The sequence below is a fragment of the Methylobacterium sp. 1030 genome (genome assembly GCF_040544715.1).
Classification (GTDB): Bacteria; Pseudomonadota; Alphaproteobacteria; order Rhizobiales; family Beijerinckiaceae; genus Methylobacterium.
The window spans coordinates 1-112215 of record NZ_JBEPKM010000019.1; the positions used below are offsets into that span (position 1 = coordinate 1).

The window sequence follows — 112215 nt, forward strand, 5'->3', positions numbered from 1 at the left end:
CGCACCCTGCGCTCTTGCAACGGCGGATCAGCCGCAGGACGGTGTCGCCGCTGACCGGCATGGCAAGCCGTCGCGACAGGCGGGCGCCGGCCTCGCCGCCGAGCGCCATGCCGATATCGGTCTGCGCCTCGGCCAAGCGATCGCTGCGCTGTGCCCTCGCACGGGCGAGGCCGGGAACAGGCTCGGCAAAGATGCGGCCCGGACAATGGTTGCAGCGGAAGCGGCGCACCTTCACCCGCCACGTGACCGAGCGATCCTGCCAGGGCAGGTCCTTCAGGGTTCGCCAGTACGAGCTATGCACCCGGGCCGACCATCGCCCACACTGCGGGCAGGCTGCGCGGGCTGCGGTCGTCCTGGCCGTGATCGTCAGCGCATCGGCGTCCAGCGCAAGCTCGTCGACCTGCACACCTTCTGAAACCGAGGGCAATAACGGGTTCGAGATCCGCATCGCGCGCTCCCTCCGCCACCCCAGGGATCAACGCTTCACAAGGCGCTCAACACCAAACCTGCGGAAGAACCCACCGTCTCTACCGGGATGAGGGCCTCAGCCTGCGGCTCAAGCGGCCACGCCGGCACGTCAGCGCGGCACACCGTGAGCGTCAGCCTGCTGCGCTCCCGCCGAACGAACACTGGTTGCGGAAGAGCCCCGAACCATGACCCCTCTCAAGATAGGCTTAAATTATTGTAACTTCTGATAAAATGCCAGGAGATGTGAGGTCACGCTCGGCACCGGTCGTGACCCCACCGGGAATTAAAATTCCCTCGTCTTGCGAGTTGTTTCGCAATGTTCGTGACAGTGGCATGGTTCGACGCCCATCTACAACCAAAGCGATGGGGGGACGTCAAGCTCCGCCGTGCCGAGGACGGCGCACCCCGCTGGCCCCATCCGACCTGTCGGCCAGCGGAGTCTGCCTCATAAATTTGCCGCACAATCATTTCAGTGACTCGAAAAACAGAATATGATTCTGGTGTAAAATGGAAACATTGATTGACACGTCTCAAGTTGAGCCTCGTTACAGCTTTGATTACTGGCAAGCTGTAACTAGCAAAAGAATCATGCCCTTAGAGCAGAAAAAATTGGGAAAAAAACCATTTGAAGGCAAGGTCGAAGCAGCTGATGTGGGATTAATTCAAATAAGCCGCGTAGCGCGGAGCGCTTTGAGGTCCGAAGCTACGCCTAATTTGGTTCGGCAATATCTTAACAATGATCATGTTTTGGCGGCATTGGTTTTATCTGGAAGCCAGAGCGGCCAACAGTCCGGCCGCGAGTACATACAAAACCGCGGAGAGTTTGTAGTATTAAGTAATGACCCCTCTATCGGCCAGACCAGCACATCAAGCCGCGTCATTTATATAAAGATCCCGCGTGGCCCTCTTGAACGTGTACTGGGACCTGTTTCGTTATATTCAGGGCTTACCATGCAACGAGGCCAACCTTCCTTGCTATTGATGGCGAATTATATCAAGAGTTTGGTTCGGGTGCATAGCAGTTTGACCAGCGCGGCGGCGGAGCGGGCATCATCGACTGTTATTGATTTAGTCATCAGCAGCGTCGCGGAGCGCATCGGTCAAGAACCACCCGGGCCGATAGCAGGAACACTTCTGGTCCAACGCGCGAAGGCCTATGTTGAAGCAAATCTAGGCGACCCTACCTTGGATCCATCACAGCTTGCTCTTGCAATGGGGATCTCGCTCAGAAGACTCCAGCAGCTTTTTCAAAGACATAACCAGAATATTAGTGATTGGATATGGCGACGTCGAATTGAAGCGGCAGCGTCTCGATTGTCCGATCCAGCTAGCGTGTTCGTGCAAATCGGCGTGTTGGCATATCAACATGGTTTCGTAAGCCAGGCACATTTCTCTAGTCGGTTTAAAGAGCATTATGGTTTATCGCCGCGCGATTATCGCCAGCGAGCGTGTGCCAAATGATTGTCCGTCGTCAGGTGATTTGAGAGGATCAGGGACGCTCAGGAACGGAGGCTCTGGTCAACCTAGAGCATTTTCGGTTTGGGCTGAGTCGCGGGTTTGGGGGTCACGGGGAGTTGGGGGACTGACTCACTCGGCTGGTCGAGAGTGGGAGTGGACTTGCGGAGCAAGTCCAGTTCCAGCACGAAAAGCCCGCGCGGGCGGTTTGCCAGGCAGGCTGGAAGGCGGTGGTACCGCCGCCTGTCGGTTCTACGCGGCCAATCGCAGCGCAAGCGCCGCCGGCTGACCGATGACAGCCATTGAGGCATCAGCCATCGCCGCACGCGCGTCCCATGCAGCCAGCGCTGTCACTCGGGTCACGAGCATCGTCGTGTCGAGACTGGAGGGCACCGCCGTGACCGGACGGAGGAAGGTGGGTCGCTGACTAGGCATGGCGCCTTTCGCTGTTGCGGTGCAGCAGTGCGCCGGAATGGTTACGGACGCATCTGCACAGGGCATGCGCGCGAAGATGTGATGCGACCACCAGCCCACGAAAAAGCCCGCGTCGGCGGACCGAGCGGGCTTCTCGCCAGAGGTCGTAGTGTCAACGCGGAGCCTCGGGCTTGGCGCTAGAGCGGTTTCGGTTTAATCGGGGTCGTATCCTGCCGCGACGAAGAAGTTTGCGGCCTCGTCGGGCGTAACGGCATCGACGAGCCGCCCGATTGTGGTCCAGAGCCCTTCGCGCGTGCGCGCCGCGGCCTTGCGCAGCCCCGCCTTCAACTTCGAGAACGCCATCTCGATCGGATTGAAGTCCGGCGAGTAGGGCGGGAGGAACAGGAGCCGCGCGCCCGCCGCCTCGATCGCCGCGCGCACGGCCGGGCCTTTGTGGCTGCCGAGATTGTCCATGATCACGATGTCCCCGGGTGCGAGTTCGGGCACCAGGACCTGATCGACGTAGACTTGGAAGGCGTCGCGGTTGATCGGCCCGTCGAGCACGAACGGCGCGGCGATCCCGGACAGGCGCAGGCCCGCCACCAGGGTCGTGGTCTTCCAATGACCGTGCGGGACGGGGGAGCGCAGCCGCTGGCCGCGGGGACAGCGCCCGCGGGTGCGGGCCATGTTGGTGGCGGTCCACGTCTCGTCGAGGAACACCAGCCGGTCCGGGTCGAGATCGGGCTGGCTCTCGAACCACGCTTCCCGGGCGGCCTTCACGTCCGGCCGATCCTGCTCTGCGGCGTGGGCCGTCTTTTTTTGTACGTCAGGTCGCGCGCGTCGAGGAAGGCCCACAACGTGCCGAGCCCGACGGTGAGGCCATGCTCGTCCTGCAACCGGGCGCGCATCTCCTCCAGGGTGATGTCGACCGTCTCGTCGATCAGCGTACGCAGGAACGTCTCGTACGGGTCGAGCTTGGAGCGGCGGGCACGCCCCTGCGGCCGGGCGGCCACCGTCCCAGTCGCGGCGAGCGCCGCCATCCAGCGGATCGCGGTTGCTTGGCCGACCCCGAAGCGGGCGGCCGCCTGACGGCGCGAGGTCGCCGCAGCCGCGGTCACCACCCGCTCGCGCAGGTCCAAGCTGTAGGGGCGGCCCATGCATCACTCCGGCTGTCGACCGGCCTGAGTGAATCAGCCTCCCAGCGCCGCGTGAACCCTACCAACCCGACTCAGCCCAAACCGAAAACGCTCTAGCTGTTGAGTTAGGCGCCCAGGCAAACCGGTAGCACGCGGGCTATGAACGAAGGCCCGCTACCCTCACTCTACAGCAGCACCAGCCTTCTTCGGCCTGCGGGCGCGAGCGGGCGTCTCAGCTGGCGCCTCAGCAGTCTCGTCTACATTCTTCCGGCCACGGGTCTTCGAGCCTCTGCGATTGTTTCGTCGGCAGGAGCAGCCTTTGGCACTGCGTTCCGGCGCAGCTGGCCGAGACCGGCGCTTTTCGCCAGAGTTGAGCGGGTCTCGGAATAGCTCGCCGCGACCATGGGGTAATCGCGCGGCAGGCCCCACTTCTCGCGGTACTGCTCGGGGCTGAGCCCCAGCTTGGTCAGGTGGCGCTTCAGGGTCTTGTACGGCTTGCCATCCTCGAAGCTGATCAGCGCATCGTGTGTGATCGACTTCCTGATCTGGACGGGAGTAACCCGCTCGGCCTTCGGCGCGACCGTAGCGGCGGGACTGCCCAACCCACATACCGTGCTGTGGATCGCGGCCAACAGCGCCGGCAGCTCGGATGCGGGCACGGAGTTGTTTGAGATGTAAGCGGCGACGATGTCGGCGGTGAGCTCGATATAACTGAACTGGTCTTGGCTCGAAGTTGAGGTTGCGTCGTCCAATGAAGCCTCCTACGGATGTGGCCGCGACCAACGCGGCATCATCGATGCTTAGTCAAGACGTATTTATGTCAGATTCGCCGACAACGCTGGATATCTGGTGGCTTAGTAGTTAGTTGCTGTGCCAGTTTTTCACGCAGTCGAAGTGGGCACGAGCAGCCAGCCGGGAGCTCGGAGACGACTGAGCTAAGAATGCGGGATCGCCGGACGCACAGCTGTCGCCGCTCTCGTCCGTGTCATCGCTGTCGGGAGCCGAGGACTGAGCAGACGCTATCGCTGGTCTGAAAAGTCCGCGCGACCTCGCCCCTATCTGCTGTCAGGGCGGAGAAGCGACCGGACCCACCAGCGCAAGCCGATACGCAACGCGGCTCGGCCGGGACACTGCCGAAGGGCGGTTGCGGTCCGGTGAACGACGCGGCAACCCTGGCGCATGATCCGGTCCGAGCTCGTCGCCCGCATCGCGGCACAGAACCCACACCTCTACGCGAAGGACATCGAGGCGGATGGTCGGCACCATCCTCGACACGATGACGGCCGCCCTGGCCCGCGGTCGCCTGTCGTCGCGCGCTTGCCCGCCGCGGTGCCGTGCGGTGTCGCGAACGCCTCGGGCACGTGGCAGGAAGAGGCGGCAGTGTAGCAGATCCAGACAGGCCTGTCGCTGCTCAGCCTATCCGCGCGAGGTCGCGCCCGCCAATGCGGGCCTGCAGCCGCTCGGCCTCGGTGCGCCAGGCGTTGCGTTCGCCCTGCACCGCCTCGATGCGGGCGTGCAGGTGTCCGGCATCAATGGCGGTCTCCATCAATAGATCCAGGCGTCTGCGAGGTGCTGGCGCAGCTCGGCATTCTCCGTGGCCAGGGTGAGGAGCAGAGCCGGTAAGTCGTCGCTCCTGGCATCTCGCATCGGGCCGCTCCGGATTCCGGAGGCGCGCGTCTAACCGAGCCGCCCACCCACGTCGATGCACGTCCGCGTGTCGGCGGGTTCGCACGGCCATGACTGAGCAGCCGGCCGGGTGCCGGTGAGCTGTTGGTTCGGTGATGACCGCCTGCGTTCGTCAGACCGTCCGGTCTCAGACCCTCAGCGCATGGCTCTGGCCTTTCCACCACCCTGTCGGATTCTCGACGGTGTCGCACGATCGAGGTCGCCCGCTGCCCTCCGGCAGCATTGCGACGGTTGAGTTTTGGTTCTCCGTCACTTCGTGTGGTGGTGTGGGCGGACCGGGACCCGGCGTACCGCCGGCGGATTCGGATCAGGATGATGGTCGCCCGAGTCCGCCCATGCCCAAGCGCCTGCTCCCGTTCATTCCGCCCTCGTTGCGGGTCGTCGCCGTCACGGCCAAGCCCGAGCACGTGATGTTGCTGGCCGTGCCGCGGTCGACAGAACCGTGCTGTCCCGCCTGCAGTAACCGGTCGAACAGCGTCCACGGCACCTACGAGGGGCACCTCGCCGACTTACCCCCCAGGGGCGCTCCATTGGCCTGTGCGTGCGGCTGCGCCGCCTGCGCTGCCGCAACCCCGCCTGCCCCCGCCGGACCTTCAGCGAGACCCCGCCGGACGTCGCGGCACCACACGCACGACGCTTGCGGCGCCTTCATGACCTGCAGCGCCACCTCGGTCTCGCCCTCGGCGGAGCCCCGGCCGCGCGGCTCGCCCACCGTCTGGCCATCCCGGCTAGCCCATCCACCGTCCTGCGCATCGTCCGGGCCGGGCCGGGCCGGCCCCAGTCGCGCTACCGCCGCGCGTGATCGCAATCGACGAGTGGGCCTGGCAACGCGGGCGCCGCTACGGCACGGTGATCGTCGATCTGGAACGCCGGGTGATCGCCGATCTCCTACCAGATCGCGAGACCGAAGCGGTCGCCGGATGGCTGCGGCGCCATCCCGGGGTTGAGATCGTCGCCCGCGACCGGGCCGAGGTCTACGGCGAGGCCGTCCGGCCGGGGGCGCCCGAGGCGGTGCACGTCCTGGACCGCTGGCATCTGCTGCGCAACCTCGGCGAGGCGTTGCAGGAGGCGGTCGGCAGCGAGCACGCCGTGATCCGCTTTGTGGCGCGCACGCTCGGGGATGAGCGGGCCGCGGCGCACCGGACCGAGCAGAACCATGCGCGTCCGGCCACAGCCGCGGAGAGGCGCCGGCTCGCCAGACACGCGCCGCGCCGGACGCGTCACACCGAGGTACTGCAGTTGCATGGAGCCGGTGCCTCCGTGTCCGGCATCGCGCGCCATCTCGACCTCGATCGCAAGACGGTGCGGTGCTGGCTGCGCCGGGACGAGCCTCCGAACTGGGCGAAACCAGCGCGCCCGTGCCTCATCGACCCTTACCGGGCCTATCTCGACCAGCGCTGGAGCGAGGGCTGCCGCAACGCGGCGGCCCTGGCCCGCGAACTCGATCGCCTTGGGGCTCGTATCAATCCACGAGTGGTGCGCGCTTGGGCGACGGCGCGGTGCCGGGCCGGCGGCGACACGCTCGATGCCGGCGGTCGGGGCCCGGCTCGCCCGTGGAAGCCGCCCGGAACGAGGCGGATCGCCCGGCTTCTGCGGAGCGACGCTGGGGGGATAGCCGGCGCGGACGGCGTGTTCATCGCACGCTTGAGGCGCACTGCACCAAAACTGGCCAACGCGGGCGACTTGGCAGTTCGCTTCGCGCGCATGCTGCGCGGTCAGTCCTCGGAGCCAGTCGCGGATTGGCTGGCTGCGGCTCGCTCAAGCGTGCTGAAGCGGTTTGCTGCCGGCCTGCAACGCGATGCGGCTGGGATCGAGAGTGCCATCGCCCTGCTGTGGTCGACAGGGCCAGCGGAGGGAGAGATCAGCCGACTGAAGACGATCAAGCGACAGATGTATGGCCGCGCCGGCTTCGAACTCCTGCGTCAGCGCGTCTTCAACGCCGTCTGACCCACCACATGAAGTGATGGAGAACCATCATTCACCCGGCGTCGACAGGAACACGTGGCGGAGCTGGCCTACCCGAACCTGATCGATCCGTGGCGTCTCATGGTCGTGCCGGCCACCGGCCTGCCGTTCGGCAACGGCCTGATGCTGCACGGAGGCGAGCGCGATCCGGTGCTGGCTCGGGCGCTCGGGTTCGTGGCATCGCCGCACGGCTACGTCCTCGACCCGCAGGAGCCCGATCCCGCCTTCGAGGTCTCGCTGTCCAAGATCGGCGCCTCAATCGCCGAGTTGCTGCCACCGGCCGGTTTCGCATACGTCGATCCGGTCGCATTCGGGGTGGACGGTCACTCGGCCTGGAACTCGTCGGCAACGCCGGAGCAGGCACGGCACCGATTCGATCTGCGGCAAGCCATCTCCCGCGGGCGACGGGCGCCGACGCCTTCCGCGGTCCCGCTACGCAAGGAGACGACGTCCGGCACGCTCGTCGCCGTCGCCGCGATGGCGATGCGGCTGCTTGCGCCCCACGCTCCCCCGATGACAGGGCTTCCCTATGCCACCGCGATGACGGGCACCGACGTCGTCTACGCGACGCGGGAGGCCGATGGCATCCGCATCGGCGTCAACGGCAGGGACCGGCGCAAGCTGTTGGTGCCCGGGGTGGTCCTGCGCCATGCACGGGACGGAGACAAGACGGCTTTCGTCTTCTCGGGACGCGGGGCCGCCGACGTCGAACATTCCGGGTGCACCGCCGCCCACCTGCTGTGTGAGGCGGTGCACCGGATGCTGCACGAATTGGCCGTGGCGAGGTTTCGGATCCCGGTCGGCTATCTCGAGGAAGGGGGAGGAGCCTGTTCGGCGAGGCCTTCCCAGGATGGGCAGGTGACGCCACGGACGATCCCGACAGGGAACCAGGTCCGGCCGGCACATCCTCGCGTTGATCGGGGGCCCCTCGGAGCCGCTGGCAGACCGTCCCTGGCCCGTGGGCTGGGAGGTCAGGATGACTTCTGATGTGGGTGAAGCGAGCAGGTCTGACGGGGGAGTGATAAGTGGTCCGCCATGCAGTCTCTCCATGGGGATTGGAACACGGACTCGCGTCGCGTTGCCCATGGGCCGTGACGCAGCCACATCCGGGCGAGGGAGCGATGGCGGGGGATCGGATCGTAACGGTCAGGCATCCCGGTCCCGTGCTGTTGAGGCGCAAGCGGAAACGAATCCACGAGGATTGGTTCGTCGCGATGGACACGCCCGTCGTCCTGCGTGCCGGATCACCCGAGGATCTCGGCGAGACCCATGCCTTCAAGGTCGGGGACAGGGACCTCACCTGGCGCGTCTTCGAAGGCACCCTTTGGTACCAGGTCGATGGGCGGTCGTGCAGACGTGGTACGCCTTCGCCCTCGGGCAGGTTCGGTGTGGCCGAGTTCGAGGCGTTCCTGGCCGGCGGCCGGTCCGACCGGGTTTCCGATTGCACGGACCTCGGTCTCGTGACCTGCCGAACGCCGCTGGCGGCGGTGGGCGCAAACGCGCCCGGCCCGACGAACGGCGCGGTCATCGGGCTCTACGACCGTCCGCCATCGGAGATTGAGGTCTCCGAGATCTTCGAGGATGGTCGCGCCTCGGCAACGGACGGGCTCAGGCGCTTCATGGACGAGCGCGTCCGCTTCGTCGGGGATGTCGTGCTGATCCGGGCTTACGATCCGCTCGTCACGCTCGGAAAGGCCGGATGGACGCTCCAGCCGTTCCCTCAGGCGCGCCTGACGTCCTACCGGCTCAAGCACCGGGAGCCACTCGGGTACCGCCCGGACGTCTATGACCATGGGGCTGCCTGGCAGGAGGGCGTCCGGTGGCAAAGGCGTTCGGCCGGGACCGATCCCTGGGTGGGCTCGCTTGCCGGGGCCCCTTACGGAACGGACACGGCCAGGCTGGTCGCCGGCTATGCCGTGACCGCCGCAACCTGCGCGTTCATCGAGATGCGGGACGTCTACACCTACTTCCTCACGGACAGGCGCAACGCCGAGCCGGCGCGGATCGCGGCCTGCCTGTCGAGCGAGGCGTGGGACCTGACGGTGCGGGCAAGCCTTGGCAGCCTCGACGAGAACATGTCCTTCGAGGCCGTGGACGTCGCCCGTCGCCTGATCTCGGCGGTGGCGGATTGTTACGGGCGGTCGGCGGAGGCCACGCCCATGGTCCAGGAGGCCAGGTTCCTCTGCCGTCGCTTCGAGGAGTTCGAAGCGGCCCTGGTCCGGGATGCCGCGCCCGACGCCGACGACTTGGCCGCGCTCGGTTCGCTCGTCCATCGGACCTGAGCCGCGATGCCGTGCAGGCAGCCCGAACATACGCATGGCCAGGCCGAACCGCCGGCCGCGTGCCTGGACCCGTGCCGGGTCCGCCGCTCGCGGGAACGGTTGCCAGGATCATAACCTGCGACAGCGACCGACCCTCTCGGATCCAGCGCGACCGGCGGAGCGTCGTCGATCCCGACCCCATCCTCGAAGGAGCATGGATCCGGTCCGACAGCGTAGGTGCGCGGCGGGGCGTCGTACCGTTCGTCCGCGGGCGTGCGATCCAATGCCGGTCCTCCGCCGGATGCCGATGTCCATCGCATCCGAATCGATCGACTTGGCTTTGAAGGCCGTGACCCGTGTTCGTGGCCGGATGTCAAGTAAGGGCAAACCCTTACTCGTGCCGGCCGCGGACGTGGGCTAGCGTTCCCTGGCCGAGAGCGAATTCGACGGCGGAGATTGGCATGCGGCAGTACAAGGATCCCGAGTTCGGCATGAAGGTGGCCGAGCACGCGATGGACTTGCTCGACGACGGGATCTTTCGCGCCGGGCGGCGGTCGACCGCCGCTCCGCTGCCCGGCAACAATCTCGAGAGGGCGAACTTGGGTCGTGCGGGCGTCTCCACGTCCCGTCAGGCTCGCGAGACCCTTGAAGCGATGCACGCCGTTGAGGGAGCATGGCTCGACGTCTGCAAAGTTACGCTGCCGTCGCACCTCCCGCCGGAGTACGCCGACCGGCTCCAGGCGGCCCGGTGGGAGCTCTTGGACATCAGCGACGAACTGGAGGAGATTTGGCAGGCCAAGGCGAAGGCGATCTGGGCGGCCCTGCCCGTCGAGAGCCGGGTGCGGCGCCTCCGGAAGATGGCGGAAGAGGTCCGGGGCTGCGACCAGGGCACGGAGGAGCGGAAGTTCCGTGCCGAGCATCTGAGCTTCCGCATCCAGCTCGATCCCGAGGCCGCGCGCATGGCCGGCGTCGACAGCGAGGCCGAGGCGACGGCGCCCCGTTCCTGACCCGGTGCCGCCGGTCGGCGGCGCTCTGACACCGTCGCTGACCCGGCGGCGGCCGGCCAGGCCGCCGAGCAGCGTTCGACCTATGCCGCCAGGGAAAAGGTCCCCGTCGTCGCGGATGCCGATCATTCTGGCGTGCCCGTGACCACGCCCCGCTGGCGTGACGCCAGTGACGACCATTGATCCGACAGCTCCAACAGCGACGCGGCGGCACGGTGACCATGTGCCAGGATCGCGAGCCCGTTCGCCAGCACGGCAGAGGCCGCACAGTCCCCGCCAAGCCCACGCAGCGCTAGCGCGGACATGATCTCGTCGCCGCGGCCGGAATCGAGGTTCCCGTCGTGCAGGAACTCGATGGAAGGCGCCATCGGGCCGCCGGGGTCGATCGCCGACAGCATGGTTTCGCCCCAACGGTCGGACCAGCCGTTCGCGGCAACGGCCAAGGCCCCGCGCAAACTTCCCCGGATCCCGTCATCCATCGCTGCCGGCCCAAGGAAGCGCCACAGGTGCAGGATCGGGACGGCAAGGCCCCTGGGATTGCGGGTGACCGCCGGCCCGACATCCCCGCTTCCCGGCTCGGGAGCGGGGATTGTCGCCGGCAGGAGCGCGGGGACAAGCCCCGGCGCGCGAGCGTCGCCAAATCCCAGATCGGCCATGTCGTCCTGCTCCATGTCGGGAAGCGGGTGTTGCGGGATGACGGCCCCGGCGGGCGGGAGCTTCCGAGGCGTTCGATGCGGCGGCGCCGTCATCCTCCCGTCGGCGGTGCCGAGAACACCCCCTGGAACGGGGATTCGGGGTGGGACACGCAGGGGCCCTCCGACGAGGCTGTCCGGTCCCCGCCCCGACGGGCGTTCGAGACGTACATCGCCGAGGGGATGCGGGACTGCCTCCACGTGTCGAGGAAGGAACCGAGGTGCGGCCTTTCCCTCCGTTCCGCCGCGAGGTAGGCGGCGAGATCATCGACGGCGTCGTCGTGCAGCGCGGCGTCCATCCTGCCCGAGGCGAAGCCGTACCGCAGGAACAGCGCGTAGGTGTTCAGGGCATCGCTCTCGCAGTAATCCCTGACCCTTCCCAGGTCGCCCGCTGCGACGAGGTCCGCGACGTCCGCCCCCGACGTGCCAGGCTTGCCCGGCAGCCCAAGCGCCGAGCAGGTCTCGTCGAGGCCCAGGCGGGCCGAGGCGCCGTAGCAGCTGAACACGTCCATGAGGTCGACGTGCCAGTCGGCGTAGCGCTGCCCGTACGACATCCGCCCCTGGCCGCGCATGTGCCAGGCCGGGGTGGGGATCCCGTGCATGAGCGCGCGTTACAGCAGGACCTGCATGTCGAAGGCGCGCCCGTTCCAGGTCACGACCTGGAAGCGGTGCCGCTCGAAATGCGCCCAGAAACCGCGCAGCAGCCGCTCCTCGTCCCATCCGGTTTCTCCGCCGCTCCGGCATGCCTCGACCACGTAGCGGAAGGCGCCGACGTCGGCGTCGCGCTCGATCCGGGCCTGGACGTAGGAGATCGCCACGACGCGATGCCAGAGCGGCTTGGGGAAGCGGTCCTCCGGCCAATCGGGCGGCAGCAGCGCCTTGTCGACGATCATCTCGATGTCCAGGCTCAGCACGCGGTCAAGCTGCGTCGATCCGTCGACGGGACGCGATGCCCCGCCGTATCGGGCGACCCGTCGGTCTCCGGCCGCGCCCGCACCCGATGCACGGGATCGCGGCGCCAGCCCGACGCCGGGCGCGCGAAGCAGGGGCCGGGATGGCATGTGCAGACCGACGCCGCGCCTGCCGCCGCCGAAAGGAAGCACCATCTGGCCCGAGGAACGGTTCGTTTGCATCGAGGGTCCTCCCTATGTGCGGCCAATGCCGCGATCCTTGCGATCCCGTTCGGAGCCGCGCGGCCGTGCATCGATGCGAGGGCATGCCGCGCGGGCGCCTCCGCGGACCTGCCCGGCAAGGCAGGCCATCCGCCATTGGCGGCATCGCGATGCCCTCGCCCCGCGGCAACGATCCCCCGCGGTTCAGTCCAGGCCCTCCTCGTCGAGGCCGAAGTGCGCCGTCATCCGCGCCAGGCGCGGGCGGTAGGATCCGTGGCCGTGGACGGCCCAGGCCGCGTGCTCGTCGTCGAAGGCAGGATCGAGCAGGTCGTCGTCCAGGTTCATCCCGGACGGCGAGCGGGGGGTCTCGACCTCCGCCATCTCGATCTCGCGTACGAGCGCGGCGACATGCCTTTCGGACATCGCCCCGAGCGACGGCGCGGGACGGGCGGTCCGGCCGCGGCGTGGGGATCCGCGCCGGGGGGAAGCGTTCGCGCGGCGCGCCGGGGCGTTCCGTGGCCGTGGGTTCGAAACCGCCTTCAGGCTGATCTTGCTCATCGTCACCTCCTCAGAAAACCAGATGCGGAACCGGCGGTCAGCGCCGATGGCCGGCCGAACGGCAAGGCGTCCCCAGCGCCGTCCGTGACGCGTCGAGACCGTGAACGGCCCGACCTCGCGCCGACCAGCCCGGGCGGGTGCCCGATGACGTCCGCCGGCGGACGGGACCGCATGTGCGGGCCGGCATCGCGTCCAGGCGGTCGGCCACGGCGCGGAGGCGATCCGCGGCGATGTCGATGCCCTCGGGCACGTCGGCGAGCAGGAGTTCACTCATGCACGCCTCCACGTCCGAGGCGTGGGGACAGGCAGCCAGCGTCTGGAGCACCGCCACCAACTTCAGCGCGTCCCTGACCGGGGGAGCGCACGGCACGCCGTCGCGCGCGAAAGTCGACGCCGTCGGATGGACATCGGGCAGGCGCATCGGGAGGGTTGGCGTTCGGCCGCGGGGGACGATGGTGTCGCCGCCGGACGCCAGGTGCCAAGCGCGGGCGCCCGCAGGCTGGGTGTGACTGCAGCACCCCGGACCAACGGATACGGCGACATCGATGGCCGCCCTCACGGCGACGTCGGCCATCAAACTGGGCGACAGCGCAAGCAGGACGTCATGCGCACGATGCATCCTCACGAATGCCAGCAAAGCGTCCGCCGAAATCGTTTCCGGCCGCCCGCCCGTACGGTGTTCTCCGAAACCGAGCTCGGAAGGCTTCGATCCGAGCGCGACCAGGCCGGTCCGGGCCAGCAAGGCCGCCATCGCGGCGAGAGAACCTTCCGAAAAGAAAGCGACGACCTTGACTTCCTCCGACGCCGCACTTCGCGGCCGAGCAATTTCGATGGCTGTCATGATAGCCCGAAAAATATAGTGACTATAGGTTTTACGCATCCAGGGACGATATGGCTAATGAGACTTTTATATCATTCGATATTCAAGTGATAATAAAATACAGATTGTATTTTCAGGAATTTCAATCTAAGATACGCCGCATGCCAACACAGACAGACGCGGGTCGGGACGTGCACACTGACGACGATCGCGGCGCTCACCAAGACCGACATCGGACGTCGATGTCTGCACGGGCGGATTCAGGTTTGCCTGCATCGCCGTGACCAACGCCGACATGCCTCAGTCGAAGTCTCTCGATGCAGCCGTACCCGATGGCGCTCGAACCAAGGCCTCGATGAGCAGGGACCGCCCCGGCGTGCCCTCGGTCCCGAGCTCGAACAGCTCCTGCCGCAGGGATTCCAGAGCGTCGATCTTAGACCGCACCTCATCCATGAGCCGACGCACGAGTTCGGCATCGGGTACCTTGTCTTCGTCCGCGAACTTGAGAAGGTCTCGGATGGAATCCACTTCGAAGCCCAGCTCCCGCGCCTGGCGGATGAACCGCAGTCTGACGACATCGCTGTCCGGGTAGCGCCGCTGACGCCCGTCCGTGCGGTCGGGCGCGGGCAGAAGTCCAATCTGCTCATAGTACCGTATGGTGACGACCTTGACGCCCGTCATCGTCGAAAGGGCACCAATGGAGAGGGACAAGGAGCGGCTCCGTGGCGGTCGCGGGATGTCGACACCTCAGAGCCCTAGCAAAGAACCGCCCATGACGCGACGCAGGGTCGTCCGCCGCGCCAGGTCGCGAGGACGCCGATTTCGGAGCCGACGCATCCCTTCCTGTCGCACCGGCGGACAGGCGCGGCGGCACGTGCCTCTCGAACCAGGCGAGGGGCTCGCGTCGGTACGTCAGCCACCCATTCCGGCCACGCTATGACTTCCATCGGTCCAGCTCGGTCTGGGCACCCGCGTGTCCCGAAGCTTTTGACAGTGGCGGCCGACGGGACCGATCCTCCATGTTCTGACCCTGTCCGACGCGATCAGCGCGCCGCGGACGATGCCGAGGCCCTGGTCCCAGTTTTGCTGATGGCACCAGGCAGACGGCCGTCGTCGACAGCAGCAGTGAGGCGGGCCGACGGGGCAGGCAGATCCACTCCTGACCGAATTCAATCGGCCCGGCATGACTCCGTAGGCGACCCGCCTTTCCGCGTAGAAAGCAATCGGCAGGCCGCCGGGGCCAAACGGGAGGGAAGTCATGGCGCGCGGCGGGAATCGTTCCCGGCGCGTCGTGGGACCGGCTCATCGGGGGGCGTTCGCCTCAATGAGGCCGTTCGACCAAGAGCCTCTGCCTCGCGCGCAACACCGCCTCCACGGCTCGTCGGAGACTGCGGACCGACCCGCCCCGCCAGCGTCGACGGAGAGCCAGAAGCTCGACCCCGTCCGGCGGGGCAAGGAAACCGGGGTGCAAGCCTCGTTCCCGCGCGATCTCCGCGAACAGGGATCCCACCAAGGCCTCGAGGTGCTGCGGCCCCGGCTCGGGGAAGCGGATGACGCGGAAGCGGTCGAGGAGCGGGCTAGGAAGGCGACCGGCGTCATTGGCGAGGCACACGATGCTGACCCAGTGGATGTCGATGTCCTGTTGCAGGCTTGGATCGGGGTAGCGGGAGGCGTTCTCCTGCTCGATCAACTGAAGAAGGGCGTCCCAGATGCGGCCGTAGTCCGAACGGGTCGGCGCCTTGTCGATCTCGTCCACGAGCAGGAACGGGTTCGCGTGGCGGTGCCGTGCTATGGCCATGAACGGCCGGCACGGCTCCGTGCTCCACCAGCGCCGCTCGGTGCCGGCGATGCTAGCCCCGGAATCACCGGTGGCGTCGACCCGGTACACGCCGACGCCCAATGCCTCGCCGAGGCGCCTGACGAAGCGGGACTTCCCCGCACCCGGGGGGCCTTCGATCAGGTAGCCCGGCAACCTCACGAACTCCTTGCCGACAAGATCCCCCAGCACGGTGTCTATGGCCTCGGCCGCGTAAGGGAATTCCGCCAGGAGCGACGTGCGCCGGTCCAAAAGGTCGCCGACCGTCACAAGCGGCACCTCGCAACCGATGACGTGCTCGTAGCCCCGCGTCGCGTCCTTCGCCTTGCCGGTGGCGGTGATCGCGGGGCAGACGAGGACGGACCCGTGGCTCGCGTCGGGGCTCGCCGGGCGGTCGCCATGCCCATGCCCCTCGTCCGGTTCCGGATCTGGCGCGGCGGCTCTCCGGCCCGATTGCCTGGACCGGGCGGTCCGGGAAGCCTCCCGGCGCCTCACGGCTGCTGCCGCCCGGTTCCGCACGAAGCGCGTCTCCGCCTCCCCGATGGCCAGGGCATGCGCGGCCAGGGTGAAGTCCGCGTAGTACGGCAACGTCCGTCCCGATGCCATGGCGGACAGGCCGAGCGCGAGGACGCTGGCCGAGGACCTTAGCTCGTTCAGGGCCGCCCCGACCGCGTCCCGCCAGGCCTTGACCGCGTCGGGCGCCATCTCGCCCTCGACGCCGGCCGGGACCTCGTCCGGCAGTGGCTCGTCGTGCTCGGCGAAATCGCGCCATGGCACGACCACGCCGTCCGGGTCCGCCCCAGCGCTGGCCAAGGCGAGGACGCCGAGGATGGCGCCCACCTCTGGCAACCGGTCCAGGGCGGACCACACGGCGCCCGCGGCCCGCCCGGCGACGATCTCGACGTTGCCGGAGAACCCGAGCAGCAGCGTGGCGTCGGCTATCTCCCGGGCCGCCTCGGCGTCCGTCCGGGACGCGAACCGGTCGAGTGCCCGAAGTTCCCCGACCGCGTGCGTGGCGGGATCCACGCGCGCGGCCAGCCCGCGGCCGTCCTGGACGTACGGTCGGGCGAGCCAGTTGCGGACGGCGCGGCCGAGGACCGGCCTGATCGCTCCCGCGTCCCGGACGAGCTGTGCGGGGACGGCGCCGTTCCGGCCCGCATGGTCCAGCCCGGCCTTCAGGACGCGTGGGAAATGACGCAGGACGACGGCGCGGGCGACGTCGCTGGGTACTCCGGCCATGCTTCCTCCTTTTGATCGGTTCGACGAGTGCGGGCGGTACGAGGTGGCGGGCGGGTGCCGCAGGTCGGCGGCGAAACCCGCGGCCAAGCCCTTGGCGTGTCGCCCACCCGCACCGAGTCGTCGCACGCGGGCCATGACTCGCCGACCTGGTGCGGCGGGCCCGTCGCGTACGTCCCACGTGCGGACGGTGGGCGGGTCTCGGCGGCACACGGTCAGGACCGCGGACAGGCACACGCGCATGCCACGTGGGACGCACCCGTCCGCCGAGCGCTGCGAGCGTAGGGCAATAGACAAGACAAGCCGTCAGCGACGGGCCCATCACCGAATTAACGGCTGATGATCCCGGGGCGGCGAGGGGCTTCAAGATTTGGAAAGAGCGCAATTATAGTTCCGAGATCGCAGAAAATCAATCGAGGCGAGCACGGCGAGGGCGGAGGATCGATCGCAAAGTTAACGGCGGCGTGCGGATCTCTTGCTAGGAACCGGCGTCCGAGTGCCGTTCGAGCCGGTCGGTCTCCGTCGCCCTCGACAGCAGGCGCCGGAGGCATCGCACCGATCGACTAGGTGCGACCACCAGGGCTTTCGCGCGAGGACGCACGATGCCGGCGCGCCGACGTGTTCCGGCCCCGACCGTCCTGGCTCTCCCTGTCCGATGCCCCCGCAGCGTCACTACTGGGCCATGCCTCTCGGCCCGGAACCCGGCCCCGGGCAGGACCGCGGCGAGCAGGGCGCAGACCACCTCCTCCCGCCACAGCAACAAATGCGCGTCCGCCCGGCGCGCATGGCGTCGAATTCGGCGAGGCCGAGATGTGATTGGGCGTGGAATAAGGGCTCTGACGCACTCTCGCGGATGCCGGCGGCATTGACCGCACCCCATACCGCGAGATGGAGCCCTCAAGTGCGGCGCAGACGTGGGCCTGCGGCGTATCCGTCGATGAACCGCGGACGGAAACCCACCGGGCTTCCAAAACAAGAAAGTAGGAATCCTAGAATCTGTTTTTTCTGTTGGCGGCTGAGGTATGGGAGTGGCCTGACCGGCTGGTTTTGGACCGAGCTGATTGAGAGGATCAGCGAGGACCGAAGGAGTCGGACATGCGGCGAGGTCAGAAGACGAACGCGGAGCAGGTGGTGCTGAAGCTGCGGCAGATCGAGGTGCAGATAGCCCAGGGTAAGAGCTAGCCCTTGCATGCAGGGAGGTGGAGATCTCTGAGCAGAGTTACTACCGCTGGCGCAAGAGGAGTACGGCAGCCTCCAAGTCGATCAGGCCAGGAAGATGAAGGACCTGGAGCGTGAGAACGCTCGGCTGCGCCGGCTCGTCGCCGACCTTTCTTTGGAGAAGCAGGTGCTGGCGGACGTCGCCTCGGGAAACTTGTAGCCCCCGAGCGACGCCGGCAGGCAGTCGACGGCATCCGGGTGAAGTACGGCCTCTCGGAACGTCACGCCTGCCGGATCGTCGGCCAGCACCGCGGCACGCAGCGCTACGTGCCGACCGTACCGGCCGACGAGGATGGGCTGACCCGAGCCATCGTTGCCCTGGCCTCCGAGTACGGGCGCTATGGCTACCGTCGTGTCACCGCGCTGCTGCAGACAGACGGCTGGCAGGTGGGCAAGGACCGGGTTCAGCGCATCTGGCGTCGCGAGGGGCTGAAGGTCCCCTGCCGACATAAACCCCGCAGCCGCCTCTGGCTGAACGACGGCTCATGTGTGCGACTACGGCCGCTCCACCGCAATCACGTCTGGAGCTTCGACTTCGTGCAGGCGCGGACCCACGACGGCCGCAGCTTGCGCATCCTGACGCTCCTCGACGAGCACAGCCGGGCCTGCCTGGCGCTGAAGGTGGCGCGACGCATCAACAGCCTTGGCGTGATCAAGGCGCTGGCCGACGCCATGTGCCTGCATGGCATCCCGAAGCACATCCGCTGCGATAACGCCCTACGTAGCGAGGAAGGACGGCTGGCCAGGCAACAGGTCTCCGTCCGCGAACATGCGCCCGCGGTGTGTCTGTCGTCAACATCGATCCAGGCGGCTCCTGCCGATCCGGAAGAACTCTCGGCCTGAGCTCACACAGGATCCAGCCGATGCACGCGGAACCGTGGTCCTCACCGTCCTCAACACGAGATGTCGATCCAGGCAGGAGACCCGAGCATTATCTACAGGGTCGTGGTTCTCACGCCCTCACGGCTCTGCTGAGAGGGGTTCTCCCACCTGGCACCGGCCCCTCGACGAAGGGCCGGTAGTCGGCACCGGTCTTGATGACGGCGTGCACCACGCGCGCCATCTTGGCGGTGATCCCGGTCAGCGCCTTGCGCCGCAGGTCGGCATTGTGCCGGTCGCGGGCGATGTAGCGCTCGAACTTGTCGCGGAAGCCGTTCTCCCGCTGCCGGATGGCCACCTGCCCAGCCAGCCAGAGCGTACGCCGGAGCCGGGCGTTGCCGTACTTCGACAGCTTGGTCTGGCCGCGGAAGGTGCCGGATTGCTGGGTGGCCAGATCGAGCCCGCAGAACTTCAGGAGCTGCCGATGATGGCCGAAGCGGCGCAGGTCGCCAGCCTCAGCCAGGATGGTCAGGGCATTGATCGGGCCGATGCCAGGGATGCGGCGCAGCAGCTTGTAGTCGGAGCTGTCCGTCAGGAGGGCGTCGGCCGTGGCCTCGATGGCGTCGCGCTGCTGGATCAGCCCGCGCGCCTCGCCGATGACGAGCTGGAACATGCTCACCGCCGGAGCGTCAGGCGGCACCGGCAGGCCGATCGAGCTGCGGGCCGTCTCGTAGATGTCGCCGAGCAGTTGCGCCTTGGCGACCTTGCGCCCGACGACATCCCAGGCGGCGGCGATGAAGGCCTCCTTGCTCAGCGCGGTGATGCAGGCGGGCGTGGGGAAGCGATCGAGGAAGGCGAAGAACCAGTCCGAGCGGCTGTTGTGGCGGAAGCAGTCGACCTCCGGGAAGTACAGCGGGAGGTAGTGGGTCAGGATCCGATGCAGCACCTCGGTCTTGGCCTTTGAGACGGCGTCGTGCGTCTTGGACAGTTCCTGCACGTCGTTGATGCCGGCGGCGAGCGGGTCGTGGTACACCTGCGAGGCGCCGATGCGGATCATGTGCAGCATGACTTGGGCGTCCTTCGGGTCGTTCTTGTCCCAGCCGTTGTGCAGGGTCTCTCGGGTGCGGGCGAGCGCCACGGAGGAGATCAGGCGCACGGCAAAGCCGGCCTGGAGCAGGCGCCAGGCGATCGGGCGGTGATAGTTGCCGGTGGCCTCGAAGCCGCAGGTCACCGGCTGACCGATGTTCGACAGCAGCGCGATCAGACGGTCATGCTCGGCCCGGGTGTTGAGGACGCTCAACCGGCGTCGTCGGTCGGAGCCGGGCACCTCGATGAGGACCTCGTTGCGGGCCTTGGCGACATCGATGGCTACGAGAACGCCGGCCGGCGGCGTAAGCTGTGGTCTGGCCATGGTCGATCCGTCTCCGGAATGAGGCTTCGAACACCGTCACTCTAGAGACCTGCCGGTCGGCCATGACCGCCCCAGGGCGGCGCGCTGCGCTCAGCATGGCTTCGCGCGCCGCCCCAGAACCGTCGAGCCATCTTCCCGATGTGCTACGGGCCTGAGTTCGTCTCGAAGGCCCTCGACCGCTGGGCCTACGAGAATGGTGTCACGTTGGACTTCTCGCGCCCCGGCAAGCCGACCGACAACGCGCTGGTCGAGTCGTTCAACGGCCGCCTGCGGGCAGAGTGCTTGAACGCTTCGTGGTTCCTGTCGCTGGCCGATGCCCGTGAACGCATCGAGGACTGGAGGTGCCACTACAACGAAGATCGACCCCATACGGCCCTGGGCGGCTTGACGCCCCGAGCCTTCGCCAATCAAGCTGTCACAGCCCGAGAACTTGCATAGGTCGTGGACCACAAACCGGGTCAACTTCATGAGATGCGGAAGCTCACCTTCCGCCCGGACCAAAATCCGGGGGACTCTCAGACTCCAACCATGCAGTAGCCTCTCACTCGGCTCGGTCAAAAATGCCGGTCAGGTCAATCTAATGAGCTGAATTCATTGATGCTTCGTTTTATCTCTATAATCACGCGGCGACATCCCATAGCGTTCTTTAAAGCGGGTAGAAAAATGTGACTGGCTGATGAATCCGCAAGCGTACGCAACGGCGCTGATCGACTTCGGTGCGTGGACAGAATCGGCTAACATAGTGGCTGCCAACTCCATTCTTCGATCCAAAATAAATCCCGAAATATTTTCATTGCGTAATTGGAATAGCTGCTGCAGTCGTCTGAGCGAAATTCTCATAACATTTGCTAGCCGTTGCGGATTGAGAGACGGATCGCCGAGGTGAGCGTCGATATATGCCTTTGCCCGCTGGAGTAAGAGCGTGCCGGCTAGGGACCTTGGCGTCTCTTGAGCTATGCGCTCGGATAGACCAGCCACTAGCAGATCGATCGCAATGGACGATAGCCGAGTGACTAGTTCCGGATTGAGCTGGCCTCCAATTTTGGTTAGTTTTTTTATATAATTAGTGGCAAGAGATGCTGTTAACTGATTTTTGCTGACTATCAGCCCGGCATAAATTGGAACAGGCCCTAAAATTCTCGTCAGGCGCTCTCGTGGAAGTTCCAGTACGAGAGTGCGACTGCGCGCTTCAGACGTCATTTCTGCTGTCGTGATGTCTATAACCATGAAATCTCCGGGCCTTTGGATAGATTTTTGACCTCTCATAGTCCAAGTGATTGTACCAGACAGCTGTATAGAAATCCGGGCAATATTACCGTTCAGTTTGTGCTGGCCAAATGTGGGCGTGATTTCAGTGCGGATTGCACTCTGCGTCACTCGGGTGATTGAGAAAGGACCAAACACCATGGCTTCGAGCATTCCCTCGAGCGGTGAGTCAGATAGCTCCTTCACCTGTAGCGGTAGGATCCACCTTGAGGCAGCATCTTGCCAGGCTTTTACTCTGACCGATGGCTCAAAATCAGACGTGTTAAAAATTACCCGCACCGCGTAGACCTTATTAAGACTTTTTATGAGCACCGATCGTCAAGTTTGAAGTTCATTCGCCGGCCACTCGCGTCTTCACAATTCCTGGTAGTTCTTACAAGATAATCGAAGTCTTGATTCTGGCACAATGGCAAAGATGACAAAAACTATCCTTCACATATCACTATTATGTTATCGCCTATATCATTCGGTTATATGATGCACGCAGATTTTTATATGCCGAGGCTGTCGTTTGCGCGAGTTCATAGAACAGGTGGTCATCTTGCCCGATTGTCTTCGGCTAGATATTTGGTCCCGCTGTGTGGTCTTACGACTGACGCCGCATGGAGGGACGCGCTATGGGATAGGTTCTACACGGCAACGCCACGATGACTGAGACGGTCCGCCGGGCAATCCAAGCTCGTCAAGAGGGCGTAACGGCGGCCGCCAAGCGCTACGGCATCAGCGCCACGACGGTGCAGAAGTGGCGCTCACGCCAGACCAGCACGAATGCGCGGATGGGACCGAAGGAGCCCCGATCCAGCGTGCTCAGCCTGGAGCTGCAGCGGCTCCTGGGCAAGTTGACGCTCGGGACCGAGATCCTGCGCGAGGCAATGGAGCGGGTCGCCGCCCCCCCCCAAACAGTTGCCCTCGCGCGTGACCTCGTGGCCGGGGGACGGCCGGCGAGCGCTGTGGCCGCAGCTTTGAGCGTGTCGCGCCCGCACCTCGCCTCGTCCCGGCAGGCCTCCCCCGCATGGAAGCCCATGGGCCTACGCGGCCGTCCGCCTGCACCCGACGCCGCGTTGCTCGGCGCGATCCAGGCGCTCATCGCCGATCTGCCGACCTACGGCTATCGGCGCGTCCATGCCCTTCTGCGCCGGCAGGCCGAGCGGGATGGGCGGCCTGCGCCGAACGCCAAGCGGGTCTACCGAGTCATGAAAGTGTACGGCCTCCTCCAGCGACATGCGGGCGGAGCCGAGACGCGCCGTCACGAGGGCAAGGTGGCGGTGGCCGTGCGCAACACGCGTTGGTGCTTGGACGGGCTGGAGATCGCGGCAGAGAACGGCGAGCGGGTGCGGCTCGCCTTCGCGCTCGACTGCTGCGATCGGGAGGCAATTAGCTACGTGGCGACCACGGCGGGCATCACGGGCGAGGACGTCCGTGACCTGATGGTGGCCGCCATCGAATACCGCTTCGGGCCGGTCAACCAATTGCCGAGCCTGATCGAGTGGCTCACTGACAACGGCAGTTGCTACGTCGCCCGCGACACGCGCCGCTTCGCCCGCGACCTTGGATTGGTGCCAAAAACGACTCCGCTGGAGAGACCGCAGAGCAACGGCATGGCCGAAGCGTTCGTGCAAACCTTGAAACGCGACTACGTGCGTGTCTCGGTGCTACCGGATGCCGAGAGCGTGCTGCGCCAACTCCCCGTTTGGCTGGCGCACTACAACGACCTTCATCCTCATCGCGCGCTCGGCTACCGCTCGCCGCGCGAGTTCATCACCCGATCAACCAAGGAGATCTTGTCCGGTCTTCAGGGGGGGCAACAACAGGGTGCACTCCAGGTGCCTGCGCCGACCTCAACATTGAGCACCGTCTCACGAAGCCGCGCCATTCCTGGATGAACGGTCAAGTTGAGCGGATGAACCGCACGATCAAGGACGCCACCGTCAAGCGCTTCCACTACGACAGCCACGACCAGCTCCGGCAGCACCTTGCGGACTTCGTGGCCGCCTACAACTTCGGCCGCCGCCTCAAGACGCTACGCGGCCTCACACCCTACGAAGCTATCTGCAAAGCCTGGGTGGACGAGCCCTCTAGGTTCACTCAGAGTCCGCACCACCAAATCCCGGGACCAAACATCTAGCTACGGATCGAGGGCAGTCTGGGGCGCAGGATCGCCTGCTTGCCGTGAAAATTTCAATAAGGTGTTGCGCTCGTGGCGGAGGAATGCGTGCATCCTCTTGCCTTATAATTCTACAACATGCTAAACCTCCTGCCTAGATGCTATAAGGCTCGCTAGGAAGACGTTTTCGACGCAAGCGATTCTGCATATCTAAAGCGTTTAAAAGGCTGCGACGAACCGATTTTGGTCCTGAATGGCAAGCTAAATTTTGGACAGGGTAATGCGTTTCAAGCTACGACAGATGGAAGTATTTCGGGCCGTGATGGTTACCGGATCGATCAACGGCGCCGCGAAATTGCTCTTCATTTCTCAGCCTGCCGTAAGCAGGATTGTTGCTCACACTGAGTCTACACTCAAGCTCTCTTTGTTTAAGAGGATGAAGGGCAAGTTGATGCCTACCCCAGAGGCTAACGCGCTCTTTATCGAGGTGGAGGCTTTCTACCAGAAGGCCCTTCAAGTCGAAAGATTCGCCGGAGGCTTGGCCCAGGGGGCATCAGGAACGCTTAATGTCTCCTGTAGCCCGTGCTTGAGCCGCGGACTGATCGCACGCGCGGTTTGGAAATTTGTACAGCGATTTCCGAACATACGCATCAACCTAAAGACGACGCTTTTAAACGAGATGGCACACGAGTTGCTCAGCACTAAAGTCGACCTTGCAGTACCCGTCTTACCTCTCGACAATCCGAACTTGCGCACCGAGATATTCACGACGGGAAGGATGGTGTGCGTCGTGCCTTCCGATCACGAGCTTACAGCTCGAGAGAACATCGGCATCCGTGGCGTCGCGGAATGGCCTCTCATCGCACACCATCCCTCAATACCGTTCGGGCAACTCGTATCGAGCGCGTTTGATAAGGCAGGTGTGCCCTTCGAGCCTCATATAGATGTTTATCAGACAGATGTCGCATGTGCACTCGTTCGCGCAGGTCTCGGCATCGCGATCGTCGATGAGTATACCCTAGATGGTATAGAGGGAGGTCTACACATCCTAAGTCTAGTGGAAGACATAATCTTAACTCCTAGCGTCGTCCGTTCGTCTCTATCGCCTGCTCGCGGTCATGCAGAAAAATTTGCCGACGTGCTGCGCGAAGTCGCCGGCGCCTCGTTGTAAAACACACCGGTGAACTCCTGATAATAGTCGCCTTTCGGCATTATGCCTGCGGAACTTGTTTGCAAATTTGTCTAGGCCCAGCTCGTTTGTTTTAATTCGAGGTATTATCAGTATGCTGTTAAATAATTCATGTTCTAGCGTAGTCGTCTATGCGAGCGTAGATCAGAAAAATTTTACGATAGACTGATCCTCACTCGGCATCGCGGACACCTCTGACACGCACATGCTGAGTGGGGAAGGTGTCGGATGGTGAAGACGAGACGAGAGCTCACATCCGAGATAATTACCCAGGCCTGTGATGGCAGGGTTCAGGCGCCGATGGTTTTGAGGACGGTGCTGAAGGGGCTGTTGCCTGTGATGCGGGCGGTGTCGACGACGGTGCGGATGGCGGCCTCGCCCTCAGCCGCCCACATGGCGCGGTAGCCGTTGGTTGTGTTTCGGCGTGCAACTTTGGTTCTTCCGCAGGTTCGGTGCTGACGGTGGGAGGCGCTCGGTCTGGTTTGTCGGGCGGTTTCTGGTCCGCCTCACGCGGCGTGAAGGACACGCTGCCGGAGTAGGTCGAGGCCGGCGCGGCCGTACATGAAGCGCTTGATCAGCTTCAGGCGGTTCACCTGCCCCTCGACCGACCCGTTGCTCCACGGCTCGCCGATGGCGGCGTGGACAGCGGCCTCGTCCTGCCGCAGCCCGGCGACGAAGCCGCCGAGTTCACTCGCGGCGGCCGCCTCCAGCCACGGCTTCAATGCGGCCGGATCGCGGGCGCGCACGATTGCACCGAAGCCGCGTATCTGCTCGGCCGCGGCCTGCAGCCTGGGCGCAAGACCACACAGTGCTGCGATGAAGCGGCGATCCGCGGGCGGAAGGCTGGCCGGATCGCTTGTCAGGCACCGCGCGATGAGGCGTGTCGACGGGATGCGGGCCGGCGCCTGAGGACCTGTCGCAGGCGGGATATGGCCAGGCGAGGCTCGATTCTGAAAGATGCTTGGCGTGGATGGTCGGCTACGGCGCGACCTGCTCCGCGCTCGCTTCGACGTGCTATTCCGACACGTGGGCACATCCCGTCGAGCGTGCCGGGCCTGCGGCGGACAGGGAGCCGTAGGCCGCGTCCCCGGATGGGCGAAGCGTCGTGGCCCGGCGAGAGACCGGCCCGGGTCGTGTCACCTGGCGCTACGGGCACGCCGGCAAACTTCGAGATCGGGCGCTTGGCCCTCGGCGCCTTCGCGATGGTCAGGGCGCCACCCCGTTGCCTCGTGCCGCCAATATGAGTCGGCAGAACCCTGTGACCGGCCCTGCCTCAGGCTGCAAAACAGAGGCGTTTCGACCGGCTGGCGCTTCTACATTGAATTCGGTATTTTGACAATATGAATAAGATCCGTCTTCTTGGCGTCGCTATAAAGAGAGATGCGTTCATAGCCAAAATATTTTCAGCTTAGACGGCCCTATCGCCGGAACGGCAAAGGTCGACCGAAGTTTCCTGTCCGCGCCGGTATCGTGCGCGGAGGTTGATCAATGACGACGAATCGTTTCGCCGGGTTGACCGAAAAAATGACCTTCGAGAATGTCAAGGAGCACCTTAATACCAAGTCTCGTTGAGCAGGACTCACGCTGGGTAGCGGTGGCGAGCGGGTTGTGATTCTGTCCTCGGGTTTGGAGCCTGAGGATGGGATGGCCGCTCCTGTGCCGCTGCGGCCAGACTTTGATGCCGGGGCCCTGCGAACTCTGGCCAAGAGCTCACGCGATCCGGATCAGACCCGCCGCCTTCTGGCTTTGTCGGCGATCTACGCGGGCAGTCTGCGCTCCGAGGCGGCCGCTCTCGGTGGGGTTGGGCTTCAGACCGTGCGGGACTGGGTGCTCGCCTTCAACGCTGAGGGGCCACATGGGCTGATCGGCGGCAAGGCTCCCGGTGCCCGCCCGCGGTTGAATGCGGATCTGCGTGCCCCGCTGAAGGCCCTGGTCGAGCAAGGCCCAGTGCCAGCCGCGCACGGGGTGGTGCGCTGGCGGTTGGTCGATCTGGCTCAGATCCTGTTCGAGGACCACGGCGTCTCAGTCTCCGAGCAGACGCTGAGCCGGGTTCTGCGGAGCATGGGCTACCGGAAGCTCTCAGCCCGTCCGCGCCATCACGCTCAGGATCCGGACGCCATCCCGGCTTTTAAAAAGCCTTCCCGGCTCGCTTGGCGGAGGTCGCGCAGGCTGTCGGAGGCAAGCCGATAGAGATCTGGTTTTCCGACGAGGCTCGGGTCGGTCAAAAGAACTCCATCACACGTCGTTGGGCCCGCCGCGGCACACGGCCCGCAGCCTCAAAGGACCAGCGCACCGCCTCCGCCTATCTCTTCGGTGCGATCTGCCCGGCTCGTGGCACGGGAGCCGGGCTCGTCATGCCCCGCTGCACCACCGAGGCGATGAACCTGCATCTGGCCGAGATCGCCAGGGCCGTCACCGCTAGTGCGCACGCCGTGCTGCTGCTCGATCAGGCTGGCTGGCACATGACCCAGAAGCTCATCGTGCCGGCCAACATCACGCTGCTGCCGCTGCCAGCGCGCTCGCCGGAACTGAACCCGGTCGAGAACCTCTGGCAGTTCATCCGTGAGAACTGGCTCGGCAACCGGATTTTTGCGTCATACGAGGCCATCCTCGATCAGTGCTGCGATGCCTGGAACAAGCTCATCGATCAGCCCTGGCGCATCATGTCCATCGGCCTGCGGGCCTGGGCTCATGAGTTCTGATCAGTGAGAGTTGGTATAAATACAAACTTGGTCTGAACTTGGTCCGTATCCTCGTCCGGATTATATGAACTTAACAGCCGGCTTCTTAGATATATTGAAATCAAATCTCTTCCTTATTCGAGTGTTCGCATCTTCAACCCCGACCATGTCGTAGGTCCGATCCCATAGCATCAAAAAATTCTTTTGCGTGAGGGGATTCTTCAGGACCCGTTCCTTGCGGAGCATATTTCTATATTCTTCTGTGCCTTGATACACATAACGTCCGTGTCTGTCTAAATATACATGCACAGGCTCCCAATAATCCGAATTCAATATTCCGGTATGAGATTTTGTCGACTTCAGCCGAAGCCCGATGATAGCAGGCTCATCATCTGCCTGGGGCGACACTTCCGGGAGCATTCTGTGCGTGCGTGACAGGTTTCCGATTGCGATGACCTCATCGCAGATCTCGCCGTCGACGGCATCTGCCAGCTTGCGGTAGATACTCTCCAACCACCTGCAATGCGGTTCGGGCCACCCATGCCGCGCGCAATATAGTTTCGCTTCGGCGTAGACGACCTTTCGGCAGTCAGTCCTGAAACCGAAGTCCGGATCCCAGGACCCGGTGACCGTCGGCTTCTTGTGCACGAAGCCGAGCAGGTCGAAGAGCGCAGCCCATCTCGCCTCGTTAAAGGAGTCGTACCAGGCACCCTCGTACAAGGTTTTGCGTGCTTTGTAGGTATACAGATCGCGCATGCCCGAACTCAAATCGTATGTGTATTCTGTTGCCTGTCCATCTTGCTGATTTCAAGTTACCGAGCGGTTCGTCGCATGGCCCGAGGCAGGTTCGGCACGGGACCATTCGAGACCAGGGGTCGCAAGCACGACGGTTGCCGGGAACGATGCGCGACGCACGGGTAACCCGTAGAGGGAACCGGCCCGCCAACTCGGGTTTACGGCCGTCATGGGCGCGACCCGCTCATCGCCATCGTTGGGCGAGGCCAAGACAACGAGCTGATTCCTAAACGGCGCGAGACGGTCGTGCGCCGTAGCAGCCGCGCGGCGCAGGCAGTCGAAAGAAGGCCGCTCGCCGGGGTTCTGAAATGCGCCGTCGCTCGGACATTCCGTCCTGTACGGACACAGGATGGGTAGCCGAGCGGCCAACGCACGAGGACGGGGGCCCGCCTGGCGGGGACGCTTCAGGGCGGTGGATAGCGCCCCCGAGCCATCCCCAGCCTCTTGCGCATGCTGTATGTTTACCGACCCCCGACCAATGGATTTCCTCCGGCGCAAGCATGCCGCTTCCAATCAGGATCAGTCACGAAGGCGGCATCGCGACGTTCGACATCGGTGTCAGCCTCCTGGATCGCCGCGATGTGCAGCTCTGCCTGGTTCAAGCCGGACCGGTCGACATAGGGGTCATAGAGCGCGACGGACCGCGGCCCGCCGTCGTCGCTGCACTGACGCAGTTGTTCGCGCAGATCCCGCCCGGGAATGGCACCGCGCTGGACCACCTTCTGCCCGGCCGCGCCCCGACGCTCATCCTCGCGCCTGAGTATGCACTCGGGTCGCAGGATTGGGCGGCGGTCGACGCCGCGGTCCGGTCCAGCCGCCGCACCCTCGTCCTCATAGCAGGCTTTGGCGTCGCCTCCGGGCGGACCATCGAGGCTTGGCTCGACGCGGGGAACGACCGTTATGCCGCCTGGGACCGGGAGGATGTCGGCCCGCTCGGGGACGACAACCGTTACGGAGCGGCATGGTGCTGGGTGCACCGACCCGGCGGGGGAACCGCCTGCATCGTCTTCCTGAAGACCTTCCTGGAACAAGCCCACGAGACGCGGATCGCGCGCATGCGACGCGGCAGGTCGGTGCTGCGGCTGCGTCTCGATGACATCGACCTGTTCCCGTTGATCTGTGCGGAAGTCGTGCAGGCGGAAGCGCCGGGTGCCCCGACGACCAGGGAGCGCATCAGGGCCGTTCTCCAGGCCGACGGGCGGGACGCCCTTCCCGTCCTTGTCACCGCCAGCCTGCTGCAGGATGCGCCAGCCAACAAGAACTGGCGCAGGGCCATAGACCGGTTCGTCAACGAGGTCTCAGCGACGCGCTGCGTGAGGTTCGTGACGTGCAACCAAGCATGCTGCCCGTACGATTCGGACGAGGAAGTCGACCGATGGCGTTCGCTCAGCGGCGCCTTCGGCCCCTTCGCGACTTACCACCGCGGCCTGCGCGCCTCGGGGGGCGGGCGCCCCATCTCGGTGCCGGGGACCGCGGAGGGCGTCCTGGTCCGTGGCAGCGGCCCCACGATCGCGGCGGGACCGCTCACCTTCCTGGAGCCCAGCCCCGTCACCGCACTGGATTTGTGGAACATCGAGTACACGCTGCCGCTGACCGAGGAGGGGCTCGGGACGAGGCGAGCCATCGACGAGATTGCGGAGGCGCACGAGTTGGAACGCCTGACGCGCCGCCTGCCCGTGGAGCCGGGTTGGAACCGCCGGCTCACCGAGGGGCTGGAAGCCGTCAGGCACCACCTCGCGGGCACGGCGCACCCGCTCGCGAAGAGCTTGCTCTCCTCGCTGCTGAGCGGCACCGCCGGCACCCGGATTGACCCAGATGCGTTGGAACCGCACCTGGAGATCCTCGGCGAGGCCTTGCACGGCCTTGCGGCGCTAGCTGGCCTTGCGGGCCTGGACTGGCACGGGATCGAGGAGGGCCATGGCCAGCTCCGTCTCGACGGTTCCGGCACCCACGTCCTCGTCTGGCGCGACCCTAGGCTTGGCGGCTTGGAAATGTTGCGGTGCCTTGAGGCGTGGGCACGGGCCTCGCAGCCGCACCCGCGCCTCATCGTGGTGGGCACGGGCAGGCGACAGAACTTGCCTGAAGGACCGGTGATGGGCGACAGGCGCTCCGACGTGACCGAGCCGCCGGCCGACCCGAACGATTTCTCCTTGCCACGCACGCATCGAGCCGTGACTTGCGTCGGCCTGCAGCGGGTGGCGGATATCTACATGGATGGAACCATTCCCATCGCGGATGCCGTCGCGGCCCTCCTGGATCTCCTGGCCGCGGCGGACCGGGAGGCCGCTTAATGCCCGATTGGCCCTATGAGTTGCTCGAGGAGCTATGCGACCAAGTCGGCCTTTCCCGCGTCCGTCGGTTGCCGGCCGGCGGCATGGTGCCGGTCGAACCTCCCGAGGGGGCAGCATACTGGGCAGGCACCTACGCCCGGCTCCTGTTCTGGCCGGCCTGCGAGGCCGGGCTCGCGGAGTCCGCGCGGACCGGCCAGGCTTGGCTCGACACCGTTCTGAAGGCGGACGAGGGCGGACGCCAGGCCCCTGTCGACGGCTACCTCGTACTGGCGCAGGAAACCGCCCCTGAGCGGGGGCTTGTGCGTGCGCTCGAACTCTCGACCCAGGTCTGCCGCAAGCACGTGATCTGGCCCGACGAGAGCGAAACGGGCTGGCGCGGCCTAGCCGCGGTCGGTGTTCTGGGCCTGCCGCGGGAGGCCGCTTTCGTGCGAAGGCAGGTGCAACCCACCCTCGATGACGAGGCGGAAGCCCTCTGGCGACGCATAGCCGAGCATGGGCATGCCGCCATCGCCGCGGAAGACAGGAAGAAGGTCGGACTTTGAGCGGGCTGCGGATCAATCGTCTCCGTGTCAGCGCGTTCCGGGGCATCACGGGCACGGTCGAACTCGACCTGCGGCCGTCCCTTACGGTGATCTACGCCGCCAACGGAACCGGCAAGACCACGTTGTGCGACGCTACGGAATGGCTCCTGACCGGCCAGGTCCATCGCCTCTGCACCGGCAACGCCTTCGATTCCGGCCTGTTGGTGTCGAAATTCGCCTCACGTTCCGAACCCACGGTCGAGGCGGAACTGGAACTGGATGGCCGCCCTCTTTTCCTGCGGAGGAACAGAGGCGGCGCCCGTCTCGGTACGACGCAGGCCGACGCGCGACGGGTGCAACTCGGCAGCCTGCTGGCCACGCTCACCGCGCCGTCCCGACAGGACGCGGGATGGGAACCTCACCACGTCACCGCCATCCGGCGGCGGCAGCAGTTCCTCAGGGCGACACACGTCCTCACTGCCGAGGAACTCGCCACCTTGCTCGACACCGATCCCGAGACGCTCGGTCGGCGCAAGGAAATCTTCGCCGACCTATTGGACATACGGGAGGAGCACGACTCCGCCGGACGGCTCAAGCGCTATGCGGACGCCTTGCTCCCGGACGAGAACGTCCTGATCCAGGCCATGCAGGGAGTGAGGAGCGAGCTCGCGGAAGCTGTCGCAGCCGTCCGGACCGCTGGGCCGCGGCCCAGCGACGAGGAGGCCGGCCTTGGGGAAAGTCTTCTTGGCATCCGCTCCGAACTGTCCGGGTCGCGGCGCGTGGAAGCGCTGGCCGCCGAGATCGGGCGTCGGCACCAAGCCTGGACCACGTCTATGTCGGCCATGCGGATCGTGGACGAAGGCTGGCCCTCGCGTCAGCCGACGGTCCGAGCTCTGGCGGATCGAACGGCGGACGAGGGCCGCCTGTCGAAGTCGTTCGCCGTGGCCGCGGATAGAGCGACGGAACTCGCGTCCCGGATGCAGGCCGCCACCGAGGCGGTGGGGAGGGTCGAGCGGCTCCGCGAGGAGCTGGCCGGGTTCCGCGGCGTTGTCGCGCGGCGGCTGCCGCAACTCGCCGCCAGCGCCGCCGCGGGCTTCCCCTTCGATGCTTCCTTCGCGACACTTCGGCGCCTTCCCGAGGCCAGGATGTCCTCCAGTCTGAGGCTCGAACGCACAGCGGCGCTGCGGTCCCTCGCCCGGCAGGTCGACAAGCTGCCGGAACTCAGGCGCCGCATCGGCGACATGGATTCCAGGCTGGCTCAGCTCGTCGCCGCCCTGCCGCAAGAAGAGGATGTCCTGCGACGGGAAGCCGAGATGGCGAAGGCGTCGAGCGTCCTGGAAGCGGCGCGACGGCGGCTGACCGAGATCGGCCAGCCGTTGGAACGGCTGCGCGCCGAGGCGCTGGCGTTCCTCGACCATCGGCATGAGGATACGGGGTGTCCGGTCTGCGGCCACGATTGGCGGACGCACGAGAGGTTGCGGGCCTCGGTCGAGGCGATGCTTGGCGGCCCTTCGCTCATGGCCGGTCTGGAACGGGAGGTCGCCGACGGCGAGCGTCGGGTTCGGCAAGCCCGTACGGCCGTCGCCACCGCCGCACGGGCGCGGGAGGAGGTCGAACTCCTGACCCGCTCTCGGACGCAGGAAGCGCAGGTCCTGGCCGAATGCGAGCATCAGGTCGGGCAGTTCGGCCTCGATGCTGCCAAGCCGGACCTGCCGGCCGCGTTGTCACGTCTCCGCCAGCGCATCGACGCCGTGGAAGCCTTGTCCGCGCTTGAGGACGAGCTTGGGCCTCGGACGGGCCGCTTCCGCTCGACCCTTCCGGCCGACACTCCTTTGCGGCAGGCCGCAGAGATCTTCTCGGAGAGCATGGAGGGGGAGCTCGCGTCCGTCTCGCGGGAGGCGCAAGCCGCGCAGGCCCAGGCCACGGTGGCTGCGGAAGCCGCTCGAGCCGCACAGGCCGAGACGGCGGGCATTCGGCTCGAACTAGCGGTGGTGCGCGAACGCATCGGCGAGTTGCGGATGCTCCGGGAGCGTTTCACCAGCGCGTGGGCCGTGGTCGCAGGCGATGTTCGGGTCAGCGTGCAGGCCCGGGACCAAGCCCGCTCAACGCTCGAGACCCACGCCGCAATTCTGGCGCAAGCCGAGGGCCACCTCAACGCGGCCAAGGCGGCCCTCGCGACCGAGGCAGGCCGCGAGCGCGTACGGCACCTCAAAGCCAAGCTGGCCCATGAGCGGCATCGCCTGAGCACGGTCCGAAGCAGCCGGGCCGCCGCGACCCGGGGTGCAGCAGCGTTCGAGCGGCACGCCGCGGAGGCCGCGCGCGAGCGGATCGAACAGCTTTCGTCGGTCGTGAATCCGCTTTTCGCGCGCATGCACGCGAACCGGCTCATCGACCGCATCGAGTTCGGCGAGGGCGCCGACTTCCTGCGCTGGTGCGCCGGCGCGGGGGAGGCGACCCTCGACCCGACGCGCGACTTCAGCCAGGGCCAGCGACAGGACCTGGCGCTCTCGCTGTTCATCGCGCGCGCCCGGACCCTTGGCGGCACCTACTTCCTCGACGAGCCCGTGACGCACATGGACGACCTGAACCGCGTGGGGCTCCTCGACGTGCTACGCGCCGTCACCTTGTCGGGGAATGGTCGCCTTAGGCTCGTCGTCACCACGTCGAGCCGCCTTCTCGCACGCCACCTGACGGAGAAATTCGCGCGGGTCGCTCGGGACCAGGACCCCCCACCCATGCAGGTCGTCGAGATGCACGGTAACGGCAGGAGCGGGGTTGAGACAGCCGTCACGTTCCCGGCCCGGGCGGCCGCCCCCGGCAGCATCGTTCGATCCAGGTAGACATGAGCTCGCGGTTCGGCACGGAACGCTCGGGCAAGCCCGACGCGGCGGGGGATTTGGAGCGTAGCCTGTCGCGCGTCGACAGGGCCGCGTCCGTGATGGCCCTGGCCCTGGTCGGCGTGATCGCGGGTTACGTCGTCGAGGCGACACCTGCGAACGGTTCGCCGCTCGCTGGCGCCAGCGTGCTGTTCGGGATCGGCTTGGCCGGGGCCCTGCTCGGGGGCTTGGCCGGCTTCCTGTTCGGGATTCCCCGCCTGCTCACCCGGGACGGGCAACTCGCCTCCCTCGCCCGGCGCGAGCCTGCCGAAGTCACGGGACCGGCGGTGGTCTCGCCCAGTTCGCCCCCTGCCGCGGGGTTCAGGCCCCTGCAGGGCAATTCGAACCTGGAGGAGATCTCCGACTGGGTCACCAAGATCCTCGTCGGGCTCGGGCTCGTGCATGCCGGGCAGGTCACCGATACGGCGAAAGGAGCTGCCACCTACGTGGCCAAGAAGGGGCTGGCCGGTTACCCTGGCGCCGAATTGGTCGTGCTTCCAGTGGGCCTGTCGGCGTTCCTTCCCGGCTTCCTGTTCTTCTACCTCCAGGCGCGGACCCGCATCACCCTCACCCTCTTCATGACCGAGGGAATCCAACGTGCCGGGCTCCCAGCCGAAACGGTCGCGGCGGCCAACGAAGCCAGCATCTTCACCGAGGCCCGCGCCATCGACGCCGCCGCCCGCGCGCGGATCGGGACGCCACTGGGGGCGGCAGTGTCCGTGGAGGCCGACGCGGTGATGCGACGGTACGGCTTCGACGACCTCGTATCAGCGGAAGAGTTCGCGGCGTGGGGGGCGGCGCAAGCGCGAGCTCGGAACCTCGAGGCTGCAGAGACCGCGCTCCGGCGGGCGAACGCGCTGGCTCCCGACGACGTCCGCATCCTACGGCGGCTCGCCGAGGTCCGCATGCTGCGCGGCGACCTGCGGGGCGCGTTGGAAACCCTGGCCGAAGCGCGGATCAAGGCGCCGGACGACCCGCGCATCCAGCGCCAGGAACTTCTCCTCTCCCTCTACCCGCCGCCGCCGGACGGTTTCACGCGGGCCCGCGCCCTCGCCGATGCGCTGGCAACCGACCCCCGCACCGACCAGGATCCGATGGTTCATCTCTGGCGGGCTTGCGCCTATGGACAGGCGCATCACTGGCTTTCCGAGCGCAGTCCTGACACGGACGAGATGCGTACGGCGCGCGATATAGCCCTGCTTTCGGTTCCGCGCGTCGTCGAGCTCGCTCCGGATCCTGAGGGACCGGTCCGAACCCTGTTGCGGAATTTGCTCGATCCCGACGGTCCCGGGGCATCCCCGGCGGAGAACGACCTCCACGATTTCGTTCCGGACCCGGAATTCCAGGCCGCGATCCGACGCGGCCGTTCGTGAACGGCTTTTGCCCGACCAATATCGACGGCGGCGCGAGGGCGAGGAGGCGACCTCCCGTGCGGGATGCGGACGCATAGACGTGCCCATCCGCCATACGGACGATTGGCGCCCGGGATCCGCCATGTTAGCCCGGCTTGATGAGGTGTGGTCCGAGAAGGGTCCGACGGAGGGGTACGCCGAGGATCTGCGCCAAATCGACTTCGAACTGGTGGAGACGCTCGTGCGAACCCTGAGGGGCACTCCCCCGGCCTGCGCGAGCCCGTCACCATCGATCTCGGCGGCCTCGACCTCGTCGTGTTGCTCGACGAGGTTCGGGGCGAGGGGGCGGCCACGGACTAACGGCGGGTGTGGACCGGCCAAAGGAGGAAGGAAGAGGACGACCTCGTCTGCGCCGCCTACCTGATGGCCGCCGGCCTGCGTCAAGGCGCGGGCGCGAGGGTCGAGGCGATCCACCTGAACGGGCGCTGAGGGAGTGCGAAAGCATGCCTCGCACGTTCCCGGGTACCCGGGCGTCGAGTTAGTCGTGCCCACCCGTGGGCCTGGCGGCGCTCCTCCGGGAATACCTGAGCCGCCTCCGTGCCAAGACGGGCGAGAGGCGATCCGCGAACGCCCATGCCGATCCACGCGCGCCGACCCTCCCGGTCGATTCACCGTCCGCGAGAGACGCGCTTTCCAGGATCATGGCCCAGACCGGGTTCTCGACCGAAGTGAACGCCGATGTCTTCAGCCGTATCCCTCGGCCTTCTGCAGTGGATGGTCTGCTCGGCCGCGGCTGCTTATCCGGATTCGAGCGGGCTCAACGTGTCCCCGATATAGCCGCAGACGTGATTGTCGAGCGCGCCAAGTTTACGGCGTCACGGATGGCAACCCGAGGAGCTGCTCCAGCTCCCGCCACTCCCTGGCGGTAAGGCCGCTTGAGGCCTCGTCTACGCGCTCACCCTTCAAGATGCGCCGGACGGCCGAAAGGGCGGTGCGCGACAGAGTGGCGGCTCCGAGCCGGTGCTCGACGAAGGCATCGTGGGTGACCGGGGCCCAAAGTTGCAGCACGCCCATGATGACGTCGGCATATGCCCGGATCTCGTACTGGGCGTGAGGGTCCGCGCGCAACCTGAGAAAATTCAGCAGGTTGTGAAGGTTGGTTTTCCAGTACCACTGCGTGTAAGTGTTGAGTCCCAACCCGATCCGCGCGAGTTCCCGGGCCAAGCCGGTGCGTTCGGGATCCAAGGACGCCCCGGCATCGTCCTCGTTCAGCATCCACCGGTAGCTGGCGTAGTTCCGCTGGGCGTCCGCACGCAAAAGGTCAAGGATTCGGGCGGCCTCCTCCGGCCCGACGGCAGCATCCCTCCCTTGTCGGTTCGAGGCCGACTGGCCGGCCATGTTCTCCGGGGATGGCACGTAGAAATCACTGTCGAGGATCGAGTATCGTCCGGAATACTCGTTCACACTTGCAGTCCTGTGTCGGATCCATTGTCGGGCGACGAAGATCGGCAGCTTCACGTGCAGCTTGATTTCCGCCATCTCGAAGGGGGTCGAGTGCCAATGCCGCATCAAGTACATGATGAGGCCGCGGTCTTCCTGGACCTGCCGAGTGCCTCGGCCGTAAGACACCCGCGCGGCTTGGACCACCGCGGCATCCCCGCCCATGTAGTCCACGACGCGTACGAAGCCGTGGTCCAGGACAGGAAGCGGTCGGAACAGGACCTGCTCCAGCTCGGGTATCGACAGCCTGGCGGTGGCGAACGTCTCGCCGCGGGCTGCCTCCACCTCCTTGGCTTGCGTGTCGTCGAGAGCCATGTGCGCTTCGTCCATCCAGTCCGGAGTCCCCATCTGGGAGACCTGGCGTCATACAGGTCGTCCCACCCTGGGCCGGGCGCAAGCCCCCGCTGTCTGCCGCGGCTTGCGACCCTGGGCCCGCCCGCCTACCTCTGGTGCAGGAGGCGTCATGGACAGCGTGTTCGATCATACCTTGCGGTCGCATCCGACCGCTGACGCGGCGTTCCGCGGGGTCATCGCCGACCTGCTCGACGGGGCGGCGGCAGTGGCGCCGGTCGGTGAGGGGGCGGACAAGGTCAGGGATTCGACCCGCGAGCGGCTGGGATACCGTTTCATCCTGGAAGATATGCGCGCCCGCATCGTAGCGTCGGATCTTTACGGTCTCGACCTTCGAGCGGCGGTTGCGCGCTTCGTCTGGATGGCGTCTGGCAACAACAGGCTGGCCGATATCGCCTTCTACGTGCCTAAAGCCAAGGATTTCACGGACGATGACATCGTCATGCCGGGTTCGAGCTACGGCCACCGGATGCGCTACCCGTCGCCCGGCATCGATCAGATCGAGGGAGTGATCGGCCGCATTCGCAAGGACCCGGCGTCCCGCCGGGGGGCGGTGTCAGTCTTTCACCCGAACGACGCCGTCCGGGACTCCAGGGACATCCCCTGCCTGTTCGGTTTGATCTTCCATCCCCGCGACGGCGTACTCCATGCCAGCGTCATGATGAGGTCGAACAACGCCGCGACGCTTCTGCCGTTCAACCTCTTCGAGCTCTCTCTACTCTCGGAAGTCGTCGCCGTTGAGGCGGGCTTGGTGCCGGGCCAATTGTCCTACACGGCCGGGTCCATGCACCTGTTCGACCGGGATCGGGACCGGCTCCTTGCCAAATTGCCCGGAGCCGGACCGTGCCGCTCGCAGCCGATGGGCGCCATGCCCAGCGAGCCCAGTCCCCTGGAGCAGATCAAAGCCCTCGCGCTTTTCGAGGCCGAGCTTCGCCACGGCTCCGGCGGCATCGACGCTCACAACGTCGGCGAATGGATCGATCGGGCGAAGAGCGCCTTGCATCCCTATTGGCAGCAACTTGCGTACATGCTCCTGGCCAGCGTCGTGGAGCGAGTCTCCGAACGCGCGGCGTTGGACCGTATCAAGGACATGCTTCTTCCAGAATGGTCCGGCCTGATGACTTGGCGCACCGCGAAGCCCCGAGCGGATGTCGCAGCGTCGGCGGGGGACCTTTTCTCCATGCCAGGAGCAGCCGCTGAAGCCGCCGCTAACGTCGTCCCCATAACCCGCACTCGCCTCGCCACGCGGTTCAACGAGATCGCCGTCGAACGAGAGGGGCGAACCGGACAGAGACTTTCCGCCGCAACCCTCCTCGGCCTTCAGACACGATTTTTCGACCGTCTCGCGGCCCGCGGCGCGGAAGATGTCGTGACTCCCGAGGAATTCGAGGGAGCCCTCGAAGAGCTCCGCCGTGGCGAAGCCTGACCTCGGCCCGGGGCGGCGCCCTTGAGCGCCGTCGCACGGCTTCGCGAGCGGCTTGCTCAGGCGTTCGACGCCCCCGATGCCGACAACGCTATGCGCCGGGCGTGCTCCCTTCTACTGAGCGAGGCGGGACAGGATCGACCGCCGATCCGCCTGCGCTCGATCCTGAAGACAATGCAGGTCGACATCGACTACCATGCGGGTCGTGTCGGGGACGAGATCGCGTCCCTGCGTTTCTCCGGGTCAGGGGTGACCATCGCCATCGCGCGGTCGAGCTTCGACGTGGCTCGCGGCCGGGCGCGCTTCTCCATCGCCCACGAGATAGCGCATCTCGCGGTCCTACGCGCGCTCGGAGCCGAGGGCCTCGAGCTCTCGGACGGGGATGCGCAAGCCTACCGGGAGATGGAGAGGCTGTGCGACCTCGCTGCATCCCATCTATTGATGCCCCGAGAGCGGCTCTCGGCGGCGGTGAGGCGCCGGGGCATCGGCAAGGCGGCCGTCCGGAACCTCGCGGAGCTGTTCGACGTCTCGCGGACGGCGCTGTTCCGGGGGATCGGCGACCTCGTCCCGGATGGCGCCATCTCAGAATGGAGGCACTACCGCCGCCGGGACGGGGAAGCCAAGGCCTGGCGGGTTTGGCGCTGGCACGCACCGCACCAGCCGGATCCCGCCACGTCGTCCTCTGACGGCAATCAAGGTAAGCCTCGTCGACCTTGGCTGCCCATTGGCTGTACGCTTAAGCATCTCGCCATCGAGTCGCAGCTGCCTGACCTCGAATTCGACCTCGCCAGGTCGGTCGAGGATGTCGAACTCACGTTCAAGGAGCGGTCGTCCCGATACGATGCGGTGCTCTGCCGCTGGCAAGCCGACGGCCGGCGCCAGTTAGGGTTAACCGCCGAATGGGATCCCAGCGAACCCTCCGCGCGATTACCGGCGTACGGCGAATCCGTTATCGTCGTGCTTGGACGCAGGGGCCGCGTCGACGCGGACCTGTTCGCAGCCACACGGTGAGCATGATGAAGGTCTACATCTCCGGCGCGCTGCAGGCTTCTCGCGACCTGGCAGGCGCGCGGGCACTCTACGAAGCTGCCGCCCTCGCCGTTGAGGAGGCCGGGCATACGCCTTACCTCCCGCACAAGCACACGGATCCCGTCAAGGCCGCAGACCTCGACGCAGTCTCCGTCTTCCGGCGTGACATGGCTAACCTGCGCGCCGCTGACCTCGTCGTTGCGTTCCTCGACGAGCCATCCCTCGGCGTGGGCGCCGAACTGGTCCTCGCGCGGGAGGCCGGGACGCCGGTCCTGGCGCTTCACGCTGCCGGAACCGGCGTCTCCAGATTCGTGGCCGGGTATCTGTCCGACCGCCGATCCCGCGTGGAAACCTATGTCGACCGGCAGGGTATGGCCGATGCCGTCGTCACGTTCGTCACCGCGCACGAACCGCACCTCAGGCGCGTCTCCTAGCGGGGAGCGCTCACCTTTCGGCCCGCCGCGCAGCCTCGATCAGCGCTACGACCGCCGCAGCTCTTTCCTCCACGGTTCCGCGGACGACCGACCTAGGTGTTGCGAATTGCTCGTAGAGGGCATCGATGGTGTGGTCGATCTCGGCTTGGAATGCCTCTCCCGCCTCCCGGGTGCCATCATCTATGGCTGGAAACTCGATGGGCAGCTTCACGATGAGGTCGTAGCGCCCAATCCAGGCCTGCACCGCGCTCGTCAGCGCTCGCCCTTCGGGCGAGGCGCCAAGCTCTGGAAACAAGGCGACCGTGTACGCGAGATGGTCGACGACCGTACGGTCAGCCAGGACGATGTCGGCCTCCGCCTCCCGTAGGCCTTCCTCCACCACTTGGCGAAAGAAGATCAAGGCTTGGCGCAACGGCGCGTTGGTCCCGCGCCGGAAGAACCCAGGATCGTCTGCCTCCACGGCGATGACTCGTGGCACCTCACGGCAGACGGCGACCGATTCGCTCCGCGCTTCGAGCAGGGCCGCCAGATGGTTCAGCAGGGTCGTTTTGCCGGTCCCGTGGCTACCGGTGAGCGCGACTTTCATGATGACCTCCAGACGGATCCGTCCCGGAACATGCGCGGTCGTAAGCCCTCCTGATTCGGTGAGGCCGCGACTCCGCGCATGGGTGCATTGCACATCGCACCGAATGTGGCCGGCCATTAAGCCGGGGCGCGATGACGTGTCCCAAAAAGCAGCTGGACTAAAGCATCCCAGGCAGCATGCCGCAGCTACGGCATGGGATTAAAACACGCCTCATGCTGGGATTTACTGGGATTTATCAGGGAGTAGCGTACCGCTAAGCCCTTGAAGCCACTCACTTAGTTTCTGCCGAAAAGAAGTGGTGGAGCTGAGGGGATTCGAACCCCTGACCTCCGCAGTGCGATTGCGGCGCTCTCCCATCTGAGCTACAGCCCCGTCGAGGCGCCGGCCTTGTAGGCGCGGGCGGCTCAGCCTGTCAATTCCCTGTTTCAACGTCGCCCGCCGCGCGCCGCTCCGGCGCTGGGGTGCGGGCGGCCCGAAGGATACGCGCGGACCCGCATGAACGCCCTGATCTGGCTCTTCGACACGGTCGTCCAGCTTTTCATCTACGTCCTCATCGCAAGCGCGGTTCTCAGCTGGCTCGTCGCGTTCAACGTGGTGAACGTGCGCAACCCGATCGTCGCGCAGATCGGCGAGGTGCTCTACCGGCTGACCGAGCCGGTGCTGCGGCCGATCCGCAACCTGCTGCCCAATCTCGGGGGCGTCGACATCTCGCCGATCATCCTCATCTTGCTGCTGCTGTTCATCAGCCGTCTGCTGCATGAATACGCCGTGCCCGCAGCTTACGTTTACACGCAGTAGGGTCGAACGCCCGTGAAGACGAATCCTGGCCGCTTCTTCGAGGATTTCCGCCTCGGCGAGACCATCCGCCACGCCACCCCGCGCACCGTGACGGTGGGCGACGTGGCGCTGTACACGGGCCTCTACGGGCCGCGCTTCGCCGTGCAGTCGTCGGACGCCTTCGCCCGGGCCATCGGCTACCCGAAGAGCCCGCTCGACGACCTGCTCACCTTCCACATGGTGTTCGGCAAGACCGTCCCGGACGTCTCCCTCAACGCGCTGGCCAATCTCGGCTACGCCGAGGGCGGGTTCCGGCGGCCGGTCTACCCGGGCGAGACGCTCTCCACCGTGTCGGAGGTGATCGGCCTCAAGGAGAGCTCGAACCGGCAGACCGGCGTGGTCTACGTCCGCTCGGTGGGCTCCGACGAGCGCGGCGAGACCGTGCTGAGCTATTGCCGCTGGGTGCTCGTGCGCAAGCGCGACCCCGAGGCGGCGATCGCCGAGGAGCACGTGCCGAGCCTCGCCAAGGTGGTCGACCCGCAGGACCTCGCGGGCGCGCTGCCGAAGCTCTCGGCCGCCGCCTACGATACCGACCTCGCCGGCAGCCCGCACCGCTTCGCGGATTACACGGTGGGTGAGAAGATCGACCACGTCGACGGCATGACCGTCGAGGAGGCCGAGCACCAGATCGCCACGCGCCTGTTCCAGAACACCGCCAAGGTGCATTTCGACGGGCTGGCCGCCAAGGACACCCGCTTCGGCCGGCGCCTGATCTACGGCGGCCACGTGATCTCGCTGGCGCGGGCGCTGAGCTTCAACGGGCTCGGCAACGCCTTCGCCCTCGCGGGCATCAACGCCGGCCGCCACGTGGCGCCGCTCTTCGCCGGCGACACGGTCTATGCCTGGAGCGAGGTGCTGGCGACCGCCGATGTCGGCCGCGACGATGTCGGGCTCCTGCGCCTGCGGACGGTCGCCACCAAGAACCAGCCCTGCGGCGCCTTCCCGGGCCGCGCCGGCGACGGCTACGACCCGGCGGTGATCCTCGACCTCGACTACTGGGCGTTCGTGCCGAAATAGGCGGCCGCGCCCCGGACGGCACCGCTCGGCGAGGCCGGCGGGGGCGCGCCTCAGCGGATCCCGCCGCCGACCACGCCCGCCTCGACCGCCAGCGACAGGCGGTCCGTGACCGCCCACTCGACGCCCACGCCGGCCACCGGCCGGACCGCGATGTCCTGGCGCGCGAACGGCAGCGACCCCGGGGTCGGCCCGACGCGCAGCGTCTGGTGCAGGGCCAGGGCGCCGGTCTTGGCGTAGACCAGCACGTCCGGCGCGACGAGGGTGCCGACCTTCACCTCCAGGGATCCGGCGAAGTCGTTGGAATAGGCGAGCCGCCCGTAGCCCGGCGTGAGGTTGCCGCCGAGGCCGGCGAGATAGTCGAACCCGCCGCTGATGCCGTAGAGGATCGGGCCCTCCTGCCACATCCGGCCGCCCTCGAACCCGATGGTCGGTCCCGAATAGCTGCCGAGATGCCGGGACGTGCTGACCGCGTAGCCGGTCGACAGGCGGGCGTAGGAGCCGGTCCAGCGGCCGTACGCGTCCTCGGGCATCTGCGGCCACGCGAAGGAGGGCAGCGGCGCGAAGCCGATGGACGGCCAGAACAGCGCCTGGGCGGCGGCGGGACCGGCCGGGAGCCAGCAGGCCCCGAGCACGAGGCCGGCCGCGAGGCGGCGGAACGGACGGGAATCGGCGCGTCTGCTCATGCCGCCATCCTACCCGAAGGCACCGGATCGCGACAGGCTTGGCCGTGGCCGCCCGCGGGATCGTGCGCGCCCCGCCCGCCGCTGACCGGGCGCTCAGATTTTTCCGTCGAGGCCCATCTGGTAGTACTTGTGGGTGATCTTGTCCTGGTTCTCGAGGAGCCAGTCGATCGAGGGCTCGTTGGTCATGGCCTTGCGGATCGCCTCGGTCATGCCCCGGCGCTGGATGTCGAACAGCGCCTTGTGGTCGACGTGCTGGGCCTCGATGACGCCGGGGCTGAGCCAGACCGAGCAGATGATGCCGAGGTCGTTGGCCTTGTGCTTGGGGATGTAGCCGGCGCGCACGGCGTCCAGCACGCCGTTGGCGATGGCGAACTGGACGGTGCCCATCAGGATCGAGGTGTACTTGCTCTCGGTGACACTGACCTTGGACACGCACAGGGTGACCGGGCGGACCATGATGTCGGTGTTGAGCAGGGCGAAGACGCGGCTGTGGCCGACGACCTGATCGCCGGTCAGCGTGGCCAGGGCGGTGCCGACCGGCCCGTCGAGCTCGCCGATGATGACCTCGGGCTCGGAGGCGGTGTTGGGCGGCCCGCCCGCGACCAGGGCCTCGCCGGCCCGCAGGATGATGCGCTCGTTCATGCTGTCCCTCGTGGCGGTCGGGCGATCCGGCTCTGCCCGACGGCGCGGCTCCTAACACCGGCCCGCCGCGCCTGTCGACGCGGGCGGGCGCACGCCACCGGCTGCGGCTCCGCGGCGCGGGAGGAGGGGGCGGCCGGAGGGGGGCGGCCGTCGCGGCCGCCCGCCCGGTCAGTCGCGCACGATGACCTTGGTGCCGACGCGGACCCGGTCGTAGAGGTCGGTCACGTCCTTGTTGGTCATGCGGATGCAGCCGGACGAGACCGCCGCGCCCATCGTCTCGGGCTCGTTCGAGCCGTGGATGCGGTAGAGCGACGAGCCGAGATAGAGGGCGCGGGCGCCCAGCGGGTTGTCCTGGCCGCCGGCCATGTACCGCGGCAGGTCGGGGCGGCGGGCCAGCATCTGCTGCGGCGGGCGCCAGTCCGGCCACTCCTTCTTCATGGTGACGGTCTTGGTGCCGGACCACGAGAAGCCCTGCCGCCCGACGCCCACGCCGTAGCGGACCGCCGCGCCGCCGCCGAGCACGTAGTAGAGTCGGCGCTGGCGGGTCGAGACCACGATGGTGCCGGGCTTCTCCTTGCCGGTCCACGCCACCGTCTCGCGCGGGATCGCCTGGCTGCGGAAGATGTTGAGGAAGTCCGCGATCGGACCCCTGTCCAGCGGGTTGGCGGCCGCCGCCGGGGCGCTCCCGAGCAGCAGGCCCGCGAGCCCGAGTAGCGCGATCCGTCTCGCCATGGTCTTCCGTCCTCCGTTCGTCGCGGCGCGGGGACTCGCGGGTCTTCGCGGGTCTTCGCGGATCTCGGCGGGTCTTCGCAGATCTCGGCCAAGCCCGCGCGGAACCCCTGCGCGCATGGGGCGAGCCGGCCCGGACTTCACGGCAAGGTTGAGGCCGGGCCGCCGGTATGGCCACTTCCGGGCGCAGCTGTGTGCTGCGCGCAACACTGGGCGGGTGGCGCGACGCCGTGGGTGATTGCGCGCGGCGACAGCCGTGCTTATCTCAGACTCGTGATCCGATCCGCTGCTCTCCTGACCCGCCGCGCCGCGGGCCTGCCGGACCGCCTCGCCCGGGGCCTCGCCGCGCTGGCGCTGCTCGTGCTCGCGACGGCCGCGCTGGTGGCTGCGCCCGCGCGGGCCGAGGCCGCGCGCCCGGAGGGCCCGGCCTGCGCCATCGCGAGCCCGCGCCTGACGATCCTGTCCGGCACGCCGGACGCGCAGCCCGAGGCTAAGCGGTCCGAGGCCAAGCGTTCGGTCTTCGGCCGCACCGATCTCTGCGCCGCCGACAGCGAGATCCTCACCGAACTGGGGCTGCCGCGCCCGCCGGTCGACGCGCCGCGCCCCCGTCACACTGTCAACGCATCGTTCGACTACAGGTCCGACAGCGTACCGGCCTCCGCGCCGGACGGTTCGCCGCACCGGCCTCCACGCCGGGCCTGACGCGCGCGCCGGTCTCGCGGCCGGCATGATGGCGCGCCCGTCCTGATCTTCGTCCGACCGGCCTCGTGACCGGTCCCGGGATCTGACTCGACGATGCGCGGGCCCACGCTCCGCGCCAGCCTCAGCAGACGCATGCTTTCAGGAGCGTCGGTAATCGTGACCCGCACTTTGTCCGCCAGAATCCCGTCGTCGTTCCGCGCCTCGGCCCGCGCGACCGCCCTCCTGCCCGCGGCCCTGCTCCTGCTGGGTGTCGCCGCCTGCAACCCGAAGCAGGTCGCCGCGCCGGCCCCGCCGGTGCCGGAGGTCGGGTTCGTCAAGGTGGAGCCCCAGGCGATCCCCTACCTGCGCGACCTGCCGGGCCGCGTCGCGCCGATGCGCATCGCCGAGGTCCGCTCCCGGGTCTCCGGGCTCGTGGTCAAGCGGCTCTTCGAGCAGGGCAGCCAGGTCAAGGAGGGCGACATCCTCTACAAGATCGACCCGGCACCCTACGAGGTCGAGCTCGCCAGCGCCGAGGCGGCCCTCGCCCGCCAGGAGGCCGCCCTGGTGCTCGCCCGCCAGCAGGCCGACCGGCTCGAGCAGCTGCTCTCCCGCGCCACCGCGAGCCAGGCGCAGTACGACGCCGCCTTCGCGGCCAAGAAGCAGGCGGAGGCCGAGGTGGCCGGCGCCAAGGCGACCCGCGACCGCGCGCAGCTCAACCTCGGCTGGACCGACGTGCGCGCGCCGATCACCGGCCGCATCGGCCGGGCGCTGCTCACCGAGGGCACGCTGATCGAGCCGGGCTCTACGGGCGCGCTCGCCACGATCCAGCAGCTCGACCCGATCTACGTCGACATCACCCAGTCGGTCGGCGAGCTGAACCGCCTGCGCCGGGACCTCGCGAGCGGCGAGCTGGCGCGGCTGGAGGACAACACCGCCAACGTCCACCTGATCATGGATGACGGCTCCCTCTACCCGCTGGCGGGCCGGCTGCTGTTCTCGGACGTCACCGCCGACCCGAGCACCGGCCAGGTGACGCTGCGGGTGCAGTTCCCGAACCCGCACGACGAGCTGTTCCCCGGCATGTACGTGCGGGCGCGGATCAAGCAGGGCATCGATTCCGACGCGATCGCGGTGCCGCAGCAGGCGATCCAGCGCACCGACGACGGCCGCGCCGAGGTCTGGATCGTGCGCGCCGACGAGACCGTGATGCGCCAGCCCGTCGAGGTCGGGCCGGTGGTCGGGCAGAACTGGCTGATCCGCTCGGGCCTCAAGGCCGGCGAGCGCGTCATCATCGACGGCTTCCAGAAGATCACCGTCGGCGCCAAGGTGAAGCCCCTCGACCAGACCCCGGTCCACGGCGAGACCGGACCGAAGCACGACACCGACGAGGCGCCCGACGTGCCGGGCGACAAGGCGGAGGTCACCCCGCGGGCCGCCGCCGTCCAGCAGCGCCACTGAGTCCGGGAGAGCCCGATCATGGCACGCTTCTTCATCGACCGCCCGGTCTTCGCCTGGGTGGTGGCGCTGTTCATCTGCCTCGGCGGCGCGCTCGCCATCCCGAACCTGCCGGTGGCGCAGTACCCGGTGATCGCCCCGCCCTCCATCGCCCTGTCCACGGCCTATCCGGGCGCCTCCGTGGAGAGCCTCTACATCGGCACCACCAGGCTCATCGAGGATGAGCTGAACGGCGCCGCCAACATCATGAGCTTCGAATCGACCACCGACTCGTTCGGCTCGGTCAACATCACCGCCACCTTCCAGCCCGGCACCGACCCGTCGCTCGCCTCGGTCGAGGTGCAGAACCGGCTGAAGCGCGTGGAGGCGCGTCTCCCGGCCGAGGTGCGCCAGCAGGGCATCCTCGTGGAGGAGGCCTCGGCCGCGACCCTCAACATCATCACCCTGGTCTCCAAGGACGGGTCGATGGACGAGGTCGGCCTCGGCGACTTCCTGATCCGCAACGTCATCAACGAGATCCGCCGCATCCCCGGCGTCGGCCGCGCGACGCTCTACTCGACGGAGCGGTCGCTGCGCGTCTGGGTCGATCCCGACAAGCTGCGCGGCCTCTCGCTCAGCGCCTCGGACGTCACCGACGCGATCCGCAACCAGAACGTCCAGGTCGCCTCAGGCTCGGTCGGCGCGCAGCCGAGCCCGACCCGGCAGGCGCTCACCGTGCCGATCATCGTGAAGGGCCAGCTCGGCACGATCGAGGAGTTCGGCGCCATCGTGCTGCGGGCCAATCCCGACGGCTCGAACGTGCGCCTGCGCGACGTCGCCCGGATCGAGCTCGGCGGCGACGCCTACCAGTTCTCCACGCGCCTCAACGGCGGCCCCGCCGCCGGCATCTCGGTGACGCTCGCCCCGGACGGCAACGCGCTCGAGACCGCCAAGGCGATCCGCGCCAAGATGGTGGAGCTGTCCCAGTTCTTCCCGCCGGACCTGAAATGGGACATCCCCTACGACATCACCCCGGCGGTGGAGGCCTCCATCGAGAAGGTGCTGCACACGCTGGTCGAGGCGGTGGTGCTGGTCTTCCTCGTGATGTTCCTGTTCCTGCAGAACATCCGCTACACCCTGATCCCCACCATCGTGGTGCCGATCGCTCTCATGGGCACGGTCACGGTGATGTGGATCTCGGGCTTCTCGGTGAACGTGCTCACCATGTTCGGCATGGTGCTGGCCATCGGCATCCTGGTCGACGACGCCATCGTGGTGGTGGAGAACGTCGAGCGGATCATGAACGAGGAGGGGCTGCCCCCCAAGGAGGCCACCAAGAAGGCCATGGGGCAGATCACCGGCGCGATCATCGGCATCACCCTGGTGCTGATCGCCGTGTTCATCCCGATGGCGTTCTTCCCCGGCTCGGTGGGCATCATCTACCGGCAGTTCTCGATCGCGATGGTGACCTCCATCGCGTTCTCGGCGCTGCTCGCCCTGTCGCTGACGCCGGCGCTCTGCGCGACCTTCCTGAAGCCGATCGAGAAGGGCCACGGCCACGCCAAGGGCGGCGTGTTCGGGATGTTCAACCGCTTCGTCGATCGCGAGACCGCCCGCTACGGCCGCGGCACCGCGGCGTTCATCCGGAAGTCCGGCCGGGTGATGCTGGTCTACGTCGCGCTGGTGGCGGGCACGGCCTACGCCTTCGTCAACCTGCCGGAGGGCTTCCTGCCGGTCGAGGACCAGGGCTTCTTCACGGTCGACATCCAGACGCCCCCGGGTGCCTCCTACAACCGCACCCAGGAGGCGGTGCGCAAGGTCGAGGAGCACCTGCTGGCGCAGCCCGGCGTCGCCACCGTGACGATGCTCAACGGCTTCTCGTTCTCGGGGCAGGCCCCGAGCACCAGCCAGGCCTTCGTCACCCTCAAGCCGTGGAGCCAGCGCGACGCCAAGAACTCGGCCGCCGCGCTCGTGGCCGGCACCAACGCGGCCCTCGCCACGTACCGCGACGCCACGGTGGACGCGCAGGAGCCGCCGCCGGTCGACAACCTCGGCAACGCGGCGGGCTTCTCGTTCCGCCTGCAGGACCGGGCCAACCGCGGCTACGCGGCCCTGCTGTCGGCCCAGGAACAGCTCCTGAAGCTGGCCTCGCAGAGCCCGGTTCTCCAGAAGGTGAAGATCGAGGGCCTGCCGCCGACCCCGCAGGCGGAGCTGGTGATCGACCGCGAGAAGGCGGCCGCGCTCGGCGTGAAGTTCGAGGACATCAACAACACGATCCAGCTCAACCTCGGCTCGGTCTACCCGAACGACTTCCCCAACCGGGGCAAGATGCAGCGGGTCTACGTGCAGGCCGAGCAGCTCCAGCGCATGAACGCGTCGGACATCCTCAACTACGCGGTGAAGAACGCCACCAACACGATGGTGCCGATGTCGTCCTTCGCGGAGCTGAAATGGAGCATGGGGCCGAGCCAGATCGTCGGCTTCAACGGCTACCAGTCGGTGCGCTTCACCGGCGAGCCGAACCCCGGCTACACGTCGGGCGACGCCATCGCCGAGATGGAGCGGCTGATGCTGCAGCTGCCGAAGGGCTTCGGCTACGCCTGGACGGGTCAGTCCTACCAGGAGAAGCAGGCGGGCAGCCAGGCGAGCCTGCTGCTCGCCCTGTCGGTGCTGATCGTGTTCCTGTGCCTCGCCGCGCTCTACGAGAGCTGGGCGATCCCGGTCTCGGTGATGCTGGTCATCCCGCTCGGCGTCATCGGCGCGGTGGCGGCCGTGTACCTGCGCGGCATGCCCAACGACGTGTACTTCAAGATCGGGCTGATCACGATCATCGGCCTCTCGGCCAAGAACGCGATCCTGATCGTGGAGTTCGCCAAGGACCTCTGGAAGCCCGGCACCTCCGTGGTGCGGGCCGCGGTCGAGGCGGCGACGCTCCGGTTCCGGCCGATCGTGATGACCTCGCTCGCCTTCATCTTCGGCGTGGTGCCGCTGGCCATCGCCACCGGCGCCGCCTCGAAGAGCCAGCAGGCGATCGGCACCGGCGTGATGGGCGGCATGATCACCGCGACCGTGCTGGCGGTGTTCTTCGTGCCGGTCTTCTTCGTCGTCGTCATGCGCCTGTTCCGGCGCAAGGCGGTGGCGGAGGGCGAGGTGGCGGAGGCCGAGACGCGGCACGAGCCGGCGCGGGTAGCGGCCGAGTAGGCCGGCGCCGGCCGCGCGCTCCGTCATCGCGAGCGGAGCGACGTGACCCAGGGCAGCGCGCCGTCGCGCGGCGCCGCCCTGGATGGCTTCGGTGCGCTCGCCAAGACGGGGCGCGTCTAAGCCGCGATTCTGTAACGGGGATGAAGCGGGGAAAACGCGCTTCGGAACGCGCTTCGGAAGACACGAGATGTCGCGCCCCCGCGACAGGCTCGGCCCTCGTCTTGTATACAGATGGTCCGATGCTTGCTGACGCCGCGGTGGACACCGCCGGGGCAGCCGGCCGGTGGCGCATTCACGGTCTCGGAGATCCGCTTGTCCCGCTCAGCCCTGAAGACCCTCGCCCGCGGCGTGGCCGCGAGCACGGTCGCGACGTTCGCGTTCGCCGCGCTGCCCGCGCAGGCCGCCAACGTCTTCCGCTTCGCCTTCCAGGGTGACCTGAAATCCCTCGACCCGTACTCCCTCAAGGAGAGCTTCACGGAAGGGATGCAGCAGGCGGCCTACGAGTCCCTCGTCACCCTCGACAAGAACCTGAAATTCGCCCCCGGCCTCGCCGAATCCTGGGAGACGCCCGAGCCGACCCGCTGGCGCTTCCACCTGCGCAAGAACGTGAAGTTTCACGACGGCTCGCCGTTCACCGCCGACGACGTGATCTTCTCCGCCCAGCGCGTCCGCGCCCCGGGCTCGAACTTCACCACCAACGTGCCCGCCGACGCCGAGTTCGTGAAGGTCGACGACTTCACCGTCGACATGGTGCTGAAGAAGCCGAACCCGATCGCCATCGCCCAGTTCCCGACCTGGGTGATCATGTCGAAGGCGTGGTCCGAGAAGAACGGCGTCGTGCAGCCGACGCCGCCCAGCGCCACCAGCCCGAGCTACGCCACGCTGCACGAGAACGGGACCGGCCCGTTCGTGATCACCGAGCACCAGCCCGGCGTGAAGACCGTCTTCAAGAAATTCGACGGCTACTGGGGCAAGGTCGAGTCGAACCTCGACGAGGCGGTGCTGACCACCATCGCCAACCCGGCGACCCGCGTCGCCGCGCTCCTCTCCGGCGAGGTCGACTGGATCGACCCGGTGCCGCTGCAGGACCAGCAGCGGGTCAACGCCAGCGGCACCGCCACCGTGATGGCGGGACCTGAGCTGCGCACGATCTTCCTCGGCATGGACCAGGACCGGGACGAGCTGAAGGATTCCAGCGTCAAGGGCAAGAACCCGTTCAAGGACATCAAGGTGCGCGAGGCCTTCTACCTCGCCATCGACGAGGACACGATCGCCAAGCGCGTGATGCGCGGGCAGGCGGTGCCCTCCGCGCTGATGATCGCCCCGGCCCTCTACGACCGCGGCGCCGAGTTCAAGCGCCCGGCCACCGACCTCAAGAAGGCCAAGGAGCTGATGGCCCAGGCGGGCTACCCGGACGGGTTCTCGCTGACCATGGATTGCCCGAACGACCGCTACGTCAACGACGAGGCGATCTGCCAGGCGGTGGTCTCGATGCTGGCCCGCATCAACGTCAAGGTGAACCTGAACGCCCAGCCGAAGGCCAAGTACTTCGCCAAGGTGCTGGCGCCTGCCTACGACACCTCGTTCTACCTGCTGGGCTGGACCCCGTCCTCACTGGACAGCCACAACATCCTCTACGAGATCGTCGGCTGCCGGAAGCCCGGCGACAAGTCGGGCCGGGGCAGCTGGAACCTCGCCGGCTACTGCGACCCGAAGATCGACGCGATCGCCGACAAGGTCGAATCCGAGACCGACAAGACCAAGCGCGACGCCCTGATCAAGGAGGGCTTCGACGTCCTCAACGCCGACTGGGGCTACATCCCGCTGCACCAGCAGGCGCTGGCCTGGGGCGTCTCCAAGAAGGTCCACCTGACGCAGCGCGCCGACAACCTGCTGCTGCTCTACTGGGTGTCGAAGGACCCGCAGTAGGGGCCGGGGCGTGCTCGCCTTCCTGCTGCGCCGGGTGATCCAGGCGGCCGCGGTCCTCGCGGTCGTCGGGCTCATCGCCTTCGCGATGTTCCGGTTCGCGGGCGACCCCGTGAACCAGATCGTCGGGCCCGACACCACCGTGGCCGAGCGGGCCCAGATCCGGACGGATCTCGGCCTCGACGACCCGGTCCTGGTCCAGTTCGTCCGCTACGCCGGCAACGTGGTGCGGGGCCAGTTCGGCATCTCGTACCAGTTCCGGCAGCCGGTCTCGCAGCTGCTCGCCGAGCGCATGCCGGCGACGCTGGAACTCGCCTTCTGCGCGACGGTCTTCGCCCTGGTGGTGGGAATCCTGATGGGCGTGTACTGCGCGCTGCGCCGGGAGTCCTGGCTCGCCGGGCTGTTCCAGGCGGTCTCGCTGATCGGGATCAGCCTGCCGACCTTCCTGATCGGTATCCTGCTGATCTACCTGTTCTCGGTGACGCTGGGCTGGCTGCCCTCCTACGGGCGCGGCGACACGGTGCGGCTCGGCTGGTGGACCACCGGCTTCCTGACCGCCTCCGGGCTCAAGGCGCTGATCCTGCCCTCGGTGACGCTCGGCCTGTTCCAGATGACGCTGATCATGCGGCTGGTCCGCGCCGAGATGCTGGAGGTGCTGCGCACCGACTACGTCCGCTTCGCCCGGGCGCGGGGGCTCACCACCCGCGCCGTCCACCTGCGGCACGCGCTCAAGAACACCCTGGTGCCGGTGATCACCATCGCGGGGCTGCAGCTCGGCTCGGTCATCGCCTTCTCGATCATCACCGAGACGGTGTTCCAGTGGCCCGGTATGGGCCTGCTGTTCGTCCAGGCGGTGCAGAACGTCGATATCCCGATCATGTCCGCGTACCTGCTGCTCGTCGCGCTGATCTTCGTGACCATCAACCTCGTGGTCGACATCCTCTACACGGTGGTGGACCCGCGCCTGCGGCTGCCCGCCGGGCGGACGGCGTGAGGTCGGACATGACGGACTCCTCCGCTTGGCCACCCCGTCATCGCGAGCGCAGCGAAGCGACCCAGGGTAGCGCGCGTCCGGTCGGCGTGGCGCTGCTGGATTGCTTCGCTCCGCTCGCAAAGACGGTGGCTGCCTCCCTGAGCTTCCCGACTGGACATGGCGTGAGGGGCGGCCGATGAGCGGATACGACCTCGACGCGGGCGACGCCCCGCCGGTCCCATTGCCGGAGGCGAAGCCCTCGCGGCTCGCGCGCTGGCGCGACTCCGACCTGCTGGCGAACTTCCTGCGCTCCAAGGTGGCGGTGGCGGCGCTGGTCGCCACGCTGCTGATGGTCGGTCTCGCCTTCGCGTCGCCGTGGATCGCCCCGCAGAACCCCTACGACCCGGCCCAGCTCGACCTGATCAACTCCAACCTGCCGCCGATCTGGCAGGCGGACGGTCAGGCGCCGTTCTATCTCGGCACCGACGACCAGGGCCGGGACGTGCTCTCGGCGGTGCTGTACGGCCTGCGCCTGTCGCTGATCGTCGGCGTGCTCGGGGTGCTGACCTCCGGGATCCTCGGCATCGCGCTCGGCCTGATCGCCGGCTACGCGGGCGGCTTCCTCGACACGCTGATCATGCGGGTCGCCGACGTGCAGCTCACCTTCCCGGCGATCCTGATCGCCCTGGTGGTGGACGGCGTCGCCAAGGCGAGCTTCGGCAGCGCCCTCGACGTCGGGCCCTTGATCGGGCTGATCGTGGTCTCGATCGGCCTGTCCTTCTGGGTGCAGTACGCCCGGACCGTGCGCTCCTCCGTGATGGTCGAGAAGGGCAAGGACTACGTCCAGGCGGCGCGGCTGATCGGCCTGTCGCCGCCGGTGATCATGGTCCGCCACGTCCTGCCGAACGTCACCGGCCCGGTCTTCGTGATCGCGACGATCAACCTCGCGCTGGCGATCATCACCGAGGCGACCCTGTCGTTCCTCGGCACCGGCCTGCCGGAGACCATGCCGTCGCTCGGCACGCTGATCCGCACCGGCAACCGGTTCCTGTTCTCCGGCGAGTGGTGGATCGTCGCCTTCCCGGGCCTGGCGCTCGCCGGGCTCGTCATCGCCATCAACCTCCTGGGGGATTGGCTGCGCGACGCGCTCAATCCGAAGCTGCAATGATCGGGCATCGTCATCGCGAGCGCAGCGAAGCGACCCAGGGCAGCGCGACATTGGTGACCATGGCGCCGCTGGATTGCTTCGCTCCGCTCGCAAGGACGGGAGTGGCCGTCCGACGGCCCGACGCCGGAACGGCCAAGGCATGACCGACACCATCCTCTCCGTGCGCGACCTGACGGTCGCCTTCGACACCCGCCGCGGGCCGCTCACCGCCATCGACCGGGTCTCGTTCGACATCGGCCGCGGCGAGATCCTGGGCGTGGTCGGCGAGTCCGGCGCCGGCAAGTCGGTGACCGGCTCGGCGGTGATCGGGCTGATCGACCGCCCCGGCCGGATCGCCGGCGGCGAGATCCGCCTGCGGGGCGAGCGCATCGACAACCTCTCCCCCGAGGCGATGCGGCGCGTGCGCGGCAAGCGCATCGGCATGATCTTCCAGGATCCGCTGACCTCGCTCGACCCGCTGTTCCGGGTCGGCGACCAGATCGTCGAGACCCTGCGCACCCACACCGACCTGTCCGCCAAGGCGGCCCGGACCCGCGCCATCGATCTGCTGGCCGAGGTCGGCATCCCGGCGCCCGAGCGGCGGATCGACGGCTACCCGCACGAGTTCTCCGGCGGCATGCGCCAGCGGGTGGTGATCGCGCTGGCGCTCGCGGCCGAGCCGGAGCTGATCATCGCCGACGAGCCGACCACGGCGCTCGACGTCTCGGTCCAGGCCCAGATCATCACGCTGCTGAAGCGCCTGTGCCGCGAGCACGGCACCGCGGTGATGCTGGTCACCCACGACATGGGCGTCATCGCCGAGGCCGCCGACCGGGTCGCGGTGATGTATGCCGGGCGGGTGGCCGAGATCGGCCCGGTCGCCTCGGTGATCGCCAAGCCCCACCACCCCTACGCGGTCGGCCTGATGGGGGCGATCCCGACCCTCTCGCAGGAGGCCGACCGGCTCAGCCAGATCCCGGGCTCGATGCCGCGGCTCACCGCCATCCCGAAGGGCTGCGCCTTCAACCCGCGCTGCCCGAAGGTCTTCGCCCGCTGCCGGGTCGAGCGGCCCGAGCCGATCCCGGTCGACGCGAGCCGGGTGGCCTGTCACCTGTACGATGCAGCGGAGCGCGCAGCGTGAGCGCCTACGTCGAAGTCACCGACCTGCGCCGCCAGTTCGACGTCTCGAAGCCCTGGCTCAACCGGGTGATCGAGCGCGAGCCGCGGAAATTCCTCACGGCGGTCGACCGCGTCGGCTTCGAGATCCGGAAGGGCGAGACCTTCGCGATCGTCGGCGAATCCGGCTCCGGCAAGTCGACGGTGGCCCGGATGGTGGTCGGCCTGCTGCCGCCCACGGCCGGCGAGGTGCGGATCACCGGCGTCTCGATGACCGACCCGCGCCAGGCCGCGGCGCGGCGGCGCCTGCGCGCCCGGATCCAGATGATCTTCCAGGACCCCTACGCGTCCATGAACCCGCGCTGGCGGGTCGGGAAGATCATCGCCGAGCCGATCCGGGCCTTCGACCTGATCCAGGGGGAGGGGGCGATCCGCGCCCGGGTCGGCGAGCTTCTGGGACTTGTCGGCCTCCACGCGGATGATTCCAAAAAATACCCGCACGAATTCTCAGGCGGGCAGCGCCAGCGGGTGGCGATCGCCCGGGCGCTGGCGAGTCAGGCCGAGTTCCTGGTGGGCGACGAGCCGACCTCGGCGCTCGACGTCTCGGTGCAGGCGCAGATCCTCAACCTGATGCGCGACCTGCAGGACCGGCTGGGGCTGACCTACCTGTTCATCTCCCACAACCTCGCCGTGGTCCGCCACATGGCGACCCGCGTGGGCGTGATGTATCTCGGCCGCCTCGTGGAGGTCGCGTCCGCCAGGGACCTGTTCGCGACGCCGCGCCACCCCTACACGCGGATGCTCCTCGACGCGGTGCCCGACCTCGCCCATGTCGGCCGCGCCCGGGTGCCGGTCTCCGGCGAGATCCCGAACCCGATCGACCCGCCGCCCGGCTGCACCTTCAACCCGCGCTGCCCGCTCGCCAACGACCGCTGCCGGACCGAGGTGCCGGCGCTCCTCGACGGCGTCGCCTGCCACGCCGTGCAGGAGGGGCGGGCCTGACAAGCGGGCCTGACAAGCGGGCCTGACATGCGGGCCCGGGGGCTGCCCCGGGCGGCCGTTGCGCTCGGCCCGCGCAGGCGCTATGGGCCGTTCCCGATGGGGATGGAGTTCCCCGAAACCGCCCGTCAGGGCTGATGACTCCTACCGCGAAACCGGCGGTGGGAGTGCGTCTTGCAAGTACCCGCCGCGACGGCGGGTTTCTCATGCCCGCCCGACGCACTGGAGCGCGCATGTCCTTCACCACCTGCATCCTGGTCATGATCGGCGGTGCCCTCGGCACCCTGGCCCGCTACGTCGTCTCGGTGCTGGCGCTGCCCATCAGCCGCGACCTGCCCTGGGGCACGATCCTCATCAACGTGACGGGCTCGTTCATCATCGGCCTGTTCGGCACGCTGACCCTGGCGCATGGGCGCTTCCCGGTCTCCGAGAACGTCCGCCTGTTCGTGATGATCGGGCTGTGCGGCGGCTACACGACCTTCTCGTCGTTCAGCCTCCAGACCCTCGACCTCATGCGGAACGGCGCGGTGGTCCGGGCCATGGTCAACGTGTTCGCCTCGGTGGTGCTCTGCGTCCTCGCGGTCGCGCTGGGCCACGTCGTGGCGGCCCACTGGAACGGCGGCGCCGTGCAGATCGCCCAGGTCAGCATCGAGGAGGACGGCTGACCGGGCGGCGGCTGCGCGCATCGGCGCGGCCCGGCCCTCACGCGTCGCGCCACTGGGCGAAGGTCGCGGCCTGCCCCACCGTCGCGCCGTCGCGGTCGAGCTGCCAGACCACCGCCTCGTCGATCCAGAAGCGCCGGCCGTCCTTGGCGATCCGCAGGCCGCGATAGCCGCGGCTGAAGCCCTCCCGGGTGACCGCGTCGAGGAGCCGCTGCCGCTCGGCCCGCTCGGGGGCCTCGGCCGAGAGCCGCGAGGGCAGGCCGACGAGCTCGTCCCACGCGTAGCCGAAGCAGGCCTGCGCGGTCCGGTTGGCGTAGACGAAGCGCGGATCCGCGCCCCCGTCATGGGCGAGCACCGCGAACGGGGCCTCCGCGTAGAGCCAGTCCGCGTCCGCATCCGCCGGCACCAGAGGCTCGCCGAGGCGCCGCGCGTAGCTGCCGGTGAGCAGGGCGAAGAAGTCCGGGTCTTGCGAGAGGTCCGTCATGATCCGCTACAGGACTGGGTCGGCGTCGATGCGCATGCGCAGGATCGCGTAGGGCGGCTGCTGCAGGTCCCGCCCGCGGTTGAATTCCGGCCGCCGGTTGACCTGGGCCGCCGAGATATAGAGCCACCGGTCCGGGGTGATCCAGAACGTGTCGGCCCAGACCAGCCGGTCGTCGGCGGCCAGCACCTCGACGGTGCCGTCCGGCAGGCGCCGGCCGACCGCGTTGTGCTCCTGCAGGCTGAGATAGACCCGGTCCCGGGAATCGGTGGTCAGTCCCCCGGTCATGCCCTTCTCGCCGAGATCCTCGACGGCGGCGGCCACGGCCGCGTCCGCGACGCCCGGATCGCGCAGGGCCGCGGTCTCGACCGCGTAGAGCCGCCGGCTCATCAGCGGCGCGTAGTAGAGGCGGCGGCCGTCCGGGCTGATCGCGATGCCGTTGGCGCCGCCCTTCGGGCTCTTCTCGGGCGCGTCGCCCTTCCGCTCCATCACGGGGCGGCGCTCCACGAACTTGACCAGGCCCTCCTCGGACCGCGTGCTGACGTGGTCCGCGAGGCGCCGCACCACCCGCCCGCTGTCGAGGTCGACCGCCAGGATCGCGCCCGCGCCGGACTGGCCCTGGTCGGTGACGTAGGCCAGAGCCCGCCCGTCGCGCACATCGACCCGCAGGTCGTTCAGGGAGGAATCCGGGCCGATGCCCGCGTCGAGGGGGATCGTCCGGCGGACGCTGTTCCGGCCGATATCGATTGCCAGGATCTTCGCGCCGCCCGGCACCGGCCGCCCCTTGCCCGCGGGCAGGCCGGCATCGAGGATCCAGAGGGTGTCGTCGCGGTCGAAGACGCCGTTGGGGACGTGGAACAGCGACGCCTGCGGCGCCCCCGGATCCGGGCGGTTGGTCGCCGCGTCCGGGTAGGGCTTCACCGACCCGTCGGGCAGCACCTCGCCGAGGGTGATCGGCTCCGCGCCGGTGAAGCGCGGCATCATCACGAAGATCCGGCCGCCCCGGGCGATGGCGAGCCCCGTGGGGGTCGAGGGCGCGTCCGCGGCGATGGCGAGCTCCAGCGTCCCCACGGGCCGGCTCGTCGGGGGCGACGGCGTCGCGGCGCGCGCCGCGGGGGCGGCGAGGGCCAGGAGACCGGTTCCGAGCAGGCGGCGGCGGTCGAGGCGCATGGGAATCCTGTCGCGGAGCTTGTCGGGGCGGGGGTCTTGGCGCGCCGCTCAACCTGTGGGGATGCCGGCCCAACGCGCGGGCCCGGCGCGCGATCCCGCGATGCGGTATCGCGGCGGCCTCGCGGCGGAATTCCGGGACCGGTCCCCGGGCCCGGTGATCGGGAGCCGCCTCGGGGCGGTCCACAGGTGCCGGGGCGCGACGCTGGCTCCGGCCCACGCCGTCACGCTAAGCACGGTCGTGCCGGGCGTTCGATTCGGCGCCGCACGGGCCGCGGCCCGGCTAGCAGATGTGGAGAGGTGGGACACGCATGGATCCCGAAGGATCCGAACCGGCGCCGGAGACCGCGCCCCGGCCCGCCGCCGGGCCGCTGCGGGTCCTCGCCCTGGCGGTGCAGAAGGGCGGGACGGGCAAGACCACCCTGGCGGCCTCCCTGGCGGTCGCCGCCGCGGAAGCGGGCGAGCAGGTGACCGCCCTCGATCTCGACCCGCAGAGCTCGCTGGCCGGCTGGGGGGCCCTGCGCAAGGCCGACGGCAGGAGCGACCGCGCGCGCGACGCCGTCGCGGTCGACCGGGTCCAGCCCTGGGAGATGGGCCAGCTCTCGGAGATCCTCGGCATCCTCGCCGAGCAGGGCACGACCCTCGCCGTCCTCGACACTGCCGGCAGCGCGTCCGGCCTCGCGCCGGCCCTGAAGGACGCCGATTTCGTCCTGATGCCGGTCCGCCCCTCCCGGCTCGACATCGTGGCCGCCCGGCCGACGCTCCAGGCGCTGGTCGGACTCGGCCTGCGGGAGCGGCTGGCCCTGGTGCTGAACCAGTGCCCGCCGCCGCCCTCGCCGCGCACCAGCGCCTACGCGGCGCAGCTGCGCGCCCTGGGCGTGCTGGCCGAGCCCGGGATCATCCACCGGGTCGACCACCAGGACGCCCTGGCGACCGGGCTCGGCGTCACGGAATTCGCCCCCGGCAGCCAGGCCGCCGAGGAGGTCCGGGCGCTCTGGGCCTGGGTCGACGGGAAGATGCGGTCGGCGCCCGCCCGCTGAGATCGGCCTTCCGCCGGGATCAGCCCTGGCCGAGGGCCGCGAGGATCCGCGCCCAGGAGCGCGTGCCCTTGTGGAAGCTCGTCAGGTCGTACTTCTCGTTCGGCGAGTGGATCCGGTCGTCGTCGAGGCCGAAGCCGATCAGCAGGGTGTCGCGCCCCAGGATCCGCTTGAAGTCGCCGACGATCGGGATCGAGCCGCCCGCGCCCACGGTCACCGCCGGCACGCCCCACTCGTCCTGCAGCGCCGCCTTGGCGGCCCCGAGCTGCGGCATGTCGAAGGGCAGGCTGATCGCCCGCGAGCCCTTGTAGGTGATGACCTCGACCTGGCAGTCGGCCGGCACCCGCGCGCGCACGAAGGCCTCGAAGCTCTCGGCGAGCCGCTTCGGGTCCTGGTCGTCCACGAGGCGGAACGAGACCTTGGCAGAGGCGGTGGAGGCGATCACCGTCTTGGTGCCCTCGCCCGTATAGCCGCCGATGATGCCGTTGGCGTCGCAGGAGGGGCGGGACTGCACCAGCTCGATCGGCATCCGCCCGCGCTCGCCCGCGGGCTCCTTGAGGCCGATCGGCCCGAGCAGCGTCTCCGGCGTCAGGCCGAGGCCGCGCCACTGCTCCAGCAACTCCGGCGGGCGCTCGTGAACGCCCTCGTAGAAGCCCGGGATCGTCACCCGCCCGTCCGCGTCGTGCAGGTCGGCGATGATCTTCGACAGAACGTGGATCGGGTTGCGCGCCGCGCCGCCGAAGAAGCCGGAATGCAGGTCGCGGTCGGCGCAGGTGACCTTCACCTCGAAATAGGCGAGCCCGCGCAGCGACGACGTGATGGCCGGGGTCTTCCGGTCCCACATGCCGGTGTCGCAGACGAGGACCACGTCGCAGCCGAGTCTCTCGCGGTTGGCCGCGACCCATTCGGGCAGGCCTTGTGATCCACTCTCCTCGGCGCCCTCGATCAGGATCGTGACGCCGCAAGGCAACTCGCCGTGCATGGCGATATAGGCCCGACATGCCTCCACGAAGGTCATCACCTGACCCTTGTCGTCGGAGGCGCCGCGCCCGACGATCGTCTTGCCGCCCTGGCCGTCGTCAGCGATGTGCGGCTCGAAGGGCGGCGTCTTCCACAGGTCGAGGGGATCGACCGGTTGCACGTCGTAATGGCCGTAGAACAGGACGTGCGGCGCTCCCGGCTTCGGCCGGTGGGCCAGGACCACCGGGTGGAGCGAGGTCTCCTCCACCGAGGTCTCGAAGCCCAGCGCGGTCAGGTCCTGGGCGAGCCAGGCGGCGGCCTCGCGGCAATGCCCGGCATAGGCGGGATCGGTGGAGATCGACGGGATCCGCAGGAAGGCGAACAGCCGCTCCAGGGCGTTCTCCAGGTCCGTGTCGATGTCGTTGAGGATCGCGTCGAGCGCGGCCATCGGTGGCTCCGGGGTGCGGCGTGGACTCTGCGGGAAGGAGGGTTAGCCGAGGCGAGGTGGGGCCGGCAATGTCGGACGGTGCGGCGGCCGATATGCGCGCCGCAGGCGCGCCACCCTCGCTCACGGGTTGAGACGGCGCGCTCCGGAACAGGCGCAGATTGGAATGGTTATCGACCGGAAGCCCAGGCCGCGGCCCGCGCGTCGCTGCCGGTCGCTGCCCCGGACCGATCCGCTCCCGCCCGGCCCCGGCCGGCCCAGACCGTGGACGACATCATGCGCCTCGAGACCCAGCCGCCGGTGTCGGCGGACACGCCGATCGGCATCACGCTGACGATCAACGGGCAGCGGCGCGAACTGCAGGTCGCACCGTGGACCACGCTCCTCGACCTCCTGCGCGAGCGGCTCGACCTCACCGGCACCAAGAAGGGCTGCGACCACGGCCAGTGCGGGGCCTGCACGGTGCTGGTGAACGGCACCCGGGTGAATTCCTGCCTGACGCTGGCGGTGATGAAGGACGGGGCCGAGATCACCACGGTCGAGGGGCTGGCCGCCCTCGGCGACCGGGCGGGCAGCAACGCCCTCCACCCGATCCAGGAGGCGTTCATCGAGCACGACGCCTTCCAGTGCGGCTACTGCACGCCGGGCCAGCTCTGCTCGTCGGTCGGCCTGATGAACGAGGGCCACGCCCACACCCGGGACGAGATCCGCGAGGCGATGAGCGGCAATATCTGCCGCTGCGGCGCCTACACCAACATCGTCGACGCCATCGAGGACGTCATGCAGGGAGGCGCCCGATGAACCGCTTCGACTACGTCCGCGCCGGCACGGTGGCGGAGGCGGTGCAGGCCTTCGGGGCCGGGGCCCGCTTCATCGCCGGCGGCACCAACCTGATCGACCTGATGAAGTACGAGGTCGAGAAGCCGGGCCGGCTGATCGACATCACCCGCCTGCCCCTCGACCGGATCGAGGACAGCGGGGACGGCCTGCGGATCGGGGCGCTCGTGACCAACGCCAAGGCGGCCTACGACGATCGGGTCGCGGCCCGGTACCCGCTCCTGCGCAACGCCATCCTGGCCGGCGCCTCGGCGCAGCTGCGCAACGCCGCCTCCACGGGCGGCAACCTGCTCCAGCGGACCCGCTGCTACTATTTCTACGACGTGGCCACGCCCTGCAACAAGCGCGCGCCCGGCTCCGGCTGCCCGGCGATCGGCGGGATGAACCGCATCCACGCGATCTTCGGGACGAGCGCGCACTGCATCGCCACCCACCCCTCCGACATGTGCATCGCGCTGGCCGCCCTGGAGGCCACCGTGCGGGTGAGCGGACCGCAGGGCGACCGGTCGATCCCGTTCTCCGAGTTCCACCGCCTGCCGGGGGATTCGCCCGAGCGGGACACGAACCTCGCCCCCGGCGAGATCATCGTGTCGGTCGACCTGCCGGAGAGCCGCTTCCCGCAGCACTACACCTACCTGAAGCTGCGCGACCGCCTGTCCTACGCCTTCGCGCTGGTCTCGGTGGCGGCGGCCCTGGAACTCGACGGCGACCGGGTGAAGACCGCGCGGCTGGCGCTCGGCGGCGTCGCCCACAAGCCCTGGCGCAACCGCGAGGCCGAGGCCCTGCTGGAGGGCAAGCCCGCGACCCGCGAGAGCTTCCAGGCGGCGGCCGACCTGATCGTCGCGGAGGCCAAGCCCCAGTCGGAGAACGGCTTCAAGATCGATCTCGCCCGGCGCGCCATCGTGCGCGGCCTCGAGCAGGCCGCCGCCGGCACGCCCCAGTCGCTCAGCGACAAGCGCATCCAGTAGGTTCTGCCATGACACAGACCTTCAGCTCCACCGGCCGCGACACCTTCGTCGGCAGCCCGCGCAGCCGCATCGACGGGCCCGCCAAGGTGACCGGGCTCGCCAAGTACGCGGGCGAGTTCGCCGCGCCCGACCTCGCCTACGGCTATGTGGTGTCGAGTTCGATCGCCAAGGGCCGGATCACCGCCATCGACTCGGTCGAGGCCGAGGCGGTGCCGGGCGTCCTCAAGGTCCTGACCCACGAGAACCGGCCGCGGACCGCGTGGCGGGACAAGAACTTCCAGGACCAGGTGGCGCCCCCCGGCTCGCCGTTCCGCGCCCTCTACGACGACCTGATCGTGTTCAGCGGCCAGCCGGTCGCCCTGGTGGTGGCGGAGGATTTCGAGACCGCGCGCTACGCCGCGTCCCTCGTCCGCGTGAGCTACGCGATGGAGGAGCCCGGGACCGACCTGGAAGCCCTGCGCGGCACCGCCTACGACCCGCCCTACAAGCGCACGGGCATCAAGCCGCCGCCGGAGCCCTGGGGCGACGCCGACAAGGCGTTCGGCAGCGCGCCGGTCCGCGTGCAGGGCGCCTACAGCCTCGCCGACGAGCACCACAACCCGTTGGAGCCGCACGCCTCCACGGTGGTGGTCGAGCAGGACGGCACCTACACGGTCTACGACAAGATCCAGGGCGTCTCGAACAGCCACCAGTATCTCACCAACGTCTTCGGCCTGAAGCCCGATCAGGTCCGGGTGCTCAACCCCTATCTCGGCGGCGGCTTCGGCTCGGGCCTGCGCCCGCAGTACCAGCTGTTCCTGGCGATGCTGGCCGCCCAGGAGCTGAAGCGCTCCGTGCGCGTGACCCTGACCCGCGACCAGCTGTGGAGCTTCACCTACCGGTCCGAGGCGCTGCAGACGATCGCGCTCGGCGCCGAGGCCGACGGGAGGCTGACGGCCCTGCGCCACGACGCCGTCCAGGGCACCTCGCAGTACGAGGATTACCAGGAGGTCGTCGTCAACTGGTCGGGCGTCCTCTACCGGTGCGACAACGTCGCCCTCGGCTACCGGCTGGTGAAGCTCGACACGCCGACGCCCGGCGACATGCGCGCCCCCGGCGCGGTGACCGGCGTCTTCGCCATCGAGACCGCGATGGACGAACTCGCCTACGCGACCGGGCTCGACCCGATCGACCTGCGGCTGAGGAACTACGCCGAGTCCGACGCCACCGCCGAGGGCAAGCCGTTCGGCTCGAAGGAGCTGAAGAGCTGCTTCCGGCAGGGCGCCGAGCGGTTCGGCTGGGCGAAGCGCAGCCCTGAGCCCCGCTCCATGCGCGAGGGCCGGGAGCTGGTCGGCTGGGGCGTGGCCACCGGCATCTGGGAATCGATGATGATGCAGTCGAGCGCCATCGCGACCCTGACGCCGGACGGCCGCCTGACGGTCGGCAACTCCACCGGCGACATCGGCACCGGCACCTACACGATCCTGACGCAGATCGCGGCCGACACGCTGGGCCTGCCGATGGACGCGGTCACCACCAAGCTCGGCGACACCCGCCTGCCGGAGGCCCCGGTCGCCGGCGGCTCGTGGACGGCCGCCTCCTCGGGCACCGCCGTGATGAAGGCCTGCCGCAACGTCGGCGCGCAGGTGTTCAAGCTCGCCCGCGCAATGGAGAACTCGCCGCTGGCCAACGTCGACTTCGACCGCGCCGTGTTCGCGGACGGCCGCATCGCGGTCGCGGGCGATCCGGGCCGCAGCGTGTCGCTCGTCGAGGTGCTCCAGGCGGCGGGCGTCGACAAGGTCGAGGCCGTCGAGGAGGCCGGGCCCGACAAGGACTTCAATCAGAAATACGAGGCCTACACCCACTCGGCGATCTTCGCCGAGGTGAAGGTCGACGAGGAGCTGGGTCAGGTCCGGGTCACCCGCATCGTCTCGGCGATCGCGGCCGGCAAGGTGCTGAACCCGAAGACGGCGCGCAGCCAGATCCTCGGCGGCGTCGTGATGGGGATCGGCTCGGCCCTCGAGGAGGAGTCGATGCTCGACCACCGCATCGGCCGGTTCATGAACCACAATCTCGGCGAGTACCACGTGCCGGTCCACGCCGACATCTACGATATCGACGTGATCTTCGTGGAGGAGGAGGACAAGGCGAACCCGCTGGGCGTGAAGGGGCTCGGCGAGATCGGCATCGTCGGCACCGCGGCCGCCATCGCCAACGCGGTCTTCCACGCCACCGGCAGGCGGGTGCGCGACCTGCCGATCACCGTCGACAAGCTCCTGTGAACAGCGGATGTTTCACGGGAAACATTGACGGTTCGGCAAGGAGTCGCGCGGATCACGCTGGGCCGCGCCGTCAGCGCGAGCGCAGCGAAGCGACCCAGGGCGACGCGACATCGTCGAGCGTGGCGCTGTCTGGGTTGCTTCGCTGCGCTCGCAAGGACGAGGATGCGTCCGAGCCCTGCGAATAGGGACGGCGTAGGAATTTCCGTGAGCCCCCTGCTGGAATCCTGGCGCTTCTGGGCGCTCGCCGCCGCCGGCTTCGCGGCGCTGACCGCGATCCTCGCCAAGGTGGGGGTCGCGGGCGTGCCGTCGGACGTCGCGACCTTCGTGCGCACCGCGGTGATCCTGATCTTCGCCGGCGCGATCGTGGTCGCCTCCGGGCAGGCCGGCGGCCTCGCGCAGGTCTCCGGTCGGAGCCTCGTCTTCCTCGTCCTGTCGGGGCTCGCCACCGGGGCGTCGTGGCTCTGCTACTTCCGCGCGCTGTCGCTGGGCGACGCTGCCCGGGTCGCGCCGATCGACAAGCTCAGCGTCGTACTGGTGGCGATCCTCGGCGCCACCCTGCTCGGCGAGACCCTCAGCCTCGCCGCCTGGGCCGGCGTCGCGCTGATCGCGGCGGGCGCGGCCCTCGTCGCCTCCGGACTGTGAGACCGTGCGCGCTGGCGCACCGATCCCTTAACGCGATGCGCGCATCCTGCGGTTGCCTCGCGAAAGGGGACCGTCATGGAATGGGTTTATCGCGGCTTCGAGACCTCGATGCTCGGTCTCGCACTCTGTCTCGGACTCGGCGCCTGCCTCACGCTCGGCACCGCGCGCGTGCCGGCCGGAACGCTCTCCGTCACCCTGCCGATGCTCACGGTGACCGCCCCCGCGCCCTGAGGCGCGGGACCGGTCCGGCGGGGCGTCAGGCGGCGCCCTTCACGGCGCGGAACATGAAGCCCCGCGCCTCGGCGTCCATCTCCGCCTTGAAGGCGTGGCGGCCCTTCAGCGCCTCGGCGGCCTGGGCGGCCGGCCGCGCGTTGACCGCGTCGAGGTGGCGCTTGACGTTGGGCAGGTCCCCGAAGGCGCCCTCGCCGAGGACGAAGGGCACCATCCGGGCCCAGCCCCAGACCGCCATGTCGACGATCGTGTAGGTGTCGCCCAGCACGTAGGGGCGGTCGGCGAGGCGCTGGTCGAGGATGCCCCAGTGCCGGTGCGCCTCGAAGGCGTAGCGCTCGGTGGCGTAGGCGCCCCCGTCCTGCGCGAAGTGGCGGAAATGCACGCACTGGCCGGAGAACGGCCCGATGCCGGTCGCCACGAACATCAGCCAGGACAGCATCTCGCCGCGGACCGGCTCGCCCTCCGGCAGGAACCGGCCGGTCTTGCCCGCCAGGTACATCAGGATCGCGTTCGAATCGAACACGGTGACGTCGCCGTCGACGATCGCCGGCACCTTCCCGTTCGGATTGACGGCCGTGTAGGCCGGATCGAACTGCTCGCCCCTGCGGGTGTCGACCGGCACCGGCTCGTAGGGCAGCCCCATCTCCTCGAGGCAGAGGGCGACCTTCATGGGGTTGGGGCTGAGATTGTAGAAGAATCGAATCACGGCGCTCTCCCTGAACGACCCGGGCAGGATGTCCGGGCCCCGCGCCCGCACAAGGCGCGGCCGCGCAGGGCGGCTATTCCGCGACGATCTTGTAGCCGCGTCCCGGCACCAGCGCGGCGCCCCGCTCCAGCCCGTTGAGGACGAGGAACCGGTCGAGCGCCCGGTCGGGCACCGCCATGCGGCGGGCGAGGTCCTCGGCGCTGGTCGAAGTCGCCTGGACTACCTGCAGCCGCAGGGGGCGCAGGACCGCCTCGTCGGGCGACACGGCGACGAGGGTCGCGGTCCAGCGGCGGAAGGCCGGGTCGGGATCGGTGGCGCCCTTGGCGGCCATGATCATCCGGTAGGTCGAGTCGCCGATCCGGATGGCCGCGAGGCGGAAGGTCCACTCCTTCCCCCGCGACAGCGCGAAGGCCGCGGGGTGGCCCGCGACGTCCCGGGTCTCGAAGCCGGCCGGGTCGAGGGCGTCGTTCCAGCTCGCCTTGAGCACCGCCTCGAGGGACTGGCCGTCCTTGGCCTCGATCTGGTCGAACAGCAGGCGCCGGGCGCCGTCCGGGGTGGTCCCGAGCACCGCCGAGCGGGTGTTCTCCAGGGTGAAGCCCTCCGGCACCTCGAAGGCGATGCCGAGGCCGGGATGGATGAAGCGGTGCCCGCGCACCGCGCCGTCGCGCGGGTTGTCGCCGTAGGCGAGCCCGTCCACCGCCGCGAGGTAGGCGGCGCGGTCGTCGGTGCCGATGCCCGGCGCGCCGATGCGGCGGGCCGCGCGGGTGACCTGGGTGATGCGCTCGGCCGTGCCCGGATGGGTCGCCAGCATGTCGGGCGCGGCGGCGCTGCCGGCCTTCAGTCCTGTGGAGCGGTTGAGCGCGGCGAGGAAGCGCCCGGCCGCGAACGGGTCGTAGCCGGCCTTGGCCAGGGTGCGCACGCCGGTGGCGTCCGCCTCCAGCTCCTGCTCGCGGGAGAACCGGGCGAGGGCGAAGCGCGACTGGCTCTGCAGCTGCGCGCCGGTATCGGGGTCGTTCAGCACGTCGGCCACGACGCGGCTGACGAGCGCCGAGCGCAGCTCGAGCTCGCTGCGGGCCGTGGCGTGGTTGAGGGTCACGTGGGCCATCTCGTGCGCCAGCACGGCGGCCACCTCGGAGGTGTCGCTCGCCAGGGCCACGAGGCCGCGGGTGACGTAGAGCCGCCCGTTCGGCAGCGCGAAGGCGTTGACCACCGGTGAGTCGAGGAGCGTCACCGTGTAGGCCTGGTCGGGCCGGTCGCTGGCCTTCACGAGGCGGTCGGTCACCTCCGTCAGCATCCGCGTGACGTTGGGGGCCCGGGCCTCGCCCCCGAAGGAGGCCACGAGCTTGAGGTGGTCGGCATCGGCGGCGCGCTCGCGGCCGGTGGTGCGCGGCGCCTCCGCGGGCACCCGCACCACGGCCGGCCGCACGGTCGCCTCGGTCTGGTCGGCCACGCAGGCGCCGAGCAGCAGGGCGAGGCCGCCCAACGCCGCCGCGCCGAGGGTGCGCCGCCCCGCCGCGCGGGTCCGCCCCGCGCCGATGTGCCCCGTGATCCCGCCCATCGCGATCAGCGCCGCAATCCCCGTTCCCCCTCCGGATCGGCCTCCGGCCGGTCCGTCTCCTCGAGCGTCTCGAGCCCGTCGAGGGCGACCTCCAGGGTCGGGCCGCGCCGGACCTCCAGGAGGCCGCGCACCCGCACGCGCCGGCCCTCGAGCGAGGCCGCACTCAAACCACGGGCGCGCATCATTCGCCAAGTGCGTTTCGATACTGTCACCGTGAGGCCGTCCGTGCCGCGGGCCGCGAAATCGAGATAGGTGCGCGCGCCGCGCTCGCCGACATGGCGGATTCGGCCCTCCGCGACGACGAAATGTCCGACCTTCTCCCGGAGCGCCGGGCCGTCCTCCGCCGCAGGGCGCGCCGCGCCCCAGAGGCCGAGCCCGCGCGCGCGGGCGGCCGCCTCCACGAGGCGCAGGCCGGGCCGGCACAGCGAATCGGCCTCGTTCGCGTCCGCGTACGCGAGGCCGGCCCCGATGAGGCCGCCCGCCAGATCCGCGCCCGCCAGATCCGCGCCCGCCAGATCCGCGCCCGCCAGATCCGCGCCCGCCAGATCCGCGCCCTCCGCGATGTCGCCCTCCGCGACCAGGAGGTCGGCCCGCGCGCGCTCCCACCGGTCGGGCTGCCCGCGGGGAACCACCGTGACCCGGGCGCCCCGCCGGGTCTCGAGCCAGGTCCGCGCGGCGGACGCGGCCTCCGGCGTGTCCGGCCAGCGCAGCGAGTCCAGCACCGCCCGGAGGCCCGAGACCATACGGATCTCCCCGCGGGGCCCGATTTCCGCCACTACCTCGTCGCGCGCCGGCCCGGTCGCGCACGCCGACGGCCCGGCGCGCGACGCGGCGCGTGCCGGACAGGGCACCGCAGCGGCGAGCGCCGCCGCCATCAAGGTCGCCATCGAGGCCGCCAGCGGGCGTCCCCGCACGACCGCCGCGCGCCCGCGCATCGGTTCCCCCCGCGATCGCGGGCTCCGGCACCGCGCCCCACCGGTCGCGGTTGGCCTCGGCCGGCGAGAATGCTATGGAGCGCCGGTCGTCTCCGTAGCTCAGCTGGACAGAGCACAGGTTTCCTAGAAGGTTCAATTGGGCGTCGCGCCGGGAAACCGCGCGACGGATCCGCTCAAAGTCGGGGAAAGCTTCCGGCATCGACGCGCCGCCGTCCGATGCTCTGCCGATCCCGAGCCAAGCCCGCGCGGCGCCCCGGCGTTCTGTGGGAAGGTGTAGAGACTAGACGGGCGGCACCTACCGGTTGGATGCAGTCCAGCCCACGGTGAAGGGATAGTCCAGGCCACGAACGCGGACCTTCGGGGCGCGGCGGCGAAAGCCGAAGTGGTATGAAACCTGGGGTCGCAGGTTCGAGCCCTGCCGGGGACACCAAGTTGTCTATTCTTGCAGATCTCCCGGCCGCAGAGCCGTGAGCAAATCGTCCACCACGTCGAACGCCTGCCGGTGACAAGTACCGAGGGGCGCGCTAAGCTTTGCCGCCAGGATTCATGGCAGGGGGTGGACGAGCACTTCATGGCGGGCCAGAAGACCGATCAGCGCGACGTCTATGTCGGGCAACGCATCGCCGAGCAGCGCCGCAAGGCATCGCTCACACAGCGCCGCGTCGCGCAGAGCTTCGGTATGTCTGCAGCTCAGCTCCAGAAGTACGAGAAGGGAACCAACCGGATCAGCGCCGTCCATCTCGACATCTTCTCGCGCATGACCGGCGTGCCGATGGATTACTTCTTCAAAGGGATGCCCCGGAACGATGACTTCATCGCGCCGGGCTTCAGCGAGCGCGAGCAGTCGACCCTGTCGGAAGCCGGGTTGAAGGGGCTGGCGGAAGTCGTGGGCCGCCACATCACCGAGAACTTCTCCGAGGAGGCGCGCCGCGACGTGGCCGACGCCATCCGGGCCCTCGAGAGCAAGCTCGGCGGCTGAGGGCAGGGGCGGGCCCCGGGGCGTCGCGCGATCGTTTTTCCGGTCGCTTCGTCCGGTATAGCGGATCCGTTCGTTCCTCCATCTTGACCGGCCCCCGGCCGGGTGCGAGAACCCCGGCCCCATGAAGGGTCAAACGCCGCGATCGCGACGGCGTACCTCTGCAGCCGAGGCCGTCCGATGCCGCGTTCCAACTACCTGTTCACCAGCGAGTCCGTGTCCGAGGGACACCCCGACAAGGTCTGCGACAGGATCTCGGACACCGTGGTCGACGCCTACCTCGCGGCGATGCCGGAGGCGCGGCTCGGCGTCGAGACACTCGCCACGACCAACCGCATCGTCATCGCCGGCGAGGTGCGCGGACCCGATTCGGTGACCTTCAAGGACCTCGAGGCCCTGACCCGCGAGGCCGTGAAGGATATCGGCTACGAGCAGTCGGGCTTCCACTGGAAGAACAACGACGTCGCGATCCACCTGCACGCCCAGTCGGCCGACATCGCCCAGGGCGTGGACGCGGCCGGCAACAAGGACGAGGGCGCGGGCGACCAGGGCATCATGTTCGGCTACGCCGCCGACGAGACGCCCGAGCTGATGCCGGCGCCGATCTTCTACGCCCACAAGATCCTCAAGGACCTCGCCGACGCCCGCAAGGCGAAGCAGGGCGACGCCGCCAAGCTCGGCCCCGACGCCAAGAGCCAGGTCACGGTCCGCTACGAGAACGGCCGCCCGGTCGAGGTGACCCAGATCGTGCTGTCGACCCAGCACCTCGACGAGTCCCTCGATTCCGCGGACGTCCGCGCCATCGTCGAGCCCTACATCCTGAAGGCGCTGCCGCAGGGCTGGGTCAACGAGGGCACGGTCTGGCACGTGAACCCGACCGGCAAGTTCGTGATCGGCGGCCCGGACGGCGACGCCGGCCTCACCGGCCGCAAGATCATCGTCGACACCTACGGCGGCGCGGCCCCGCACGGCGGCGGCGCGTTCTCCGGCAAGGACCCGACGAAGGTCGACCGCTCGGCGGCCTACGCGGCGCGCTACCTCGCCAAGAACGTGGTGGCCGCGGGCCTCGCCAGCCGCGCCACGATCCAGCTCGCCTACGCGATCGGCGTGTCGAAGCCGCTCTCGATCTACGTGGACCTGCACGGCACCGGCACGGTCGACGAGGCCAAGCTCGAGGCCGTGCTGATGGACGCCATGGACCTGTCGCCCCGCGGCATCCGCACGGCGCTCAGCCTGAACAAGCCGATCTACGCGCGCACCTCGGCCTACGGCCATTTCGGCCGTGCCCCCGAGGCCGACGGCGGCTTCTCGTGGGAGCGCACCGACCTCGCCGGCAAGCTGAAGTCGGCGCTGGCCTGAGGGCGGCTTCCGCTCGGCCCCGGGCCGACGCGCGGGCCGGAGATCGGCGGCGCGCCGGGGTGACGTGAAGGCGGTGCGGGCGGTGCTTTGAGCGCCGCCCGGTCCCGGATGCTCCGCGGCCCCGCGGCCCGTGTTCCCGATCGGGCGCTGGCGGCGCGGTGCGTTCGGCGCCGCGGCGTCCGCGCGGGTGCCGCGCCACCCGATCGTGCCGCGTCGCGGCGTGCCGGGCGTGCTGTCCCGGACGGCATCCCACCGACGCGCCCCGTCTCCGGTCGTGACCCGGGACGCGTCCCATCTCCGAGGTAGACTGAGCCGGTGGACACCGACGCCCCTGGACGCTCCGACCACCCGGTCGAGGAGCCGGAGCGCGCCTTCTTCGGGCGCCGCAAGGGCAAGCGCCTGCGCGGGCAGCAGGAGCGCCGGCTCGCCGAGCTGCTGCCGAGCCTGCGGGTCGACCTGCCGCCGGGCGACGCGATCCTCGATCCGCGCGCGCTGTTCCCCGCCATGCCGGCGCCGCCGGAGGCGCTGTGGCTGGAGATCGGCTTCGGCGGCGGCGAGCACCTCGCCGCCCAGGCGGCCGCGCATCCGGCCGTCGGCATCATCGGCGCCGAGCCCTTCGTCAACGGCGTGGTCAAGCTGCTGGCGGCGATCGAGGCGCGTGCGCTGCGCAACGTCCGCATCCGCGACGAGGACGTGACCGCCCTGCTGGCGCGCCTGCCGGATGCCTGCCTCGACCGGGTCTACCTGCTCTATCCCGATCCCTGGCCCAAGCGGCGGCAGCGCAAGCGCCGGTTCGTCTCCGACGCGTCGCTCGCCGAGATCGGCCGGGTCCTGAAGGACGGCGGCCTGTTCCGCTTCGCCAGCGACATCGACGACTATGCCGGCTGGACGCTCGTCCGGGCCGCGCGGTGCCCGGTCCTCGCCTGGACGGCGCGGGACGCCCGGGACTGGACGCGGCCGTTCCCGGGCTGGCCCGGCACGCGCTACGAGGCCAAGGCGCTGGCAGCGGGCCGCCGGCCCACCTATCTGGAATTCGCCCGCCGCCCCCGCTGAGAGCCCCCGCGGTCGGGTCGCGCGGGTGCCCGGTCGCCGCAGGCGGAGCGGAACGCCTTGCCACAGTCACGCTCGGGCGCCATCCTCAGGGCCCGCCGCGGTCCGTGATCGTGGCGGGAGGGGGCTCATCTCCGGCGGGAGCGCGCCACGGCGCGTTCGAGGATTCTTCCGAGTGAATGAGAGGGTGGGTCAGGACCCGGCGGCGGAGGACCCGTTGCGCGCCGGCTTCGACGAGGCCGCGATCGGCCTCGCCGTGCTGTCGGCGGACGAGGCGGGGATCGTCGCCGCCAACCGGGCCCTGCACGATCTCGCCGGCTGGCCGCCCGGCACCCTGCCCGGGCGCGCGGCCGCCGAACTCCTGGGCGAGGGGCCGGAGGGGCTCCGGGACGGTCTCCAGGTCTGGCGCCGGGCGGATGGCACGCCCCTCGACGTGCGGGTCCGGCGCGCGGGCCGGACCCTGGCGGTCGAGACGGTCGACGTGGACGCGGCGGCCCATTCCGAGGCGAACCGCGAGGCCCTCGCGGCCGCCGGGCTCGGGGAATGGCGCTGGGACCGCGCGACCGGCCTCCTCACCCTGTCGCGCCGCGCCGCCCGCATCCTCGGGCGCCCGCCGGGCCGTTCCGTCTCGTGGGAGGAGCTGAAGACCGGCCTGTCGCCGGCGGAGCTCGCGCGCCTGAGCGCACTGATCGCCGAGGCCGACGGGACCGACGAGCCCTACCAGTTCGACACGGCCACGACGGTGGCCGGGCGGACCGTGATCCTGCGGGTGCGGGGGCAGGCCGTGCCGGGCCCCGACGGCGCGCCGATCGGCATGGTCGGCGTCCTCCAGGACATCACCACGCGGGTCGAGGCCCGGGACGAGATCCTGTCCCGCGACCAGCGCCTGCGGGTCGCCACCACGGTCGCCCGGCTCGGCATCTTCGAGTGGCACATGCTCGAGGACCAGGCGATCTGGGAGAACGAGCACATGTACGAGATCTTCGGGCACGCGCCCGAGGACGGGACGATCGGCAAGACCGAGTTTCTCAACGACATCCTCCACCCGGACGACCGCCCCGCGGTCCGGCGGGCGATCTCCCAGGCGCTGCGGGAGGACGGGGACCTGCACATCAGCGGCCGGATCCGGCGCAAGTCCGACGGCGTGTGGCGCACGATCGACATGGCCGGCCGGTTCGAGCGCGACGCCCCCGGCCGCCTGCCGCGCCGCCTGATCGGCGTCGTCGCGGACGTGACCGACCGCCGGGTCGCGGAGGAGCGCCAGAGCCTGCTGATCCGCGAGCTGCACCACCGGGTCAAGAACACGCTGGCGACCGTCCAGGCCATCGTGGGCTCCACCGCGCGGACGGCGTCCAGCATCGAGAGCTTCTACGAGGCCTTCGTCGGGCGGATCAAATCCCTGGCGCACACGCACTCGGTGCTCACCGAGGACACGTGGCAGACGGCGTCGATCGCCAATCTCCTGCGCAACGAGCTGAAGCCCTACGCGGAGGTGGCGCCGGACGGCGCCGCCGAGGGGCGCATCAGCCTCGACGGGCCGGCGATCGACCTGCCCTCCGAGATCGCGGTGCCGATCGGCATGGCGATCCACGAGCTCACCACCAACGCGGCGAAGTACGGGGCCCTGTCGAACCGCACCGGCCGGGTGGCGGTGGAATGGTCCCTGGAGCCCGGCGGCCCGGCCGGGATCCTGCGGTTCTCCTGGCGCGAGACCGGCGGGCCGCCGGTCGCGCCGCCGAGCCGCCAGGGCTTCGGCTCGCGCCTGCTGCAGCGGGTCCTGATCACCCAGGTCCAGGCCGAGGTGACCACCGACTACGCCCCCGGGGGCTTCTCCCTGACCATGCGGGCCCCGATCCCGCCGCGCAACGACAGCCTCAACCCGCTGGTGTGACGCCGCGGCCGTCCCCGGGGCGGGTTCACGCCGCGCCGCGGGTTCCGGACTCGCCGCCGCCGTCAACGAAGGCTTTCAGCTCGTCGAGGGACGCGAAGGTGAAGCGGCCCTGCGGCGTCTCCGCCTCGATCGAGCCGTCCTCGAACATCACGTAGGTGTTGCCGCCGGAGGCGTAGCGCCCCACGACGGTGCGTGGGGCGGCCGGCGGGGCCGGCTCGGGCTCGGGGGGCGTGTCGAGGCTCGGGCGCAGGGCCGGCGCCTCGTCCGCGGCTGCCTTCTCGGGCTCTTCCCGCAGCGGCGGCTCGGGGGCGGCGAACAGGTCGTCCTCGGGCGCGATCGCGCGCTCGGTCGGCGCGTCCGGCTCGGGGCGGCGGTCCGCCTCCGGGACGCGGACGGGCGGGACCGCGTGCGCCGGCTCGGCCGGAACCGGCTTCGGCGCTTCGACCGCGCCGGGTTCCGAGAAGGGGGCGCGGGCCTCGTCGGCCCGGAGCTCCAGGCTCGGCTCGATCCGGGGCCGCTCGGGATCGAAGGACGGCTCGACCACCGACGGCACGATGAAGGCGGGCGCCGCCGGCAGGACCGGCGGCAGCCGGGTCCGGCCCTCGTCGACGGGGGCCGGTGCCGATCCCAGTGCCGGCGCCGCGGCGGGGGCCGGCCGCGCGCCGGCCGCCGGGGCGCGCCCGAGCGCGCGCTCCACCCGCCGGAACCCGAGCGCCACGACGCCGAGGCCGAGCAGCACCGCGCCCGACGAGGCCGCGACCGATCCCGCGATCACCATCGCGAGCCCGCTCTCCAGACGCACGTACGGGAAGCCCTGGATCACGGCGGCGCAGCCCCCGATGATCATGGCGGCGGCGAGCGCGAACAGCGCAGCGATCATGGTACTCTCTGACACGGGCCGGCTGACGGCCGGCGCTCAAGGCGTGCCGCACAGTAAGGCCTAGCCGTCATATTGCAAAACTCGGGACCGAGATGCCGGGGAAACCGGAATAGTCCGGATCTGCGCCGGCTATCTCCGGGTCGGCCGAGCCGCCGCGTGCCGGCGATCTGCGGAACTTCCCGCGCCGCCGTGGCGGAACGGCGTTGCCGTCCCGCGGCCACCGACTTACCTAGCGGGCTCTCGACTCGGGAGCCCCCGCCGGGGACGAGGCCGCCCCCTGCTAAGCGGAGATAGACGCGATGACCTTCACCCTGCCGGAACTGCCCTACGCCTACGACGCGCTGGGGCCGTACATGTCGAAGGAGACCCTCGAGTTCCACCACGACAAGCACCACAAGGCCTACGTCGACACGGGCAACAAGCTGCTTGAGGGCACGGATCTCCAGGGCAAGAGCGTCGAGGAGATCGTCAAGGCCGCCTACAACACGAATCAGCCGCTCTTCAACAACGCCGGCCAGCACTACAACCACATCCACTTCTGGCAGTGGATGAAGCCGAACGGCGGCGGCGCGATCCCGGGCGCGCTGGCCAAGAAGATCGACGAGGATCTCGGCGGCGCCGAGAAGTTCAAGGCGGACTTCATCCAGGCGGGCGTCGGCCAGTTCGGCTCGGGCTGGGCGTGGCTCGCCGTCAAGGACGGCAAGCTCGCGATCATGAAGACCCCGAACGGCGAGAACCCGCTGGTCCACGGCGCCAAGCCGATCCTCGGCGTCGACGTGTGGGAGCACTCCTACTACATCGACTACCGCAACCGCCGTCCCGACTACCTGAAGGCGTTCATCGAGAACCTCGTGAACTGGGAGCACGTGGAGAAGATGTACGCCGAGGCGACCCGCTGAGGCGTATCGCCGGTGCCGCGGATCCTGTGTCCGCGGCACCCTTGAGGTGGCGCACGAAACCGGCTCTTGATGCGCGCGACGCCGGCTGACCCGGTGCAGATGGGGCCGGCCATTTCCTCTCGATCGACACGCGCGACGCTTCGACCGTGCTCCCGCCCGCCCCCGTTGCGGGGGGAGGTGGTGGGCGAGCGCCCCAACCCATGATCCGCTCGATCCTGTCGGTCGGCGGCTGGACCCTGGTCTCCCGCGTCACCGGCTTCGCCCGCGACGTGGTCATGGCCGCCGTGATGGGCGCCGGGCCGCTGGCGGACGCCTTCGTGGTCGCCTTCCGGCTCCCGAACCATTTCCGCGCGATCTTCGGCGAGGGCGCGTTCAACACCGCCTTCGTGCCGGCCTATGCCGGGCTCGCGGAGGCCGGCGAGCCCGGGGCGGCGCACCGCTTCGCCGACCGCGTCTTCACCCTGATGCTGATCGTGCAGCTCGTGCTGCTCAATCTCGCCCTGCCGGCCATGCCCTGGGTGGTCCACGCCCTGGCGCCGGGCTTCGCGGAGGACGGCGAGCGCTTCCAGCTCGCCGTGGCGCTGACCCGCATCACCTTCCCGTACCTGCTGTTCATGACGCTGGTGACGCTGCTGTCGGGCATCCTGAACGCCCACCGGCACTTCGCCGTGGCGGCGGGCGCCCCGGTCCTGCTCAACCTCGCCATGCTGGCGGCCCTGGGGTTGAGCTTCCTGTTCCCGAACGCGGCCTACGCCGCCGCCTGGGGCGTCGCGGTCTCGGGCGTGCTCCAGTTCGGGCTGCTGTGGTGGGGCTGCCGCCGCGTCCGCGTGATGCCGGACCTCGCGGTGCCGCGCCTCGATCCCGCGCTCAAGCGCTTCTTCGTCGTGCTCGGGCCCGCGGTGATCGGCTCGGCCGGCTTCCAGATCGCGGCCTTCGCCGACACGATCATCGCGAGCTGGCTGCCCACCGGGGCGGTCTCGGCGCTCTACTACGCCGACCGGCTCTACCAGCTGCCCTTCGGCGTCATCGCCATCGCGGCCGGCACCGTGCTGCTGCCCGAGATGAGCCGCCGGATCGCGGCCGGCGACGTCGCCGGCGCCCACGCGGCACAGAACCGGGCCGCGGGCTTCTCCCTGGCCCTCTCGGCGCCGTTCACCGTGGCGTTCCTGACCATCCCGGGCCTGATCATGGCGGCGCTGTTCCAGCGCGGCGCCTTCAGCGCCGAGGACGCGGCGCGGGCGGCCTCGGTGCTGGCGGCCTACGGCCTCGCCCTGCCGGCCGTCGTGCTGGTGCGCAGCGCCGTGGCGAGCTTCTACGCCCGCCAGGACACCAGGACGCCGCTCTGGGCCTCCCTGACCGCGATCGGCGTCAACGTCGCCCTGAAGCTGTGGCTCACCGGCCCCTACGGCGTCACCGGCCTCGCGCTCGCCACCGCGGTCGCCCAGTGGGTGAACCTGCTGCTGCTGCTCGTCCTGGCCAAGCGCCGGGACTGGACGGCGCCGGGGCGCACGCTCGGCCTCACCGTCGCGGGGGTGGCGCTGGCCTGCCTCGGGCTGGCGGCGGTCGCCGTCTACGGCCAGGGGCTCGTCCAGGCGCTGGTGCCGGCCCTGCCGCACGGGCGTGACCTCGTCGTCCTGGCGGTGCTGGGGCTCGTCGGGGCCCTGGTCTACGGCGGCCTGCTGGCGGGCCTGCTGCACCTGTTCGGCCTGCGCCTGCGCCGGGCCTGAGTGACCCGGCCGGGCTCGCCGCCGCGCGGGTCCGGCCCCAGATCGGGCGAGAGCACCCAGTGAGGACCGCCATGACCGACGCACCGAATCCCCTCGCGGGCGTGAAGGCCGCGGTGTTCGACGCCTACGGCACGCTGTTCGACGTGAACGCCGCGGTCCAGCGCTACGCCGAGGCGGTGGGGCCGGACGCCGCCCACCTCTCCGAGGTCTGGCGCAACAAGCAGCTCGAGTACAGCTGGACCCTGTCGCTGATGGGCCAGTACGCCGCCTTCTGGGACCTCACCGTGCGGGCCCTCGACTACGCCCTGGCGGTCCACCCGAACGTCGATCCCGGCCTGCGCGAGCGGCTCCTCGACGCCTACCGGGACCTCGAGGCCTACCCGGAGGTCCCGGGCGTGCTGGCGGCCCTGCGCAAGCGCGGAATCCGCACCGCCGTCCTCACCAACGGCAACGCCGCCATGGTCGACCGGGCGGTCGCCTCGGCGGGGCTGGCCGACCACCTCGACGCGGTCCTCTCGGTGGACGACGCGCAGGTGTTCAAGACCCATCCCGACGCCTACCGGATCGCCCTGACCCGGCTGGCGGTGGGGCAGGGCGACGTGCTGTTCTGCTCGTCGAACCGCTGGGACGTGGCGGGGGCGGGGGCCTTCGGGTTCCGGACCGCCTGGGTCAACCGCAGGGGCCTGCCCGACGAGTACGCGGATCTGGCGCCCACGACGGTGGTGGGATCTCTCGACGGGCTGCTCTGAAGGGGGATCTGCGGCAGCCGCGTCCGGCGCGGGAAATGCCCATTCCGTCCTTGCGAGCGCAGCGAAGCAATCCAGGGACACGGCTGCATCCGGGCAAAGCGCGCTGCCCTGGGTTGCTTCGCTGCGCTCGCAAGGACGAAGCGGATATCGCGCCGCCACGGGCCTCCGCCGCGGCTTATCTGGTACACGATCGAATTGGCCCACTTCGCGGATTCTTAATCCTCCCGGTGTTGGATCATCCTCAACACGAACGGGAGATGTTTCGCGTGTCCTTGAACGGTTCCTTCACGACGATCCGCGCTGGGGCCGCAGCCCTCGCGGTCACCCTGGTGCTCGGGGCGGTCGCCCCGGCCACCGCCCGCGACCAGACCGGCGCCATCGTCGGCGGCCTCGCGGCCGGCGTCGTCGGCGGCATGGTCGGCAGCGCCCTCGTCAACGGCGCGAACCAGCCGCCCCCGCCGCCGCCGGAGTACCGCCCGCGCCGGGTCGTGGTCGAGGAGCCCGAGACCATCGTGGTGCGCGAGCGCCGCGGCCCGATCTGCCACTACGAGCGCCGCAAGGAGTGGCTCGGCGACGGCGAGTTCACCTACCGCCGCGTCGAGGTCTGCGAGTAAATCGCGTCCGCGGTTATCGGACCGGCGCCGCGTCCCCCGGGGGCGCGGCGCGTCTCATTTCACGACCAGCCAGTCCTCGACCACGAGGGCGTCGAGGCCGGTGGTATAGAACATCAGGATCGCGTCCTCCGCGCCGTGGAGGATCGGCTTGCCCATCACGTTGAAGCTCGTGTTGAGCAGGATCGGCACGCCGGTGATCGCCGCGAAGGCGCCGATCAGGGCCGCGTAGGCCGGGTTGCGCGCCGCCGTGACGCTCTGGAGCCGGCCGGTGCCGTCTTCGTGCACCACCGCCGGCACCCGGGCGCGGACCGCCTCGCGCCAGACCAGGGTACGATCCATGTAGGGGCTGTCGGCGTAATCCTCGAACCAGTCCGGCCCGGCCTCCGCCAGGATCGACGGCGCGAACGGCCGGAACGCCTCCCGGTACTTCACCTTGGCGTTGAGCGCGTCCTTGGCGCCTTCCGGCCGCGGATCGGCCAGGATCGACCGGTTGCCGAGCGCCCGGGGCCCGAACTCCGCCCGGCCCTGCACCCAGCCGACGAGGCCGCCCTCGGCCAGGATCCGCGCCGCCGCGCGGGTCGCCTCCGCGTGGCCGACGCGCCGGGCCCGGGGCTCCTGCTCGGCGAGCCGCTCCATCGGCGCCGTGGAGACCCGCGAGCCGAGATAGGGCGTGAGCGGCCGGGCGGCGGGCGGCGGACCGGCCCAGCCCGGATTGTCCTCCGCGTAGGCGAGCCACGCGGCGCCGACCGCGTTGCCGTCGTCGGCCGGGGCCGAGGGCACGTGCAGCCGGGTGAAGCCGGACCGGCCGAGCACCCGGCCGTTGTAGGAGGAGTTCAGCCCGCAGCCGCCCGCGATCACGAGGTTCTCTGACGGCGCCAGCGCGTGGGCCTCGGCCACCAGCGCGTCCATCAAAGTCGCGAACAGGTCCTGGCCGCAGCGGGCGAGGTCGGGCCAGCCGTTCTTCAGGGCATCGGCGGGGCGGCGGGCGCGGATCTCCGCGGCGACCGCCCGGATCGTCTCCGCGTCGGCGTAGCGCAGGCGGTGGCCCTCGACCGTGCAGAGCCGGCCGAGCAGCGCGGCGAGGTCCGGGTCGGGCCGGCCGTAGGGGGCGAGCCCCATGATCTTCCACTCCTCGCCCTTCACCTGATCGAAGCCGGCGAGGTCGGTGATCAGCCCGTACAGGAAGCCCAGCGAGCCGCGCCCGCGGTGGCGGCGCAACTCCGTGATCCGGCCGCCCTCCAGGCGGTAGATCGCCGCCGCACCGGTCTCGCCCATGCCGTCGACCACCAGGGCAGTGGCCGTCTCGAAGGGGCTGCCCCAGAGGCCGTAGGCGGCGTGGCACAGGTGGTGCGGGTAGCGCCGCTGCCCGGCGATCGTCGCCCGGGGCGCCGCGCCGCTGATCCGCGCCTCCTGGTTCAGGGCCAGCAGGGTGCCGTGGCCGGCCCGCTCCTGGGCGCCGTGGAGGTCGGCGATGAACACCCGCTCGGCCTGCTCGGGCACGAAGGAGCGGTTGAGCGCCGTGGTGTGGGCGGCGAGCGCCATCAGGTCGAAGGCCCCGGCACCGGCCTGGCCGCGCAGGAAGTCGGTGAATTGCGGGCCCCAGGTCGAGGCGACGACGAGTTCCGAGCCCGGCGGGACGTGCGCCTTCAGCAGTGCGGCCATCTGCGACGGGGCGTCCGGCTCGCAGTTCGGCGCGCGCTTGTACTGCAGGGCGCGCTCCGCCGCCTCGGCGAAGAGCAGGGTGCCGTCGGGCCCGACCAGGGCGAGGGCCGGGTCGTGGAAGGTGGTGGCGAGGCCGAGATAGAAGCGCATGCCCACGGGGGGTAGCGCATTTTCGCGCCGGACGGAGCCCGGCACGTGCGAGGTGCCGTCCTTGCGCCGCCGTCATTGCGAGCGGAGCGAAGCAATCTAGACGGCGCCACGCTTCCCGATGTTCCGCTGCACTGGGTTGCTTCGCTGCGCTCGCAATGACGAAGCGCGCCGCCCGCTAGTGCGGGGCGACGCGGCGCTTCGCGACGAGGAGGATCGCCGCGCCGGCGAGTCCCGACAGGGCCGAGCCCGCGAGCACGCCGAGCTTCACGGCGGTCTCGTGCTGCGGGTCCGGGAAGGCGAGGCCGCCGATGAACAGGCTCATGGTGAAGCCGATGCCGCACAGGACCGCGACCCCGTAGACCTGCCCCCAGCCGGCCCCGGCCGGGCGCTTGGCCCATCCCAGCGCCACGGCCAGCCGCAGGCTCGCGAACACGCCGGCCTGCTTGCCGAGGAACAGGCCCGCCGCGATGCCGAGCGTCACCGGCTGGAGCAGGGCCTCGGGGGTGAGGCCGGAGAGGTCCACGCCGGCATTGGCGAAGCCGAAGACCGGGACCACCCCGTAGGTGATCCAGGGGGCGAGGGCGTGCTCCAGCCGGTGCAGGGGCGAGTGCGCGTCCTCCGGCCGGCCCGGGCTGACCCGGATCGGGATCGTGAGCGCGAGCAGCACCCCCGCGATCGTCGCGTGGATCCCGGAGCGCAGCACGAGGACCCACAGCACGAGGCCGAGGAGCCCGTAGGCCGGGAGCCACCCGATCCCCGCCCGGTTGAGGCCGTAGAGGGCGGCCAGCACCGCGGCGGCGAGCGCCAGCATGGTGAGGTCGAGGCCGGAGCTGTAGAACAGCGCGATCACCACCACGGCGCCGAGGTCGTCGACGATGGCGACCGCGCTGAGGAAGATCTTGAGGGAGACCGGCACCCGCGACCCGAGGAGCGCGAGGACGCCCAGCGCGAAGGCGATGTCGGTGGCGGCCGGGATCGCCCAGCCCCGCAGGGTGCCGGCCCCGAGATTGGTGAGCGCGTAGAATGCGGCCGGGACCGCCATGCCGCCGAGCGCGGCGATGCCCGGCAGGACCCGGTCGGGCCAGGTCCGCAGCCGCCCGTCGAGGGCCTCGCGCTTGATCTCCAGGCCGACCAGCAGGAAGAACCCGGCCATCAGGCCGTCGTTGATCCAGTGCTGCACGCTCATCGGGCCGAGTTCGGCGTGGAGGGCGTGCGCGTAGGTGTCCGCGAGCGGCCCGTTGGCGACGACCAGCGCCAGGGCCGCCGCCGCCATCAGGATCAGCCCGCCCGCCGCCTCGCCGGCGAGCAGCGTGCGGATGATCGAGAGGGGGCGGGGCCTCCGCCTCGGAGGGGCGCGGTCAGGTGCGGGCGAGGTCATCGCGACACGCCTTGCCGCGCATCGGAGACGCGCGCAACCGCGCGGCCGCGACCGTTACGACGTCCGCCCCAGGGCCGCGCGGATCAGCGCCAGCCCGTCCGGGCTCGACCACGCGGCCGGCCCCTTCATCACCCCGATCGTGCAGCCCTGCGCGTCGACCAGCATCGTGGTCGGCAGGCCGGGCGACTGCGTGTCGCGCTGGAGGATCGGCAGCACGCGGCCGCCGGGATCGGCGTAGAAGGCGAGGTCGTGGATGCCCGCCTGCTTCAGCCATTCCGACGGCTTCTCGAGGTTGCGCGTGTCGACGTTGATCGCGACGACCTGGAAATCGGGGCCGCCGAGCTGCGCCTGGAGCCGGTCGAGGGCCGGCATCTCGGCCTTGCAGGGCGCGCACCACGTCGCCCAGAGATTCACGAGGAGCAGCCGGCCCCTGAGGTCGGCGAGGCCGGTCTCGGCGCCGTCCGGCCCCTTGAACCGGATGTCCGGCGCGGGCCGGGCCTGCGGCGGGGCCTGCATGGCGGCGACCTCGCCCTTCGCGGCCGCATCGACCCGGGCGAGCGCCGGCTTGGCGGCGGCGCAGGGCTGAAGGGCGCCGCCCGTGTTGCCGGGCAGGAGACCGCTCCCGTATAGGGCGAGGCCGAGGACGGCGAGCGCGGCGACGCCCGCGCCGGCCAGGATGGGCGTGCGGCCGGGCATCAGGCTCGGGCCTCGGGACGGTCAGGGCGCGGAAGGATCGACATGAGCAACCGGATGTGGGGCGGCCGCTTCGCGAGCGGCCCGGCGGAGATCATGGAGGAGATCAACGCCTCCATCGGATTCGACAAGCGCCTCGCGCCCCAGGATATCCGCGGCTCGCTGGCGCATGTGGCGATGCTGGGCCAAGCCGGCATCCTGCCGGCGGAGGATGTGGCCGCGATCGAGGCCGGGCTCAAGTCCGTGCGCGACGAGATCGAGGGCGGCACCTTCGCGTTCAAGCGCGAGCTCGAGGACATCCACATGTCCGTGGAGAGCCGGCTCACCGAGATCGTCGGCCCGGCCGCCGGCCGCCTGCACACGGCGCGCTCGCGCAACGACCAGGTCGCCACCGACATGAAGCTCTGGGTGCGCGACACCCTCGATTCCCTCGACCAGCAGGCCGCCGACCTGCAGCGCGCCCTCAGCCAGGCGGCGCTGAAGCACGCCGGCACCGTGATGCCGGGCTTCACCCATCTCCAGTCGGCCCAGCCGGTGACCTTCGGCCACCACTGCCTCGCCTACGTCGAGATGCTGGCCCGCGACCGGGGCCGGTTCCGCGACGCCCGGGCGCGGCTCAACGAGTGCCCGCTCGGCGCCGCGGCGCTCGCCGGCACCTCCTTCCCGATCGACCGGCACGCCACGGCGGCGGCCCTCGGCTTCGACCGGCCGACCGCCAACTCCCTCGACTCGGTCGCCGACCGCGACTTCGCCCTGGAGGCCCTGGCGGCGGCCTCGATCTGCGCCGTGCACCTGTCGCGCTTCGCCGAGGAGCTGGTGGTCTGGACCTCGGCCCAGTTCAACTTCGTGCGGCTGTCGGACGGGTTCACCACCGGCTCGTCGATCATGCCGCAGAAGCGCAACCCCGACGCCGCCGAGCTGGTGCGCGCGAAGAGCGGCCGGATCATCGGCGCGCTGACCGGCCTGCTCATCGTCATGAAGGGCCTGCCGCTCGCCTACTCGAAGGACATGCAGGAGGACAAGGAGGGCACGTTCGACGCCCTCCAGGCCCTGTCCCTGTGCCTCGCCGCCATGACCGGCATGGTGAAGGACCTGGAGCCCAACGCCGAAGTGCTCGGCCGCGCCGCCGGCTCCGGCTACGCCACCGCCACCGACCTCGCCGACTGGCTGGTGCGCGAGCTCGGGCTGCCGTTCCGTCAGGCACACCACGTCACCGGCCGCCTCGTCGGCGCGGCCTCCGCCAAGGGCGTCGGGCTCGAAGAGCTGTCGCTGCCCGAGATGCAGGAGGCGGAGCCGCGGATCACCGAGGCGGTCTACGCGGTGCTGGGCGTCGAGAACTCGGTGGCGAGCCGCACCAGCTACGGCGGCACCGCACCCGACAACGTCCGGCGCCAGGCGCAGGCCTGGATCGAGCGGCTGGGCTGAGCCGTCGCGGCCGACGGCGACCGGCGCCGGCTGACGCTTCGCGCCGCTAGCCCCTGAGGGTTGCCGGGGGCCCGCGGCCCGACGCTCCGACCGCGGGGTGGGCCCCCGGTCGCCTCGGATCAGGGAACGGGCCCCCGCTCATCCACAGGACCGTTCAAAATTGTGCATTGCAACCCTCGGCCCACCCGCGCGTTCACCATCTGGCTAAGTCCGCTCAGCTACAAGCTTCGCCGTCTGGATCGGAGTTCGCAGGATGCCTGTCGAGAGTTGGCTGAACACGGAGGAGGTGCCGGATTTCGCGGCGCACGCCACGGCGATGATCGACGCCGCCCTGACCGGTTCGGGCCTGACGCGCGAGTCCTACTGGGCCGCCGTCCGCAAGGGCTACAACACCCCCTACAACGATCCGCCCCGCCAGCGCGCCGCGCCGGCCCGGCCGAACGCCATCGCGGTGCCCGCCGGCCCGGCGGTCGAGGCGCTGCCGGTCCCGGCCGGCGTCATCGCGGCCCGGGCGACGGAAGCCCGCGCCGTCTGATTGTCGACGGATCCCGCCTCGCCATCTTGCCGACGTTTTACGCAAGCTTCACTAATCCCGAACCCCGGTCCGGCTCCTGACGGAGCCGCCCGTCGTCAGGAAGTGAAGATGGTCCGCGTCCCCCGCTCGCTCCCGGTCGGAGCTCTCGCCCTGCTCGCCTCCGGGCTGGTTACCGGCCTCGTCGGAGGTGTGCTCGGCGGGACCTGCCTGGTCGCGACGGCGGCCCACGCCCAGGACGCGGCGGCGGCCCCGGACGCCGGCGGTGGCGACGCGGCCCCGTCGCGGCGCGGGCGGCGGCACGGCCGCGAGCGGAGCAAGCGCGCCGAGAAGAAGACCGCGACCCCGCCGGGGATGCAGCAGGCCACCCCGGTGGCGATCTTCGGCGACTGGAACGTGTTCGTGAACGGCGACGGCCGCAACAAGCTCTGCTACGCGATCGCGCAACCGCAGACGCGCTCGCCCAAGACCCTGAAGCGCGACACCGCCTACCTGTTCGTGAGCGTGCGCAAGGGCGAGAACATCCAGAACGAGGTGGCGGTGATGCTGGGCTTCCCGTCGAAGCCCGCGGCCTCCCAGGTCAAGCCCGGCTCCGCGGCCGCGCCGACCGACCCGAGCCTCAACCTCGGCGCCAGCCGCTACGGCCTCGTGGTCAAGGACGGCAATGCCTGGCTGCAGAACCCCGCCGAGGAGGCGCGGGTCGTCTCCGAGATGAGCGCCCGCAACCCGAAGATCATCATCAAGGCCACGTCGATGCGCGGGAACCCGACGAGCGACGAGTACGCGCTCGGCGGATTCGCGGAGGCCATGAAGCGCACCCGGGACGAGTGCAGCAAGTAGCGGACGGGTCAGGCCCGCCTCAGCGCGGGCCGGTGCGACCGGTCGGGGGACCGGGCGCTCATGCGCGCGCGGGCCGCGCGCGCGGCCTGCTCGGCCGTGCGGAACACGGCGCCGTCGAGCCCGTCGAAATCGCGCGCGGACGAGAAGAACCGGACGCCGCGCCCCTCGGGGACGGCGATCCCGGCGGTGACCTCACCGATCTCGATCACCCGGGCGGGTTCGCTCGGGCCGAGGGCCGGGTCCGCGAGGTCGGGACGGTCTTCGGGTTTGTACTCTGCGAGGCTGTGCATCGGATCGGGAACTCCCTGGGCCGGCCGGTCGCCGTGCCGGATCGCGTTGGCTGCTGCGGAGGATCGACGGGGCTCAGCGTCGACAGCGCCGGCGGGCGGCGGGGCAGCAGGGGGCGATCGGGAGCGGGTATCGAAGGGACGATGTGCGAGTGACCATCGGACGTCCTCCAGACTGAAGGACCGCGCGGCGCGGGGCCGGCGCAGTGCTTTAGCGTTTGATCACGCGGCGCAAGCTACGCTTCTCAAAGGACCGCGGCCGGCCCTGTCGCGCACCCGAGGTGCGCGGCCGGGCCGGCACTCCTGAAGATGGGCGCGGCACGGCGCACCGTCAACGGAACGGACTTCCGATTTCGAGGGCCGGCTTGGCAGGAAGCCGGTCCCGGGCGCGCGTCCGGGAGGCGGATCGTTCAGGCCGCGGCGATCACCGCGGCGAGGTCGGAGAAGTCCGAGAAGATCCGGGCCGCGCCGGCCTCCGCGAGCCCGGCGCCCGCCGGGTCGTGACCCCAGTGGCCGCCGCCCGTGAAGCCCGCGACCCGCATGCCGGCGCTCCGGGCCGCCGTGACCCCGGGAACGCTGTCCTCGATCACGAGGCAGGCCGCCGGAGCGACGCCCATCCGCTCGGCGGCGAACAGGAACAGGTCGGGGAAGGGCTTGCCCCGCGCCACCTGCGCCGAGGAGAAGACGCGGTCGCCGAACAGGGGGAGCAGCCCGGTCAGCGTCAGGGAGTGGCGCAGCCGCACCGGGTCGCTGCTCGACGCGACGCAGACCGGCAGGCCCACGGCGGCGACCGCCTCGGCGACGCCGCGCATCGCCCGCAGCTCCGCGTCGAACAGCGCCAGGGTCTCGGCCTTCACCGCCTCGACGAAGCCGGCCGGGGCGGTGACGCCGTAGTCGCTCGCGATATGCGCCATGATCGAGGGCATCGCGGTGCCGGTGAAGCGCGCCCGCACGGTGGCGAAGTCGATGTCCACGCCGATCCGGTTGAGCCCGGCCGTCAGGCAGGCGAGGCTCAGGGGCTCGCTGTCCACCAGGACGCCGTCGCAATCGAAGATCACGAGGCCGAGATTCGTCGCGCGCGCGTCCAAGGTCGACCGTTCCCGCACGGCCCGCCGCCGCCGGGCGACCCTGTGGCACGGGCCCGAGGGCCCCGCAACCGCGCGGATCGACGCTCGCCCCGGGCGCTGACCGGGTGCTTGCACCTTGCGGCGCGGCCCCATACTCCCGGGGCGGGCGCGCCGATCCGGCACCCACGGCCCGTAAGGCAAGGCTCAGAAGGCCCCGCGATGTTCCGCTTCCTGGCCCGCGTCCTGGGCTTCCTGCTGATGGCCGGCGGCTTCGTCGCGCTGGTCTACGACGGCGCCCGCTCCATCGCCAACAACGGGCTGCGGGTGACGCCGCTCTCCGACGTGATCGCCACCCTGTTCAAGGACAAGGCCAGCGCCCTCCAGGGCAGCGTGGAGGGGGCGGCGCCCTGGCTCTGGCACATCCTGGGCCTGCCGCTCACCCTGGCGCCGGCCTCCCTGATCGGCCTCGGCCTCGGCGCGGTCCTGCTCTGGCTCGGCCAGCCGGGCCGCGAGCCGATCGGGTTCCTGACGAAGCCCTGATCCGACGAAGCCCTGATCCTCCGGGCGGCCTAGCGGGCGGCGAGCTTGGCCTCGGCCTCGGCCAGGGCGGCCTTCAGCCGCTCGATCTCGGCGGTCAGCGCGTAGTGCTCGCTGACGTCGAGCTGCGAGGCGAAGAAGTAGACCACCCGTCCCGCCTCGTCCCGCACCGGGCCGACGTAGAGGGCGTTCTGGAAGGTCGAGCCGTCCCTGCGGTAGTTGAGGAGGTCGACCCGGATATCCTCCTCCCGCCGGACGGCCGCGCGGAGGCGGTCGACGGCCGCCGCCTCGGTGTCGGGCCCCTGCAGGAAGCGGCAATTGCGGCCGACCACCTCCATCCGGGTGTAGCCGGTCAGCTTCAGGAAGGCGTCGTTCACGAAGACGATCGGGTTATCGTGCTGGGCCGGATCGGTGATGATCATCGGCATCCGGGTCGCCCGCACGGCGGCCGCGAAGGGATCGCCCCGGTGCGCCTCCGCCTTGAGGTCGTCCGGCACGTGGCTCGTGGCGGTCCCGCCCGTCTCCATCCGGATCAGCCCCTCACAGCGCCGCGCAGGGCGGCCGTCCGACCCGCGTCGTCGGGGCACCAAGCCGGAATTTGCCCGCGCGGTCCAGTCTCTCGCGGCGCGGTTCGCGGAGGGCGGGCGCCGAACGTCGTCCGGCGGTCCCCGCCTTCCCGTGTCGGGCGGCGCCCAAGACCGGGAGGCGGGCCGCTGGCGCACCGCTTCGCGGGGGCATGCCACCAGCAGGCCCCGGCCAAGAAGCTGGCCAAGAAGCTGGCCAAGAACCGGGCCAAGAACCGGGCCAAGAACTCGGCCGGCTGTTGCGGCCCGGCGGGAACCGGCGGCGGCGCCCGAGCCTCACGGGCTCCGGCTGTCGGGCCGCGTCTGCGGGCCCGGCACCGGGGCGCCGGCGGCGCCCCGCAGGGGCGGCGTGCTGTTCGGGCTGCGCAGCACGATCAGGACGCTGCCGAGGACCGAGAGGGCGAGGGCGGTCACGAGGAGGATGAAGAGCCAGCGGGGCATCCGGGGCGGTTAGCACATCGGAGCCGGCGCGCCGAGCGGCCCGGCCGGTGACGGGCCGAACCAGCGGCCCACCGCCTCCCGCAGGCCGTCGAGGGCCGTTGCCGCGCCCGTCCAGGCGACGCAGCCGTCGGGGCGGACCAGCGTCGAGGGCCCGTCCGGGACCGCCACGCAGCTCACCCGGCCCGTCGCCGCGGCGACCATCCGGGAGGCCGCGCCGTCGGCGCTGCCGTCGACGAGGAGGCCCCGGCCGTCCTGCATCGCGCCGTAGAGCGTCGCGCCACCGGCGCCGAGCGGCCCGTCGCCGGCCATCCGGCCGACCGCGTCCTCGGGCGAGCCGAGATCGTACCGGGCGCTCAGGCCGCGCATCAGGCCGCCGAGGATCCGGCTGACCTCGTCGCTCTCCAGGAGCCGCGCCATCAGGTCGCGCAGCGCGCCCGATTGCGGATCGGGCCGCAGGATCGCCGCCTGGGCGCGGGTGTTGGCCGTGACGGCCTCGGCCACCGGGCGCCGCTCGGCCGTGTAGGTATCGAGCAGGGTCTCGGGCATCTCCCCGCGCAGCACGGCGGCGAGCTTCCAGCCGAGATTGGCGGCGTCGCCCAGGCCGAGGCTCAGGCCCTGGCCGTCGAAGGGCGCGTGGACATGCGCCGCGTCGCCGGCGAGCAGCACGCGGCCCCGGCGGTAGGTGTCGACGAGGCGCGTGTTGTCGGCCCACCGGTTCGCGACCGCGACCCGGGCGACGCGGACGTCCGTGCCGCTGACCCGGCGCAGCGCGGTCTCGATCTCGTCGCGCGTGACGGGCGCCTGCCGGTCGGCCGGCGGGCCGCTGAAATCCAGCATGAACAGGCGGCGCGGGAACGGCCCGTGGCCGTAGACGCCCCCCGGCCCGCGGTGCCAGCCGACCGGCAGCGCGCCGGCGGGATCGTCGAGATCGGCGATCGCCTGGTACATGGTGAGCGTCGGCGGCGTGCCGGGGAAGGCGAAGCCGGCCATCTTGCGGACCGCGCTGCGGCCGCCGTCGCAGCCGACGAGATAGGCGCAGCGGACGCGCGCGTCGCCCGTCGGCGCGGTCCAGGCCACCTCGACCCTGTCGGCCGCCTCCGTGAAGCCCGTGAGCGTGCAACCGCGGCGCAGGTCGATCCCGAGCGCCGCGGCGCGGTCGAGCAGCATGGCTTCGAGGCTCTGCTGATCGACCGCGCGCATGCGCCGGTCCGGCTCCGCCTGCGGGCCGCGGCGGATGAACAGGAAGCCGAAATGGCCGCTGAACTGCGCCCCGCGCGGGCCGCCGCCGACCTGACCCGGCAGGCGGTCCATCGCCGCGAGGCTCCGCGCCTCGGCGGCCTCGATCGCCGCGCCCATCCCCCGCCGCTGCAGCGCCTCGACGCCCAGGGGGCCGAGCCCCAGCGCCTTGATGGTGGTGCTCGGCTCGGTGAGGCGCTCCAGCACCCGGACGCGCGCGCCCCCGAGGGTCAGCTCGATGGCTGTGAGGAGCCCGACCGGACCGGCTCCAACCACGACGACGTCGACAGGCTCATCCATGGACTTAATCGATTTCTATACTCAGTCCATGAATGGATGTGGTATGAGGCGGCGCATGTCAACGCCTCCCGACCGCCGGTCCCGCAAGCGCCTCGCCACCCGGCAGGCCATCTCCGACGCCGCCACGCGGCTGTTCCTGGAGCGCGGCTTCGACGCCGTGACGGTGGATGAGATCGCGGCGGCTGCCGATGTCGGCCGGATGACCGTGTTCAACCATTTCCCCCCGCAAGGAGGACATGTTCTACGACCGCGACGAGGAGGGGCGCGCACTCCTGCGCGAGACCCTGCGGCAGCGCGATCCCCGGGTCGCGCCGGTCGAGACGCTCCGCCAGCTGGCGCACCGGCTGGTGACGGGCCGGAACCCGGTCGTGGAATTCTCGGCGCGCAGCGGCGCCTTCGTCGCGACGGCGGCCGGGAGCGAGACGCTCAAGGCCCGGGCCCGGGCGATCCGGGACGAACTCGCGGGCGTGGTGCGGGTCGCGCTCGCCGAATCCATCGGGCGCGGGCCGGAGGATCCCGACGCCGACCTGGCGGCCGGCCTGTTGCTGGCGACCTGGAGCGTGGCCTTCCTCCGGGCGCACCGGACCTTCCGGGCGACGCGGCGGACGGAGGCGGCGAATGCCGCCTTCCTGGCGGTCATCGACCGGGGGACGGCCGGCCTCGCGGCGGCGCTGGCCGGCACGCCCTACGCGGAGGCGGCCGCGCCCTGAGCGGCGACCATCCCCGGGGGCCCGGCCTACGGCGCCTTCAGCACCGCCCGGCAGGCGGCGGGCAGCGCCGCCATGGTCATGGCGGGCTTGGCCTTCGGCGGCGTCTTCGGGGGCTTCGGGTGGAGCACCGCGTCCGAGAACCAGTAGCTGAGGTCGTCGCAGCCGTCGCCCGGCGGCGGCGCGCCCTGGGGCTGGCAATCCTCCTGGCCGGCCGGGCAGGAAAGCCGGATATGGTAGTGGTAATTGTGCCCGTACATCGGGCGGACCTTGGACATCCAGCGGCTGCCCGCGGCGTCGCGGCAGAGGGCCTTCTTGATCGCCGCGTTGACGAAGATGCGCTCCACCTCCGGCTGCTCGGCGGTGATCTTGATCAGCTGCAGGTGCGTGGGCGTCCAGACCTGGGGATCGATGTCGAGGCGGTCGCGGCGGACCATGTCGGTGGCCGAGGTCTCCTCGCGCTCCGCCCGGCTCATGCGGTGGTCGGGCATCGGCGTCAGCCAGACGTCGGCGTCGATGCCGATCTGGTGCGAGGCGTGGCCGGTGATCATCGGGCCGCCGCGGGGCTGGGCCATGTCGCCCACGAGGAGGCCGGGCCAGCCGACCCGGGCGGCCTTCTGCGACAGCCGCTCGATGAAGTCGACGAGGTAGGGCGTGCCCCACATCCGGTTGCGGGACGGGCGCATGACCTGCCAGTTCGGCCCGTCGAGCGGCAGCGCCTCGCCGCCGGCGAAGCAGCCCTTGGCGTAGAAGCCGTAGATGTGGGCCGGACCGGAGGACGCCTTGGTGACCCGCCCGAACAGCGCCTTGGCGGGCGTCGAGGGCGCGTCCGGATGCTCCAGGGGCGGCAGCGGCTTCGGATTGACGCTGCCGCGATCCTGGGCCTGCGCGGCGGCGGGCAGGAGCAGGGCGGCGAGCGCGAGGCTCTGGGCGAAACGCGGCATCGGCATGCGGGGGCTGTTCGTCCGGCTGGAGAGGGCGGGCGCGGGCGCCCGCCGGAACGTGGCCCAGGGGCGGGGCGTTTTTCGGGCAGACGGCGCGCGTCGCGCGGAAACGGTCGGGAGGCGGCGATGACGGCCACGGGAACGGGAACGGACACCGGTCAGCCCGGCACGGCGAACCCGGCCGGCCGGGAGCCCCGCCGCCTGATCGCCAGCGATCGGGTCATCGGGACGGATGTCCGCCGGCCCGACGGGACACGGGTCGGACGGATCGAGCGGCTGATGCTCGACAAGGTCTCGGGTCGGGTCGCCTACGCGGTGATGAGCTTCGGCGGGTTCCTGGGCCTCGGCGAGGACTTCTACACGCTGCCCTGGTCGGTGCTGCGGTTCGAGCCGCAGCAGGACGCCTACGTGGTCGACATCACCGAGGCGCAGCTGCGCGCCGCCCCGGCCCGCACCCCCGAGGGCACCGATCCGGCCGCGGACGGCGCCTGGGAGGAGCAGATCCACCGCTACTACGACGCGGCGCCCTACTGGGGCATCTAGGCGGCGCCGGGACCGTCTGCGGGTCTCAGCGGACGTGGCGGGTCACCGGCCCGCACCAGCCGGGCAGGTAGTCGGCGTCCTTGGACTTGGCCAGCGACATCGCCCGCTCCAGGGCCGAGGAGAAGTCGTTCTCGATCCGCTTCTCCTTGATGTTCCGCCGCAGGAAGTCGGCCCAGAGAAACTCGCTGAACGGCGTCGTGTCCTTCGCGAAGCCGCCGGCCCGGCGCAACTCGCCGGCGAGGCTGCGATAGGGGTCGTCCACCAGGGCGTCGACGGATTTCGGGATGTCGTCGAAGTGCTGGCGCACGCCGTCGGCGTCGTAGGGGTGGGTCCAGGATTTGTGGTCGCAGACCGTCCAGAACGCGTCTTTGTCGAGGTAGTGCAGGTCGGCCACCACGGTGACGAGCACGTTCTCGACGCCCTCCTCGTGCAGGGCGCGGGACAGGTGGTGGTGATCGATGATGTAGTGGCGCTTCTTCGGCCCGAGCAGCGTCGGGATCATGTGGGCGCCGAGGAATTCCTTCTTCTTCTCGCCGTCGTACTCCCGCCAGCGCCGCCGCTTCTCCGCCACTTCCCGGTAGCCCACGGTCATCTGCGTCGGGCGCAGCTCCGCGATCGGGATGGTCTTGAGCAGCGGCTCTCTACTGGCCATGGGGTCTCCTTCGTGCGTGGATTTGTCACGCGATCGTCAGACACCTATTCAGGATCGGGAGAGCGGCCAGGGCGCGCGGCGCTCACGTTTCCGGCATCGCGCGGACGGCCTCCAGCACGAACACGCGGATCGCCGAGGACAGGTTCTGGCCGTCGCGGCCGGCGTCGATGTGCCCGATGAGGGCCTGGACCGACTGGCCCCGCGCCTCCGCGATCGCCCGCAGGGCCGCCCAGAACGGGTCCTCCAGGGACACGCTGGTCCGGTGGCCGGCGATCATCACGGAGCGCTTGGTGATGCCCGGGCTCATGGCGAGGCGGCTGCGCGTCCCGTCCTCGCGAGCGGAGCGAAGCGATCCAGGGCAGCGCGACCCTGGTCGGCGTGGCGCGACTGGATCGCTTCGCTCCGCTCGCGAGGACGGTGGGGCTGCTGCATCCGGATCTGCTCTCAGTCCGCCGGATCGGGCTCGCCCCGCTCCAGGCGGTGGCCCTCGTGCCGCTCGGTCTCCAGGGCCTTGCGGCGCTGCTGGAGGGTCCTGGCCTTCTTCGGCTGCCCGAAGGCGATCCGGTTGGCCTCGGCCTTCGTGTCGGCCTCGGCGCGGGCCTTCGCCTTGCGGACCTGACGCAGGTTGATGATCTCGGCCATGGATCGCCTCCCGGCAATGGCGGCCGGCGCAGGACACCCGCGCCGGCCAAATACCCAAGAAACTAATCGGCGCTGGGGGCCAGCATGGTCTCCGGCCGGACCACGCGCTCGAACTCCGCCTCGGTCACGTAGCCGAGGCGCAGGGCTTCCTCCTTGAGGGTCGTGCCGTTCTTGTGCGCGGTCTTGGCGATCTCGGCGGCCTTGTCGTAGCCGATCGAGGGGGCGAGCGCGGTGACCAGCATGAGCGACCGGCTCATCAGGTCGGCGATCTTGTCCTCGTTGGCCTTGATGCCGACGACGCAGTTGTCGGTGAAGCTCACCGCCGCGTCGGCGAGCAGGCGGATCGACTGCAGCACCGCGTTGGCGATCACCGGCTTGAACACGTTGAGCTCGAAATTGCCCTGGGAGCCGGCGAAGCTCACCGTGGTGCCGTTGCCGATCACCTGGGCGCAGACCATCGTCAGGGCCTCGCACTGGGTCGGGTTGACCTTGCCGGGCATGATCGACGAGCCGGGCTCGTTCTCGGGGAGCGACAGCTCGCCGAGGCCGGAGCGCGGGCCCGAGCCGAGGAAGCGGATGTCCTGGGCGATCTTGAACAGGCCGGCGGCGAGCGCCGAGAGGGCGCCCTGCGTGAATACCAGGGCGTCGTGGGTCGCGAGCGCCTCGAACTTGTTCTCGGCCGACGTGAAGGGTAGGCCGGTCAGCTCGGCGACCTTGGCGGCGAAGCGCTCGGCGAATTCCGGATGGGCGTTGAGGCCGGTGCCGACCGCCGTGCCGCCCTGGGCGAGCGCCAGCACCCCCGGCAGGGTCGCGGCGACCCGCGAGCCGCCGAGGGCGACCTGCGCGACGTAGCCGGAGAATTCCTGGCCGAGGGAGACCGGCGTCGCGTCCTGCAGGTGGGTGCGCCCGATCTTGACGATCGCGTCGAAGGCCTTGGCCTTGGCGTCGAGGGCAGCGTGCAGGTGGGAGAGCGCCGGCAGCAGGCGACCCTGGATCTCGCGGGCCACCGCGATGTGCATGGCCGTCGGGAAGGTGTCGTTGGAGGACTGGCCGCGGTTGCAATGGTCGTTCGGGTGGACCGGCGACTTGCCGCCGCGCTGGCCGCCCAGGCGCTCGTTGGCGAGGCTGGCGATCACCTCGTTGGCGTTCATGTTCGACTGCGTGCCCGAGCCGGTCTGGTAGATGACGAGCGGGAACTCGTCGTCGTAGCGGCCCTCAACGACCTCGGCGGCCGAGGCCGCGATGGCGTCGGCGAGCTTCGGGTCGAGGGCGCCGAGATCCTTGTTCACCAGGGCGGCGGCCTGCTTCACGACGCCGAGTGCGTGGACGAGCGGCGCCGGCATCCGGTCGGTGCCGATCTTGAAGTTCTGGATCGAGCGCTGCGTCTGCGCGCCCCAGTAGCGATGCGCCGGGACCTCGATCGGACCGAAGGTGTCGGACTCGGTGCGGGTGGCGGTCTCGGTGGGCGACATCGTGGCCTCTACGTCTGGTGCAGTGCGGTGCCTACTTAAATGAGGCGCGGGTGAATCGCGATGCCGGTTTTCCCCGGCGCGCCGACAAGGGCGGGGCTCTGTTCCCGCCGGACAAGGAGCCGATGAGCGCCACGATCGATCTCTCCGAACCGATGGCCGGCACCCGGTTCCGCCCCGTCGTGCCGCCGCCGCTGAAGGAGCCGCTCGGCCTGTTCGAGTTCCTGCGGGCGGCGCGCAAGAACCCGATCACCACCTGGATGGACGCGCATTTCAAGCTGCCGGTCGTGGCGGCCGAGGGCGCGATGGGCCGGATCACCCTGGTGAGCGACCCGGCGCTGATCCGCTACCTGCTCATCGAGAACCCCGACGGCTACCGCAAGGACGACCTCCAGCGCCGCGTGCTGGCCCCGGGGCTCGGCAACGGCCTGCTCAGTGCCGAGGGCGACGAGTGGCGGCTCCAGCGCCGGACGCTGGCGCCGATCTTCAACGCCCGCACGGTCCAGGGCTTCTCCGACGCGATGAACGCCGCCGGGGCGCGGCTCGGCCGCCGCCTCGTCCGCCGCGACGGCAAGCGGGTCGACGTCGCCCTGGAGATGACCCGCGTCACCCTCGACGTGCTGGAGCGGACGATCTTCACGCAAGGTTTGCCGAGCGATCCCGACGCGCTGGGCCGCGCGATCACGCGCTTCCTCGAGGCCGTCGGGCCGATCGACCCCCTCGACGTGTTCGGCGTGCCCGATTTCGTGCCGCGGATCGGCCGGTTGCGGGCGCGGCCCGCGGGGCGCTTCTTCGCCGAGGTGGTCGACGAACTGATCGCACGGCGCAAGGCGCTGATGACGGGGGGCGAGGCGCCGCGGGACCTGCTGACGCTGCTGCTCGCCGCGCAGGATCCCGAGACCGGCAACGGGCTCTCGGACCTCGCCGTGAAGGCCAACATCGTCACCTTCATCGCCGCCGGCCACGAGACCACGGCCAACTCCCTGACCTGGGCGCTCTACTGCCTGTCGCAGGATCCCGCCGCGCAGGCGCGGGTCGAGGCCGAGGTCGACGCGGCCGGGCCGGGGGATTTCGCCGTCGAGCGCCTGCCCTTCACCCGGGCGGTGATCGAGGAGGCGATGCGGCTGTTCCCGCCGGTCCCGTTCCTCAGCCGGCAGGCGGTCCGCGACGACCGGCTCGGCCGGATCAAGGTGCCGCGGGGCTCGCTGGTGATGGTGGCGCCCTGGGTGCTCCACCGCCACCAGCTGCTCTGGGACGACCCGGAGGCCTTCGTGCCGGAGCGGTTCCTGCCCGAGAACCGGGACGCGATCCCGCGCTTCGCCTACCTGCCGTTCGGGGCGGGGCCGCGGGTCTGCATCGGCCAGAGCTTCTCGATCCAGGAGGCGGTGATCGTGCTGGCCCACGTGGTCCGGGCGGTGCGCTTCCGGCTGCCGGCGGATCACCCGGCGGTCACGCCGCTCCACCGGGTGACGCTCCGGCCGGAGCACGGCTTGCGCATGGAGGCCGAGCGGCGAGCGTGAGCGGGTTGACGGGTTCCCCGTGCGTTCTCACATTGCCGGAACGAGTCAGCAGAGTCGCGCTGGCTGAGATCGGGCACGAACCGCGATGGTCGACACCGTTGCTCCCGTGACGCTGGATTATGCCGAGCAGGTCGCCCGCGTCCTGCGGTCCAATGCGGAGACGGAAAAGTTCGTGGCCGAGCAGCGGAAGCTGATCGACGAGCAGACCAAGCTTCAGGCCGAGGCGGCGAAGCTGCACGCCGAGACGCTCAAGCTCGGTCGAGACCGTGTCCTGGCCCCGCTCTCCATCGGTTTTGCCGGCATGGCAGCAGCGGCCGCATTCTTCGGCGCGGGCGCCGCGTTCGTCAAACTTATGAGCCCCTGATCGTCGATCTGGGGCACGACTGGCGCCGGCGCGGTCCGAAATGCCTGCCGCGACTGTGTGAAGCTCCCTGGGCGATCGTCTGGGCAACGTTCGGTCGAGGCCTGCTATCGGGCATGCCCCGAGCTTCGATTTGAGCGCGTTCCCATCGCCTCGCCTCACCGCGCCTGAGCCTGACGGATCTCGCAGCTGAAGGTCGTGACCGAGTCGGCCAGGGGCGATCTCAGCTCTTCTTGCGGAAGGCGTCCAGGCTCACGACCTCGGCGCTGCCCTCCTCACCCTCCTTCTTGGCGGCGGGGCGGGGGGCCTTGTCGTCGGTCTTGCCGGCGTCCTTCTCGCCCGGGGCGGCGGGCGCGGGCAGCCCCTTCGGCGCGCCCGCGCCGATCGTCGCGAGACCGGCGCTCTTGGGCCGCACCTCGCCGGGTTCCGAGCCGGCGCCGCGGGGACCGGGCTTGGCCGGGGCGGCGTTGGCCTCCTCGGGGGTCTCGCCGGCCTCGCTGAGGTCGAACTTCAGGCCGAACTGCACGGAGGGGTCGAAGAAGCCCGACAGGGCGTCGAACGGCACCAGCAGGCGCTCCGGCACGCCCGAGAAGGACAGGCCGACCTCGAAGGCGTGCTCGGTGACGTTGAGGTCCCAGAACTGGTGCTGCAGGACGATCGTCATGTCCTGCGGGTACTTCTCGCGCAGGGCCTGCGACATCCGCACGCCGGGGGCCTCCGTCCGGAACGAGACGTAGAAATGATGCTCGCCCATCAGCCCCTCGCGGGCCGCGTCGGTCAGGACCTTGCGCACCACGCCGCGCAGGGCGTCCTGTACCAGGAGGTCGTAGCGGATCAGGTCGTCTGCCATCTGCGGTCGCGCTCTCGCCCGGTCTGCCCGGCGCCCCGCCGCGGATGGCCGGACCGAGGACTGAAGTGGAGGCTTCTGTTGCCAGGCGCCTCCGAACCCCGCCTATGCGGAGCTACCCGCTAGGACTTCAGGTCGATATTGGGGACCGCTTACGCGGCCACCGCCACCGGAGCAAAGTTGTCGTTGGCAACTATTGCAAAGGCCCGATAACGGCGGAACCATGCCGAGCGAAAGCTCAACCTTTACGCCCTCGTCGATCCTATTTCGCCCCCGCCGAAGCCCCGGTTCCGATCACGCCCCTTGCGGCAGCATGTCCTGGGCTCGGGTGGAGGCGCCGGGTACCGCCCCCGGGTCCGATAGGTTTATTGCGAAGAACGTTTATCGCCATAGCCGGCCTCGCGACCGGCTCCCGAGATATAGAGGGGATCGGTCCGGTTTTGAAGCCCGATCGTGTCGCGCCGCCGCCTCATTTGGAGCCTCCGGGGGAGGCTGTTGCCGGAAGTGCGCAGTCGCGCGCCGCCGTCCCCGGTGCGCGGGGCCCGCTCGAGCGCGCCTGGGGCGCGATGTGGCGGCTCGGCGCCCTGGTCGCCCTCGTGGTCGTCTATCTCGGCGCGGCGAGCCTCCTGTCCCTCGCCACGGTGCGCGTCGGCTTCGACCTCTGGAGCGGGATCGACCCGTTCCTGCCCCCCGAGCGGCGCCCGTTCCTGGGCGCGGTGGAACTCGCCCACCGGGCCTTCGCGATCGACGCCCTGCGCCAGGTCTACCTCGCCGCCCTGGTGCTCGGCGGCGCGTGGTGGCACGACCGGGCCGGTTGGCGCCGCCGCCTCGCCCTCGACCGCGAGCGGCCGAACGGCATGCGGCCGGTCGCGCTGCTGGGCCTCCTGCTGGTCTGGCCGGTGCTGCACATCGCCTGGGTCACCGGCACGGCGGAGCTGTTCGGCGCGAGCTTCGGCCAGCACGTGCGGCTGTCGCCGTTCATGAGCCAGGCGGCGGTCGCGGCCTGGCTCGCCTATCTGGCGATCCTGGCGCCGGTGGCCGAGGAACTGCTGCTGCGCGGCGAGGCCTTCGCCCGCGCCCGGGCGGCCGTCGGACCCGCGGGGGCGATCCTGGTCACCGCGCTCATCTTCGCCGCCGCCCACATCTCGTCCTGGGGGCTCGCCCGGCCGGTCTCGCTGCTGCCCCTCGCCCTGGCGCTGGGCTGGCTGCGCTGGCGCACCGGCCGGCTCTGGCCCGGCATCGCCCTGCACGGCTGGTCGAACCTCGCCCTGGTGACCTACCTGCTCTGGCCGGTCTGAGGGCTGGTCTGAGGGCCTGTCCGAGGCCGGCCTGGCCGACAGGGCGCCGCGCGCAGGCCTGCGCCGGAGCGGCTCCCGCGCGACGGCGGTGGACATATGGCGGCGGCGCGCTTGCCGGCCGGCGCGCCGGCGCGCAGGAATGGGCGATGGACGCTTATCACGACCTGCTCCGGCGGATCCTCGACGCGGGCGTCGCCAAGGACGACCGCACCGGCACCGGCACGCTCTCGGTGTTCGGCCACCAGATGCGCTTCGACCTGTCGGCGGGCTTCCCGCTGGTCACCACGAAGCGGCTGCACCTGCGCTCGATCATCCACGAGCTGCTCTGGTTCCTGGCGGGCGACACCAACGTGGCGGCGCTGAAGGCGAACGGCGTGACGATCTGGGACGAGTGGGCGGACGAGCGCGGCGATCTCGGCCCGGTCTACGGCAAGCAGTGGCGCTCCTGGGAGAGGCCCGGCGGCGGCACTGTCGACCAGATCGCCGGGGTGCTCGACGAGATCCGGCGCAACCCCGATTCCCGCCGCCTGATCGTGTCGGCCTGGAACCCGGCCGACCTCGACCGGATGGCCCTCGCGCCCTGCCACTGCCTGTTCCAGTTCTACGTCAGCGAGGGGCGGCTCTCCTGCCAGCTCTACCAGCGCTCGGCGGACGCCTTCCTGGGCGTGCCGTTCAACATCGCGAGCTACGCGCTCCTGACCCACATGATCGCCCAGGTGGCCGGCCTCGGGGTCGGCGACTTCGTCCACACCTTCGGCGACGCGCACCTCTACAGGAACCACTTGGAGCAGACCCGCACCCTCCTGGCCCGGGAGCCGCGCCCGCTGCCGCACCTGCGGCTCAACCCGGAGGTGCGCGACCTCTTCGCCTTCCGGTTCGAGGACATCGCCATCGAGAACTACGACCCGCATCCCGCCATCGCGGCCCCGGTGGCGGTATGAGCCCGATCGTTTCCCTGGTCGCCGCCGTCGCCCGCAACGGCGTGATCGGCCGCGACAACGGGCTCGCCTGGCATCTCTCCAGCGATCTCAAGCGCTTCAAGGCCCTGACCATGGGCAAGCCGATGCTGATGGGCCGGTGCACCTGGGATTCGATCGGCCGGCCCCTGCCGGGGCGCCGCACCCTGGTGCTGACCCGGGACACGGGCTTCCGCGCCGAGGGGGTCGAGACCGTCCACGACTGGGACTCCGCGCTGGCCGCCGCCGGGGCGGAGCTGATGGTGGTCGGCGGCGCCGAGATCTACGCGCTCGCGCTCCCGCACGCCGACCGGCTCCACCTCACCGAGGTCGAGGCCGAGCCCGCCGGCGACGTGCGATTCCCCGCCTTCGACCGCGCCCGCTTCCGGGAGACGTTCCGCGAGGCGCACCCGGCGGGCCCGCGGGACGAGCACGCCTTCGCCTTCGTCGACTGGGAGCGCGCACGCTGAGGCGCGCCGCCGCATTTGCGTTCCGCGCCGCGCATGCCCACCTGCCAGCCTTGACAGCACGGGGCGTGCGCCCGCAGGTGCCTGTCGGGTGCGCGCGCTCACGCCGGGCCTGCACATCCTGCGGGAAGATGCGCGTGCGGGCCCTCGAGGCCTCCAGCCGGGAGCGGTCGCGGTGCGATCGGTCCGGATGGTCGGGACTAGGCGGGCGAGCGTGGCCGTTCAGGCAGGGGGCGCCGGTCGGGACGTGGGCCGGGCGCGGACAGGCAGGAGACGACGGCTAGGATGCCTTGGAGCAATCAGAGCGGCGGCGGGGGGCCCTGGGGCCGGCCCGGCGGTAACGGCGGTGGTCCCTGGGGTGGCGGCAGCGGCGGCGGCGGTGGCAAGACGCCGCCGAACCTCGAGGACCTGCTCCGGCGCGGGCAGGACCGCCTGCGCGGTCTGATCCCGGGCGGCGGTGGCGGTTCGGGCGGCGGTTACGGCGGCGGCGGCTCGACCGGCGTCGGCGGCGGCCGCAGCGCGGCGGTGATCGCCGTCCTGGCCGTCGCCATCTGGCTCGCGACCGGCTTCTACACCGTCTACCCCCGTCAGGTCGGCATCGAGACCATCTTCGGTCGCTACGTCGGCACCAAGGGCGAGGGCCTGCGCTACAACTTCCCCTATCCGATCGGCGGGGTGGTGAAGCCGGATGTCGGCTCCCAGAACTCGATCCAGATCGGCTTCCGCGCCGGCCCGAACGGGCAGGGCCGCAACCGCGACGTGCCGGACGAGAGCCTGATGCTCACCGGCGACGAGAACATCGTCGATCTCGACTTCGAGGTGCAGTGGCGGGTCAACCCGCTGAAGGCCTCCGACTTCGTGTTCAACCTCCAGAATCCGGAGGGCACCATCAAGGCGATCTCCGAGAGCGCGATGCGCGAGGTGATCGGCCGCCGCAACATCCAGGCGATCCTCACCAACGAGCAGTCGAGCATCGCCCAGGAGGTGAAGGAGATGGTCCAGAAGGCGCTCGACGAGTACGGCGCCGGCGTGCGCATCGAGGTGGTGCAGCTCGTCTCGGTCAACCCGCCGCCGGAAGTGCGCCCCGCCTTCATCGACGTGAACGCGGCCCAGCAGGACGCCGACACGGCGCAGAACGAGGCCAAGACCTACGCCAGCCGCGAGGTGCCGCAGGCCCGCGGTAAGGCGTCCCAGATCGTCCAGCAGGCCGAGGCCTACCGGACGAAGGCGACCGCCGACGCCACCGGCCAGGCCGCGCGCTTCAGCGAGGTCTACGCCTCCTACAAGGCCGCCCCGGCGATCAGCCGCGAGCGGATCTTCCTGGAGACGATGGAGAAGGTCCTGGGCTCCGTGAACAAGGTGATCATCGACCAGAACGGGACGCAGTCCGGCGGTGCCACCGCGGCCGGCGTGCTGCCGGTGCTGCCGCTCTCCGAGTTCGGCGCCCGCGCCCAGACCCAGACGGGAGCTGCCCGATGAAACAGGCTCTCCGCACCGGCCTGATCGTGGTCGCGGCCATCGTCGCGATCGGCCTCTACGCCTCGATCTTCACCGTCGGCCAGATGCAGCAGGCGCTCGTCCTGCAGTTCGGCCGCGTCCGGGCCGTCCTCAACGCCACCGGCGAGGACAAGCCCGGCCTGTACTTCAAGATCCCGTTCATGGAGAACGTGGTCGTCTTCGACAAGCGCGTGCTCGACCTCGACCTGCCAGTCCAGACGGTGCTCACCGCCGACCGGCAGAACCTGGAGGTGGACGCCTTCGCCCGCTACCGGATCGTCGATCCGCTGCGCTTCTACCAGGCGGTGGGCAATATCGGGCTGGCCAACCAGCGGCTCGCGAGCTTCACCAATTCCGGCCTGCGCAACGTGCTCGCCCGCTCGACCCGCGACGCGATCGTGAAGACCGATCGCGGGCAACTGATGCACCAGATCCAGGAGGACGTGAACCGGCAGGCCAAGGCGCTCGGCATCGAGATCGTCGACCTGCGCATGACCCGCGTCGACCTGCCCGCGCAGAACTCGGCCGCTGTCTACCGGCGGATGAAGACCGAGCGCGAGCGCGAGGCCGCCGACATCCGCGCCAACGGTGACCAGATCGCCGCCACGATCCGCGCCAAGGCCGACCGCGAGGTCACGGTCATCCTGGCCGAGGCGACGCAGAAATCCGAGCAGCTGCGTGGACAGGGTGACGCGGACAAGAACCGCATCCTCGCGGACGCGTTCGGGAAGGACGCGGATTTCTTCAGCTTCTACCGCTCGATGCAGGCCTACGAGAGCGGGCTGAAGGGATCCGATACCCGCCTGGTGATCAGCCCGAACACGGACTTCTTCCGCTTCTTCAGCGATCCGCAGGGCCGGGCACCCGCCCCGGCCGCCCGCGGGCCGCGCGGGCCGGCCGATCCGAGCGCTACCACGGGCTCGACGACCGGCTCCACGGCGGGGACGGCGCGCTGAGGGGGCCCGTTGGCGCCCCGGCGCCCGGGGATTACCGTGCAGGACAACCCGCGGGCGATCGGCCATCGGTCGAGGCCCGCGGGACCGGAAACGCGTTCATGAAGAGGTCGACCATGCACCCCGTCGCGAGCGCCCCCGAGGCGCCGTTCGACCGCGCCCCGGCGCGGCCCCGCTCCCGCGCCCGCGCGGTGATGGCCTCGATCCTGATCGGCGCCTCGGTCACCGTCTCCGTGGCCGCGACCGCCCTGCCGGTGCCGGCCTTCGCCAAGGGGCCGGCCTCCCTCGCCGATCTCGCCGAGCAGGTCACCGACGCGGTGGTGAACATCTCCGCGTCCACCACCGTCGAGGCCCGCGCCGGCCGTGCCGGGCCGCAGGTGCCCCCGGGCACCCCGTTCGAGGACCTGTTCGAGGAGTTCTTCAACCGGCGCGGCGGCCGCGGCGGCGGTGGCGGCGGTGACGGCGACGGGCCGCGTCAGCAGCGCAAGTCGAACTCCCTCGGCTCCGGCTTCATCATCGATTCCGCCGGCCTCGTGGTGACGAACAACCACGTCATCGGCGACGCCAACGACATCCAGGTCATCCTGCACGACGGCACGAAGCTGAAGGCCGAGATCGTCGGCAAGGATTCGAAGATCGACCTCGCCGTCCTGCGGGTGAAGCCCCCGGCCGACCGCACGCTGAAGGCCGTGCCGTTCGGCGATTCCGACAAGATGCGGCCCGGCGACTGGGTCATCGCCATCGGCAACCCGTTCGGGCTCGGCGGCTCGGTCTCGGCCGGCATTGTCTCGGCGCGGGGCCGGAACATCGAGTCCGGACCCTACGACAACTACATCCAGACCGACGCGGCCATCAACAAGGGCAATTCCGGCGGCCCGCTGTTCAACATGGACGGCGAGGTGATCGGCATCAACACGGCGATCCTGTCGCCGACCGGCGGCTCGGTGGGCATCGGCTTCGCGGTCCCGTCGGGCACGGCCAAGCCCGTGATCGACCAGCTCCGCGACTTCGGCGAGGTCCGCCGCGGCTGGCTCGGCGTGCGCATCCAGAACGTCGACGACACCACCGCCGAGGCGCTCAACCTCAAGGGCGGCGCGCGAGGCGCCCTGGTGGCCGGCGTCGACGAGAAGGGACCGGCCAAGACCGCCGGGATCGAGGTCGGCGACGTGATCCTGAAGTTCAACGGCGCGCCGGTGAAGGCCTCGGGCGACCTCCCGCGCATCGTCGCCTCGACGCCGGTGGGCCAGAAGGTCGACGTGGTCGTCATGCGCAAGGGCGAGGAGGTGACGAAGCCCGTCACCCTCGGCCGCCTGGAGGACGGCGACAAGCCGCAGCTCGCCAACCTGCGTCAGCCGGAGCCCGAGAGCGCGACCCGGCAGGCGCTGGGCCTCAACCTCTCCGGCATGACCGACGAGCTGCGCAAGAAGTACTCCATCAAGGACACCGTGAAGGGCGTGGTCGTCACTCGGGTCGACCCGAACTCGACCGCCGCCGACAAGCGGATCCAGCCCGGCGAGGTGATCGTCGAGGTCGGCCAGGAGTCGGTCAGCACCCCCGCGGAGGTGACCAAGCGGATCGACGCCCTCAAGAAGGACGGGCGCAAGTCGGTGCTGCTGCTGGTGGCGGGCGCCACCGGCGACGTGCGCTTCGTGGCCGTCGGCCTCGACTGAGCGGCCTCATCCGCGTTGCCGAGGGCCGTCGCTCCGCGGGGGGCGGCGGCCCTCGCGCGTTCAGGGGTCCCACATTGACGCTACGCGGCGGCACGGCACACTGGGGCCGCGAGTCGGTGCGGCTCGGGCGAGTTCGGACCCATGACGGCCGTTGCGTTCGACACCCTGAAATTCGCCCGCGCCCTGCGGGAGAAGGCGAAGCTGTCGCCCGAGCAGGCGGAGGGCCTGGCCGACGCGCTGGTGGACGTCTTCGACGGGAATCTTGCAACCAAAGCCGACATTCGCGACGTGCAGGCCGAACTGCAGATCGTCCGCGGCGATATCGAAGCCCTCAAGATACAGACCCGCGGCGACATCGAGGCACTGCGACTCACGACCCAGGCGGATATCGAGGGGCTTCGCATCTCGACCAAGGCGGATTCTGACAGTCTTCGTCAGTCGACCAAGTCGGATATCGAAGCCCTCCGCCTATCCACAAAAGCCGACATCGACAGTCTGCGCCTTGAGACCAAGGCCGACATCGAGGCCGTGAAGGGCGCGATCGCCTCCGCGAAGGTCGAGACGGTGCGCTGGCTCGTCGGCGCGATCGGCTTTCAGACGCTCGCCGTGCTCGGCGCGGTCATCACCCTGACCCGCACCCTCCACTGAGCCTCACCCCACGAACTCCGGCGCCGCGTAGCCCTGCAGGTACAGGAGCGCGGTGAGGTCGCCGTGCTCGACCCGGACCCGCGCCGCGGCCGCGACCGCGGGCTTGGCCCGGAACGCCACCCCGAGGCCGGCCTCGCCCAGCATGTCGAGGTCGTTGGCGCCGTCGCCGACCGCGAGGGTCTCGGCGGCGCCGAGGCCCAGCTGCCCGCGCAGCGCGATCAGCGTCGCGCGCTTCTCGGCCTTCCCGACGATCGGGTCCTCCACCAGGCCGGTGAGCCGCCCGTCCGCCACGCCCAGCACGTTGGACCGGTGCTCGTCGAAGCCGATCATCGCGGCGATCGGGCCGGTGAACAGCGTGAAGCCTCCGGAGACCAGGCAGGTATGGGCGCCGTGCGCCCGCATCGTCCGCACCAGCGTGCCGCCGCCCGGGGTCAGAGTCAGGTGCTCGGCGATCAGCCCGTCGACCGCGCCGACCGGGATGTCCTTCAGGAGCGCGACGCGCTCGCGCAGGGCCGGCTCGAAGGCGATCTCGCCCCGCATTGCCCGCTCGGTGATCGCCGCCACGTGGTCCTTGAGGCCGAGCGTCCCGGCGAGCTCGTCGATGCATTCCTGCTCGATCATGGTGGAATCCATGTCGGCCAGGAACAGGCGCTTGCGCCTGTGCGCGTCGGCGGGCAGCACCGCGAGGTCGATCGGCTCGCCGGCCAGCGCCGCCCGCAGCCGCTCCGTGAGGGACGCCGCGGCCGCGGGCTCGCCCGGCACCAGCAGCTCGGCCGCCACCTCGCCGTGCAGGATCCGGGGCTGGTGCTCCGTCCGCAGCACGGCGCGCGTCTCGGCCAGCACCGCGTCGGTGATGGACGGCCGATCCGGGTTTGCTATCAGGACCGCGACCAGCATCGTGGAGTTTCGCCTTGCCGCCAGACCGGGAGGAGGCCGGGGCGCGCCCGGCCGCGGTCCTCATCGCAGGGCCCACCGCGTCGGGCAAGTCGGCGCTGGCCGCCCGGCTGGCGGAGCGTCACGGCGGCGTGGTGATCAACACCGATTCCATGCAGGTCTACGCGGACCTGCGCCGCCTGACCGCGCGGCCCGACCCGGACGAGGAGGCGCGCGTGCCCCACCGGCTCTACGGCCACGTCGACGGCGCCGTGAACTACTCCGCGGGGCACTTCTCGCGGGACGCGGCGGCGCTGCTGGCGACGCTCGGCGGGCGCCTGCCGGTCTTCGTCGGCGGCACCGGCCTGTACTTCCGGGCGCTGGAGCAGGGCTTCTCGGAGCTGCCGCCGGTGCCCGACGTCGTGCGGCAGCAGGTGCGGGACGCGGCCGAGGGCCGCCCGACCGAGGCGTTGCACGCCGAGCTCGGCCGGCACGATCCCGAGGGGGCCGCCCGCCTGCGGCCGAGCGACCGGATGCGGGTGATGCGCGCCCTGGAGATTTTTCTCGCGACCGGCCGCCCGATCGCGAGCTTCTACGGCGACCCGGTGCCGGGTCCGCTCGCCGGATGGAAACTCCAAAAAATCTTCCTGGCACCCGACCGCGCGGTGCTGCGGGCCCGGATCGACGCCCGCTTCCGGACCATGATCGCCGAGGGGGCGCTGGACGAGGTCGCCCGCCTGCGCGCGCGCGATCTCGACCCGATGCTGCCGGTGATGCGCGCCCACGGGGTGCCGGGCCTGATCGCCCACCTCGACGGGGCGATGAGCCTCGAAGCGGCGATCGTCCGGGGGCAGGCGGACACGCGGGCCTACGCCAAGCGCCAGGTCACGTGGTTCCGCCACCAGATGGGGGAGGCGTGGCGCTGGGTGGATCCGGAGGCGGCGGAGGTCGAGGCGCTGTTCTGAGGTGAGCGCCCGACCCGCCGGGCGAGCCCGGCGCGCCCGGCGCCGCGGCCGGTGCGGCCCCCTCTCGCGCGGGAGAGAGGGCCTGTCGCGTCCGTCTTGCCCGCGGTCCTCGGGCTCCGAAGGCTGAGAGCCCTCAGCGCTCCAGCCGCGCCACGAGGCTCGACGTGTCCCAGCGGTTGCCGCCCATGGCCTGCACCTCGGCGTAGAACTGGTCGACGAGGGCCGAGACCGGCAGCTTGGCGCCGTTGCGGCGGGCCTCGTCGAGCAGGATGCCGAGATCCTTGCGCATCCAGTCGACCGCGAAGCCGAAGTCGAACTTGCCCGCATTCATGGTCTTGCCGCGGTTCTCCATCTGCCAGGAGCCGGCGGCGCCCTTGGAGATCACGTCGAGCACCGCCTCGACGTCGAGGCCGGCGCGCTTGGCGAAGTGGACGCCCTCCGACAGGCCCTGGACGAGGCCGGCGATGCAGATCTGGTTGACCATCTTGGTGAGCTGGCCGGCGCCGGCCGGGCCCATCAGCCGGCAGGCGCGGGCGAAGGACCCGATCGCGCCCTCGACCTTGGCGTAGGTCGCCGCGTCGCCGCCGCACATCACGGTGAGCACGCCGTTCTCGGCGCCCGCCTGGCCGCCGGAGACCGGCGCGTCGATGAAGCCGAGCCCCTTGGCCTCGGCCGCCGCGGCGAGCTCCCGGGCGACCTCGGCGGAGGCCGTGGTGTGATCGACGAACACCGCGCCGGGCTTCATGCCGGCGAGCGCCCCGTCGTCGCCCAGCACGACGCTGCGCAGGTCGTCGTCGTTGCCCACGCAGGCGAACACGATCTCGGCGCCCTCGGCGGCCTGCCGGGGCGTGGGCGCGTGGGCGCCGCCGTAGGTCTTCACCCAGGCCTCGGCCTTCGGGGTGGTGCGGTTGTAGACGGTGACGTCGTGGCCACCCTTCTTGGCGAGGTGTCCGGCCATCGGGCCGCCCATCACGCCGAGACCCAGGAATGCGACCTTCGCCATTGTCGTGCGCTCCTCGCGGGCCCGACCGCGCCGGCGCCCTTCCATCTCCGACGGCGGGCGGCGACGGAGCTCGGCAGCCGGGCCGTGAAGGGGGTCGGGGCCGTGCCGGGGGACCCGATGTGACAGATTGGGCGTCGTGCCGCCGCCGACGCTGCATCACAGCTCGGATCGCTTGCGTCAACGGCGGACCAATAGGATAACCCGCCCGTGTAGCCCGGGACCACGAAGTCCCAGCCGGAGCCCCCCGCGCGTGGCCCCGCGCGCGAGGCGTTCGGTCAGGGAGTGGGACATGGGTTCGGCGATCGGCAGGCACGGGCCCTGGGCCCTCGTGGGGGCGCTCGGCGCCGCGGCGCTGGCGATCGTGGCGAGCCAGCGCGGCGAGACGATCAACGCCCTCTGGATCGTGGTCGCGGCGGTCTGCGTCTACCTCATCGCCTACCGCTACTATTCCCAGTTCATCGCCGACAAGGTGATGCGGCTCGACCCGAAGCGCGCGACCCCCGCGGTGCGCCACAACGACGGGCTCGACTACGTGCCCACCAACCGCGGCGTCCTGTTCGGCCACCACTTCGCGGCGATCGCGGGCGCGGGCCCGCTGGTCGGCCCGGTGCTCGCCGCCCAGATGGGCTACCTGCCCGGCATGCTGTGGATCCTGGCCGGCGTGGTCCTCGCGGGCGCCGTGCAGGACTTCATGGTCCTGTTCGTGTCGATGCGCCGGGACGGCCGCTCGCTCGGCGAGCTGATCCGGGCCGAGCTCGGCACCGTGCCGGGCATCATCGCCCTGTTCGGCACCTTCCTGATCATGGTGATCCTGCTCGCCGTGCTGGCGCTGATCGTCGTCAAGGCGCTGGCCGAGAGCCCCTGGGGCACCTTCACGGTGATGTCGACGATCCCGATCGCCATGCTGATGGGCGTCTATTCCCGCTACATCCGCCCGGGCAAGATCGGCGAGGTCTCGATCCTCGGCTTCGTCCTGCTGATGCTCGCCATCGTCGCCGGCGGCTCGGTGGCGGCGAGCCCGGTCTGGGGGCCGGCCTTCACCTTCACGGGCCCGCAGCTCTGCTGGATGCTGATCGGCTACGGCTTCGTGGCGTCGATCCTGCCGGTCTGGCTGCTGCTGGCCCCGCGCGACTACCTGTCGACCTTCCTCAAGATCGGCACCATCGTGGGCCTCGCGCTCGGCATCGCCTTCGTGGCGCCGCACATGCAGATGCCGGCGGTCACCAAGTTCGTGGATGGCACCGGCCCGGTCTGGGCGGGCAGCCTGTTCCCGTTCCTGTTCATCACCATCGCCTGCGGCGCGGTCTCGGGCTTCCACGCCCTGATCTCGTCGGGCACCACCCCGAAGCTGATCGCCAGCGAGTCCGACGCCCGCTTCATCGGCTACGGCGGCATGCTGATGGAATCCTTCGTGGCGATCATGGCGCTGGTCTCGGCCTGCGTGATCGACCCGGGCGTCTACTTCACCATGAACTCGCCCGCGGCCCTCGTCGGCACGACGCCCGAGACCGCCGCCGCCGCGGTGACCAAGCTCGGCTTCGCCACGACGCCGGAGGTCATCACCCAGACCGCCGCCGACGTCGGCGAGCACACGATCATCTCGCGGGCCGGCGGCGCGCCGACCCTCGCGGTCGGCATGGCCCACATCATCTCGTCCGCCATCGGCGGCAAGGCGATGATGGCCTTCTGGTACCACTTCGCGATCCTGTTCGAGGCGCTGTTCATCCTCACGGCGGTGGACGCGGGCACCCGCGCCTGCCGGTTCATGGTGCAGGATCTCGTCGCCTTGGCGATCCCGTCGTTCAAGAACACCACGTCGTGGGGGCCGAGCATCGCGGCGACCGCCATCTCGGTGGGGGCCTGGGGCTACTTCCTTTACCAGGGCGTGACCGACCCGCTGGGCGGCATCAACACCCTGTGGCCGCTCTTCGGCATCTCGAACCAGATGCTGGCCGCGGTGGCGCTGACCCTCTGCACGGTGGTGATCTTCAAGATGAAGCGCGAGCGCTACGCGTTCGTGACCATCATCCCCACCGCGTGGCTGTGCATCTGCACCCTCACGGCCGGCTGGCAGAAGATCTTCTCGGCCGACCCGAAGATCGGCTTCCTGGCCCACGCCGAGCGCTACGCGGCCGCCGCCGCCGAGGGCAAGATCCTGGCACCGGCCAAGAACGCCGACCAGATGAGCCAGATCATCCTCAACGACCGGATCGACGCGGTGCTGGCGGCCCTGTTCATCGGCCTCGTCGTCGCCATCGCGGGCTTCGGCATCGCCGCCTGCGTGAAGGCGTGGCGCGCGGACCGCTGGACCGCGCTGGAGACCGAGCCGCACATGGTCCCGGCGGAGTAGGAGGTCCCATGCTGCCGTCGTCGAACCTGCGGGACCGGATCCGGACGCTGTCCAAGTGCGTCTGCGACGGCGCCCGCCTGATGGTCGGGCAGGGGGACTACGCGGCCTATGCCGAGCATGTCCGCCGCACCCATCCCGACCAGGCGCCGATGAGCGAGGTGGAGTTCTTCCGCAACCGGGAGAACGCCCGCTTCGGGGTCGGCAACACCGCGGGCTTCCGCTGCTGCTGACAGGCGGCCGGTGAGCTTGGTCGTCCTTGCTTCGCTGCGCGCGCGATGACGGCGGCGTGTCCTCGCCGCGGACCGGGCCCCGCTCGCTGCGCGGACCCGATCGGGCCCGGCCGGCGTTCTCCACGCCGGAGGGCCGCCCGGCCCTCGCCAGATGCGGAAGGCCGATGACCGACCAGAGCGTGCAGGACCCGATCGAGCCCCGGGCCGTCAACATCGCCCATGCCTGGGAGCGGGCCTACTGGGCGCGCCGGTTCATGGTCCCGGTGGAGCAGGTCGAGGCCGCCGTGGCGGCGGTCGGCGACGATCCGGCCCGCGTGGCCGCCCATCTCGGGCGGGACTGGCCGGGCCACGAGCCCGCCACCTGATCCCGCCGCGCGAGGACTAGTCCTCCGCGATCCCGGGCTTAAGCTCGGCCGCATCTTGACTCCGCCGCCACAATATCCGCCATCTCAGGCCCGACGGGAGGTCGGCATGAGCATTTTCCAGGACGCCATCCTTCGGTTCGGCCGCACGATCATGTCGTACGCGGGCGACGCGGTCTTCCTGCAGGCCGCGGTCTCGTCCGCCGCCAACGTCATCGTGGCCGATGGCGACGTGGGCGAGGAGGAGATCGAGTCGGCGATCACCGGCATCCGCGCCAACCCGATCCTCGAGAAATCCTACGACACGCTGCGCGTCGAGCAGGAGCTCTACGAGGCGATCACCCGGGCCAAGACCCGGGCCGGGCGGCTGGAGAACCTGCGCCATGTCGGCGCCATCGCGGATCGGCCGATCGAGCAGCGCCAGGACGTGTTCCTGATCGGCGCGGACGTGGCCGATATCGACGGCATCAGCGAGGTCGAGCACAAGGCGCTCGACGAGATCGCCGGGGCGCTGCAGGTCGACAAGTCCGCCCTGCTGCGCTGATCCGGCCGGCCCGTCGCCCGGCAGACCCCGGGACGGCGCGCCGGGAACGCTCTCCCCGTCCGGCACCCGCATCCCGAGGTGACGCGGCCCGGCCCGCCGTGCCGGGTCTTCGCGGACGCCGGCACGGGCGCGAGGCCGCCGCCATCCCGAACCTGCGGCGACGCGGCCCGTCCCTTGCCTGACCGGACGTGATAGCGAAACAGTCCGGGTTTAGCCGGTGAGCCGGTATACAACGCGGAGTTGCCGGCCCGGGGCCGGACGGCGGAGACCGCATGGGCCTCGTCCTCTACGCGCTCAAGTTCCGGATCACGACCTACGTGCTCGCGGTCCTGATGATGCTCGGCGGCGTCGGGGCGATCGTCGTCGCGCCGAAGGACGTGCTGCCGGTCGTCGACATCCCGGTCGTCGTGGTGGTCTGGACCTATACCGGCCTCTCGGCGCCGGAGATGGAACAGCGCATCACGACCTACGCCGAGTACGGCATCTCCAACAACGTCAACAACATCCGCCGCATGGAGTCGACGACGCTCCAGGGCACGGCGGTGCAGCGGATCTACTTCGAACCCACCGTCAGCCTCAATCTCGCCATCGCCCAGGTGGTGTCCTCGACCAACTCGATCCGTGCCGTGATGCCCCCCGGCACGCAGCCGCCGGTGATCGTGCGCTACTCCGCCTCCTCGGTGCCGGTGATCC

Annotated in this window: 102 protein-coding genes, 1 tRNA gene, 1 other RNA gene, 9 pseudogenes and 1 riboswitch (1 of these 114 only partly in view); of the genes and pseudogenes, 68 read left to right on the forward strand and 45 right to left on the reverse strand. The window is 69.7% G+C overall.

Features of this window, described 5'->3' with window-relative positions:
- Window positions 1–427: transposase family protein (locus ABIC30_RS24465; protein WP_354456211.1), on the reverse strand; the 427-nt coding region annotated here is incomplete at its 3' end.
- Window positions 428–513: 86 nt separating this feature from the next.
- On the opposite strand from ABIC30_RS24465, the pseudogene ABIC30_RS24470 reads away from it, so the two are divergent.
- Together ABIC30_RS24470 and ABIC30_RS24475 are read left to right on the forward strand one after the other, a co-directional pair.
- Window positions 514–633 (forward strand): annotated as a pseudogene (locus tag ABIC30_RS24470) (IS3 family transposase); the annotation flags it as partial.
- A 342-nt stretch (window positions 634–975) separates the two neighbouring features.
- Window positions 976–1929, forward strand: a complete 954-nt coding sequence (locus ABIC30_RS24475; protein WP_354456162.1) for a helix-turn-helix domain-containing protein — start codon at window positions 976–978, stop codon at window positions 1927–1929.
- Window positions 1930–2550: 621 nt separating this feature from the next.
- Here the strand turns inward: ABIC30_RS24475 and ABIC30_RS24480 are convergent.
- From ABIC30_RS24480 to ABIC30_RS24495, 3 genes are all read right to left on the reverse strand, one after another.
- A protein-coding gene (locus tag ABIC30_RS24480) for an IS630 family transposase (protein WP_100250497.1) occupies window positions 2551–3494 on the reverse strand; the annotation gives its coding sequence in 2 pieces (ribosomal slippage) (window positions 2551–3158 and window positions 3158–3494; 945 coding nt in all).
- 236 nt (window positions 3495–3730) lie between these two features.
- A complete protein-coding gene (locus ABIC30_RS24485) occupies window positions 3731–4225 on the reverse strand; it encodes a Ros/MucR family transcriptional regulator (protein ID WP_354456163.1) in 495 nt (164 codons plus the stop codon).
- 659 nt (window positions 4226–4884) lie between these two features.
- Entirely contained in the window at window positions 4885–5019 is a 135-nt protein-coding gene (locus ABIC30_RS24495) for a hypothetical protein (protein ID WP_354456213.1), read from the reverse strand.
- Window positions 5020–5796: 777 nt separating this feature from the next.
- On the opposite strand from ABIC30_RS24495, the gene ABIC30_RS24500 reads away from it, so the two are divergent.
- The 5 genes from ABIC30_RS24500 to ABIC30_RS24520 all read left to right on the forward strand — a co-directional run bounded on the left by ABIC30_RS24500 (window position 5797) and on the right by ABIC30_RS24520 (window position 10392).
- The gene (locus ABIC30_RS24500) at window positions 5797–5961 is read left to right on the forward strand and encodes a hypothetical protein (protein ID WP_354456164.1); all 165 of its coding nucleotides are present in this window, start codon (window positions 5797–5799) and stop codon (window positions 5959–5961) included.
- Entirely contained in the window at window positions 5958–7106 is a 1149-nt protein-coding gene (locus tag ABIC30_RS24505) for an ISL3 family transposase (protein WP_354456165.1), read from the forward strand. The genes ABIC30_RS24500 and ABIC30_RS24505 overlap by 4 nt, the downstream gene beginning before the upstream one ends.
- A 54-nt stretch (window positions 7107–7160) precedes the next feature.
- Window positions 7161–8111 (forward strand): hypothetical protein, encoded by a 951-nt coding sequence (locus tag ABIC30_RS24510; RefSeq protein ID WP_354456166.1) that lies wholly within the window; start codon window positions 7161–7163, stop codon window positions 8109–8111.
- 38 nt (window positions 8112–8149) lie between these two features.
- On the forward strand, window positions 8150–9406 hold the full coding sequence (locus tag ABIC30_RS24515) for a DUF8359 domain-containing protein (protein ID WP_354456167.1): 1257 nt from the start codon (window positions 8150–8152) through the stop codon (window positions 9404–9406).
- Between the two features lie 440 nt (window positions 9407–9846).
- On the forward strand, window positions 9847–10392 hold the full coding sequence (locus tag ABIC30_RS24520) for a hypothetical protein (protein ID WP_354456168.1): 546 nt from the start codon (window positions 9847–9849) through the stop codon (window positions 10390–10392).
- A gap of 122 nt (window positions 10393–10514) precedes the next feature.
- On the opposite strand, the gene ABIC30_RS24525 is transcribed toward ABIC30_RS24520, so the two are convergent.
- The 6 genes and pseudogenes from ABIC30_RS24525 to ABIC30_RS24550 form a co-directional block, all read right to left on the reverse strand.
- Entirely contained in the window at window positions 10515–11060 is a 546-nt protein-coding gene (locus ABIC30_RS24525) for a hypothetical protein (protein ID WP_354456169.1), read from the reverse strand.
- Window positions 11061–11134: 74 nt separating this feature from the next.
- Window positions 11135–12214, reverse strand: a pseudogene (locus ABIC30_RS24530) (3'-5' exonuclease).
- 183 nt (window positions 12215–12397) lie between these two features.
- The gene (locus tag ABIC30_RS24535; protein WP_354456170.1) at window positions 12398–12574 is read right to left on the reverse strand and encodes a hypothetical protein; all 177 of its coding nucleotides are present in this window, start codon (window positions 12572–12574) and stop codon (window positions 12398–12400) included.
- A 214-nt stretch (window positions 12575–12788) separates the two neighbouring features.
- Entirely contained in the window at window positions 12789–13592 is an 804-nt protein-coding gene (locus tag ABIC30_RS24540; protein ID WP_354456171.1) for a hypothetical protein, read from the reverse strand.
- A 279-nt stretch (window positions 13593–13871) separates the two neighbouring features.
- Complete coding sequence (locus ABIC30_RS24545; RefSeq protein WP_354456172.1) at window positions 13872–14282, reverse strand: MerR family transcriptional regulator; 411 nt, start codon at window positions 14280–14282, stop codon at window positions 13872–13874.
- A gap of 610 nt (window positions 14283–14892) precedes the next feature.
- Window positions 14893–16626, reverse strand: a complete 1734-nt coding sequence (locus ABIC30_RS24550) for an AAA family ATPase (RefSeq protein WP_354456173.1) — start codon at window positions 16624–16626, stop codon at window positions 14893–14895.
- 1092 nt (window positions 16627–17718) lie between these two features.
- On the opposite strand from ABIC30_RS24550, the pseudogene ABIC30_RS24555 reads away from it, so the two are divergent.
- A pseudogene (locus tag ABIC30_RS24555) lies at window positions 17719–18555 on the forward strand (IS3 family transposase); the annotation flags it as partial.
- A gap of 238 nt (window positions 18556–18793) precedes the next feature.
- On the opposite strand, the gene ABIC30_RS24560 reads toward ABIC30_RS24555, so the two are convergent.
- A complete protein-coding gene (locus ABIC30_RS24560; RefSeq protein WP_354456174.1) occupies window positions 18794–20071 on the reverse strand; it encodes an IS110 family RNA-guided transposase in 1278 nt (425 codons plus the stop codon).
- A 147-nt stretch (window positions 20072–20218) separates the two neighbouring features.
- Here ABIC30_RS24560 and ABIC30_RS24565 point away from each other — a divergent pair.
- Window positions 20219–20509: pseudogene (locus tag ABIC30_RS24565) on the forward strand (integrase core domain-containing protein); the annotation flags it as partial.
- Between the two features lie 153 nt (window positions 20510–20662).
- Here ABIC30_RS24565 and ABIC30_RS24570 read toward each other — a convergent pair.
- Window positions 20663–21649, reverse strand: coding sequence for a helix-turn-helix domain-containing protein (locus tag ABIC30_RS24570; protein ID WP_354456175.1), 987 nt, complete (start codon window positions 21647–21649; stop codon window positions 20663–20665).
- A 335-nt stretch (window positions 21650–21984) separates the two neighbouring features.
- Here ABIC30_RS24570 and ABIC30_RS24575 point away from each other — a divergent pair.
- The 3 genes and pseudogenes from ABIC30_RS24575 to ABIC30_RS24585 all read left to right on the forward strand — a co-directional run.
- Window positions 21985–23094 (forward strand): annotated as a pseudogene (locus ABIC30_RS24575) (IS3 family transposase); the annotation flags it as partial.
- A 71-nt stretch (window positions 23095–23165) separates the two neighbouring features.
- Window positions 23166–23462: pseudogene (locus ABIC30_RS24580) on the forward strand (integrase core domain-containing protein); the annotation flags it as partial.
- A 259-nt stretch (window positions 23463–23721) separates the two neighbouring features.
- The gene (locus ABIC30_RS24585; RefSeq protein ID WP_354456176.1) at window positions 23722–24612 is read left to right on the forward strand and encodes a LysR substrate-binding domain-containing protein; all 891 of its coding nucleotides are present in this window, start codon (window positions 23722–23724) and stop codon (window positions 24610–24612) included.
- A gap of 283 nt (window positions 24613–24895) precedes the next feature.
- On the opposite strand, the pseudogene ABIC30_RS24590 reads toward ABIC30_RS24585, so the two are convergent.
- Window positions 24896–25070, reverse strand: a pseudogene (locus ABIC30_RS24590) (IS66 family transposase); the annotation flags it as partial.
- Window positions 25071–25136: 66 nt separating this feature from the next.
- Window positions 25137–25325: pseudogene (locus ABIC30_RS24595) on the reverse strand (ISL3-like element ISMdi2 family transposase); the annotation flags it as partial.
- Between the two features lie 913 nt (window positions 25326–26238).
- On the opposite strand from ABIC30_RS24595, the gene ABIC30_RS24600 reads away from it, so the two are divergent.
- Window positions 26239–27332 (forward strand): IS630 family transposase gene (locus ABIC30_RS24600; protein WP_354456177.1). Its coding sequence is split into 2 segments (ribosomal slippage): window positions 26239–26767 and window positions 26767–27332, totalling 1095 coding nucleotides; the frame shifts between segments, so codons are not numbered across the junction.
- 60 nt (window positions 27333–27392) lie between these two features.
- Here the strand turns inward: ABIC30_RS24600 and ABIC30_RS24605 are convergent.
- On the reverse strand, window positions 27393–28067 hold the full coding sequence (locus ABIC30_RS24605; protein WP_354456178.1) for a hypothetical protein: 675 nt from the start codon (window positions 28065–28067) through the stop codon (window positions 27393–27395).
- Between the two features lie 539 nt (window positions 28068–28606).
- Between ABIC30_RS24605 and ABIC30_RS24610 the strand changes: the two genes are divergently transcribed.
- The 5 genes from ABIC30_RS24610 to ABIC30_RS24630 all read left to right on the forward strand — a co-directional run bounded on the left by ABIC30_RS24610 (window position 28607) and on the right by ABIC30_RS24630 (window position 35635).
- The gene (locus ABIC30_RS24610; protein ID WP_354456179.1) at window positions 28607–30397 is read left to right on the forward strand and encodes an ABC-three component system protein; all 1791 of its coding nucleotides are present in this window, start codon (window positions 28607–28609) and stop codon (window positions 30395–30397) included.
- Window positions 30397–30939 carry a hypothetical protein gene (locus ABIC30_RS24615; protein ID WP_354456180.1) on the forward strand — a complete coding sequence of 181 codons (543 nt, stop codon included), beginning with the start codon at window positions 30397–30399 and terminating at the stop codon, window positions 30937–30939. The genes ABIC30_RS24610 and ABIC30_RS24615 overlap by 1 nt, the downstream gene beginning before the upstream one ends.
- The gene (locus ABIC30_RS24620; protein WP_354456181.1) at window positions 30936–33758 is read left to right on the forward strand and encodes an AAA family ATPase; all 2823 of its coding nucleotides are present in this window, start codon (window positions 30936–30938) and stop codon (window positions 33756–33758) included. The genes ABIC30_RS24615 and ABIC30_RS24620 overlap by 4 nt, the downstream gene beginning before the upstream one ends.
- A 2-nt stretch (window positions 33759–33760) precedes the next feature.
- Window positions 33761–35167, forward strand: coding sequence for a tetratricopeptide repeat protein (locus ABIC30_RS24625; RefSeq protein WP_354456182.1), 1407 nt, complete (start codon window positions 33761–33763; stop codon window positions 35165–35167).
- 345 nt (window positions 35168–35512) lie between these two features.
- Window positions 35513–35635 (forward strand): hypothetical protein, encoded by a 123-nt coding sequence (locus tag ABIC30_RS24630; RefSeq protein ID WP_354456183.1) that lies wholly within the window; start codon window positions 35513–35515, stop codon window positions 35633–35635.
- Window positions 35636–36013: 378 nt separating this feature from the next.
- Here the strand turns inward: ABIC30_RS24630 and thyX are convergent, their stop codons facing one another.
- Entirely contained in the window at window positions 36014–36961 is a 948-nt protein-coding gene (thyX, locus tag ABIC30_RS24635) for an FAD-dependent thymidylate synthase (RefSeq protein ID WP_354456184.1), read from the reverse strand.
- 148 nt (window positions 36962–37109) lie between these two features.
- Between thyX and ABIC30_RS24640 the strand changes: the two genes are divergently transcribed.
- From ABIC30_RS24640 to ABIC30_RS24650, 3 genes are read left to right on the forward strand one after another with little or no spacing between them, the layout of a single operon-like run.
- Window positions 37110–38423 (forward strand): thymidylate synthase, encoded by a 1314-nt coding sequence (locus ABIC30_RS24640; RefSeq protein ID WP_354456186.1) that lies wholly within the window; start codon window positions 37110–37112, stop codon window positions 38421–38423.
- A 21-nt stretch (window positions 38424–38444) separates the two neighbouring features.
- Complete coding sequence (locus tag ABIC30_RS24645; RefSeq protein WP_354456188.1) at window positions 38445–39431, forward strand: ImmA/IrrE family metallo-endopeptidase; 987 nt, start codon at window positions 38445–38447, stop codon at window positions 39429–39431.
- 2 nt (window positions 39432–39433) lie between these two features.
- Window positions 39434–39883, forward strand: a complete 450-nt coding sequence (locus ABIC30_RS24650) for a nucleoside 2-deoxyribosyltransferase (protein ID WP_354456189.1) — start codon at window positions 39434–39436, stop codon at window positions 39881–39883.
- A gap of 10 nt (window positions 39884–39893) precedes the next feature.
- Here the strand turns inward: ABIC30_RS24650 and ABIC30_RS24655 are convergent, their stop codons facing one another.
- Window positions 39894–40469: an ATP/GTP-binding protein gene (locus ABIC30_RS24655; RefSeq protein WP_354456190.1), complete on the reverse strand. Its 576-nt coding sequence runs from the start codon at window positions 40467–40469 to the stop codon at window positions 39894–39896.
- 296 nt (window positions 40470–40765) lie between these two features.
- Window positions 40766–40841: transfer RNA gene (locus tag ABIC30_RS24660), tRNA-Ala, on the reverse strand.
- 123 nt (window positions 40842–40964) lie between these two features.
- Here ABIC30_RS24660 and ABIC30_RS24665 point away from each other — a divergent pair.
- Complete coding sequence (locus ABIC30_RS24665; protein ID WP_020091350.1) at window positions 40965–41267, forward strand: YggT family protein; 303 nt, start codon at window positions 40965–40967, stop codon at window positions 41265–41267.
- A 12-nt stretch (window positions 41268–41279) separates the two neighbouring features.
- Window positions 41280–42323: a MaoC family dehydratase gene (locus ABIC30_RS24670; protein WP_354456192.1), complete on the forward strand. Its 1044-nt coding sequence runs from the start codon at window positions 41280–41282 to the stop codon at window positions 42321–42323.
- A gap of 50 nt (window positions 42324–42373) precedes the next feature.
- Here ABIC30_RS24670 and ABIC30_RS24675 read toward each other — a convergent pair whose 3' ends face one another.
- The 3 genes from ABIC30_RS24675 to ABIC30_RS24685 form a co-directional block, all read right to left on the reverse strand.
- Window positions 42374–43006: an outer membrane protein gene (locus ABIC30_RS24675; RefSeq protein ID WP_020091348.1), complete on the reverse strand. Its 633-nt coding sequence runs from the start codon at window positions 43004–43006 to the stop codon at window positions 42374–42376.
- A gap of 93 nt (window positions 43007–43099) precedes the next feature.
- Window positions 43100–43648 (reverse strand): formaldehyde-activating enzyme, encoded by a 549-nt coding sequence (locus ABIC30_RS24680; protein ID WP_012321386.1) that lies wholly within the window; start codon window positions 43646–43648, stop codon window positions 43100–43102.
- A 168-nt stretch (window positions 43649–43816) separates the two neighbouring features.
- Complete coding sequence (locus tag ABIC30_RS24685; RefSeq protein WP_020091347.1) at window positions 43817–44380, reverse strand: L,D-transpeptidase; 564 nt, start codon at window positions 44378–44380, stop codon at window positions 43817–43819.
- 270 nt (window positions 44381–44650) lie between these two features.
- Here ABIC30_RS24685 and ABIC30_RS24690 point away from each other — a divergent pair, with 270 nt between their 5' ends.
- The 9 genes from ABIC30_RS24690 to crcB all read left to right on the forward strand — a co-directional run bounded on the left by ABIC30_RS24690 (window position 44651) and on the right by crcB (window position 56519).
- On the forward strand, window positions 44651–45079 hold the full coding sequence (locus ABIC30_RS24690) for a hypothetical protein (protein WP_020091346.1): 429 nt from the start codon (window positions 44651–44653) through the stop codon (window positions 45077–45079).
- Window positions 45080–45235: 156 nt separating this feature from the next.
- A complete protein-coding gene (locus ABIC30_RS24695) occupies window positions 45236–46516 on the forward strand; it encodes an efflux RND transporter periplasmic adaptor subunit (RefSeq protein WP_026604651.1) in 1281 nt (426 codons plus the stop codon).
- Between the two features lie 18 nt (window positions 46517–46534).
- Complete coding sequence (locus ABIC30_RS24700) at window positions 46535–49693, forward strand: multidrug efflux RND transporter permease subunit (RefSeq protein WP_234081649.1); 3159 nt, start codon at window positions 46535–46537, stop codon at window positions 49691–49693.
- Between the two features lie 312 nt (window positions 49694–50005).
- Window positions 50006–51622 carry an ABC transporter substrate-binding protein gene (locus tag ABIC30_RS24705; protein WP_100252894.1) on the forward strand — a complete coding sequence of 539 codons (1617 nt, stop codon included), beginning with the start codon at window positions 50006–50008 and terminating at the stop codon, window positions 51620–51622.
- Between the two features lie 10 nt (window positions 51623–51632).
- Entirely contained in the window at window positions 51633–52613 is a 981-nt protein-coding gene (locus ABIC30_RS24710) for an ABC transporter permease (RefSeq protein ID WP_042672011.1), read from the forward strand.
- Window positions 52614–52788: 175 nt separating this feature from the next.
- The gene (locus ABIC30_RS24715) at window positions 52789–53760 is read left to right on the forward strand and encodes an ABC transporter permease (protein WP_042672010.1); all 972 of its coding nucleotides are present in this window, start codon (window positions 52789–52791) and stop codon (window positions 53758–53760) included.
- A gap of 139 nt (window positions 53761–53899) precedes the next feature.
- On the forward strand, window positions 53900–54880 hold the full coding sequence (locus ABIC30_RS24720; RefSeq protein WP_056524459.1) for an ABC transporter ATP-binding protein: 981 nt from the start codon (window positions 53900–53902) through the stop codon (window positions 54878–54880).
- Window positions 54877–55857, forward strand: a complete 981-nt coding sequence (locus ABIC30_RS24725; protein ID WP_056524456.1) for an ABC transporter ATP-binding protein — start codon at window positions 54877–54879, stop codon at window positions 55855–55857. The genes ABIC30_RS24720 and ABIC30_RS24725 overlap by 4 nt, the downstream gene beginning before the upstream one ends.
- 89 nt (window positions 55858–55946) lie before the next feature.
- A riboswitch (Fluoride riboswitch) is annotated at window positions 55947–56008 on the forward strand.
- Window positions 56009–56087: 79 nt separating this feature from the next.
- Window positions 56088–56519, forward strand: a complete 432-nt coding sequence (crcB, locus tag ABIC30_RS24730; protein WP_020091338.1) for a fluoride efflux transporter CrcB — start codon at window positions 56088–56090, stop codon at window positions 56517–56519.
- A 37-nt stretch (window positions 56520–56556) separates the two neighbouring features.
- Here crcB and ABIC30_RS24735 read toward each other — a convergent pair whose 3' ends face one another.
- Together ABIC30_RS24735 and ABIC30_RS24740 are read right to left on the reverse strand one after the other, a co-directional pair.
- Window positions 56557–57000, reverse strand: a complete 444-nt coding sequence (locus tag ABIC30_RS24735) for an MEKHLA domain-containing protein (protein WP_234081656.1) — start codon at window positions 56998–57000, stop codon at window positions 56557–56559.
- 6 nt (window positions 57001–57006) lie between these two features.
- Entirely contained in the window at window positions 57007–58167 is a 1161-nt protein-coding gene (locus ABIC30_RS24740; protein ID WP_234081659.1) for an SMP-30/gluconolactonase/LRE family protein, read from the reverse strand.
- 308 nt (window positions 58168–58475) lie between these two features.
- Here ABIC30_RS24740 and ABIC30_RS24745 point away from each other — a divergent pair, with 308 nt between their 5' ends.
- Window positions 58476–59204, forward strand: a complete 729-nt coding sequence (locus tag ABIC30_RS24745; protein ID WP_234081662.1) for a nucleotide-binding protein — start codon at window positions 58476–58478, stop codon at window positions 59202–59204.
- Between the two features lie 19 nt (window positions 59205–59223).
- Here the strand turns inward: ABIC30_RS24745 and ABIC30_RS24750 are convergent, their stop codons facing one another.
- Window positions 59224–60609, reverse strand: a complete 1386-nt coding sequence (locus tag ABIC30_RS24750; protein WP_020091334.1) for a M20/M25/M40 family metallo-hydrolase — start codon at window positions 60607–60609, stop codon at window positions 59224–59226.
- 273 nt (window positions 60610–60882) lie between these two features.
- Here ABIC30_RS24750 and ABIC30_RS24755 point away from each other — a divergent pair, with 273 nt between their 5' ends.
- The 5 genes from ABIC30_RS24755 to ABIC30_RS24775 all read left to right on the forward strand — a co-directional run bounded on the left by ABIC30_RS24755 (window position 60883) and on the right by ABIC30_RS24775 (window position 65545).
- The gene (locus tag ABIC30_RS24755; RefSeq protein ID WP_026604649.1) at window positions 60883–61407 is read left to right on the forward strand and encodes a (2Fe-2S)-binding protein; all 525 of its coding nucleotides are present in this window, start codon (window positions 60883–60885) and stop codon (window positions 61405–61407) included.
- Entirely contained in the window at window positions 61404–62411 is a 1008-nt protein-coding gene (locus ABIC30_RS24760; protein WP_020091332.1) for an FAD binding domain-containing protein, read from the forward strand. The genes ABIC30_RS24755 and ABIC30_RS24760 overlap by 4 nt, the downstream gene beginning before the upstream one ends.
- An 8-nt stretch (window positions 62412–62419) precedes the next feature.
- Window positions 62420–64672: a xanthine dehydrogenase family protein molybdopterin-binding subunit gene (locus tag ABIC30_RS24765; RefSeq protein WP_020091331.1), complete on the forward strand. Its 2253-nt coding sequence runs from the start codon at window positions 62420–62422 to the stop codon at window positions 64670–64672.
- 204 nt (window positions 64673–64876) lie between these two features.
- Window positions 64877–65314: an EamA family transporter gene (locus tag ABIC30_RS24770; RefSeq protein ID WP_020091330.1), complete on the forward strand. Its 438-nt coding sequence runs from the start codon at window positions 64877–64879 to the stop codon at window positions 65312–65314.
- A 75-nt stretch (window positions 65315–65389) separates the two neighbouring features.
- Window positions 65390–65545: a hypothetical protein gene (locus ABIC30_RS24775; RefSeq protein WP_020091329.1), complete on the forward strand. Its 156-nt coding sequence runs from the start codon at window positions 65390–65392 to the stop codon at window positions 65543–65545.
- Between the two features lie 25 nt (window positions 65546–65570).
- Here ABIC30_RS24775 and ABIC30_RS24780 read toward each other — a convergent pair whose 3' ends face one another.
- From ABIC30_RS24780 to ABIC30_RS24790, 3 genes are all read right to left on the reverse strand, one after another.
- A complete protein-coding gene (locus ABIC30_RS24780; RefSeq protein ID WP_026604648.1) occupies window positions 65571–66251 on the reverse strand; it encodes a glutathione S-transferase family protein in 681 nt (226 codons plus the stop codon).
- 73 nt (window positions 66252–66324) lie between these two features.
- The gene (locus ABIC30_RS24785) at window positions 66325–67809 is read right to left on the reverse strand and encodes a M48 family metalloprotease (RefSeq protein WP_020091327.1); all 1485 of its coding nucleotides are present in this window, start codon (window positions 67807–67809) and stop codon (window positions 66325–66327) included.
- 5 nt (window positions 67810–67814) lie between these two features.
- Complete coding sequence (locus ABIC30_RS24790) at window positions 67815–68744, reverse strand: pentapeptide repeat-containing protein (protein ID WP_020091326.1); 930 nt, start codon at window positions 68742–68744, stop codon at window positions 67815–67817.
- 571 nt (window positions 68745–69315) lie between these two features.
- On the opposite strand from ABIC30_RS24790, the gene ABIC30_RS24795 reads away from it, so the two are divergent.
- The 4 genes from ABIC30_RS24795 (at window position 69316) to ABIC30_RS24810 (ending at window position 74020) form a co-directional block, all read left to right on the forward strand.
- On the forward strand, window positions 69316–69723 hold the full coding sequence (locus ABIC30_RS24795) for a helix-turn-helix domain-containing protein (protein WP_012321411.1): 408 nt from the start codon (window positions 69316–69318) through the stop codon (window positions 69721–69723).
- A gap of 177 nt (window positions 69724–69900) precedes the next feature.
- Window positions 69901–71079: a methionine adenosyltransferase gene (gene metK / locus ABIC30_RS24800; protein WP_020091324.1), complete on the forward strand. Its 1179-nt coding sequence runs from the start codon at window positions 69901–69903 to the stop codon at window positions 71077–71079.
- A gap of 315 nt (window positions 71080–71394) precedes the next feature.
- Window positions 71395–72132: a tRNA (guanine(46)-N(7))-methyltransferase TrmB gene (trmB, locus tag ABIC30_RS24805; protein WP_020091323.1), complete on the forward strand. Its 738-nt coding sequence runs from the start codon at window positions 71395–71397 to the stop codon at window positions 72130–72132.
- 172 nt (window positions 72133–72304) lie between these two features.
- Window positions 72305–74020 (forward strand): sensor histidine kinase, encoded by a 1716-nt coding sequence (locus ABIC30_RS24810; protein ID WP_051123710.1) that lies wholly within the window; start codon window positions 72305–72307, stop codon window positions 74018–74020.
- Window positions 74021–74045: 25 nt separating this feature from the next.
- Here ABIC30_RS24810 and ABIC30_RS24815 read toward each other — a convergent pair whose 3' ends face one another.
- On the reverse strand, window positions 74046–74900 hold the full coding sequence (locus ABIC30_RS24815; protein ID WP_234081674.1) for a hypothetical protein: 855 nt from the start codon (window positions 74898–74900) through the stop codon (window positions 74046–74048).
- 299 nt (window positions 74901–75199) lie between these two features.
- Here ABIC30_RS24815 and ABIC30_RS24820 point away from each other — a divergent pair, with 299 nt between their 5' ends.
- The 4 genes from ABIC30_RS24820 (at window position 75200) to ABIC30_RS24835 (ending at window position 78889) form a co-directional block, all read left to right on the forward strand.
- Complete coding sequence (locus ABIC30_RS24820) at window positions 75200–75799, forward strand: superoxide dismutase (protein ID WP_020091320.1); 600 nt, start codon at window positions 75200–75202, stop codon at window positions 75797–75799.
- A 200-nt stretch (window positions 75800–75999) separates the two neighbouring features.
- Complete coding sequence (gene murJ / locus ABIC30_RS24825; protein WP_020091319.1) at window positions 76000–77526, forward strand: murein biosynthesis integral membrane protein MurJ; 1527 nt, start codon at window positions 76000–76002, stop codon at window positions 77524–77526.
- Between the two features lie 71 nt (window positions 77527–77597).
- Entirely contained in the window at window positions 77598–78275 is a 678-nt protein-coding gene (locus tag ABIC30_RS24830) for a haloacid dehalogenase type II (RefSeq protein WP_020091318.1), read from the forward strand.
- Between the two features lie 257 nt (window positions 78276–78532).
- Window positions 78533–78889, forward strand: a complete 357-nt coding sequence (locus ABIC30_RS24835) for a hypothetical protein (RefSeq protein ID WP_020091317.1) — start codon at window positions 78533–78535, stop codon at window positions 78887–78889.
- Between the two features lie 54 nt (window positions 78890–78943).
- Here the strand turns inward: ABIC30_RS24835 and ABIC30_RS24840 are convergent, their stop codons facing one another.
- The 3 genes from ABIC30_RS24840 to tlpA all read right to left on the reverse strand — a co-directional run bounded on the left by ABIC30_RS24840 (window position 78944) and on the right by tlpA (window position 82775).
- On the reverse strand, window positions 78944–80701 hold the full coding sequence (locus ABIC30_RS24840; RefSeq protein ID WP_234082918.1) for a carbamoyltransferase family protein: 1758 nt from the start codon (window positions 80699–80701) through the stop codon (window positions 78944–78946).
- 175 nt (window positions 80702–80876) lie between these two features.
- Window positions 80877–82079: a Na+/H+ antiporter NhaA gene (gene nhaA / locus ABIC30_RS24845; protein ID WP_234081677.1), complete on the reverse strand. Its 1203-nt coding sequence runs from the start codon at window positions 82077–82079 to the stop codon at window positions 80877–80879.
- A gap of 54 nt (window positions 82080–82133) precedes the next feature.
- Window positions 82134–82775 (reverse strand): thiol:disulfide interchange protein TlpA, encoded by a 642-nt coding sequence (gene tlpA, locus ABIC30_RS24850; protein WP_056524413.1) that lies wholly within the window; start codon window positions 82773–82775, stop codon window positions 82134–82136.
- A 42-nt stretch (window positions 82776–82817) separates the two neighbouring features.
- On the opposite strand from tlpA, the gene argH reads away from it, so the two are divergent.
- The 3 genes from argH (at window position 82818) to ABIC30_RS24865 (ending at window position 85569) form a co-directional block, all read left to right on the forward strand.
- Window positions 82818–84197 (forward strand): argininosuccinate lyase, encoded by a 1380-nt coding sequence (argH, locus tag ABIC30_RS24855; protein ID WP_091927872.1) that lies wholly within the window; start codon window positions 82818–82820, stop codon window positions 84195–84197.
- 253 nt (window positions 84198–84450) lie between these two features.
- Complete coding sequence (locus tag ABIC30_RS24860) at window positions 84451–84732, forward strand: hypothetical protein (RefSeq protein ID WP_234081680.1); 282 nt, start codon at window positions 84451–84453, stop codon at window positions 84730–84732.
- A gap of 108 nt (window positions 84733–84840) precedes the next feature.
- Entirely contained in the window at window positions 84841–85569 is a 729-nt protein-coding gene (locus tag ABIC30_RS24865; protein ID WP_056524404.1) for a hypothetical protein, read from the forward strand.
- Between the two features lie 8 nt (window positions 85570–85577).
- On the opposite strand, the gene ABIC30_RS24870 is transcribed toward ABIC30_RS24865, so the two are convergent.
- Together ABIC30_RS24870 and ABIC30_RS24875 are read right to left on the reverse strand one after the other, a co-directional pair.
- Window positions 85578–85859, reverse strand: coding sequence for a hypothetical protein (locus tag ABIC30_RS24870; protein WP_042673333.1), 282 nt, complete (start codon window positions 85857–85859; stop codon window positions 85578–85580).
- Window positions 85860–86266: 407 nt separating this feature from the next.
- Window positions 86267–86944, reverse strand: coding sequence for an HAD family hydrolase (locus ABIC30_RS24875; protein WP_042673332.1), 678 nt, complete (start codon window positions 86942–86944; stop codon window positions 86267–86269).
- A 198-nt stretch (window positions 86945–87142) separates the two neighbouring features.
- On the opposite strand from ABIC30_RS24875, the gene ABIC30_RS24880 reads away from it, so the two are divergent.
- Entirely contained in the window at window positions 87143–87463 is a 321-nt protein-coding gene (locus tag ABIC30_RS24880) for a hypothetical protein (protein ID WP_020091308.1), read from the forward strand.
- A gap of 29 nt (window positions 87464–87492) precedes the next feature.
- Here the strand turns inward: ABIC30_RS24880 and ABIC30_RS24885 are convergent, their stop codons facing one another.
- The 3 genes from ABIC30_RS24885 to ABIC30_RS24895 all read right to left on the reverse strand — a co-directional run bounded on the left by ABIC30_RS24885 (window position 87493) and on the right by ABIC30_RS24895 (window position 90021).
- Complete coding sequence (locus tag ABIC30_RS24885) at window positions 87493–87987, reverse strand: PAS domain-containing protein (RefSeq protein WP_020091307.1); 495 nt, start codon at window positions 87985–87987, stop codon at window positions 87493–87495.
- A gap of 333 nt (window positions 87988–88320) precedes the next feature.
- On the reverse strand, window positions 88321–88485 hold the full coding sequence (locus ABIC30_RS24890) for a hypothetical protein (RefSeq protein WP_020091306.1): 165 nt from the start codon (window positions 88483–88485) through the stop codon (window positions 88321–88323).
- Between the two features lie 9 nt (window positions 88486–88494).
- On the reverse strand, window positions 88495–90021 hold the full coding sequence (locus tag ABIC30_RS24895) for an FAD-dependent monooxygenase (RefSeq protein WP_205833893.1): 1527 nt from the start codon (window positions 90019–90021) through the stop codon (window positions 88495–88497).
- A gap of 55 nt (window positions 90022–90076) precedes the next feature.
- Here ABIC30_RS24895 and ABIC30_RS31840 point away from each other — a divergent pair.
- Both ABIC30_RS31840 and ABIC30_RS24900 read left to right on the forward strand, forming a co-directional pair.
- Window positions 90077–90190, forward strand: a pseudogene (locus ABIC30_RS31840) (TetR family transcriptional regulator); the annotation flags it as partial.
- A 67-nt stretch (window positions 90191–90257) separates the two neighbouring features.
- Window positions 90258–90731: a hypothetical protein gene (locus ABIC30_RS24900; protein ID WP_020091304.1), complete on the forward strand. Its 474-nt coding sequence runs from the start codon at window positions 90258–90260 to the stop codon at window positions 90729–90731.
- A gap of 26 nt (window positions 90732–90757) precedes the next feature.
- On the opposite strand, the gene mepA is transcribed toward ABIC30_RS24900, so the two are convergent.
- Window positions 90758–91678 carry a penicillin-insensitive murein endopeptidase gene (mepA, locus tag ABIC30_RS24905; RefSeq protein WP_020091303.1) on the reverse strand — a complete coding sequence of 307 codons (921 nt, stop codon included), beginning with the start codon at window positions 91676–91678 and terminating at the stop codon, window positions 90758–90760.
- Window positions 91679–91798: 120 nt separating this feature from the next.
- Between mepA and ABIC30_RS24910 the strand changes: the two genes are divergently transcribed.
- Window positions 91799–92215, forward strand: coding sequence for a PRC-barrel domain-containing protein (locus tag ABIC30_RS24910; RefSeq protein ID WP_020091302.1), 417 nt, complete (start codon window positions 91799–91801; stop codon window positions 92213–92215).
- 25 nt (window positions 92216–92240) lie between these two features.
- Here the strand turns inward: ABIC30_RS24910 and ABIC30_RS24915 are convergent, their stop codons facing one another.
- The 4 genes from ABIC30_RS24915 to fumC form a co-directional block, all read right to left on the reverse strand.
- Window positions 92241–92867: a ParB-like protein gene (locus ABIC30_RS24915; RefSeq protein WP_020091301.1), complete on the reverse strand. Its 627-nt coding sequence runs from the start codon at window positions 92865–92867 to the stop codon at window positions 92241–92243.
- Between the two features lie 82 nt (window positions 92868–92949).
- Window positions 92950–93174, reverse strand: coding sequence for a ribbon-helix-helix domain-containing protein (locus ABIC30_RS24920; RefSeq protein ID WP_020091300.1), 225 nt, complete (start codon window positions 93172–93174; stop codon window positions 92950–92952).
- Between the two features lie 137 nt (window positions 93175–93311).
- On the reverse strand, window positions 93312–93509 hold the full coding sequence (locus ABIC30_RS24925) for a DUF4169 family protein (protein WP_042672647.1): 198 nt from the start codon (window positions 93507–93509) through the stop codon (window positions 93312–93314).
- 62 nt (window positions 93510–93571) lie between these two features.
- Entirely contained in the window at window positions 93572–94981 is a 1410-nt protein-coding gene (gene fumC, locus ABIC30_RS24930) for a class II fumarate hydratase (protein WP_020091298.1), read from the reverse strand.
- Window positions 94982–95103: 122 nt separating this feature from the next.
- On the opposite strand from fumC, the gene ABIC30_RS24935 reads away from it, so the two are divergent.
- Window positions 95104–96498, forward strand: coding sequence for a cytochrome P450 (locus ABIC30_RS24935; RefSeq protein WP_091676448.1), 1395 nt, complete (start codon window positions 95104–95106; stop codon window positions 96496–96498).
- An 85-nt stretch (window positions 96499–96583) separates the two neighbouring features.
- Window positions 96584–96862, forward strand: a complete 279-nt coding sequence (locus ABIC30_RS24940; protein WP_354456199.1) for a hypothetical protein — start codon at window positions 96584–96586, stop codon at window positions 96860–96862.
- Window positions 96863–97082: 220 nt separating this feature from the next.
- On the opposite strand, the gene ABIC30_RS24945 is transcribed toward ABIC30_RS24940, so the two are convergent.
- On the reverse strand, window positions 97083–97709 hold the full coding sequence (locus ABIC30_RS24945) for an SspB family protein (protein WP_020091294.1): 627 nt from the start codon (window positions 97707–97709) through the stop codon (window positions 97083–97085).
- A 64-nt stretch (window positions 97710–97773) separates the two neighbouring features.
- Window positions 97774–98155: a transfer-messenger RNA gene (gene ssrA, locus ABIC30_RS24950) on the reverse strand.
- On the opposite strand from ssrA, the gene ABIC30_RS24955 reads away from it, so the two are divergent.
- The 7 genes from ABIC30_RS24955 (at window position 98147) to ABIC30_RS24985 (ending at window position 105195) form a co-directional block, all read left to right on the forward strand.
- On the forward strand, window positions 98147–99004 hold the full coding sequence (locus ABIC30_RS24955; RefSeq protein WP_419149849.1) for a CPBP family intramembrane glutamic endopeptidase: 858 nt from the start codon (window positions 98147–98149) through the stop codon (window positions 99002–99004). The genes ssrA and ABIC30_RS24955 overlap by 9 nt on opposite strands.
- A gap of 146 nt (window positions 99005–99150) precedes the next feature.
- The gene (locus ABIC30_RS24960) at window positions 99151–99945 is read left to right on the forward strand and encodes a thymidylate synthase (protein WP_103985941.1); all 795 of its coding nucleotides are present in this window, start codon (window positions 99151–99153) and stop codon (window positions 99943–99945) included.
- On the forward strand, window positions 99942–100430 hold the full coding sequence (locus ABIC30_RS24965) for a dihydrofolate reductase (RefSeq protein ID WP_354456200.1): 489 nt from the start codon (window positions 99942–99944) through the stop codon (window positions 100428–100430). Before ABIC30_RS24960 ends, ABIC30_RS24965 begins: the two co-directional genes overlap by 4 nt.
- 282 nt (window positions 100431–100712) lie before the next feature.
- Window positions 100713–101906 (forward strand): FtsH protease activity modulator HflK, encoded by a 1194-nt coding sequence (gene hflK, locus ABIC30_RS24970; protein WP_042672660.1) that lies wholly within the window; start codon window positions 100713–100715, stop codon window positions 101904–101906.
- Window positions 101903–102880: a protease modulator HflC gene (gene hflC, locus ABIC30_RS24975; RefSeq protein WP_020091289.1), complete on the forward strand. Its 978-nt coding sequence runs from the start codon at window positions 101903–101905 to the stop codon at window positions 102878–102880. The genes hflK and hflC overlap by 4 nt, the downstream gene beginning before the upstream one ends.
- Before the next feature lie 113 nt (window positions 102881–102993).
- Window positions 102994–104547 carry a DegQ family serine endoprotease gene (locus ABIC30_RS24980; RefSeq protein ID WP_091979704.1) on the forward strand — a complete coding sequence of 518 codons (1554 nt, stop codon included), beginning with the start codon at window positions 102994–102996 and terminating at the stop codon, window positions 104545–104547.
- Between the two features lie 141 nt (window positions 104548–104688).
- Window positions 104689–105195 (forward strand): coiled-coil domain-containing protein, encoded by a 507-nt coding sequence (locus tag ABIC30_RS24985; RefSeq protein ID WP_020091287.1) that lies wholly within the window; start codon window positions 104689–104691, stop codon window positions 105193–105195.
- A gap of 3 nt (window positions 105196–105198) precedes the next feature.
- Here ABIC30_RS24985 and serB read toward each other — a convergent pair whose 3' ends face one another.
- The gene (serB, locus tag ABIC30_RS24990) at window positions 105199–106092 is read right to left on the reverse strand and encodes a phosphoserine phosphatase SerB (RefSeq protein ID WP_354456202.1); all 894 of its coding nucleotides are present in this window, start codon (window positions 106090–106092) and stop codon (window positions 105199–105201) included.
- A gap of 14 nt (window positions 106093–106106) precedes the next feature.
- On the opposite strand from serB, the gene miaA reads away from it, so the two are divergent.
- Entirely contained in the window at window positions 106107–107033 is a 927-nt protein-coding gene (miaA, locus tag ABIC30_RS24995) for a tRNA (adenosine(37)-N6)-dimethylallyltransferase MiaA (RefSeq protein ID WP_020091285.1), read from the forward strand.
- Between the two features lie 133 nt (window positions 107034–107166).
- Here the strand turns inward: miaA and ABIC30_RS25000 are convergent, their stop codons facing one another.
- On the reverse strand, window positions 107167–108036 hold the full coding sequence (locus ABIC30_RS25000) for an NAD(P)-dependent oxidoreductase (protein ID WP_020091284.1): 870 nt from the start codon (window positions 108034–108036) through the stop codon (window positions 107167–107169).
- Between the two features lie 289 nt (window positions 108037–108325).
- Here ABIC30_RS25000 and ABIC30_RS25005 point away from each other — a divergent pair, with 289 nt between their 5' ends.
- The 5 genes from ABIC30_RS25005 to ABIC30_RS25025 form a co-directional block, all read left to right on the forward strand.
- Window positions 108326–110386 carry a carbon starvation CstA family protein gene (locus ABIC30_RS25005; RefSeq protein WP_020091283.1) on the forward strand — a complete coding sequence of 687 codons (2061 nt, stop codon included), beginning with the start codon at window positions 108326–108328 and terminating at the stop codon, window positions 110384–110386.
- A gap of 8 nt (window positions 110387–110394) precedes the next feature.
- The gene (locus ABIC30_RS25010; RefSeq protein ID WP_020091282.1) at window positions 110395–110616 is read left to right on the forward strand and encodes a YbdD/YjiX family protein; all 222 of its coding nucleotides are present in this window, start codon (window positions 110395–110397) and stop codon (window positions 110614–110616) included.
- Window positions 110617–110780: 164 nt separating this feature from the next.
- Window positions 110781–110981, forward strand: coding sequence for a DUF3606 domain-containing protein (locus ABIC30_RS25015; RefSeq protein WP_020091281.1), 201 nt, complete (start codon window positions 110781–110783; stop codon window positions 110979–110981).
- Between the two features lie 106 nt (window positions 110982–111087).
- A complete protein-coding gene (locus tag ABIC30_RS25020; protein ID WP_020091280.1) occupies window positions 111088–111522 on the forward strand; it encodes a tellurite resistance TerB family protein in 435 nt (144 codons plus the stop codon).
- Between the two features lie 272 nt (window positions 111523–111794).
- Window positions 111795–112215, forward strand: the 5' end (the start) of a protein-coding gene (locus ABIC30_RS25025; protein WP_354456205.1) for an efflux RND transporter permease subunit. The gene runs 2876 nt beyond the window's last position; the window shows 421 of its 3297 coding nt (coding positions 1–421); its start codon is at window positions 111795–111797; the stop codon falls past the right edge of the window.

Excerpts from the sequence above, each read along its gene's own strand:
- ABIC30_RS24475 (WP_354456162.1), top strand. The coding sequence starts at position 976 with ATGGAAACATTGATTGACACGTCTCAAGTTGAGCCTCGTTACAGCTTT.
- ABIC30_RS24495 (WP_354456213.1), bottom strand. The coding sequence starts at position 5,019 with ATGGAGACCGCCATTGATGCCGGACACCTGCACGCCCGCATCGAGGCG.
- ABIC30_RS24520 (WP_354456168.1), top strand. The coding sequence starts at position 9,847 with ATGCGGCAGTACAAGGATCCCGAGTTCGGCATGAAGGTGGCCGAGCAC.
- ABIC30_RS24525 (WP_354456169.1), bottom strand. The coding sequence starts at position 11,060 with ATGGAGCAGGACGACATGGCCGATCTGGGATTTGGCGACGCTCGCGCG.
- ABIC30_RS24535 (WP_354456170.1), bottom strand. The coding sequence starts at position 12,574 with ATGGCGGAGGTCGAGACCCCCCGCTCGCCGTCCGGGATGAACCTGGAC.
- ABIC30_RS24540 (WP_354456171.1), bottom strand. The coding sequence starts at position 13,592 with ATGACAGCCATCGAAATTGCTCGGCCGCGAAGTGCGGCGTCGGAGGAA.
- ABIC30_RS24550 (WP_354456173.1), bottom strand. The coding sequence starts at position 16,626 with ATGGCCGGAGTACCCAGCGACGTCGCCCGCGCCGTCGTCCTGCGTCAT.
- ABIC30_RS24560 (WP_354456174.1), bottom strand. The coding sequence starts at position 20,071 with ATGGCCAGACCACAGCTTACGCCGCCGGCCGGCGTTCTCGTAGCCATC.
- ABIC30_RS24585 (WP_354456176.1), top strand. The coding sequence starts at position 23,722 with ATGCGTTTCAAGCTACGACAGATGGAAGTATTTCGGGCCGTGATGGTT.
- ABIC30_RS24605 (WP_354456178.1), bottom strand. The coding sequence starts at position 28,067 with ATGCGCGATCTGTATACCTACAAAGCACGCAAAACCTTGTACGAGGGT.
- ABIC30_RS24610 (WP_354456179.1), top strand. The coding sequence starts at position 28,607 with ATGCCGCTTCCAATCAGGATCAGTCACGAAGGCGGCATCGCGACGTTC.
- ABIC30_RS24615 (WP_354456180.1), top strand. The coding sequence starts at position 30,397 with ATGCCCGATTGGCCCTATGAGTTGCTCGAGGAGCTATGCGACCAAGTC.
- ABIC30_RS24625 (WP_354456182.1), top strand. The coding sequence starts at position 33,761 with ATGAGCTCGCGGTTCGGCACGGAACGCTCGGGCAAGCCCGACGCGGCG.
- thyX (WP_354456184.1), bottom strand. The coding sequence starts at position 36,961 with ATGGCTCTCGACGACACGCAAGCCAAGGAGGTGGAGGCAGCCCGCGGC.
- ABIC30_RS24640 (WP_354456186.1), top strand. The coding sequence starts at position 37,110 with ATGGACAGCGTGTTCGATCATACCTTGCGGTCGCATCCGACCGCTGAC.
- ABIC30_RS24650 (WP_354456189.1), top strand. The coding sequence starts at position 39,434 with ATGATGAAGGTCTACATCTCCGGCGCGCTGCAGGCTTCTCGCGACCTG.
- ABIC30_RS24655 (WP_354456190.1), bottom strand. The coding sequence starts at position 40,469 with ATGAAAGTCGCGCTCACCGGTAGCCACGGGACCGGCAAAACGACCCTG.
- ABIC30_RS24665 (WP_020091350.1), top strand. The coding sequence starts at position 40,965 with ATGAACGCCCTGATCTGGCTCTTCGACACGGTCGTCCAGCTTTTCATC.
- ABIC30_RS24675 (WP_020091348.1), bottom strand. The coding sequence starts at position 43,006 with ATGAGCAGACGCGCCGATTCCCGTCCGTTCCGCCGCCTCGCGGCCGGC.
- ABIC30_RS24680 (WP_012321386.1), bottom strand. The coding sequence starts at position 43,648 with ATGAACGAGCGCATCATCCTGCGGGCCGGCGAGGCCCTGGTCGCGGGC.
- ABIC30_RS24685 (WP_020091347.1), bottom strand. The coding sequence starts at position 44,380 with ATGGCGAGACGGATCGCGCTACTCGGGCTCGCGGGCCTGCTGCTCGGG.
- ABIC30_RS24700 (WP_234081649.1), top strand. The coding sequence starts at position 46,535 with ATGGCACGCTTCTTCATCGACCGCCCGGTCTTCGCCTGGGTGGTGGCG.
- ABIC30_RS24715 (WP_042672010.1), top strand. The coding sequence starts at position 52,789 with ATGAGCGGATACGACCTCGACGCGGGCGACGCCCCGCCGGTCCCATTG.
- ABIC30_RS24720 (WP_056524459.1), top strand. The coding sequence starts at position 53,900 with ATGACCGACACCATCCTCTCCGTGCGCGACCTGACGGTCGCCTTCGAC.
- crcB (WP_020091338.1), top strand. The coding sequence starts at position 56,088 with ATGTCCTTCACCACCTGCATCCTGGTCATGATCGGCGGTGCCCTCGGC.
- ABIC30_RS24735 (WP_234081656.1), bottom strand. The coding sequence starts at position 57,000 with ATGACGGACCTCTCGCAAGACCCGGACTTCTTCGCCCTGCTCACCGGC.
- ABIC30_RS24740 (WP_234081659.1), bottom strand. The coding sequence starts at position 58,167 with ATGCGCCTCGACCGCCGCCGCCTGCTCGGAACCGGTCTCCTGGCCCTC.
- ABIC30_RS24745 (WP_234081662.1), top strand. The coding sequence starts at position 58,476 with ATGGATCCCGAAGGATCCGAACCGGCGCCGGAGACCGCGCCCCGGCCC.
- ABIC30_RS24750 (WP_020091334.1), bottom strand. The coding sequence starts at position 60,609 with ATGGCCGCGCTCGACGCGATCCTCAACGACATCGACACGGACCTGGAG.
- ABIC30_RS24755 (WP_026604649.1), top strand. The coding sequence starts at position 60,883 with ATGCGCCTCGAGACCCAGCCGCCGGTGTCGGCGGACACGCCGATCGGC.
- ABIC30_RS24760 (WP_020091332.1), top strand. The coding sequence starts at position 61,404 with ATGAACCGCTTCGACTACGTCCGCGCCGGCACGGTGGCGGAGGCGGTG.
- ABIC30_RS24765 (WP_020091331.1), top strand. The coding sequence starts at position 62,420 with ATGACACAGACCTTCAGCTCCACCGGCCGCGACACCTTCGTCGGCAGC.
- ABIC30_RS24775 (WP_020091329.1), top strand. The coding sequence starts at position 65,390 with ATGGAATGGGTTTATCGCGGCTTCGAGACCTCGATGCTCGGTCTCGCA.
- ABIC30_RS24785 (WP_020091327.1), bottom strand. The coding sequence starts at position 67,809 with ATGGGCGGGATCACGGGGCACATCGGCGCGGGGCGGACCCGCGCGGCG.
- ABIC30_RS24790 (WP_020091326.1), bottom strand. The coding sequence starts at position 68,744 with ATGCGCGGGCGCGCGGCGGTCGTGCGGGGACGCCCGCTGGCGGCCTCG.
- ABIC30_RS24795 (WP_012321411.1), top strand. The coding sequence starts at position 69,316 with ATGGCGGGCCAGAAGACCGATCAGCGCGACGTCTATGTCGGGCAACGC.
- metK (WP_020091324.1), top strand. The coding sequence starts at position 69,901 with ATGCCGCGTTCCAACTACCTGTTCACCAGCGAGTCCGTGTCCGAGGGA.
- ABIC30_RS24815 (WP_234081674.1), bottom strand. The coding sequence starts at position 74,900 with ATGATCGCTGCGCTGTTCGCGCTCGCCGCCGCCATGATCATCGGGGGC.
- ABIC30_RS24820 (WP_020091320.1), top strand. The coding sequence starts at position 75,200 with ATGACCTTCACCCTGCCGGAACTGCCCTACGCCTACGACGCGCTGGGG.
- murJ (WP_020091319.1), top strand. The coding sequence starts at position 76,000 with ATGATCCGCTCGATCCTGTCGGTCGGCGGCTGGACCCTGGTCTCCCGC.
- ABIC30_RS24830 (WP_020091318.1), top strand. The coding sequence starts at position 77,598 with ATGACCGACGCACCGAATCCCCTCGCGGGCGTGAAGGCCGCGGTGTTC.
- ABIC30_RS24835 (WP_020091317.1), top strand. The coding sequence starts at position 78,533 with ATGTTTCGCGTGTCCTTGAACGGTTCCTTCACGACGATCCGCGCTGGG.
- ABIC30_RS24840 (WP_234082918.1), bottom strand. The coding sequence starts at position 80,701 with ATGCGCTTCTATCTCGGCCTCGCCACCACCTTCCACGACCCGGCCCTC.
- nhaA (WP_234081677.1), bottom strand. The coding sequence starts at position 82,079 with ATGACCTCGCCCGCACCTGACCGCGCCCCTCCGAGGCGGAGGCCCCGC.
- tlpA (WP_056524413.1), bottom strand. The coding sequence starts at position 82,775 with ATGCCCGGCCGCACGCCCATCCTGGCCGGCGCGGGCGTCGCCGCGCTC.
- argH (WP_091927872.1), top strand. The coding sequence starts at position 82,818 with ATGAGCAACCGGATGTGGGGCGGCCGCTTCGCGAGCGGCCCGGCGGAG.
- ABIC30_RS24860 (WP_234081680.1), top strand. The coding sequence starts at position 84,451 with ATGCCTGTCGAGAGTTGGCTGAACACGGAGGAGGTGCCGGATTTCGCG.
- ABIC30_RS24865 (WP_056524404.1), top strand. The coding sequence starts at position 84,841 with ATGGTCCGCGTCCCCCGCTCGCTCCCGGTCGGAGCTCTCGCCCTGCTC.
- ABIC30_RS24870 (WP_042673333.1), bottom strand. The coding sequence starts at position 85,859 with ATGCACAGCCTCGCAGAGTACAAACCCGAAGACCGTCCCGACCTCGCG.
- ABIC30_RS24880 (WP_020091308.1), top strand. The coding sequence starts at position 87,143 with ATGTTCCGCTTCCTGGCCCGCGTCCTGGGCTTCCTGCTGATGGCCGGC.
- ABIC30_RS24885 (WP_020091307.1), bottom strand. The coding sequence starts at position 87,987 with ATGGAGACGGGCGGGACCGCCACGAGCCACGTGCCGGACGACCTCAAG.
- ABIC30_RS24890 (WP_020091306.1), bottom strand. The coding sequence starts at position 88,485 with ATGCCCCGCTGGCTCTTCATCCTCCTCGTGACCGCCCTCGCCCTCTCG.
- ABIC30_RS24895 (WP_205833893.1), bottom strand. The coding sequence starts at position 90,021 with ATGGATGAGCCTGTCGACGTCGTCGTGGTTGGAGCCGGTCCGGTCGGG.
- ABIC30_RS24900 (WP_020091304.1), top strand. The coding sequence starts at position 90,258 with ATGTTCTACGACCGCGACGAGGAGGGGCGCGCACTCCTGCGCGAGACC.
- mepA (WP_020091303.1), bottom strand. The coding sequence starts at position 91,678 with ATGCCGATGCCGCGTTTCGCCCAGAGCCTCGCGCTCGCCGCCCTGCTC.
- ABIC30_RS24910 (WP_020091302.1), top strand. The coding sequence starts at position 91,799 with ATGACGGCCACGGGAACGGGAACGGACACCGGTCAGCCCGGCACGGCG.
- ABIC30_RS24915 (WP_020091301.1), bottom strand. The coding sequence starts at position 92,867 with ATGGCCAGTAGAGAGCCGCTGCTCAAGACCATCCCGATCGCGGAGCTG.
- ABIC30_RS24920 (WP_020091300.1), bottom strand. The coding sequence starts at position 93,174 with ATGAGCCCGGGCATCACCAAGCGCTCCGTGATGATCGCCGGCCACCGG.
- ABIC30_RS24925 (WP_042672647.1), bottom strand. The coding sequence starts at position 93,509 with ATGGCCGAGATCATCAACCTGCGTCAGGTCCGCAAGGCGAAGGCCCGC.
- fumC (WP_020091298.1), bottom strand. The coding sequence starts at position 94,981 with ATGTCGCCCACCGAGACCGCCACCCGCACCGAGTCCGACACCTTCGGT.
- ABIC30_RS24935 (WP_091676448.1), top strand. The coding sequence starts at position 95,104 with ATGAGCGCCACGATCGATCTCTCCGAACCGATGGCCGGCACCCGGTTC.
- ABIC30_RS24940 (WP_354456199.1), top strand. The coding sequence starts at position 96,584 with ATGGTCGACACCGTTGCTCCCGTGACGCTGGATTATGCCGAGCAGGTC.
- ABIC30_RS24945 (WP_020091294.1), bottom strand. The coding sequence starts at position 97,709 with ATGGCAGACGACCTGATCCGCTACGACCTCCTGGTACAGGACGCCCTG.
- ABIC30_RS24960 (WP_103985941.1), top strand. The coding sequence starts at position 99,151 with ATGGACGCTTATCACGACCTGCTCCGGCGGATCCTCGACGCGGGCGTC.
- ABIC30_RS24965 (WP_354456200.1), top strand. The coding sequence starts at position 99,942 with ATGAGCCCGATCGTTTCCCTGGTCGCCGCCGTCGCCCGCAACGGCGTG.
- hflK (WP_042672660.1), top strand. The coding sequence starts at position 100,713 with ATGCCTTGGAGCAATCAGAGCGGCGGCGGGGGGCCCTGGGGCCGGCCC.
- hflC (WP_020091289.1), top strand. The coding sequence starts at position 101,903 with ATGAAACAGGCTCTCCGCACCGGCCTGATCGTGGTCGCGGCCATCGTC.
- ABIC30_RS24980 (WP_091979704.1), top strand. The coding sequence starts at position 102,994 with ATGCACCCCGTCGCGAGCGCCCCCGAGGCGCCGTTCGACCGCGCCCCG.
- ABIC30_RS24985 (WP_020091287.1), top strand. The coding sequence starts at position 104,689 with ATGACGGCCGTTGCGTTCGACACCCTGAAATTCGCCCGCGCCCTGCGG.
- serB (WP_354456202.1), bottom strand. The coding sequence starts at position 106,092 with ATGCTGGTCGCGGTCCTGATAGCAAACCCGGATCGGCCGTCCATCACC.
- ABIC30_RS25000 (WP_020091284.1), bottom strand. The coding sequence starts at position 108,036 with ATGGCGAAGGTCGCATTCCTGGGTCTCGGCGTGATGGGCGGCCCGATG.
- ABIC30_RS25005 (WP_020091283.1), top strand. The coding sequence starts at position 108,326 with ATGGGTTCGGCGATCGGCAGGCACGGGCCCTGGGCCCTCGTGGGGGCG.
- ABIC30_RS25010 (WP_020091282.1), top strand. The coding sequence starts at position 110,395 with ATGCTGCCGTCGTCGAACCTGCGGGACCGGATCCGGACGCTGTCCAAG.
- ABIC30_RS25015 (WP_020091281.1), top strand. The coding sequence starts at position 110,781 with ATGACCGACCAGAGCGTGCAGGACCCGATCGAGCCCCGGGCCGTCAAC.
- ABIC30_RS25020 (WP_020091280.1), top strand. The coding sequence starts at position 111,088 with ATGAGCATTTTCCAGGACGCCATCCTTCGGTTCGGCCGCACGATCATG.